The organism is Pseudomonas sp. GL-RE-26 (assembly GCF_019956275.1).
GTDB lineage: Bacteria > Pseudomonadota > Gammaproteobacteria > Pseudomonadales > Pseudomonadaceae > Aquipseudomonas > Aquipseudomonas grandcourensis.
Genome location: NZ_JAHBDI010000017.1, coordinates 1 through 94276, shown reverse-complemented (window position 1 = coordinate 94276; position 94276 = coordinate 1). Strand labels below are relative to the sequence as shown.

Genomic DNA, 94276 nt, shown 5'->3' with positions numbered 1-94276 from the left:
ACAAAAAAGGCCACTCTTTCGAGTAGCCTTTTTTGATGTTTGGTTGCGGGAGCCGGATTTGAACCGACGACCTTCGGGTTATGAGCCCGACGAGCTACCAGACTGCTCCATCCCGCGTCTGTGTGGCTCATTCTATAGAGATGCGCTCGGGTGTCAACCTCAATTTCCGATAAAACCTCTTCCCGTTCAATCGGTTAGCGTTCAAAAGGGGAGGCCGATCGGTCTGTGAGGCAGGCAGGGCAAGGCCTGTGGGTCTATTGAAAGCAACTTTTCGATTGAAAAAACAAATTCACAATCGACTCTTCCTACGATTGGAAAAGAACATTCAGACTACTGGTGCTATATACAGGTGTCGGTGAGATACTGTTTATCCGGCACGCCATGACGCCTTTTCTTTGCCATGAACACGGCTTTGCTATGACTCAACGCAAGATCATCCACGTCGATTGTGACTGTTTCTATGCAGCCATCGAGATGCGCGACGACCCACGCCTCGCCGGTAAACCACTGGCGGTAGGTGGGTCGGCGGACCGGCGCGGGGTGATCGCCACCTGCAATTATGAGGCGCGGGCGTACGGGGTGCGTTCGGCGATGTCCTCCGGGCATGCCTTGAAGCTGTGCCCCGACCTGACCATCGTCAAGCCACGCATGGATGCTTATAGAGAAGCGTCCAGGGAGATTCACACGATCTTTCGCGATTACACCGAGATCATCGAGCCACTCTCGCTCGATGAGGCGTACCTCGATGTGTCGGACAGCGCGCATTTCGCTGGCAGTGCAACGCGAATCGCCCAGGACATCCGGCGTCGGGTCTCCAACCAGTTGCATATCACCGTGTCGGCGGGCGTGGCGCCGAACAAGTTTCTGGCCAAGATCGCCAGTGACTGGAAAAAGCCCAATGGCCTGTTTGTCATCACTCCGGACCAGGTCGAGGACTTTGTCAGCGGTTTGCCCGTGAACAAGTTGCACGGGGTCGGCAAAGTCACCGCCGACAAGCTCGGCAAGCTGGGGATCACCGATTGCCTCCAATTGCGCGAGTGGGACAAGTTGGCGCTGGTGCGTGAGTTCGGCAGCTTTGGCGAGCGACTCTGGAGCCTTGCCCGTGGGATCGATGACCGTGTGGTGCACAACGACAGTCGTCGTCAGTCGATCAGTGTTGAAAATACCTACGACGTTGATCTGCCGGACCTGAAGAGCTGCCTGGACAAGTTGCCCGAGCTGCTGGAGACCCTGGCGGGTCGCATGGCGCGAATCGACAGCAGCTATCGTCCGGGCAAGCCATTCGTCAAAGTGAAGTTCCACGACTTCACCCAGACTACATTGGAGCAGGCCGGGGCAGGGCGGGATCTGGGGAGTTATCAGTTGATGCTGACCCAGGCCTTCAATCGCGGCGGTAAACCGGTGCGGTTGTTGGGGGTCGGTGTGCGGCTGGAGGACTTGCGGGGCGGGTTCGAGCAGATGGAGTTGTTTGAGCGGTAGCGGAAGATAGAGGTTTGGTGGTGAATGTCAGGCCGCCTTCGCGAGCAGGCTCGCGAAGGCTTCTGGCTTTTTAGTTCAGCCCCGGATTCGCCACCAGTCGCTCGCCATTCCGGGCCAGCGATTTCAGGAATTCGGTCTGCAATTCGGGATCATTGCGCGTCAGTTCGATCAGGCTCTGTTCCAGTTCGCTGGCTTCTTCTTCAAGACCCAGCTCCGATAAGCGCTTGACCCGGTGGACCCACTGATTGACTTCGTCGCCTTCGAGATCGTCATAAATCAGCCCGTGGGCCTCATAGAGCTTGCTGCGCAAGGTGCTGCTGACGGCTAGCGAGGAGTCGGTGTGTACGTCGTCCTGGGCATCCTCGACACGAATCAGCAATCGGCTCAGATGATTGATGTCATGTTCGGCGAACGGATTGTCCAACAGATTCAGGCGCAACACGCCGTTTTTGTCGGTGGTCAGTTCGAAGGTTTCCTTGCCGGCCTTGACCTCGACCGGGCGCTCACTCCAGGGCAGGCTTGAGTACTCCGTGCGCTTGTCGCGCTGGACTTCATCAATACCGGCCAGGTTCTGCTGCGCGCGACCGTGGGACTGCGTGTTCATGAACGGGTTGAGCCCGGCGAAACCGTAGCTCAGCCAGTCCTTGGTCACGCTGTCCGGCAGATTGCCGAGGGCGAACACATTGACCACGTTGGCACCGACACCCGCCACCACGGCCACCGCGCCCAGCGGGATTTCGTAGATCTCCCGCCAGGGTTGGTACGGCGTATAGCGGTCGTAGTGACGCGTGACTTCGTATTCAGTGACTTCGAAAGTCTTCTGCTCGTGGATTTTCACCCGCCGTTGCGGCAGCTCAAGCACCTTGGGCTCACCGACATCGATCTGCAGGCTGTGATCGAGCAATTTGCGCTCGACCCGTTCCTCTTGCTCGCTGCGTTGCGACATGTGGTTGGCACAGCCGCTGACCAGCAGGGCGCCGCACAAGGCGGCACCACCGAGGCCTAAGGTGTTTCGCTTGAACATGACGTCTCAATATCTGCTATCAGCGGCGGATGCGGGCCTGAAGGAAGGACAGCACGTCGGCGACCGGTAGCGCTTGTGCGTCGGCCTCGGTACGGCTCTTGTATTCCAGGTTGCCTTCGGCCAGGCCGCGGTCGCTGACCACGATCCGGTGTGGAATGCCGATCAGTTCCATGTCTGCGAACTTGATGCCCGGGCTGGTTTTCTTGTCGCGGTCGTCCAGCAGCACTTCGAAGCCGGCAGCGGTGAGTTCCGCGTACAGCTTGTCGGTGGCTTCGCGAACCTGCTCGGTCTCGTAGCGCAGCGGCACCAGGGCAATCTGGAATGGCGCGAGGGTGTCGCTCCAGATGATCCCTTTTTCGTCGTTGTTCTGCTCGATGGCAGCTGCCACCACGCGGGACACGCCGATACCGTAGCAGCCCATTTCCAGGGTGACCGGCTTGCCGTTCTCGCCCAGCACTTCGCATTTCATCGCTTTGCTGTACTTGTTGCCCAGCTGGAAGATGTGCCCGACTTCGATGCCGCGCTTGATCTCCAGGGTGCCCTTGCCGTCCGGGCTCGGGTCGCCGGCCACGACGTTGCGCAGGTCGGCAACGGTTGGAACAGGCAGGTCGCGCTCCCAGTTCACACCGAAGTAGTGTTTGTCATCGATGTTGGCACCGATGCCGAAGTCGCTCATCAGCTCGACCGAACGGTCGATGATGATCGGCAGCGGCAGGTTCAACGGGCCGAGGGAACCGGCACCAGCGCCGATGGCGTCGCGTAGTTCGCTTTCCGATGCCATGACCAGAGGGCTGGCAACGCCTGGCTGGTTGGCAGCCTTGATTTCGTTCAGCTCATGGTCGCCACGGATGATCAGGGCAATCAGCTTGCCTTTCTCTTCTGCGTGCACCACGAGGGTCTTGATGGTTTTCTCGATCGGCAGGTTGAAGCCTTCGACCAGTTGCGCAATGGTCTTGGCGTTCGGGGTGTCGACCAGGCGCAGCTCTTCGCTCGGTGCGGCGCGGGAAGTTTCGCGGGGCACGGCTTCGGCTTTCTCGATGTTCGCCGCGTAGTCGGAACCGTTGCTGAACACGATGTCGTCTTCACCGGACTCGGCCAGTACGTGGAACTCGTGGGAACCGGCACCGCCGATGGAGCCGTTATCGGCTTCTACAGGGCGGAACTTCAGGCCCAGACGGGTGAACACGTTGCAGTAGGCCTGGTGCATGCGGTCATAGGTGACCTGCAACGAAGGCTGGTCGGCGTGGAACGAGTAGGCGTCCTTCATGATGAATTCGCGGCCGCGCATCAAGCCGAAACGTGGGCGGATTTCGTCACGGAATTTGGTCTGGATCTGGTACAGGTTGATCGGCAGCTGCTTGTAGCTGCTCAATTCGTTACGCATCAGATCGGTGATGACTTCTTCGTGGGTGGGACCTGCGCAGAAGTCGCGACCGTGGCGATCCTTGAAGCGCAGCAATTCAGGGCCGTACTCTTCCCAGCGCCCGGATTCCTGCCACAGCTCAGCCGGTTGGGTGCTCGGCATCAACACTTCGAGAGAGCCGGCGGCGTTCATTTCTTCACGAACGACGGCTTCGACCTTGCGCATTACCCGCAAGCCCATCGGCAGCCAGGTGTACAGGCCCGAGGCGAGCTTGCGGATCATGCCGGCGCGCAGCATCAGCTGGTGGCTGATCACGACCGCATCGGAAGGCGTTTCTTTCTGTGTGGCGAGCAAAAATTGACTGGTGCGCATGGTTGGCCGTTATCGATTGCTGATGACGAGAAATGACGGAGCATTGTACGGGCGAGATCCGCTGGCGTACAGGCGTGCGGTCGGCGGTGTGGCAGGAGGGCGCGATTCACTCGACCCTCCGCGATTCTTCCTGCGTAAGGGACTACGACTCTTCGGCGACCGGAGTCTGTATCGGTTCCGGTGTCGGTGTAGGGCCTGCACGGCGGTTCTCCTGGAACCAGTGCAAGGCGATCAACAGCAGGGTCGGGACGCCTAGCAGGGCGGTGATCAGGAAGAAGTTGTGGTAACCGAATTTTTCCACCATGACCCCGGAGTAGCCGCCGATCAGGCGTGGCAGCAGCAGCATGATCGAGCTGAGCAGGGCGTATTGGGTGGCGGAGAACTTGAGGTTGGTCAGGCTCGACAGGTAGGCCACGAAGGCCGAGGTCGCCAGGCCTGAACTGAAATTGTCCAGGGAGATGGTCAGCACCAGCATGTTCAGGTTGGGGCCCATGTCGGCGAGCATCAGGAACAGGATGTTGGTCGCCGCGGATGCGACACCGCCGATGAACAGGATCGGCAGGATGCCGAAACGCACGATCAGCAGGCCGCCCATGCCAGCGCCGACCAGGGTCATGATCAGGCCGAAGATTTTGCTGACGCTGGCGATCTGGTCCTTGGTGAAGCCCTGGTCGATGTAGAACACGTTGGCCATCACGCCCATGACCGTATCGGACATCCGATAGGTAGCGATCAAGCCGAGCAGCAGCAGCGCTTGCCAGCGGTATCGCAGAATGAAGTCGTTGACCGGTGTAAGCACTGGCGCCAGGCCACGACGGCCCATGGCCGAGAGGCACAGGGCGGTGAGGGTGGTGTAGAGGATCGCGCGCAGGAAAGCGCGGTCTTCGAGCAGCAGGTCAAGCAGGCTCACGCCCTGGAACAGCACGCTGGCGAAGTCGGTGTTGTAGAGCTGGGTGAACATGGCCGGCACCGAAACCAGCAGCACGATCAGCACGAACACCGACGCCAGTTGGTGCGCGAAGCTGTAGCGCCCGGCCTGCAGTTGCGTGCGCAACGGTACTGGCGGTTCGCGCATGAACAGACTGGTCAGCAGTGCCGGGACCATCAGGGCACCGAACAGGATGTAAGTGCCAGCCCAGGCCGAATGCTTGTAGTTGAAGCCGGTGGAGCCAAAGCCTTCGGCGAAGAAGAGCGCGCCTGCGGTAGCCAGCAGCGCAGCGACCCGGTAACCGGACATGTAGCTGGCGGCGAGCGCGGCCTGGCGGTTGTCTTCGGCGATTTCCAGGCGGTAGGCGTCGACCGCGATGTCCTGCGTCGCTGATGCGAAAGCGACGACGACGGCAATGGCGATCAGCCAGGACAAATGCTTTTGCGGGTCGCAGAAACCCATCCCGATCAGGCCAAGGATGACCAGTGCCTGAGACAGCACGAGCCAGGATCGTCGTCGACCGAGTTTGCCGAGCAATGGCAGTCGCCATTGGTCGAGCAAGGGTGACCAGACCCATTTGAAGGCATACGCCAGGCCGATCAGGCTTGCATAGCCAATGGTTTCACGAGCCACGCCAGCTTCACGCAGCCAGACTGAAAGTGTCGAAAACACCAGCATGTAGGGCAGGCCGGCGGCGAAACCAAGCAGCAACAGCACGAGTGTCGAGGGGCTGGCATAAGCGGCGAGCGCGGCGCGCCAGGTTTTACGGGGCATGGGCTGGAGTCTGCCTCAAGAAATACGGAAACAAAGCGCGCACTCTAACCGCTGTGCTCTACCGGACGCCAGCCATGGCGCTGAATATCAACACGATTGTTCAGGATACTGATGCCCTCCATGCGTAATCGTGCGCGCTGCTCATCACCCGAAGGGCTGCCCGCCGGCAGGCTGATACGCCCGTTTGCGCCTAGAACACGGTGCCAGGGCAACTTGCTGTCGCCGGGCAGTTGACTGAGGGTGCGCCCGACCCAGCGGGCGGCGCGACCCAGTCCTGCAAGCTCGGCCAGTTGGCCGTAGCTGACGACTTTGCCCTCGGGGACTTGTGCCAGTGTCAAATACAACGCCGTGCGTCGGATTTGCGCTGCGCTCTCGGGTTCATCGGTTGGATCGGTCACGTCCGTCAGTCCTGAAGAAATGTGCTTTACCGTCTGTAGAGTAATTCCCGCACAGGAAGTTGAGAAATGAACTCAACAGAAATAGTCGGGTCAGTCCTTGTCAGGGCTTTGTTCCTACGGATAATGCGGACTTTTCTTGCAAGCCTGAGCCCGTATTTTGCTTATGTTGTCCAGATCCCTGCTGTGTCTCGCCGTCCTTGGTGCTTCCACTCCCTCGCTAGCCGATACCGTGTGGTTGAAGAACGGTGACAAGCTGAGCGGCAAGATTACGCTGTTCGATGGCGGCAAGCTGCTGATCCAGACCGAATACGCCGGTGCGGTGACGATCGACTGGAAACAAGTCAAGACCCTGGACAGCGATCAGGAGTTGCTGGTCAAGCAGGATGCCTACAGTGGCGAGAAAGCCAAATCGCTGAAGGCGGCGGACGACGGCAAGGTCACGCTGGCCAACGGCGAGGCACCGAAGACGGTCGAACTGGCGAGCATCCAGCAGATTCTCAAGCCAAAACCGGTGGTCGAGGATCTGGTGTGGAAAGGCAACGTCGATGTCGCGCTGGATTATCAGCGGGCGGAAAACGACACCGATGACTACGACATCGATTTCAAGACCAGTGCGCGACACGGGCGCTGGCGGCACACCGCTGAAGGTGAATACAACCGTGAGTTCCAGGACGACGTGGTGACCACGGACAACTGGCGGGCGGAATACTCCATCGACCGATTCCTGACCGAACAATGGTTCTGGCAGGGGCGCCTGGTCTACAAACGCGACAAGATCGAAGGCCTTTCCCGGCAACGCACGGTCGGTACCGGTCCCGGCTATCAGTTCTGGGATAACGAGCTCGGGGCGTTCTCCCTGGGCTCGCTGATCAACCGTACGGACTATGAATTTTCCGATGGCGGCAAAGACAACTTCTACGCCCTGGCCATGAAGTGGGACTACAACCGCTACCTGGTCGGCAAGCGCGTCGAGTTCTTTACCAATGGCGAGGTTGGTAAGCCGCTGTCGGGTGTGGCCGACTACGCGCTCGATGCCGAGATGGGGTTGCGCTACAAGGTGACTGACTGGGCTTCGCTGAACCTGAAGGCGGAGCGCGATATCATCAGCGGCACTGACGATGCGGATCTGGACAAGACACGCTACACCGCAGGGTTTGGCGTGACCTGGTAAGAGCAAAAAAAGATAGCCGCCTTCGACAGTTCCCGCAGGGTCAACCCCGGAGCTGTCGAAGGCGGCTATCTTTTTTGGCGTGGACAAAACACCCGCCCACAAAAAAGCCCCGCTGTTGAGGGCGGGGCTTTTTACTAAAGCAAGTACAAGTTAGATAACTTGAACTTCTTCAGCTTGCATGCCTTTCTGACCGCGGGTAGCGATGAAAGAAACCTGTTGGCCTTCTTTCAGGCTTTTGAAGCCGTCGGACTGGATAGCTTTGAAGTGAACGAACAGGTCGTCACCGGATTGTGGAGTGATGAAGCCGAAGCCTTTTTCATCGTTGAACCACTTAACGGTACCGGTTTGGCGATTAGACATGGTGTAACTCCTTGAACAAAGATAACTGCGACTCAGGAAGAACCCTGGCCGAGACTGAGTGCAAAGAGCAGGAAAAATTCTTGTAGATGGTTGGATCGAAATTCAACATATCGTGTAGAGATTCTCAGTGACACAAGCAGCACAGTGACGCCACCTTAACCCTTTTTCCGGAACGTGCCAATGCTTCTTGCACAGGTTTCTCTGTTTTAAGGATCGGCGGTGTGACGGTTCGTCGCCAGAGCAGGTAATTCCTGCCTGTTCGGCGAGAAATGCACCGCGGACTTTGAACCCGGCGGCGCGCCCGGTAAGATGCCGGACAGAATTTTTCGACCTCGCTATTCAGGACACCCGCCATGAGCATCAAATCGGACAAGTGGATTCGCCGCATGGCGCAGGAACACGGCATGATCGAGCCTTTCGTCGAGCGCCAGATGCGCGGCAGCGACGATAGCCGTGTGATCTCCTACGGCGTGTCGAGCTACGGCTACGATGTGCGTTGCACCAATCATTTCAAGGTGTTCACCAACATCAATTCGGCCATCGTCGACCCGAAGAACTTCGATGCCGGCAGCTTCGTCGACATCCACAGCGACGTGTGCATCATTCCGCCGAACTCGTTCGCCCTGGCCAGCACCGTCGAATACTTCCGCATTCCGCGTAACGTTTTGACCATTTGCCTGGGTAAAAGCACCTACGCGCGCTGCGGCATCATCGTCAACGTCACGCCGCTCGAGCCTGAGTGGGAAGGCCACGTGACCCTGGAGTTCTCCAACACCACCAATCTGCCGGCGAAAATCTACGCGAACGAAGGCGTGGCGCAGATGCTGTTCCTTGAGTCTGACGAAGAGTGTGAAGTGTCCTACAAGGACCGTGGCGGCAAGTATCAGGGCCAGCGTGGCGTGACCCTGCCGCGCACCTGAGTCAACCGTCTGACAAATGTCGGGAATTCCTGAGCGAGCGTACACTCTATGGGGTGTACTGTTCCGATCCGCGCAAGGCGGGTCGGGCCATCGCTCAGGAGTGCCGAATGAAGATCGATCCGCGAATCAGTGCCGAACTGGCAAGGCTTGAACCCAATCAGGTTGGCGTTCTGGCCTGGTCCTTGTTGGCACATCCGCCCGTCAGCATGGCAGGGGGTATTCCCGGCCAGCCTGATCCTGATACCCCGAATGAACAGCCCAATGAACCGGGCGAGCCCACGCTGCCGGATGAGCCGCCGCCTGCTCCTGTTGTCTGATTACCAGTTACTACAGATCAAAATAATGTGGGAGCGAGCCTGCTCGCGATAGCGGTCGATCAGTCAACATCAATGCCGGCTGTACCACCGCTATCGCGAGCAAGCTCGCTCCCACAGGTTTTGCAGTAGACGTTACTTCAGGTTGCCGCTGAGGAACTGCTTCAACCGCTCGCTTTTCGGCTTGCCCAGCACGTCTTCCGGCGCGCCTTCTTCCTCAACCAGGCCGTGGTGCAGAAACAGCACTTGGCTGGACACTTTGCGGGCGAAGCTCATTTCGTGGGTCACCATGATCATGGTCCGGCCTTCTTCGGCCAGGCCCTGGATCACCTTGAGCACTTCACCCACCAGTTCCGGATCCAGCGCCGAGGTCGGTTCGTCGAACAGCATGACCTCCGGCTCCATGGCCAGTGCGCGGGCAATCGCTACCCGTTGTTGCTGACCGCCGGACAGGAAGGCCGGGTATTGGTCCGCCACACGGGAGGCCAGCCCCACCTTGTCGAGGTAACGCCGGGCGCGGTCCTCGGCTTCTTTCCTGTCGCAGCCCAGCACCCGGCGCGGCGCCATGGTGATGTTTTCCAGCACTGTCATGTGGCTCCACAGGTTGAAATGCTGGAACACCATGGCCAGGCGGGTGCGAATCCGCTGCAGTTCATCGGCGTCGGCCACGTGCATGCCGTGACGATCCTTGATCATGCGGATGTTCTGCCCGTCGAGGCTCATGGCGCCGTCGTTGGGTTGTTCCAGGAAGTTGATGCAGCGCAGAAAGGTACTTTTACCCGAGCCGCTGGCGCCGATCAGGCTGATGACGTCGCCGGTCTTGGCCTTGAGCGAAACACCTTTGAGGACTTCATGGTCGCCGTAGCTTTTATGCAGGCCTTCGATGGTCAGTTTGTACATGGGGCGTGCATCCTCAAGGCGAAAGTAGATAGCCGCTGCGATAGGCTTCGGTGCCCGCGACGTGGGCGATCACCATGCCGGCAGTGGCCATGCGGCGCAGCGAACGGGCGTACATCAGCCCGGCTGTAGCGCAATGAACGGGAGTGACCAGATCGTTGACCGGATCAATGATCTCGGCGATCAGTTGCCCTGCTTCCAGGTACTCACCCGGCAACGCGGTGAACACCAGCAGCCCGCCCACCGGCGTGGCCACCGGCTCAACACCGGCCAGCGGAGTCGCCGGGTAGGGCAGGTCGGGCAGGGGCGCGGGTTCGCCGGCGATTGCGCCGAAATGGATCAGGTAGTCGATCAGCGCCTGGCAGTCGAGGCTCGCCAGCGGGTGATTGACGTCGCCCTGACCGCGCAGTTCGACGGTCACCGAAAAACTGCCTGGCGGAATGTCGAAGTGCTCGCCGAAGCGCTCCTTCAACTGCCACCAGAGCAGGGTGAAGCATTCGTCGAACGACTGACCACCGGAATCGGTTGCCAGCAGGCTGGCTTCGGCGCCGATATAACGGGCCAGCGGCTCGACCTGCGGCCAGGCATCCGGCGTGGTGTAGAGGTGAGCGACCGCTTCGAAATCGCAATGCAGGTCTAGCACCATGTCGGCGTCGCAGGCCAATCGTTGCAGGGTCAGGCGCTGGGATTGCAATTGGGTGGCGGCGGTCTGCCGGGCCAGCGCATCGCGCAGGTTGCTGCGGATCAGTTGCAGGTTGTGCTGCGGATCGTCACCGAGCTTGCCTTCGATCGCGTTGCCGACTTCCTCACTGAGGTCGACGAACCAGCGGTTGAAGTTCTGGCCGCTTTCCAGCTCGTAGCGACCCAGCGGCACATCCATCAGTACCTGTTCCAGGCCCACCGGGTTGGCGACGGGTACCAGCACGATTTCGCTGCGCAGGCGACCGGCGGCTTCCAGCTCCGCCAGGCGTTGCTTGAGGTGCCAGGCCACCAGCATGCCGGGCATTTCGTCGGCGTGCAGGGAGGCCTGGATGTAGATCTTGCCGTTGGCCGGTTGGGGGCCGAAGTGAAAGCTGTGGATCTGTCGTGCGGTCCCCGGCAGCGGGGCCAGCAGGTCATGTTTCTGGTGGCGCATCTGTTGTTTCCTGAAGCTGGTTGAGACCTAGTGGGTCGGGCCGAGGAAGGCCAGCCATCGGCGTTCGGCAAGGCGGAACAGGCCGACCAGCGCAAAAGTGACGGTCAGGTAGATCAGCGCGGCGATGCCGAACGACTGGAAGGTCAGGAAGGTCGCCGAGTTGGCGTCCCGCGCGACTTTCAGGATGTCCGGGATGGTCGCGGTGAAGGCCACGGTGGTCGAGTGCAGCATCAGGATCACTTCGTTGCTGTAGTACGGCAACGAGCGACGCAAGGCCGATGGCATGATCACGTAGGCATACAGTTTCCAGCCAGTCAGGCCATAAGCCTTGGCCGCTTCGACTTCACCGTGGTTCATGCTGCGAATGGCCCCGGCGAAGATCTCCGTGGTATAGGCGCAGGTGTTCAGGGCGAAGGCCAGGATCGTGCAGTTCATCGCATCGCGAAAGAATGCGTCCAGTACTGGCTGAGCTCGAATGGCGGCCAGACTGTAGATCCCCGTGTAACAGATCAATAGCTGAATATAGAGCGGCGTGCCACGGAACAGGTAGGTATAGAACTGCACCGGCCAACGGATGTAGAAGCGCGGCGATACACGGGCGATGGACAGCGGGATCGACACGATAAAACCGAAGAAGATCGACGCGCTGAGCAGCCACATGGTCATGGCCAGGCCAGTGATGTTGTTGCCGTCGCTATAGAGGAAGGGTTTCCAGTATTCCTGCAGAAGTTCGATCATCGTACGGCCTCCCGGGTACCGGCGGAGTAACGACGTTCGAGCCAGCGCAGAATGAAGTTGGACGCGCTGGTGATCACCAGATAGATCAGCGCTGCAATTACCAGGAAGTAAAACAGCCGATAGCTGCTTTTACCGGCGTCCTGGGCAGCCTTGACCAGGTCGGCGAGGCCGATGATCGACACCAGCGCGGTGGCCTTGAGCATCACCATCCAGTTGTTACCGATACCCGGCAGGGCATAACGCATCATCTGCGGGAACACCACGATCCAGAAACGCTGGCCGCGCTTGAGGCCATAGGCGGTGGCCGCTTCGACCTGACCCCGTGGGACGGCGAGAATCGCGCCACGGAAGGTTTCAGTGAAATACGCACCGTAGATGAAACCCAGGGTGATGACCCCGGCACTGAACGGGTTGATCTCGATGTATTCCCATTCCATGTAATCGGTAAAAGAAGTCAGCCAGGTTTGCAGGCTGTAGAAGATCAACAGCATCAGGACCAGGTCCGGAACGCCGCGAATGAGTGTGGTGTAGAGCTGGGCAGGCACGCGCATCAGTTTGACTTTTGACAGCTTGGCACTGGCGCCGAGCAGCCCGAGCAACACGGCTACCAACAGCGACAACGCCGACAACTTGATCGTCATCCAGGTGCCTTGCATCAGCAACGGACCGAAGCCCTTGAGGCTGAAGGCAGAGAGCCCCAGATTTTCTAATAGGTTTTCGAACATAAATCAGCAACCTGATCGGATGAAAAAAGCGCCCATCGAGAGATGGGCGCCGGGCATTATTTGCCGCTGTACAGGTTCAGATCGCCAAAGTGTTTCTTCTGAATGGTGGCGTAGGTGCCATCATCGTGTAACGCTTTGATACCTTTATCCAAAAGTGCTTTCAGCTCGGTGTTACCTTTCTTAATGCCAACGGCCGTTTTGGCTGGCAGCAAAGCGTTGTCGACCGGCTTGGTGACATCGTAGTCGGCACCCTGTGGAGACTTCAGGAAGCCCAGTTCGGCTTGCAGCATGTCCTGGATCCCTGCATCGAGACGACCCGAAGTCAGGTCGGCGTAGACCTGATCCTGGTTGGCGTAAGCCTGGGTTTTCACCCCGGCCTTGTCCAGAACGGCCTTGGCATAGGCTTCCTGAATGGTGCCTTGTTCGTAACCGACGGTTTTGCCCTTGAGCGAGGCAACGTCTTCAGTCACGCCGGAACCTTTCTTGAACACGTAGGCGGTAGGGCCGGAGAACAACTCGCTGGAGAAGTCGATGGCTTTTTCGCGGGCTTCAGTAACGGTCATCGACGAGATCACACCGTCGAATTTATTGGCTTTCAGACCCGGAATCATGCCGTCGAAATCGCTTTCGACCCACTTGCACTTGACCTTCAGTTCGGCGCAGATCGCGTTCCCCAGATCGATGTCAAAGCCTACCAGGCTGCCATCGGCCGCTTTCGACTCGAACGGTGCGTAGGAAGGGTCAACGCCGAAACGCAGTTCTTTGTACTCCTTCGCCATGGCGGAGCCAGCAGCCATGCACAACGCCAGTGCAGAAAGGGTCAGCAATGCTTTTTTCATTATTCAATCCCTAAAAACCAATATGAGCGCTTGTGGCGCAGAATTATTGTTACTGGAAAGCGTAAGACCTGTTGAAAGTAGCAATTTCCGAACCAGAGTGCCGAACAAGCGTTTTAAAAGGTACTTGGAAATGGCCGGAAACAGATTTATGCACGAAAACGGGCGCAGGGAAATGGGTGCACCAAATCATCTCGCCACAAAAAACGGTTTGACTGAGCCGGGTCGCCAGGCTCTCTACCTCGTCGACACGACTTGTCCTTGCGTCAGCGCAACCGCGATGGCGATTCCACATTCAACCTCTATTTTGAATGTTGAATCGCTATCGTCGGAACGCCGCCCGGAGCCGGCTCGCTCCCACAGGTAAAGGGCGGGGTTACTTTCCTGGGGTCAGCGTCAACCGCGCCTTGCCATAGGCGTTGTCAAAGTTCTGCGGCTGCATTGGCAGGCTCATGTACTGGCCCTTGAGCCACGGTTCGATGCTGTTGAGGTAGTTCGGGCTGGCCGGGTTGCCGGATTGACCGGTGCCGTTCTGCGCCATCAGCGGTTCGGACTGGCCGAAGTCGACGATAAAGCGCATGGCTGGCGCCAGTATGGTGTTGAAGTCCTGGCCCCAAGCGAAGGCGGCCGTGTTGAGCGTGGTGTGATCGCCGCCGGCCGGCAGCGGGCCGCGTACGGTCTGGCCGCTGGCGTTTTTCCATTCATAGCGATGCAGTTTGCCCCACTGCCAGGCTTTGTGATCGCCGCCCAACTGGCTGTCGCCTGCGCTGATCGCGGCGGCGAGACTGCGAGCGAGGATCGCCGGTTTGTCTTCTTTCTGTGCGGTGCGCACGTCATCCCAGAACGGGCTGTCTTCACGCCCGAGCAAATGATCGGCCTGGGCCGCGTAGGACCGCTTGCCGTCGGCGACAAAGGCTTTCCACGCCGGGCTGCTTTCCGGGCCCAGTTCATCGAGGAAGATCTGCCGTGTGCTTTCCTGCAGGAACAACTCGTAGATGGCCGCATCGGTGGAGGTCGGGATGAGCTTGCCGTCGAACGCCATCAGGCGGCTGTAGGCTTCGTGTGCCTTGGCACGATCGGCCGGCGCCAAGGCGTCCATGGCTTGTTTGAGCGGCTGGGCCATGCCCGGCGCCTCGAACATTTTCTTCAGCTTGGCAGCGAAGGTGGTGGTCTGGTCGTATTGCATGGCGATCAGGCTGCGGCTGTCGTGTTTGCCTGCACCAGCCAGTTCGGCCAGGCGCTCGCCACGTTCCGGTGCCGCCCATGAGTTGGACAACTGCATGCCGTAGCCATGGGGAATGACCCGCTGGTTGGCGGTGCCGAGCCAGCCTTGGGCCGGGTCCTGGTCGTACGGGTGCAGCATCGGATCGGCATAACCGTCCCAATCGTAACGACCTTCCCAGCCCGGCGAGGGCAGCAGACCTTCGCCTTCGCGGCGGTTCGGGTAACGGCCGGTGACCTGCCAGCCGATGTGACTGGCGTCGGCGAACACCAGGTTCAGCGCGATGGCGCGGATTTCGCGGCTGGCATCCGAAGCTTTCTCGACGCTCTGGGCGCGGGACAGGTCGAAGAACGCGTCCAGGGTCTTGTCGTCGGTGAAGTTCGGCGTCTGCAAGGCCAGGCCGAAACCATTGGCCAGCGTGGTGCCTTGGGCGCTGTTGAGCAGCGGGCCATGGCGGGTTTCGTACACGGCTTCGCGAATCGAGCGCTGGCCTTTGACGAAGTAGGTTTCGTTACGCACGATCGCCGGCTGCCACTTCCCGGCGTTTTCGTAGGTGAGCCCGTTGCCCTGGCGCTTGATCTTCTCCAGGAACAGGTCCTGGTTGTCGCCCATCACGGACGTCATGCTCCACGCCACTTTGCCGTTGAAACCGCCAAGCACCATCGGCAGGCCCGCGATGGTCACGCCGGAAGCCTGATACTTCGGCGCGCGAATCTGCACGTAGCTGAACAACGAAGGCACGCCCAGCGGGCCGTGACTGTCACTGGCCAGCAGGCTCTTGCCGCTGCGACTGCGTTGCGGGGCGATGGCCCAGTTGTTCGACGAGGTGGCGCCCAGCAGGTTGAGATCAGACAGTTGGCCCGTGGCTTTGCTGAGTTCGGCCAGCCCCGGTACTTGCCCGTTGAGCTTGAGGCCTTGCAGTTTTTCGCTTTCGGTGGCCGGCAGTTTTTCGTCGGGAGCCGACGGCGTCAGCCACGCCAGTTTGTCGGTGGTGACGGTCTGGGCCAGCACCAGCGAGGAAATTTCTTCCGGCAGGTTAGTCGACTGGCTGAAGTTCAGCAGGCAGAAAATCAGCGCCGAATCTTCCGGCTGCCAGTATTCAGGCTTGTAGCCGGTGGCTGCCAGATCCGCCGGCAGTTTGTCGCGGTAGCGGAACAGGTAGGCGTTGACCCCCCGCGCATAGACTTCGAAGAAACGCTTGAGGCGCGGCGAAGAAGCCTTGTACAACTCGCCAGCACTTTTCTTCAGGTTGACCGCCCGCATGTAGCGGTCGGCATCCAGCAGGTCGGCACCGTGCATCTCGGCCAAACGGCCCTGGGCCAGCAGGCGCAGGGTGACCATCTGGGTGATGCGGTCGCTGGCATGCACGTAACCGAGGGTGAACAGCGCGTCGTGGAAGCTGTTGCTTTCGATCAACGGCATGCCCATGGCATTACGGCGCACCGAAACGCTCTGCGCCAGGCCCTTGAGTGGTTGTACGCCGGAGGTCGGCGGGAGGGTGTCCTGGGCGTTGAAGTTCTGACAACCGGTCAGGCTCAACACACCGGCCACTGCTGCGGCAACGCCGAACCGGGGTAGAAAATGAGTAAGGGCTGGCGAGGCCATGGCAAAGCTCCTGCGGGGGTAGAGGCGGCGCGAAATAAAGGCGCTACGTTAGTGAGCGGGAGGTGGCCGCGCAAGCGGGGTACAAGGTTATTTCGGGATTTGTCTGATAAACCGGAAAGATCGCAGTCTTGCCAGTCGCAATGGGGGATGTTGAAGTGCGACACGCTCAACAATTCTGGAGAAAAGTCGGCATGGAGCTCAAGGCAAACGCGGCACTGATCATCATCGATCAACAAAAAGGCATCCTGCATCCCAGGCTCGGCCGCAGGAATAATCCCGAGGCCGAAGCGCGCATGCTGGAAATGCTCGGCCATTGGCGGCGCACCGCCCGGCCGGTGGTCCATGTGCTGCACCTGTCCCGCTCGGAGGACTCGGTATTCTGGCCGCAGCAGTCGGGGGTGGAGTTTCAGGAACGGTTTCAGCCAATGGCCGGTGAACGCTTGATCCAGAAGCAGGTGCCGGATGCGTTTTGTTCGACTGGGCTGGAGGCGCAGTTGCGCGAGGCGGGGATCGGGCAGTTGGTCATCGTCGGCGTCGCGACCCACAACTCGGTGGAATCCACGGCGCGTACCGCAGGCAACCTGGGGTTTGATACGTGGGTGGCCGAGGATGCGTGCTTTACCTTCGACAAGGCTGATTTTTTCGGCCATGCCCATAGCGCCGAAGAGGTGCATGGGATGTCGCTGGGGAATTTGCACGGTGAGTATGCGACGGTGGTCAGCAGTGCACAGATTCTGTCAGCCGACTAAGTACCTGTGGGAGCGAGCTTGCTCCGGGCGGCATTCTGACGATGGCAGTCTGACTGACACACTCATGATGAATGTGCTGCCGTCATCGCGAGCAGGCTCGCTCCCACAGGAGGGGGTGGTGATTCAACAGGCGAAGCAAGCCTTCGCCCGAAGCATCAAGCGCCGTGGCACTTCTTGAATTTCTTGCCGTTGCCGCACGGGCACGGATCGTTGCGGCCGACATCTTTCAGGGCATTGCGCACCGGTTCCTGGTGAGCGTGGCCGCAGTTCGGACCGTGGACATGGCCGTGGTCGTGATCATGGTGGTGATGGTCATGATCATGATCGTGGTTGCAGTCAGGGCCGTGGACATGGGGTTGCTGGGTCATCGGTGTTGCTCCGGAATTAAATCGGCGGCGATTATCACGCCATTGCGCGCCAGGTGCACGTAGTGGGCGATGAATATACCGGTTTCCAGTTCACCTTCCAGACGATAGGGGATGGGTTGATCGGCTTTTTTCAGCAGTTTGGCCATTTCACGGACCTTGGACCACAGATTGGTGCGGATCGGCACCTTGAAGTAAGCGCTGTGCATGGGGCTGATGGTGAACCAGTGTTCGTACTCGCCGTCGGCCAGCAGTATGTCACCCAGGTGAACGCGATACTCCAGACTGCGCACCGTCAGGTCGCTGTCGTTGGGGTTGTCGATGCGAAAGTGCAGGAGGAATTTCTGTTCCAGCAGTTTGGCGCTGACCACCTCGACCTTCACCAGATGGACCTCGGGGTCCGGCAAGTCGTCGTCGAACCACGACGCACAGCCGCCGAGTCCCAGTGTCAGGAACAACGTGAGCAGACAGAGTGCGCCGCGGCGGATGATCATCGTGGTGTTTCTCCCTTGAGCCCAGTCTAGACCCAAAAGATCGCAGCCTTCGACCGCTCTTGCGCGGTGGACAGTCACTCCATGTCCTAGCTGCTGAAATACCCTGCACAACACTTCTTGAACTTCTGCCCGCTCGCGCACGGGCAGGCGTCATTGCGTCCAGTCTTGAGTGGCACGGTCGGGTCGATGAAGTACCAGCGACCGGTGTTTTGCACAAATGACGAACGCTCTCGATGACTGTGCTCGCCATTGCTGTCGTGCCAACGCGCGGTGAAGGTCACGAAAGCGTGTTCAGGTTGGCCACCCAGCACTTCGGAGCTTTCCACCTCAAGGCCAAGCCACGTGCTTTGCGCGCTCCAGTCGCTGATCGATTGACGATCCAGGCCGGCCTGTTGGGCGGGCAGGGTGGTGGCCACCAGATAGTCGACCAACCCCAGCACGTAGGCGCTGTAGCGCGAGCGCATCAAGGCTTCCGCGCACGGTGCCGGGTGTCCTTCATGGTAGTGACCGCAGCAGGCGTCGAGCAGGGTGCCGCTGCCGCATGGGCAAATGGATGTACTCATTGCATTACCACCAGTATTTCCCGAAGTTTTCCGGATTGGCCCAGAAGCGCGAATTGAGCCAGTCGGGGACTTGTTTGTATTCAAGCAGATCATAGGTGAACAGGGTCAGGACCTGTTCGTCCCTCTGAAAGCGTTCGCTGGCTTGCAGAGCCAGGGAGAAAAAGTCCGTTTCCTGCCAGCCGCAGGCCGGGAGATCCGCCAGCACTGCGATGCGGCTGGCGTTGAGGTTGCGGATGCCGCCCAGCAGGTTCAGGCCGTCGCGCTTGGGCAAATGCTCCAGGCAATCGACCACCAGGGCCAGGTCGAAACGGCGGGCAGCCAGCTCGGCGGGCAATGGCCCGGGGGCAGCGAAAGCGACGCAGCTGTCCGGGTGAGCGAGCTTGAAAGCCTCCAGTGCCGGGAATTCGCTGGCGCCGATCAACAACAGGCGTGCGGGGGCATATCGGTCAAGTAACGCGGCCAGTGCCTGTTGTGGCGTGCGTGAAGAAATACCTGCAATCATCGAAGATCCTCAATCAGATCTGCCAAGACTAGCCTGCCCTAACGTTCGGGCCTAGAGCGCCCTGACGACAAAAGCGCCAACCTGCCGTTAATACGCGAATAAACAGCATGGCCTATTGCTGGCGGAGTTTAAAACTCGGGTCTTTACTACCTGAATCGGTTCTAAGCCGATCCAACAGGAGAAAACTAGATGAGCATAGTTCGGACAGCATTACCCTTGGTTCTGTTAACCAGTGTCTTGACTGGTTGCGCAGGTTTGCAGAAAACCGACTGGCCGACCTGTGCGGCGGTTGGTGGTGTCGTGGGGGCGGGCCTCGGTGCGACCGAAAGCTCGGCATGGGCAGGGTATGGTGCTCTGCTCGTCGGCGGTACGGCAGCGGCTTATTGCTGGGTACACGGTGATGGCGACGAAGACGGCGATGGCGTGCCGGATAGTCGCGACAAGTGCCCAGGCACGCCAAAAGGCGTTCAGGTCGATGCCAACGGTTGCCCTCCTCCAGCACCTGTGGTCGAAGAGGCGGTTGTGGTCAAAGAAGAAACCATCGTCATTCGCGATGTCCACTTCCAGTTTGATAAAGCCACGCTTACCTCGTCCGACAAACAGGTACTCGACAAGATTGCCACTCGCTTGAAAGCCGAAGCCCCTACCGCTCAACTGACCGTGACCGGCCATACCGACAGCGTGGGCAGTGACACCTACAACCAGAAACTGTCGGATAAACGCGCCCACTCGGTGGTTGAATACCTCATCGAGCAAGGCGTACCTCGCAGCAACTTCGTGTCGGTTGTCGGTGCCGGTGAAAGCCAGCCGGTTGCTGACAACAAAACCGCTGACGGTCGTGCTCAGAACCGTCGCACCGAAATCAAAATCCAGCGTTAAGCCCCCTCGCATCCGCGCCTTGTGCAGTCGCGGATGCGGGTCTTTACTCCTGTGTAACCGGTATGGGCCGGTACACAGGAGCTTTCAATATGATCGTTCTCACAAGGACCGTCTTGCCGGTTCTGCTACTTGGCAGCCTCTTGACCGGCTGCGCGACCCACAGTGATGGCACTGCCCCCCTCAATCAACGCACCTGGCCAATTTGCAGCCTCATCGGCGGCCTGGTCGGTGGTGGTCTGGGCGCAATCGAGAGTGGTGCCTGGGCCGCGGGTGGGGCTGCACTGGGTGTCTTGTCCGGCGGCTTGATCTGCTATGCCCAGGATGGCGACGAAGACGGTGACGGCGTTTTCGACCGGCGCGACCGTTGCGCTGATACTCCTGCCAATACCCCGGTCGACCATCGCGGTTGCCCGGCGCCGCAGTACCCGGACAGCGTCCAGGCCGAGCCTGCGCAATCCGAAGTCATTACGCTGAGCGATGTACTGTTTGTCTTCAATCAATCCGACCTGACCCCGACGGCGAAGAGTCAACTGGACGCGTTGATGAGCAAGTTCGAGGATGCCGATGTGGTCAGCATCAAGGTGGTCGGCCATACCGACAGCGTCGGTTCGGATGCCTATAACCAGAGCTTGTCGGAGCGGCGTGCCAGCAGCGTGGCGGAATACCTGTTGAGCCAGGGTGTGGCGCCGAACAAAGTCACCAGCGAAGGCAAGGGCAAGAGCCAACCGATTGCTGACAACGAAACAGAAGAGGGCCGTGCGAAAAACCGTCGTGTGGAGCTGCATATAAACCGCTGAGCCAAGAGATAGAGCCGTCGGGCGACGGGTGTGATCGCTGCGACGGCCGTTTGGCGGCCTTCATGAAGATTTTTCCGTTGCCCTCTGGCTTATCCCGCGTGGAAGCCGTTACTGTGCGCGCAAACAATAATTCTCATCGGGGGCGCGTATGAAAGTCATATGGGGACTGGGGCGGTTACTGACCTTGCTGTTCTGGGCGGTAGTGCTGGTCAATCTGCTTACACCGTTTGTCTTTCCGCTGCACCCGTTGGTCAACCTGGCCGGTGGCCTGTTGGGAGTCATCCATCTTCTGGAAGCGTTGCTGTGCTATCGCAGCCTTCGAGGTCGCGCACATCCCTGGCTTGACCGCCTGAAGATCGTCATTTTTGGCGTATTCCATCTGCAAACCATTCCAGCCCCCACCGCTTCGAAGGCTTCCCATGCGTAAACTCTGTCTGCTCGCCGCACTCATCAGCCCATTGGCCAGCGCTCAGGTGGTGAGTGTCGAAACCAACTCGCTGATGCGCTTGCCCAACACCGCCAGCGCCCTGCAACTGGAACGCCTGGAAGTGGCCGATTACGGCACCTTGCTGATTCCTTCAAACGTCACGGAAGTCACCGTGGGTGAATTGCATCTGGGGCGTGAAGCGCGCATTGCCATCGTGCCGGGAGAACAGGCGCTGGCCCTGAAGGTCCGTCGCGCTGATTTGTCCGAAGGCAGCCAGATCACCTCCCGTGGCGCCCCCGGGACTTACCAGAAGGCCGCTCGATCCGGGCGCAACCTTGATTTGCAGATCAAGGCACTGAACGCAGCGCAATTGATCGTTGATGCTCGCGGTGGTGCGGGCGCACCGGGGTTCGTTGGACTTGATGGGGGCAACGGCCAGGAACCGGGCTGCACCTGGGGTCAGGCGGGGCGCGGTGCCGATGGCAGTGATGGTAGCAATGGCCAGCCGGGAGCACCGGGGGCGCTGGTCAAGCTGGCAGTACCGCACGACTTCCCGGCAGACCGGATCAAGGTTCAGGTAGCCGGCGGTGCCGGTGGCCTGGCCGGCCCTGGCGGCAAACCGGGTGCGGGTGGCAAGGCCAAGGGCTGCCTGATCTACAAGGCCGATGGCGGCAAGAGCGGTAAACCCGGGGTTGATGGTCAGCCTGGGCCGGAAGGCGCGGCGGGTTTGGTGACCGTGCAGCGGTTGTAAGCAACACCGAGAGCCCTGTGGCGAGGGGGCTTGCTCCCGCTGGGTTGCGAAGCGACCCTGAAATCGGCGACGGCGTTCTTTCAGAATGTGTGCGGCAGTCTTTTTTGCGACTGCTTCGCAACCGAGCGGGAGCAAGCTCCCTCGCCACACCAAGCTCCCAAGCCAGAGTTACTTCAAAACATCGGCCGAGCCGCAGCAATCGCCACCAAAGCCAACCCCACCAACAGATTGATCCCCACCAACCGACGAATCCGCCCCAGTATCGCTGCACCGGCTGGCCAATCCTGTTCTGCCACGGCGGTGCGCAGTTCCGGCAGCATCAGCGCCTGAATGCGGATAAACAGCGCGGTCATCACCACATACAGGCCCATCATCACCTGCACATAACGCGGCGCGGCTTCAAAACCATTGAAATGCATATGCAGCATGCCCACGCCGCTGACTGGCAACAGCACCACCGCCACCCAGACCCAGCGGAAAAAACCTTGAAACACCTCTACCCACAGCTTCAGCCGGGCAGGGCCTTCAAGTGCCTTGATCGCGGCGGGGCGCAGGACCATCCAGGCGAAAAACATGCCGCCGACCCAGACCAGGGCCGCCAGTACATGCAGGCTATAAATGAGGCTAAAAGGTGTCATTGGGTTACTCCGTTCTGCGCGGGATTCATTAGCGGGGTATGATAGCGGCCGATTCAGGGGGCGTTCTCAGTTAGTTTCCGCGCCGCGCCGGGTCTGCTGTTGTGCAGGGCAAGGCGCGAGAAGCGTAGTTTGGTCATTCCAAATAAGCTTCGAGCAACGCAGCCCTGCACAACAGCAGGCCCGGCCCTTCGGGTTGTGCCTTAAAGCGAGCCAGACTGCGTTGCAGGCCTTGGAAAGGGAACAACCATTCCCAGCGGCCTGCGCCTTGCCTGGCTCGCTTTAAGGCGACAACGCGGCGTGGAAACTAACTGAGAACGCCCTCTCAAACTACTGAAAATTTATCCAGCGTTTTTTGCGCCCGACAATCCATGATCAGCACTGAACTCAAAACCACGATCCAGGGCGCCTACTCGCGTTTTCTCGAAGCCAAGAGCCTCAAGCCGCGCTACGGCCAACGCCTGATGATCGCCGAAGTCGCCAAGGTCCTGGGTGATATCGACACCGACGACGAAGGCCGGCGCAGTGGCGACCCCGCGATTGTCGCGGTGGAGGCCGGCACCGGTACCGGCAAGACCGTGGCCTACAGTCTGGCAGCGATTCCCACGGCGAAGGCCGCGGGCAAACGCCTGGTGATCGCCACGGCCACCGTGGCCCTGCAGGAGCAGATCGTCTACAAGGACTTGCCTGACCTGATGCGCAACAGCGGGCTGAATTTCAGCTTTGCACTGGCCAAGGGACGCGGGCGCTACATGTGCCTTTCCAAGCTCGACATGTTGCTCCAGGAAGGTCACGCGCAAACCGCCACGGCGCAGTTGTTCGAAGAAGAAGGTTTCAAGATCGAGGTCGATGAGGCCAGTCAGAAGCTGTTCACCAGCATGATCGAGAAGCTCGCCGGCAATAAGTGGGACGGCGACCGCGACAGTTGGTCTACCGCCCTGGAAGACGCCGACTGGGCGCGCCTGACCACCGACCACAGCCAGTGCACCAACCGTCATTGCCCGAACTTCGGCCAGTGCGCCTTCTACAAGGCCCGCGAAGGCATGGGCAAGGTCGACGTGATCGTCACCAACCACGACATGGTGCTGGCCGACCTGGCCCTGGGCGGCGGCGCCGTGCTGCCGGACCCGCGCGACACCATCTACGTGTTCGACGAAGGCCATCACCTGCCGGACAAGGCCATCGGCCACTTCGCCCATTACACGCGCCTGCGCTCCACTGCCGACTGGCTGGAAACCACCGCCAAGAACCTCACCAAGCTTCTGGCCCAGCACCCGCTGCCGGGGGACCTGGGCAAGTTGATCGAACAGGTGCCGGAGCTGGCGCGGGAGATCAAGACCCAGCAGCAGTTCATGTTCACCGCCTGCGAGCAGATTGCCGATTTCAAACCCGGCGAAGACGTCGAAGGCCGCGAGCGCCCGCGTCACCGTTTCGTCGGCGGGGTGATTCCCGAGCACATGCGTGAAATGGGCATCGAACTGAAGAAAGGCTTCGCCCGCCTGACCGATCTGTTCACCCGCCTGACCGAGTTGCTCAAGGAAGGCATGGACGGCGAGGTCAACATCGGCATCGCCAGCAACCAGGCCGAAGAGTGGTATCCGCTGTTCGGCAGTCTGTTGTCGCGTTCTTCCGGCAACTGGGAGCTGTGGACCGCCTTCACCGTCGAAGACCCGGAAGACAACCCGCCGATGGCGCGCTGGCTGACCCTGGCCGAAAGCGGTTCGCTGTTCGATATCGAGGTCAATGCAAGCCCCATCCTCGCGGCGGAAATGCTTCGCCGCAACCTGTGGAACGTGGCGTATGGCTGCCTGGTGACGTCAGCGACCTTGACGGCCCTCGGCACTTTCGACCGCTTCCGCATGCGCGCCGGTCTGCCGAAAAAGGCCGTGACGGCAGTAGTGCCAAGCCCGTTCCATCATGCGGACGCCGGTGTGCTGCGGGTGCCGAACCTGAACGCCGATCCCCGTGATGCAGCGGCGCATACCGCCGCGATCATTCGTGATCTGCCGGAGTTGGTCGAAGGCTCGCGGGGCACGCTGGTGCTGTTTTCCTCGCGTAAACAGATGCAGGACGTGTTCGACGGCCTGGACCGCGACTGGCGCAAGCAAGTGTTCATCCAGGGCAACCTGTCGAAACAGGAAACCCTGAACAAGCACAAGGCGCGGGTCGATGGCGGGGATTCCAGCGTGTTGTTCGGCCTGGCGAGCTTCGCCGAAGGGGTCGACTTGCCCGGTGCCTATTGCGAGCACGTAGTGATCGCGAAGATTCCGTTTTCGGTACCCGATGATCCGGTCGAGGCCGCACTGGCCGAGTGGATCGAAGCCCGTGGCGGCAATCCGTTCATGGAAATCTCCGTACCGGACGCCTCGCTGAAGCTGGTCCAGGCCTGCGGCCGCTTGCTGCGCACCGAAGAAGACCGCGGCACCATCACCTTGCTCGACCGTCGCCTGGTGACCCAGCGCTATGGCAAAGCCATCCTCAATGCGTTGCCGCCGTTCCGTCGAGAAATTTCCTGAAGCACCGGTGGGCAGTTTTGCCCGCCGCGTTGTCTATCTCTCTGCCATCGCTTTTCCACTGGCCCATTGAAGGTCGTTAGGGAGAATTTTGTTCTCATGATTTGCCGTTCGTTGCCTGCTGTTTTTGCCCTGATGTTCGCAACACCGCTATTGGCCGCCCCCGCCAGCCAGCAGACGCTGTTCAACTTTGTGCGCCCCGCTGACGTGGTCCAGGTGGTGACTCAGGACGCCAGCCTGCCGCAATCCAACGCCGAGCAAACCCCCGAGGGCGAAGTGCTGCGCCGGGTGACGTTCAACCCGGTCGCCCGGCCGACTTTGCGCCTGACCCCGCAAACAGGCGCCTGGGACTGGTCGCAGTCGGGCGTCATGAGCCTGCGGATCCAGAGCGCGATGAACTGGGCCTTGACCCTGTATGTGACTATCCAGAGCAACGATGGCAAGACACTGGTCAGCCGCGTTGATTTGCCGGCGGGGCCTGCGCAAACCCTGTTGGTGCCTTTGCAAGCGACATCACCGCTGAGCCAGGGCATGAAGGCTGGTCCACCGATGCCGATGACCGTCGAGGGCCAGCGTGTGTTGTTGGCCAGTAGCGCCGGCGAACTGGATCGCAGCCAGGTGGTGTCGGTGAGCTTGTCGATGGACCAGCCCAAAGCCGCGCAAAGCATCTTGCTGGAACGCTTTGGTGTGCAGGACGGCGAGTCGGTCACCCAGGCCGTGTATGGCGGGTTGGTGGATGCTTACGGCCAGTCGAGCCGGGCCAAATGGCCGGAAAAAATCAGCAGCGACGAACAACTGAAAAGTGCCGCGAGCAAGGAGCAGCAGCAACTGAAAACCTGGCTGGTCGAGCGCGAAAAGTCCTCCCTGGACAAGTTCGGTGGTTTGACCAAAGGCCCGTCATTCAAGGCCAGTGGCTTTTTCCGCACCGAGAAACGTGACGGACGCTGGTATCTGGTGACGCCGCAAGGCCATCCGTTTTATTCGCTCGGGGTTAACACCGTCGCTGCAGACGTCAACCCGACCTACGTTGCCGGTCGCGAGTGGATGTTCGAATCCCTGCCCAAAGCAGATGACGCACTCGCCAGCCACTACGGTGAAGGTGACAACCGTGGCGGCAACGGTGCCGATCAAGGGCGTGGCTACAATGCCGGGCGCTGGTACGACTTCTACGGTGCCAACCTGCAGCGTTTGTATGGCGATCCGTGCGTGAAGGGTGGCGATACCAAGGCGGATGCGATTGAAGCGACGGTAGCGCAAGCCGCTGAGCAAAAACCTGCCGAACCGTGCAAGGCGCTGTTCGACGAACAGCGCTGGACCAGTCACACCCTTGATCGCTTGCAGGCCTGGGGTTTCAACACTATCGGCAACTGGAGCGCACCCGTACTGGGCGACGCTGATCGCTTGCCCTACACCTTGCCGCTGTCGATCGTCGGTGACTACGCCAGCATCAGCACCGGCACCGACTGGTGGGGCGGCATGCCCGACCCGTTCGACCCGCGTTTCGCCATGGCCACCGAGCGTGCAGTGGCGATTGCTGCCCGCGACCATCGTGACGATCCGTGGCTGATCGGTTACTACGCAGACAACGAACTGGCCTGGGCCGGTCCCGGCGACGACCCGAAAGCCCGTTATGCGCTGGCCTACGGCACCTTGAAAATGACCACTGACGTGCCGGCCAAGCGCGCATTTCTCAAGCAACTGCGTGACAAGTACCGCAATCAGGCCGGTCTGTCGAAGGCCTGGGGCATTGATCTGCCAGCCTGGGAGCTGATGGAAGATCCAGGGTTCGAGCCACCGCTCCCGAGCGCCGAGCACCCGGAAATCGAAGCCGACTTCAAATACTTCCAGAAGGTCTTTGCCGACACTTACTTCAAGACCATCTCCGACTCACTCAAGTGGCACGCGCCGAACCAGTTGCTGCTCGGTGGCCGTTTCGCGATCAGCACGCCGGAAGCGGTGGAGTCCTGCGCCCAGTATTGCGATGTGTTGAGCTTCAACATGTACACCCTGCAACCCCAGGATGGTTACGACTTCACCAAGCTGCGCAGTCTCGACAAACCGGTGCTGATCACCGAGTTCAATTTCGGTTCGTCTGATCGTGGCCCGTTCTGGGGGGGCGTCACGCCATTGGCCAAGGAGGAAGACCGCGGTCCGGCGTACGCCAACTTCCTCAAGCAGGCATTGAGCGAGCCGTCGATTGTCGGCGTGCATTGGTTCCAGTATCTCGATCAACCGGTCACCGGGCGCCTGCTTGACGGTGAAAACGGCCACTTCGGGTTGGTGGGCATCACTGATCTGCCGTTCCAGGGATTTGTCGACAGCGTGCGCAAGAGCAACCTGGCGACAGTCGAGCAATTGGGCAAAGAGGCCGAGAAGGCTGCGGCCGCCGCCGACAAAGCCAGCCACGACGCCGAGGGCGGCCGCAAGGCCGAAGCCGGCAAGGGGCCGGGGAAGGGCGCTGGCGGGCATTCTGGCAAAGGCCATTAATCCCTCGCCACAAAAGCTTGGTGGCAAGACAACCATCCGGCCCAACCCTGTTCCCAAAACCCTCAAGGGCTGGAACAATGCCGACCACTTTGTAGAGCGTTAATCCGGGGAGTTGCGGGTGCAGATTCAGGGTCATTACGAGCTTAAGTTCGAAGCGGTGCGAGAGGCGTTCGCGGCGCTGTTCGACGATCCCCAGGAGCGTGGCGCAGCGTTATGCATCCAGGTCGGCGGCGAAACCGTCGTCGATCTGTGGGCCGGCACTGCGGACAAGGACGGGGCCGAGGCCTGGCACAGCGACACCATCGCCAACCTGTTCTCCTGCACCAAGACCTTTGCCGCCGTCACCGCGCTGCAACTGGTGGCCGAAGGCAAGCTGCAACTGGATGCCCCGGTTGCGCGCTACTGGCCCGAATTTGCCGCTGCCGGCAAAGAGTCCGTCACCCTGCGTCAACTGCTCTGCCATCAGGCCGGGCTTCCGGCATTGCGCGAGTTGCTGGCCCCCGAAGCCCTTTACGACTGGCAAACCATGGTCGACGCCCTGGCCGCCGAAGCGCCATGGTGGACGCCGGGCGAAGGCCACGGTTATGCGGCGATCACCTATGGCTGGCTGATCGGCGAATTGCTGCGCCGTGCCGACGGTCGCGGGCCGGGTGAATCCATCGTTGCGCGGGTCGCCAAGCCGCTGGGCCTGGACTTCCATGTCGGCCTGGCCGACGAAGAGTTCTATCGCGTGGCCCACATTGCGCGGGGCAAGGGCAATGTCGGCGATGCCGCCGCTCAGCGCCTGCTGCAAGTGACCATGCGTGAGCCAACGGCCATGACGACCCGGGCGTTCACTAACCCACCGTCGATCATGACCAGCACCAACAAACCCGAGTGGCGACGCATGCAACAGCCAGCCGCCAATGGTCATGGCAACGCCCGCAGCCTGGCCGGCTTCTACGCCGGCCTGCTGGACGGCAGCCTGCTGGAAAGCGAAATGCTCGATGAATTGACCCGCGAGCACAGCCTCGGCGAGGACAAGACTTTACTGACCCGGACCCGTTTCGGCCTGGGCTGCATGCTCGATCAACCGGACGTTGCCAATGCTACCTTCGGCCTTGGTCCGCGGGCGTTTGGTCATCCGGGTGCCGGCGGTTCCATCGGTTTTGCCGACCCGGAGCACGATGTGGCTTTTGGATTTGTGACAAATACCCTGGGGCCGTACGTCTTGATGGACCCGCGCGCGCAAAAGCTGGTGCGGGTTCTGGCCACTTGTCTGTAAAAACGACTATCGGGTGCCAGGGCTGGAACCCGATAGCCATTCCAGTTTCAAACTGTCTGCTTCTACCGGCCAATGTGGCCTGATTTTTTGACTTCATTTTTGTGGATATCCAATGTCATCCAATAAAACCCTCGCTTTGGCCCTGTGCTTCGCTATTACCGGTTGCGCACAGACTCCACAGAAAGACGTGACGGCACCTGTCGCCAAGACTGAAAGCGCCAGCCACTGGTACTGGCCGTTCGGTTCCGACGACAGCGCCGGCAAGCCCGTGGCCAAGCCGGAGGTGAAACCCGTAGTCAAACCCGTTGCGGTGGCCAAGGCCGAAACCGATAGCGGCAACAAGTGGTGGTGGCCGTTCGGCGGTCGTGAGCAGAGCACCGCCAAGGCTGTGCCGATGCCAGACCCGAAAGTCACCCAAGCCTGGCTTGACGACTACGAACCGCGTCTGCGCGAGGCGGTCAAGGGCAGCAACATGCAGCTCGAGCGTCGCGAAAACGTGCTGGTGGTGACGGCGCCGGTCGAAGGCTCGTTCAACCCGGATCGTCCGGCCATGCTGCTGCCGGTCACGCTCGGTCCGTTCACCCGCGTTGCCAAGATCCTTGAAGCCGATCCAAAGACCGCTGTGTTGATCCTTGGCCACAGCGATACGTCCGGCGCTGCGCCTGCCAACGTCAAGCTGAGCCAGGAGCGTGCCCAGGCCGTTGCGGCGATTTTCCGTCTCAGTGGTTTGCAGCGTGATCGCTTGATGCTGCGTGGCCTGGGCGGTGATGCGCCGCGTGCCGCCAATGACAGCGTGCAAGGCCGTGCGTTGAACCGCCGCGTGGAACTGCTGGTGACCCCGCAAAACACCATGGTCGCGCTGCTGAGCAAGTACAATATGCCGGCTCCGGCACCTGTGACCATGGTTGCTGCCGCGGACGCCAAGCCGGTCGCCAAGCCTGTGACACCGGCCCCTGCGACTAAAAAGGCTGCGGTTCCAGCGACGAAAAAAGCCCCCGCGAAAAAAGCGCCGGCCAAGAAAGCACCTGCGAAAACTGCAACGCCAGCGAAGAAAACCACGCCAGCCAAAGCCTCCACGGCTGACAAGAAAGTCGCCGCCACTGATACTGCAAAGCAGTGATTCGTTAACCAAAAGGAATGCGCCATGACCCAGGGCCTGGCTGATATGCGTCGTGACTACACCCGTGATGGCCTGACCGAGGCACAAGCGCCGGCCGAGCCGTTTGCGCTGTTCCACCAGTGGTTCGCCGACGCGGTGAAAACCGAACAGGCGCCGGTGGAAGCCAACGCCATGACCCTGGCCACCGTCGACCAGGACGGTCGACCGCACTGTCGCATTCTGTTGCTCAAGGGCCTGGACGAGCAGGGTTTCACCTTTTTTACCAACTACGAAAGCGCCAAGGGCCAGCAACTGACTGCGAATCCGTTCGCGGCCATGACGTTTTTCTGGCCGGCGCTGGAGCGCCAGGTGCGCATCGAAGGGCGGGTGGTGAAGGTGACGCCTGAAGAGTCCGACGCTTATTATCAGGTCCGTCCGCTGGGCAGTCGCCTGGGGGCCTGGGCATCGCCGCAGAGCCGGGTGATCGCCGATCGTGGCGAACTCGAAGCGCTGCTCAAGGACACCGAGCAACGTTTCAGCGACACCCAGCCGCATTGCCCGGAACACTGGGGCGGTTATCGCCTGCTGCCGGAGCGCATCGAATTCTGGCAGGGTCGCCCAAGCCGCCTGCACGACCGCCTCAATTACCGCCAGCAGGGCGCCGACTGGATGCTTGAACGTCTGGCACCCTGAGCAGTCTACCGATCGGGATAGCCTGCCGCAGCGGCCTCCAGCCACTTCGGCAGGTCTCGACGCTTGATCTTCTGCGCCTGAGCACTCGCCAATCGTTCGAGCATGAAGGCTTTTTTCTGCTCGTCCTTGCCCGCCAGCGCTAGCGCCAGGTCGCGGTCCATCCAGCGTTTGATCCGCACGTACAGCCACCAATGGAAGTACAAACCGGCAACAGTCGTGACGACGATGATAAAGTAGTCCATTGAAATCCTTGGCCAGTGGGGCAGCTTTGCGAATTTGCCGCTACTGTGTGAGTTCGTGGAGGCGCCTTAACGGAGCCTGAATCAAACCAATTTTACCCGGGCGATGCCGTGACAGGCGTCAAGCTGCGGAGTTTAATGAACAACTGTTTCTTTGGAGTTGATGCTATGCGTAAGTCTGTTCTGCTGGTTGCTTCCTTTTCCACGATGGCGATGTTGCTCACTGGTTGCCAATCGAGCCTGACCGGTGACTCCTATTCCCGTGACGAGGCGCGTCGTGTGCAGACCGTTCGCATGGGCACCATCGAAGCATTGCGTCCGGTGAAAATCGAAGGCACCAAAACCCCGATCGGCGGCGCTGCAGGCGCAGTGGTCGGCGGCGTTGGCGGCAGCTCCATTGGTGGCGGCAAAGGCAGCGTCGTTGCTGCCGTCATCGGTGCTGTGGCCGGCGGTCTGCTCGGTTCGGCCGCTGAAGAAGGCCTGACCCGCACCCAGGGCGTGGAAATCACCGTGCGCGAAGACGATGGCAGCATGCGCGCCTACGTTCAGGAAGTTCAGCCGAACGAAGTGTTCCGTGTTGGCGAGCGTGTGCGCATCGCAAGTGTGAATGGCACCAGCCGCGTTTCGCACTAAGCGCAAACACCGGATAAACAAAAAACCCGATCAGGCGACTGATCGGGTTTTTTGTTGTTCAGCTCAGGCGAGTCTTGATTGGCGCCAGGCGTTATCGCGGTTTATCAGGAGGCCAGTGTGGTGTTCTTGCGGCTCGCCATCGCCGTCACTACATAACCGATCAGCGCCGCCAGAATCGAACCGGTCAAGATCCCCATGCGGTCCATCCCGGCGAAATCACTCACGCCCGGCTCGAAGGCCAGCGAGCCGACAAACAGACTCATCGTGAAACCAATGCCGCAGAGAATTGCCACGCCCAGTATCTGGCCCCAATTGGCGCCTTGGGGCAGGGTGGCGATACCGGTTTTCACGGCCAGCCAGGTCAGGCCGAAGACGCCGACGGTCTTGCCCAGCAGCAGCCCGATGGCGATGCCCATGGGAACGTGGTGAGTGAAGCTTTCGACGGTGACACCGCTCAGGGACAGGCCGGCATTGGCAAAAGCGAACAGCGGCAGGATGCCATAGGCCACCCACGGATGCAGGGCGTGTTCCAGGGCCAGCAATGGCGAAGGCTCGGCATTTTTCGTGCGCAGCGGAATGCAGAAAGCCAGGGTCACGCCGGCCAGGGTGGCGTGGACACCGCTCTTGAGCACGCAGACCCAGAGGATCAAGCCAATGATCATGTACGGTCCGAGCTTGACCACGCCGAGCCGGTTCATCCCGATCAGCGCCGCAATGCAGGTCGCGGCCAGCGCCAGGGACAGGGTCGACAGCGCGCCGGAATAGAAGATCGCAATGATGATGATCGCGCCGAGGTCGTCGATGATAGCCAGGGTCATCAGGAACAGTTTCAGCGATACCGGAACCCGCTTGCCCAGCAGCGCCAGCACGCCAAGGGCGAAGGCGATGTCGGTGGCGGTCGGAATTGCCCAGCCGTTCAGGGCGGCTGGCGTGTCGCGATTGAGGTACCAGTAGATCAGCGCCGGCACCACCATGCCACCAATGGCGGCGGCACCGGGCAGGACGATTTGCGACGGATTGGACAACTGGCCGTCGAGGACTTCGCGCTTCACTTCCAGACCGATCAGCAGGAAAAACAGTGCCATCAGGCCGTCGTTGATCCATAGCAACGCCGGTTTGGCGATTTTCAGCGCGCCGATCTGGGCCACCACGGGGGTGTCCAGCAGGCCGTTGTACAGCCACGATAGCGGCGAGTTGTTGATAATCAGAGCCAGAACGGCAGCGGCGATCAGTAACAGACCGCTGGCAGCTTCCAACTGAAAGAAACGCGTGAAAGTGCTACGCAGAGGCAAGGTCGCTCTCCATCTGTGAGTTCAAAAGGTGTTACACCCTAACAAGTACTGTTAGTTGTTAAAACAAAAGTTATATTCTTTTTTGTTATATGTCGTTACAGACTGATCCCTCAGCACCGACCAGAGCCTAGCAGTTGCCGGGCGTATTGGATTTCATCTGTACCTGTGCTGGACGCAGGTTTTTTCCTAAGCTTGTCGGATGAGCCTTGTTAAAAGGCCGACTCCTGCCCGATACAACGAGAAAACCATCATGAGCGACAACCGACAGTGGTCCCGCGAAGCGATCCGGATCATCGAAGCCGATTTCCAGCGCAGCGCCGACACCCACTTGATCCCCTTGCCGCTGCCGGGTTTTCCGGGCATCGAGTTGTACTTCAAGGATGAATCCAGCCACCCCACGGGTAGCCTCAAGCACCGCCTGGCCCGTTCGCTGTTCCTGTATGCGCTGTGTAATGGCTGGCTCAAACCCGGTGCGCCGGTCATTGAAGCTTCCAGCGGTTCCACGGCGATTTCCGAAGCGTACTTCGCGCGCATGCTGGGCTTGCCGTTCATTGCGGTGATGCCGGCGACCACGTCCAAGGAGAAGATTGCGCAGATCGCCTTCTACGGTGGCCAAAGCCACCTGGTGGACGATCCGACCCAGATCTACGCCGAGTCAGAGCGCCTGGCTCGTGAACACGACGGACACTTCATCGACCAGTTCACCTACGCCGAGCGCGCCACCGACTGGCGGGCGAACAACAACATTGCCGAGTCGATCTTTCAGCAGATGCGTTTCGAGCAGCATCCCGAACCGAGCTGGCTGATTTCCAGTCCCGGTACCGGCGGCACCACGGCCACCCTGGGCCGATACGTGCGTTATCGCCAGCATGGCACCCGCGTGCTGTGTGCCGATGCCGAGCGTTCGGTGTTCTTCGATTACTACCAGACCGGCGATGCCAGCCTGCGACTGGACCACGGCTCGCGTATCGAAGGCATCGGCCGGCCGCGCGTGGAAGCGTCGTTTCTGCCCAAGGTGATCGACGCGATGGTCAAGGTGCCGGATGCCTTGTCACTGGCGGCCATGCACTACCTGGCGGAGCGTCTGGGAAGGCATGTGGGCGGGTCGAGCGGAACCAACCTGGTCGGCGCACTGATGGCTGCCCAGCACATGAAGGCGGCGGGGGAGACGGGGTCGATGGTGGCGATTCTGTGTGACAGCGGCGAGCGCTATGCTACGACCTATTACGATCAGGACTGGCTCAAGGCTCAGGGGTATGAGTTGAGCGGGTTGATGGCTGCGGTGGCGGCGACGGTGGAGCGGGGTGAGCCGTTGCCGGCGAGCGTGCTGCGCGCCAATATCTAAGGCGCTGAATACCAATGTGGGAGCGAGCTTGCTCGCGATGGCGGCGTCACATTCAACACTTATGTTGATTGATCTACCGCTATCGCGAGCAAGCTCGCTCCCACAGGTTCTTGCATTGTTTCCGGTATCGCGTATCAGGCCTCCAGGCCAAGGATATCCCGAGCCACAGCCTCGGCAATCCGAATCCCGTCAACACCCGCCGACAGAATCCCACCCGCATATCCGGCACCTTCACCGGCCGGGAACAAGCCCTTCACGTTCAGGCTCTGCAACGACTCATTACGGGTAATGCGCAGCGGCGACGAGGTGCGGGTCTCGATCCCGGTCAACACGGCGTCGTGCAGCGAGTAACCACGAATTTGCTTCTCGAATGCCGGCAAGGCTTCGCGAATTGCTTCGATGGCGAACGCCGGCAGCGCCAGCGCCAGATCACCCAGGGCTACGCCCGGCTTGTAGGACGGCTCGACGCTGCCCAGTTCGGTGGACGGCTTGCCCGCGATAAAATCGCCGACCAGTTGCGCCGGGGCTTCGTAGTTGCTGCCGCCCAGCACGAAGGCGTGGGACTCCAGGCGTTCCTGCAGCTCGATACCTGCCAGCGGGCCGCCCGGATAATCGACTTCCGGGGTGATGCCGACGACGATACCGGAGTTGGCATTGCGCTCGTTACGCGAGTACTGGCTCATGCCGTTGGTGACCACGCGGTTCGGCTCGGACGTCGCCGCCACCACGGTGCCGCCCGGGCACATGCAGAAGCTGTAGACCGAACGGCCGTTCTTGGCGTGGTGCACCAGTTTGTAGTCGGCGGCGCCCAGTTTCGGGTGGCCGGCGTACTTGCCCAGGCGCGCACGGTCGATCAGCGACTGCGGGTGTTCGATGCGGAAACCCACCGAGAACGGCTTGGCTTCCATGAACACGCCACGGCCGTGGAGCATGCGGAAGGTGTCGCGGGCGCTGTGGCCGAGGGCCAGGATCACGTGTCTGGAGTGGATCTGCTCACCGCCATTGAGCTCGACGCCGACCAGTTGACCGTCTTCGATCAGCACGTCGGTGACACGCTGCTGGAAGCGCACTTCACCGCCCAGGGCGCGAATCTGCTCACGCATGTTTTCCACAACGCCGGTCAGACGGAACGTACCGATGTGCGGCTTGCTGACGTAGAGGATTTCTTCCGGGGCACCGGCCTTGACGAATTCGTGCAGGACTTTACGACCGAGGAATTTCGGGTCCTTGATCTGGCTGTAGAGCTTGCCGTCGGAGAATGTCCCCGCGCCGCCCTCGCCGAACTGCACGTTGGATTCCGGGTTGAGCACGCTTTTGCGCCACAGGCCCCAAGTGTCCTTGGTGCGCTGGCGTACTTCGGTGCCGCGTTCGAGGATGATCGGCTTGAAGCCCATTTGCGCCAACAACAGCCCGGCGAAAATCCCGCACGGACCGAAGCCGACGACGATCGGACGCGCACTCAAATCGACCGGCGCCTGGCCGACCTCTTTGTAGCTGACATCCGGCGCCACGCTGACGTTACGGTCATCGGCGAACTTGTGCAGCACCGCCGCCTCATCGCGAACTTCAAGGTCGATGGTGTAGATGAAGCACAGTTCGGAGGACTTTTTGCGCGCATCGTAGCTGCGCTTGAACAAGGTGAAATCGAGCAGGTCATCGCTGGCAAGCCCTAAGCGCTGCACGATGGCAGGGCGCAGGTCTTCTTCGGGATGGTCGATTGGCAACTTGAGTTCGGTGATTCGTAACATGGCGGGATCCGGTTCGCGGGGCGCACAACTGCGCCAGGGCGTTTGAAGCCCGCGATTATAAGCCTCAAAGGCGCAGCCCCGTGAGGCTTAAACGATCAGTCGTCGCGCGATCCGCCGAAATACCCACAGCCGCGCTGTACCTGGCCGTCGATGCGCAGTTCGGCACTCATGTGCTGGATGCTGCCGGTGCTGCTGTCGACGCAACGTTGCGGTGCAACCCACAGTTCGATGTGCTGGTTGTTGGCTTCGGTGCTGAGGTTGAAACGGCCATCGCCCAGTTGCTCCTCGACGTAAGGCACGGCCAACGGCGGCTGGCCGGCCCGGTCGAGGACCATGCCTTTGCCGCTGACTTTCACGCTCCACTCCGGTGTGTGGCCGGCGGCGCGCAGGATCAGCAGTTTGAAATTCGGATCATCGCACGCAGTGCCCGAGCGCTCGACGCGGTACAGCTGCTCCAGATCGAGCTGGCCGTCACCACCGCTGCCAGCCACAACCCGCCCGCGCACGTCGGCAAACAGCTTGCCTTGCTTGTCCGCCAGGTTTGCGGCCTGTTGCAGGACGCTGGTGCCGCCCGTGTCGTTAACCACGTAGCGGTTTGTCTGGTTGCACGGCTGGAACAGCAGTTTGCCATCCGCCGCAGTCAACTCGCCTTGCATGCGTGTCTGGCCGACATGGGAGGCGCTCTGCCGTTCACCGTCGAACAACTGGCAAGCGGCGAACAGCGGAAGCAGGGCAACGAGGACTAGGGAACGGGCAACACGCATCTTGGGGTCTCCTGACAGGTGCCGCCACGTTACTCAGCCTGACCGTTCATCACAACCCGTTATCGTCTCCACTTTGTATTGGCGCTGACGCAGGTTGCGATTTTTCACTTTCAGATGTGAAAGGTCTGACCTGTTTGCAGGCCTTCCACGCTTTTGGCGTAGGCCAATGCCACATCCGCCGCAGGAACCGGCTTGAAGCCACGGAAGTACGGCGCGTATTTACCCATGGCTTCGACCAGGACATTCGGGCTGATCGAATTCACTCGCAGGCCGCGCGGCAGTTCGATGGCGGCGGCCCGGACGAAGCTGTCCAGTGCACCGTTGACCAGTGCTGCCGAGGCACCGCTGTATATCGGATCGTGGCTGAGTACGCCGGTGGTGAAGGTGAACGAAGCGCCGTCGTTGGCGAACTCGCGGCCAATCAGCAGCAAATTGACCTGGCCCATGAGCTTGTCTTTCAGGCCCAGGGCAAAGCTCTCTTCGGTCATCTCGTTGAGCGGTGCAAAGGTCACGTTGCCGGCGGCACACACCAGTGCATCGAATTTGCCGGTCTGCTCGAACAGTTTGCGAATCGAGGCGCTGTCACTGATGTCCACCTGAAAGTCGCCGCTGGTGCGACCGATGCGGATGATTTCGTGGCGTTGCGACAGTTCCTTGTCGACGGCCGAACCGATGGTGCCGCCTGCGCCGATCAAAAGAATTTTCATGGGAGCTTGTCCTCGTGTGGGTTGAACGAGGTATCAGTTTAGGGTGGTTTTTTCTCTAGATAAGCGCACTAATAGGCAACCTTTGGTTTTCAAATGGAAACAATCCATGAGCGAGATGGATGATCTGGCCGCGTTCGCGGTGTTGATCGAAGCGGGGAGTTTTACCCTGGCGGCGCAGCAGCTTGGTTGCAGCAAAGGCCAGCTGTCCAAGCGCATCAGCCAGTTGGAAGCGCAGTTTTCCGTGGTGTTGTTGCAACGTACCACCCGCCGCTTGAGCCTGACCGCCGCTGGCGCTGCGTTGTTGCCGCAGGCCCAGGCGCTGGTGGTGCAAGTCGAACGGGCGCGCCAGGCCCTGGCGCGCCTGAAAGACGACATGGCCGGCCCGGTGCGAATGACGGTGCCGGTGTCGCTAGGGGAAACCTTCTTCGATGGCCTGCTGCTGGAGTTCTCGGCCAAGTATCCCCAGGTGCAGATCGAGTTGGAGCTCAACAACAGCTACCGCGAACTGTCTCGCGACGGCTTCGATCTGGCGATTCGTTCCGACGTGGCCATTGACCAGCGACTGGTGGCGCGTCCACTACTGGCGTGGCAGGAACTGACCTGTGCCAGCCCGGCTTACCTGGAGCAACACGGTGAACCGCAAACTCCCCAGGCGTTGGCCGAGCATCGCTGCCTGCTCAACAGTCATTACAGTGGCCGCGAAGAATGGCTGTATCACCAGCAACATGAGTTGTTGCGGGTGCGGGTGTCGGGGCCGTTCGCCAGCAACCACTACAACCTGTTGAAGAAAGCCGCACTGGTCGGCGCCGGTATTGCACGCCTGCCGTCCTACTGTTTGCCAACGGAGTTGGCGGACGGGCGATTGCGATGGCTCCTGCGCGATTATCAGACCCGCAGCATGCCGATGTATCTGGTGCATCCGTATCAGGGCGGTTTGCCCAAGCGCACGCAGGTGCTGGCGGATTATCTGATCGGGTGGTTCAAGCGCAGCGGCGAGGTGTTGGATCGGCTCTAAATCATCACTCGAACCTCTATAGGAGTGAGCCTGCTCGCGATAGCAATTTCACGTTCAAAAGAGATGTTACCTGACCCACCGCAATCGCGAGCAGGCTCACTCCTACAGGGTTCTGTGTTGTTGGTGAGGTTGTGCCAGACATAAAAAACGGCCCGAAGGCCGTTTTTTTGTTTACCGCAATGGCTTAACCGCCGAGGTACGCTTCGCGCACTTTCGGGTCGGTCAGCAGGGCTTCACCGGTGCCTTGCATCACCACCCGGCCGTTCTCCAGAACGTAGGCACGGTCAGCGATCTTCAGCGCCTGGTTGGCGTTCTGCTCGACCAGGAACACGGTCACGCCGTCCTTGCGTAGCTGTTCGATGATGTCGAAGATCTGCTGGATGATGATCGGTGCCAGGCCCAGGGACGGCTCGTCGAGCAGCAACAGCTTGGGCTTGCTCATCAGCGCACGGCCGATGGCGAGCATTTGCTGTTCGCCGCCGGACATGGTGCCGCCGCGCTGGGCGAAGCGCTCTTTCAGGCGTGGGAAAAGTCCGAGGACCTTGTCCATCTGTTCCTGATAATCGCCCTTGTCGGTGAAGAAACCACCCATGGAGAGGTTTTCTTCCACGGTCAGGCGGGAAAACACCCGACGACCTTCCGGCACCACGGCAATGCTCTTGCGCATGATCTGCGAGGAGTCCTGGCCGACCAGTTCCTCACCCATGTAGCGGATGCTGCCGCTGTGCGCCTGCGGCGAACCGCAGAGCGTCATCAGCAGGGTCGACTTGCCGGCACCGTTGGCGCCGATCAGGGTCACGATCTCGCCCTGACGGACTTCGACGTTGACGCTGTGCAGGGCCTGGATCTTGCCGTAGAAGGTGGAAACGTTTTCGAACTGCAGCATTTACGCTTCCCCCAGGTAGGCTTTGATCACTTCAGGATTGTCGCGGATCTGTTCCGGCGTGCCGTTGGCCAGGGGCGTGCCCTGGTTGATCACGACGATGTGGTCGGAAATGCTCATGACCAGTTTCATGTCGTGTTCGATCAGCAGCACGGTGACGTTGTGCTCTTCACGCAGCATGCTGATCAGCGCCTTGAGGTCATCGGTTTCCTTCGGGTTCAGGCCGGCGGCCGGTTCGTCGAGCATGAGGATCCGAGGGCGGGTCATCATGCAGCGGGCGATTTCCAGGCGACGTTGCTGACCGTAGGCCAGGGTGCCGGCCGGACGGTTGGCGAACTCCTTGAGGTGAACCTTTTCCAGCCAATACTCGGCGTACTCCATGGCCTCGCGTTCGCTTTTGCGGAACGCCGGGGTCTTGAACAGGCCGGACAGGAAGTTGGTGTTCAAGTGACGGTGCTGGGCGATCAAGAGGTTCTCGACCGCGGTCATGTCCTTGAACAGCCGCACGTTCTGGAAAGTACGCACCACGCCTTTGAGGGCGATCTTGTGGCCGGGCAGGCCCTCGATGGCCTCGCCGTCCAGCAGGATGCTGCCGCCGCTCGGCTTGTAGAAGCCGGTCAGGCAGTTGAACACGGTGGTCTTGCCGGCGCCGTTGGGCCCGATCAGTGCCACGACCTGCTTTTCCTTCACGCTCAGGGCTACGCCGTTGACCGCCAGCAATCCGCCGAAGCGCATGCTCAGATTTTCTACTTTAAGGATCTCGCGGCTCATTTACGCAGCTCCATGTGAGGACGCTGCATGGGCAGCAGACCTTGAGGACGCCAGATCATCATCAGCACCATCAAGGCACCGAACATCAACATGCGGTATTCGCTGAAGTCACGCATCAGCTCGGGCAACAGAATCATTACGACGGCCGCGAGGACCACGCCTAATTGCGAGCCCATGCCGCCCAGCACCACGATGGCGAGGATGGTGGCCGATTCGATGAAGGTGAATGACTCCGGCGTCACCAGACCCTGACGTGCGGCGAAGAAGCTACCGGCAAATCCGGCGAAGCAGGCGCCCAGGGTGAAGGCCGACAGCTTGATCACGGTCGGGTTCAGGCCTAAGGCACGGCAGGCGATTTCGTCCTCACGCAAGGCTTCCCAGGCACGGCCGATCGGCATGCGCAGCAGGCGGTTGATCACGAACAGCGCGAACAGCGCCAGCAACAGAGCCACCAAGTAGAGGAATACCACCTTGCTGACGGGGTTGTAGGTCAGGCCGAAGTACTCGTGGAAGGTCTGCATGCCTTCGGCGGCCGTTCTATCGAAGCTCAGGCCGAACAGCGACGGTTTGGGGATGTTGCTGATGCCGTTCGGTCCGCCCGTGAGGTCCGTCAGGTTACGCAGGAACAGACGGATGATTTCACCGAAGCCCAGGGTCACGATCGCCAGATAGTCACCGCGCAGACGCAGTACCGGAAAGCCCAGCAGGAAGCCGAACGTCGCAGACATCAGTCCGGCGATGGGCAGGCAGATCCAGAAGCTCAGGCCGTAGTAGTGCGACAGCAGCGCATAGCTGTAGGCGCCCACCGCGTAGAAACCGACGTAGCCCAGGTCGAGCAACCCCGCCAGACCGACCACGATGTTCAGGCCCAGACCGAGCAGTACATAGATCAGAATCAGCGTGGCGATATCCACCGCACCGCGCGAGCCGAAGAACGGCCACACCAGAGCGACCACGATCAACCCCATGATGACCCAGCGTTGGGTGCTGGGCAGGGTCATGAAGTGGCTGACCTTCGGCGAAACCAGCGAGCCTTTCGGCGCTGACTTCATCATGGTGCTCCACTGCTTGTCGAACAGCACCCGCAGGAACATCAGCACCGAACTGGCGGTGATGATGAACAGCGTGGAGGTACTGGCACCCAGTACTTCGAGGTTGATGCCGGCGATGGACAGTTTCAGACCGAGTACCGGATAGGCCACGGCCCAGACCAGCAGGGCGCTGAACAGCGCTTGTTTAAGATTCCTAGTCATACTTTCTCAATCTCCGGACGCCCCAACAGGCCGGTTGGCCGGAATAACAACACCAGAACCAGAAGGCCGAAAGCCACCACGTCCTTGTACTGGTCACCGAATATATCGGCACCGAATGCTTCCGCCACCCCCAGCACCAGACCACCGAGCATGGCGCCCGGAATGCTGCCGATGCCACCCAGTACCGCCGCGGTAAAGGCCTTGAGGCCCACCAGGAACCCGGCGTTCGGGTTGATCACGCCATACTGCATGCTGAGCAATACAGCCGCCACGGCCGCCAGGGCGGCACCGATAACGAAGGTCAGGGCGATGATGTTGTTGGTGTTGATGCCCAACAGGTTGGCCATCTTGATGTCTTCGGCACAGGCCCGGCAGGCACGTCCCAAGCGTGAACGCGAGATGAACTGGGTGAGGCAGAGCATCACCACCAGGGTCACCACGAACACCAGGATCTGCATGTAGGAAATCAGCACTTCCTGTGCTCCGCCCGGACCGAAACTGAAGCTGCCCGGAATCAGGTTGGGGATCGATTTGTCCTTGGAGTCCTGCGAGAGCAGTACGGAGTTTTGCAGGAAGATCGACATGCCGATGGCCGAGATCAGCGGGATCAGGCGGTTACTGCCCCGCAGAGGGCGGTAGGCGATCCGTTCGATGCTGTAGCCGTAGGCACTGGTTACAACGATGGTCGCCAGGAATGCGGCGGTCATCAAAAGTGGCAGAGAATGGATACCCAGCATGGCCAGTCCGGCAAGGACGATGAAGGCCACGTAGGAGCCGATCATGTAGACCTCGCCATGGGCGAAGTTGATCATTCCAATAATGCCGTAAACCATTGTGTAGCCAATGGCAATCAGGGCATAGGTGCTGCCAATGGTCAGACCATTAACCAGCTGTTGGAAGAAGTGATAGATCTCAGGCATTACAACGCTCCTAAAAACCTGATACGCATTTCACTGGTGGAGTCATGTTCCGGCCCGGGCTGTGTGGTCTGTAGCCACCTTCGCACGAGCGTTTGCCAGCGAACCGCTGGTGACGGTTTTAAGATTTTCAGGTAAGTCAGCTCCCGGATCGCGGGACTCTGACCCATTAACCTCGTAAAACAAAGCCCACGGCTTGCGCAGTGGGCTCTATTACTCATGGAGCCAGTTTACTGAGGCGAAACTTCGGTCTTTGGTTTACCGAAATGCCACTGATAAACCACGAACTTGAAGTCCTTCAGGTCGCCCTTTTCGTCGAACGACAGGTCGCCGGTCGGAGTCTTGAAGGTGCCTTTGTGAATGGCTTCAGCCACCTTGGCAGTGTCTTCGCTCTTGGCGGTCTTGATGCCTTCGGCGATCACTTCGACGGCCGAGTAGGCCGGGAACACGAACGGGCCGGTCGGGTCCTGTTTCTTGGCGGCGAACGCCTCAACCAGCGCCTTGTTGGACGGGTCCTGGTCGAAAGACTTCGGCAGGGTCACCAACAGGCCTTCGGAAGCGTCCTGGGCGATTTGCGAGATGGAGTCGTTGCCCACACCTTCAGGCCCCATGAACTTGGCGTTCAGGCCCTTTTCCTTGGATTGACGCAGGATCAGGCCCAGTTCCGGGTGGTAGCCGCCGTAGTAGACGAAGTCGACGTTGGCTTGCTTGAGCTTCTGGATGATCGAGGAGAAGTCCTTGTCACCCGCGTTGAGACCTTCGAATACGGCAACCTTGACGCCTTTGCCTTCGAGGGTTTTCTTCACGGAAGTGGCGATGCCTTCACCGTATTGCTGTTTGTCGTGCAGTACAGCAACGATTTTCGGTTTTACGTGGTTGGCGATGTAGTTACCGGCGGCAGGGCCCTGGGCGCTGTCCAGGCCGATGGTGCGGAACACCATTTTGTAACCACGTGCGGTGATGTCCGGGCTGGTGGCAGCCGGGGTGATCATGATCACGCCTTCGTCTTCGTAGATGTCCGAAGCCGGTTGGGTGGAGCTGGAGCACAGGTGACCGACAACGAATTTCACACCATCGTTGACCACTTTGTTGGCGACGGCCACGGCTTGTTTAGGGTCGCACGCGTCGTCGTATTCCTTGGCTTCGAGCATCTTGCCGTCGACACCGCCCTTGGCGTTGATCTGCTCGATGGCCATCTTGGCGCCGATGAACTGCATGTCGCCGTATTGAGTGACCGGGCCGGTTTTAGGGCCGGCGATGCCGATCTTGATGGTGTCAGCTGCGAACGAATGGCTGGCAACCCCGGCCAGAACCATAGCGGCAAACAGTTTGGAAATCTGCTTAGTAGCCTTAGTCATAGTGCTCCACTCTTACTGTTGTAGTTTTTATAGTCCTGGCGCCGAAAGCAGCAGAACCGGGTCAGATATCTGCGACATTCCCCGGAAAAGTCCCTCGGCAACTGTACCGGTACAGTGTAGAGCGCCGATTGTCAGCCTGGGAAGGCGGCGCCGGGGGACAAAACCTGCAAGTGTCGCTTTATTGAAAGTAAAAGACAGAATTGCGGCGGGGTGTTGAGGGGCTTATAGCCGTATTCAGTGCATTCCCTGGCTTTCCTGCGCTTTTCATTTCGGTCACTCAATTGCATCCGGGTTTTTCTGCCAGACCACCGACGTTATCATCTACGTCGATTTCTTTTCCGGACAGTCCCATGAATCAAGAACCTAGCACCCTCTATGCCAAGCTGCTTGGTGAAACCGCATCTATTACCTGGAAAGAGCTGGAGCCGTTCTTCGCCAAGGGTGCCCTATTGTGGGTCGATCCTGGCCTGGATCTGATCGCCGCCGCCGAGGCCGTGGCCCAGGATGAAGGGGAGAAAGTGGCTGCCTGGCTGGCCGCCGACAAGCTCGCCAAGCTGTCTGAAACGCGGGCGCTGGATCTTTTTGAGCGTGATCCGCAGCTGTGGGCCGTGGTTGTTTCGCCGTGGATTCTGGTCCAGGAAAGGGCGCAGGCTTAAAGGTTGCACTTGATTGGTGCGTTCCTTTCAGGGGGAAAAGTGTGTAGCCGAGTAGCGTGATGGCATGTTGCCGTAGAGAAAGGCCACAGCCTCACGGTGACGTAAACGTAACGGGAACAGTTGAGAGGGCAACTGAACGCCTGCTCAATTGTGTCTGGATGTTGATTTGCAGTGAATTCAAGGCCGCCATCGCGAGCAAGCTCGCTTCCACAGTTGACCGCGTTCTCTCTGAAAGAATGCGATCCCTGTGGGAGCGAGCTTGCTCGCGATCGGGGCGACGAGTTTTCCCGTCTTGTTAAGCCGTCTTGCCCGTATGGTTATTCAACGAAATAACCTTGGTCTTGCCGATGCGGTGACGGTAGATCTCGCGCAGGTACTTGATCGATTTTTTCACGCAATCCCGGGACAGGCGGATGTCGTTGATCGAGACAAATTTTTCCTTGTCGTTGATCAGTTCACGGTACTTTTTCTCGTACATCGGCTTGATCGCGTACCAGTTAGTATCGAGGATCTTCGCCGGGTTCTCGAATTCGTTGAGCAACTCGTCGATCCGGTCTTCATCGAAATGTTCGTTGATGATGAAGTCGAGGATCGAGTTGTCCAGGGTCTCGTCGAAGCGGTACGGGTTTTTCGCGAAGCAGCGTTTGATGAAGGCCACGATCAGCGTCAGGAAATCATCCGACAGGCACGGGCTCTTGGCGATCAGGGTGGTCAGCGACAGGTTGGCCGAAGCACCGATCACCAGCGCGTAGCGCTTGAGTGTGGTGTTGGGGAACAGGCTGTTGAGATGAGTCTTCAACCGGTTCAAATCCATGTAGGACAGCTTGTAGTCCTTGGGCAGGGAAACGATCGACACCACCGACGAGCAATTCTTGAAGAAGTGCAGGTCATGCAGGGCCGCCGCGTCGTAGCCCGAGTTCTTGTACTGCTCCAGCGACGCGCGATAGCGCTTGGACTCGATCGGCAACAGGCTGATGCCTTCGATGGCCTGGGTGACCTTGTTGAAGTGCGGCAGGTCGATCGAACGGAAGAACAGATCGTCGATGTTCAGGCGCTGCGGCTCTTTCTCGAACACCTTGAATTTGTCGCTGCTCGGCGGCGGGGTTTCCGGCACCACGGACTCGGCGTAGGCAATCGCCACCGGGCCGGCCAGGCTCATGAACAGGTCGTTGGCGTCCAGGCGGATGGTTTCGCCGATGTCGATGCCGGCGCGACGGAAATAGTTCTGGTCGTAGTCAGTCGTAACCGCCTGCGCCGTCAGAATGTTGAAGATCTGCTGCGAGATGTACTGGTTGGCATGCTTCTCCATGGCATTGACATCAATGTTCTGGATATTGCCGTCATCGTTCTCTTCGGCGTAACGCATGATGTCGTTGGAGATCAGCATCATCGCGTTCCATGGGCGGATGCGGCCCATGACGCTGGCTTCGCTGCTGTCTTCATTGGCGAAGTTGTAGGAAAAGTCCCACTCTTCCGACAGGTATTTGCACAACAGGCGGCCGGCGTTGATGTGCAGCGCCTCGGACATTTCACTGCGGTGATCGGAAATGTTCGGCAGTACGCAGATGCCACTGGTGAAGATCGGTTCGAAGACGAAGGAGTGGCCGCTCTTGCTGTCGTGCTCGTCCATCGGTTTGGTGTCGAACGTCTTATTCATGTACGAGTGCTGCTGAGCCAGGCCGAACTCCGAGGCCATGCCCGAACCGGTGCCGCCGCCAGCACTGAAGATCGAGAAATACAGGCGCGACTGGTTGGCCTTGATGCCGCAGCTGTCGATCAGGTACGAGTGAATCATTTTCCAGTCGGGGCTGGAGAAACGCTGGGTGTCCTTGTTCAGGATGATCTTGGCCAGGTACTGGCCGAGGATCGGCGCGTTACCGGCGCCACCAGCGTGGACTTCCGACAAGTCCATGATTTTCATCTTGCTGTAATCACGCAGGAAGCCGCTTTTTTCGCCCTTGCGCGAGAAGCGGATGCGGCCGGCGATGTCCTTGTCCAGGTCGCCGAGCATCACCAGCGGCTCGACCAGAAACACCGGCTTGGTGTTTTTGTTGTGGCCCAGGCGCAGGTTGTTGCGGATCCACTGGGCCGGGCTGTAGCCCTTTTCGGCAAAACGCTTGTCAGGCGACAGGCGATCTTCGTTGTTGAATTCGTTGAGGTAGAACTTGCGAGCGTTGTACACCAGCTCCGCCACGTCCAGCGCAATGTTCGAGCCGCAGCGGCCCAGGCCGATCAGGCACACCGACGGGAATTCCTGATCGCTGTGCTGTTCGCTGTCGCCTTCCAGGTGCGGTGCGCGCGGGAACACCATGTCGCGCAGGCCGTCGAGGTTGTCGAGGATGCGGTCGGTGTTGGTTTCTGTGAAGTAGAGGTATTGCTGGGTCGCCAACGGGCGCGATTGAGTCAATGGCTTCGGTGATGACGGGCTGTTGGCCGCGGGGCTCAACGTCAGATCGGTTACCGCAGTGGCCGGGTTGTTTTTAGAAGTCATTGTTCGCCATCTACCTGGGCTGATTGGTTGGCCGACTCGATGTCGTCGAACCGTCACGGAATACAATCGCGTCTTTTTTCAGCGCGTACTTGGACCATGCCTTGGTCGTTAGCCTGAGCATTGCTCGGGGTGAATCCTTTCCTAAGTCATGATGAATCGGCCAATATTCGGTGATCTTTAATCGAGAAGAGGCAAAATGATGTCAACGCTACCTTCGCTAGGGTTTGCCGGGATCGGCCTGATGGGGCTGCCGATGTGCCGGCGCCTGCTGGCCGCGGGTTATCCGCTGGCGGTATGGAATCGCAATCCGGGGAAGTGCAAGCCGCTGGTGGAGGCAGGCGCACGCCAGGTCGCCAGCCCGGCCGAACTGTGCCAACACGCTGACGTGGTAATGCTGTGCCTGGCGGATACGTCGGTCGTACGCGAGGTGGTGTTTGGTCCGGCAGGCGTTGTGGAGGGCGCAAAAAAAGGCCAGCTGCTGGTGGATTTCTCCAGCCTGGAGCCCAACGCCACGCGGGAAATGGCCGCAGAACTCGCCGGCAAAACCGGTATGGACTGGCTCGACACGCCGGTGTCCGGTGGCGTGGTCGGTGCCGAGGCTGGAAGCCTGGCGATCATGGTCGGCGGTGAAGTACAGGATCTGGAGCGGGTCCGGCCTGTCCTGTTGAGCCTGGGGCAGCGTGTGACGCACATGGGCGGCGTCGGGGCAGGGCAGGTGACCAAGGCCTGCAATCAGATGATCGTCGCCTGCAATGCATTGGTGATTGCCGAAGTGGTCGCGTTGGCGGAGCGTTCCGGGGTTGATGCCAGCCTGATCGCCGAAGCGCTGGCCGGCGGCTTTGCCGATTCGAAACCCTTGCAGATCCTGGCCCCGCAGATGGCGGAAAACCGATTCGAACCGGTCAAATGGCACGTGCGCACGTTGCTCAAGGATCTGGATACAGCGGTGAAGTTTTCCCGTGAACAAGGCTCGGCGACACCGATCAGCGGTCTGGCCGCGCAGTTGATGCGCCTGCATGGGAGTCAGGGTTTCCTTGAAAAGGACCCGTCTACATTAGTGCAGATGTACCGTGAGCCAGGCTCAGCGTCGTGACGGTGTAGGTGTCCTTGCGCTGGTTGATTTCGTTCAGCACCGGAAGCAACTCGGTCAGCGGCACCGGCCGGCTCAGCAGATAGCCCTGAACGAAGTCACAGCCGTGGTTTTCCAGGAATTGGTATTGCTCGAAGGTTTCGACCCCTTCGGTGACTACTTGCAGGTGCAGGGTATGGGCCATGACGATGATCGCCTGGACAATTTCCATGTCCTGGGTCGCCTTGGGAATGTCCTGGATGAACGAACGGTCGATTTTCAGCGTGTTGAGCGGCAAGCGCTTGAGGTAGGCCAGGGATGAATAGCCGGTGCCGAAGTCATCGATCGACAGCGAAACGCCGAGGGCGCGTATCTGCCGCAGCAACACCAGGGTGTTGGCGATATTGCCCATCAAGGCGTTTTCGGTGACCTCCAGTTCCAGCCGGTGGGGCTCCACACCGGAGACCCGCAATGCGTATTCGATTTCATCGGCCAGTTCTTCGCGCGCAAGGTTCAGGGGGGAGCAGTTCACGGCGATCTTCAGGTCTTCACAGCCCTGGCGCGACAACTCGCCCAGATCCTCGCAGGCCTTGCGCAGCACCCAGTTGTCCAGCTCGGCGATCAGGCCATTGGCCTCGGCGATGGCGATGAAACGATCCGGTACGAGGATACCGTGGACCGGGTGTTGCCAGCGGATCAAGGCTTCGAGCTTGCTGACCTGACCGGTCTTGAGGTCATAGATCGGCTGGTAATAGAGCATCAAACCGGTGTCTTCACGCAGGGCGTGGCGCAACTCTTCTTCCAGTTGCAGCTCGAGTGTGGCGCGGGTTTTCAGGTTGGCACTGAAAAAATTCAGCCCGTTGCGACCGCTGCCCTTGGACTGATACAGCGCCAGGTCGGCGTTCTTCAACAATTCCTCACAGGTCTTGCCGTCTTCCGGAAACAGGCTGATGCCGATGCTGGTGGTCATGACCATGCGCCTGCCGGCCAGCTCGATGGGCTCCTTCATCTTCAGCATGATTCGTTGGGCCATATGCCGTGCTTCTTCACGATCATGCAGGTCGATGAGCAGGCAGAACTCGTCTCCACCGAAGCGCGCGACCACGTCCTTGTGACTGCGAATCGAGCTCTTGATGTGCCCGGCAAGCACTTTGAGCAATTCGTCACCGGCATCGTGACCAAGGCTGTCGTTGATCCGCTTGAAATGGTCGATGTCCAGGAACAGGACCGCCAGCATCCCGCCTTCGTTGGTTTTCTCGATGAGTTTTTCAGCGAAGATCTGGTTGAACCCGCGGCGGTTGATCAGATTGGTCAGCGCGTCGTAGTGCGCCACCTGTTGCAGCGACATGCGCGCCTGGTCCAGTTGGCTGAGCAGGGAGTTGACCCGTTGCAGGTCGTGGTCCTTGTGTTGCAGCTTTTTGTCCGCCAGTGCCGCGCTGATGCTGCTGCCGATGATCAGCAGGGCCATGACGGTCACGGTCAGTGCCAATTGCAGGTGGCTGTGTTCGCCGGATTGCACCGGCAGGCTGTCGCTGGGCAGCACCAGGTTGAAGGCGGCCATGGCCGTGAGGTGCATACAGAGGATGCCCGCCCCGAGCAACAGGCTGGCGCAGTATTTGAAAAGCTGATGCAGCATGCCGGTGCCGTCGCGCAGATACCATGCCAGCAACAAGGCGGCCAGCGCGGCCCCGATCGCGATCGCGATGGACAAGGCGAACAGGCCCGGATGGTAATAGACCGAGGCATTGGAGTGCATGGCCGTCATGCCCACGTAGTGCATGGTCGTGATGCCCAGGCCGACTCCGATCGATGCCTTGAGGCACCGCTGCAAGCTCAAATCCGGGAGGCTGAGGGTATGCATTGCCAGCCACGCGGCGAGCAGCGCGATGGTCAGCGAGAACAGCGTGACAGGCAGTTGGTAGTGAAGGTCGATGGGCGCCTGGAAGGCCAGCATCCCGACGAAGTGCATGGCCCAGATACCGCCGGCCAGGCATCCGCTGCCCACCCAGCGCCAGAGCGCCTGGGACGCGGATTTCTCAGCGTGAGCAACCCGTTCGGCCATGTCCAGTGTCGCGAAACAGCCGACACAGGCGACCAGATAAGCCAGCAGCACCAGAAAAGGGTCATGTGTGCAATTAAGTATGACCTGCCCGCTCTCTGGTAGCTCGGTAATGAAATGCAAACCAAGCCACTCCATAGCATGCCCCATCGTTATCCCTCAGGCCGGCGCAAGCAGCGACGGCGAATGCCTTGGAGTATAGAGGGCGTAGATGGAGCGCAAGCGGTAGTGGCACATTGGTGCCAATGATTTTGATATTAGACTAATAGCGATTAGTGCTAGTAGTCAGGCGATTTGCTTCTGAGGCGTCTCGAACGCGGGTTGCAGGGCCGGCAAACCGAAAGCGGCGCGGGCCGCATCGCAATCGGGATTGGCCAGGCCATCGACCCAGGAAGCGTCGAACTCCCGACAGGTGCTGGAGCGTTTTTCGTAAATCGAGCACTGCACCGTACTGCCCACGTCTCCGACCAGACTGGTGCAGCGCACGGGTTTGCAGCCGGTGCCGAGCATCGCGACCCGACTGGGGCTGATCTGTTCGACAAGCTCATCGGGTACCGTCCCCCCGGATGAGGCGCATTCACCCCAGAAAAATGACACGCGAAAATGAGAACAGCAGGCACCGCAATTCAGACACGGACTGGCTTCGGACATGGGCGATTATCTAAGGAGGAGTGGAGACACAGGGGGGGAAACAAGGCCGCTATTCTAGGCTTCGCCAACGGCTTGGGAAGGGGGGCTCAAAGGTATTTTTCATCGACCGGACGGGCTGCGAAATACCCGCTCCGCGAAAGCTCCTACAAGTTGCGTCCCATGGGTTGGTATCAGCCTGGCGAATAATGAAAGACAGTCGTGTCCGGCCTGTCTAGATTGCAAAGTCCGGGGGCAGTGACGCCCCAAAAACAATAAAAGAGACGGACCCATGCAGAACTCGACCCAAGCGGCCAATGCCTGGCGCATTCTGTTCCTGTTGTTCCTGGCCAACCTGTTCAATTTTTTCGACCGCACCATCCCGGCCATCATCATCGAGCCCATCCGCATGGAATGGCACCTCAGTGACTTTCAGTTGGGGATCATCGGTACGGCATTCACCATCGTCTACGCCATTGCCGGCTTGCCGCTGGGGCGCATGGCCGATACCGGCTCGCGCAGCAAGCTGATGGGCTGGGGGCTGGCGGTGTGGAGCGGGTTGACGGCCGTCAACGGCATGGTGGGCAGTTTCTGGAGCTTCCTGATCGTGCGCATGGGCATTGGCATCGGCGAGGCTAGTTATGCGCCGGCCGCCAATTCGCTGATCGGCGACTTGTTTCCGGCTCACCGCCGGGCGCGGGCCATGGGGGTCTTCATGCTGGGGCTGCCATTGGGGCTGTTGCTGGCGTTCTTCACCATCGGCGCGATGGTCAAGGCCTTCGATAGCTGGCGTGCGCCATTCTTTATCGCGGCGGTGCCCGGGCTGATCCTGGCGATCTTCATGTTTTTCATCAAGGAACCGAAACGCGGCGCTGCCGAGAGCGTTCAGGTTTCGCAGGAAAAAATCGATCGGCCGATCCGGCGGGTACTGGCTGTGCCAACCTTCCTGTGGCTGGTGATGGCCGGTCTGTGTTTCAACTTCGCCACCTATGCCTGTAACTCCTTTCTGGTGCCAATGCTGCAACGCTATTTCCTCATGCCGTTGCAGGAAGCCGCGGTCGCCACCGGGGTTATTGTCGGCGTGACCGGTTTGGTCGGCCTGACCCTCGGTGGCTGGATCGCCGACAAGATTCACCAGCGTGTCGCCAACGGACGGCTGTTGTTTGCGGCCTTCAGCCTGGTGATTTCGACGGTTTGCACCGCGTGGGCGCTGCATTCCGGGCGAATCGAGATCGGCGTGTTTGTTGCCGTGTTCAGTCTCGGTTGGCTGTTCGCCTACAACTTCTATACCTGCGTGTACACGGCGATTCAGGATGTGGTCGAGCCGCGATTGCGGGCAACGGCGATGGCGCTGTTCTTTGCCGGGCTGTACCTGTTGGGCGGTGGCCTGGGGCCGGTGGTGGTCGGGGCCTTGTCGGATCACTTCGCCCACACGGCGATGCTCGCGGCGGGCGCGGAGCAGATGAGTGAGGCGTTTAAGGCGGTCGGCCTGCATGACGCGATGTACCTGATTCCGGTGGCGCTGTTGTTCACCGTGGTGTTCTTGTTCCTGGCTTCGCGGTGTTTCGTGCGCGATGCCAAGCGGATGAAGGAAGGGCTGGTGGCGGTGGTTGAGCCTGAAGGTTCTGCGGTGACTGCTTAACCGCTATCGCGAGCAGCAGCACTACTGAAATTGAAGTAAATAAAAAGGCCCGCATCACTGCGGGCCTTCTTTTTAAGCAGGGTGGAGCAGGGGATTAACCCGCCACCAACACCCGAATCGCTTCCAGTCGCAGCGCAGCCTTGTCGAGCATGGCCAGGCCTTGCTCGCGTTGTTTGCGCAGGGCCACCAGTTCGCTGTCGCGCACGGTCGGGTTGACCGCTTGCAACGCGGTCAAGCGCGCCAGTTCTTCCTCGGTATCGGCGGCCAGTCGACGCTGCGCCTCGGCGACACGTTCAGTGTGGCGCGGCAGGATCTTCGCTTCACCGGCGTTGATCCGTGGCGTCAGTTGGTCACGCTGGGCCTGGATGAACTTGTTGGCGCTGGCACGCGGCACGCTTTCGAGCTGGTCGTTCAAGGTTTCGAACGACACGCGGGCCGACAGGTCGTTGCCGTTGGTGTCGAGCAGGCAGCGCAGGGCGGCCGGCGGCAGGTAGCGGCCCAGTTGTAGTGAGCGAGGGGCAACCACTTCGCTGACATACAGCAGTTCCAGCAACACGGTGCCCGGCTTGAGTGCCTTGTTCTTGATCAGCGCCACGGCGGTGTTACCCATGGAGCCGGATAGCACCAGATCCATGCCGCCCTGAACCATCGGGTGCTCCCAGGTGATGAACTGCATGTCTTCGCGAGACAGCGCCTGGTTACGGTCGTAAGTGATGGTCACGCCTTCGTCGTCGCCCAGCGGGAAGCTGGCGTCGAGCATCTTTTCGCTCGGCTTGAGGATCAGCGCGTTTTCCGAATGGTCTTCGCTGTCGATGCCGAAGGCGTCGAACAGGGTTTCCATGTAGATCGGCAGCGCGAACTGATCGTCTTGCTCAAGGATATCTTCTACCAGCGCATCGCCTTCGCCCGCGCCACCGGAGTTCAGCTCCAGCAAACGGTCGCGACCAGTGTGCAGCTCGACTTCAAGACGCTCACGTTCGGTGCGGGCTTCGTCGATCAACGCTTGCCACTCGCCATCGTCGGCTTCTTCGAGCAGCGGCAGCAGGCGTGGGCCGAACTGGTGCTGCAAGGCGTTGCCGGTCGGGCAGGTGTTGAGGAATGCGTTCAGCGCTTCGTGGTACCACTGGAACAGACGCTCTTGCGGGCTGGTTTCCAGGTACGGCACGTGCAGTTCGATGATGTGCTTCTGGCCGATCCGGTCCAGACGACCGATGCGCTGTTCCAGCAGGTCCGGGTGGGACGGCAGGTCGAACAGCACCAAGTGATGGGAGAACTGGAAGTTGCGACCCTCACTGCCGATTTCCGAGCAGATCAGCACTTGTGCGCCAAACTCTTCGTCGGCGAAGTAGGCGGCGGCGCGGTCACGCTCGAGGATGTTCATGCCCTCGTGGAACACCGTGGCCGGGATGCCGGAACGCACGCGCAGGGCGTCTTCCAGGTCCATGGCGGTTTCGGCGTGGGCGCAGATCACCAGTACTTTGGTGCGCTTGAGCATCTTCAGTTGATCGATCAGCCACTCGACGCGCGGGTCGAACTTCCACCAGCGTTCTTCTTCGCTGGCGTCCGGTTGGGCCTGGAAGCTGACTTCCGGGTACAACTCGGCGTGATCGCCCAACGGCAGTTCGAGGTATTCGTCCGGGCACGGCAGCGGGTACGGGTGCAGCTTGCGCTCCGGGAAACCCTGAACGGCGGCGCGGGTGTTACGGAACAGCACGCGGCCGGTGCCGTGGCGGTCGAGCAACTCACGCACGAGGCGCGCGCTGGCTTCGGTGTCGCCATCGTTGACGGCAGCCAGCAGGGCTTCGCCTTCGTTGCCGAGGAAACCGTGGATGGTCTTGTGGGCTTGCGGCGACAGGCGCCCCTTGTCCAGCAACTCCTGAACGGCTTCAGCCACCGGGCGATAGTTTTCGCTCTCGGCGCGAAAGGCTTGCAGGTCGTGGAAACGGTTCGGGTCGAGCAGGCGCAGACGAGCGAAGTGGCTGTCCTGGCCCAGTTGTTCCGGGGTGGCGGTCAACAGCAGCACGCCGGGAATGGTCTCGGCAAGTTGCTCGACCAGGGAATACTCAGGGCTGACCTGATCTTCGTGCCACACCAGGTGGTGAGCCTCGTCGACCACCAGCAAGTCCCAGCCCGCCGCGAACAGCGCGTCCTGGGCTTTCTCGTCGTCCACCAGCCACTCAAGCGCGACCAGCGCGAGCTGGGTGTCTTCGAAGGGGTTGCTGGCATCGCTTTCGATGAAGCGTTCTTCGTCGAACAGCGCGACTTGCAGGTTGAAGCGGCGGCGCATCTCGACCAGCCACTGGTGCTGCAGGTTCTCCGGAACCAGGATCAGCACGCGGTTGGCGCGGCCCGAGAGCAATTGGCGATGGATCACCAGACCAGCTTCGATGGTTTTACCCAGGCCCACTTCGTCGGCCAGCAGAACCCGTGGCGCGATACGGTCGGCGACTTCGCGGGCAATGTGCAACTGGTGCGCGATCGGTTGCGCACGCACGCCGCCCAGGCCCCAAAGGGACGACTGCAATTGGCGGCTGGTGTGTTCCAGGGTGTGGTAACGCAGGGAGAACCAGGCCAGCGGGTCGATCTGGCCGGCGAACAGACGGTCGCTGGCCAGGCGGAACTGGATGAAGTTCGACAGTTGGGTTTCCGGCAGGGTGACCACTTCGTTCTGCCCGTTGAGGCCGTGGTAAACCAGCAGGCCATCGACGTCGTCGACTTCGCGAACGGTCAGCTTCCAGCCTTCGAAGTGAGTGATGGAATCACCGGGCGAAAACCGCACACGGGTGAGGGGCGCATTCCTTAGCGCGTACTGGCGAGTGTCGCCAGTGGCCGGATAGAGCACGGTCAACAAGCGGCCGTCCTGTGCCAGAACGGTGCCTAAACCCAGCTCGGCTTCGCTGTCACTGATCCAGCGTTGCCCCGGTTGATACTGCTGCGCCATGCTGCCTGACTCCCACCTGAAAAAGCGGGCTATCTTAACGGAATGAGGGCTTCAGGGCCAAAGGACTCTCAGAAAAACTCACAGTCATACGTTAGCCCACCTGTGCATGACGCGCCGCTCATCGCACTAATGAGTGCCAAATGAGTCACAGTTTGCGACCGATGGCTCAAGTCGCCATCCCCGCAGCCGACAGCCTGCTGACAGGAGACTGAAAACCATGCTGCCACCGATGCTCCCCTTGAGTGCCGTGCCGATCACTTCACAGACCGACCCGATCCGTCAGCGTCCGGATATTCCTCCGGTGGTGCCGGTGCAGGAAAGCTCCAGTGAAAGCACCATCGACCTGCAAAAGCGCAATCCTGAAGAGGACGGGCTGGTGCTGCGCGAGGAGCAGCGCCGCAGGCAGGAGCAGGAGCGGCGGCGTCGCGAGGCTGACGATGACCCCGAGGCTCACCTGGCGATTCCCGGTGATGAACTCAATGCCGACAACACCGTGCCGGTGGCGCCACTGATGGAAGATCAGCCGCGGCAGGGGCTGTGGGTCGATATCGAGATTTGAGCGCAGGCTGGTCAGCACGGCCGTCAGGCCGCATTATTGGCGCAGGGTTGCCGAACGCTACGGCGGCTTAAACTCATTTCAAGCGATGCACTGACCGCCATGAGCCAAGACGACAAACTGATTGACCTCAATGCTGAACGCGCCAAGCGTGTTCATGACCTCAATGACAAGCGGCTCAATGAAGTTCGCCAGGCGTTCGAGCAGGCCATGCCGTTGGGCAAGGCCAAAAAAAAGCCGAAGAACAAACCGAAAAAGCGCTGAAATCCCTCGCACTCATTGATGCGGGTCAAACTTCTCCCTTCCTCTTGCCCAGTCTCGGGCGACATTGATCCCGGTCAATATTCTCTCCTGCCCGTTTGGTTAACTTAGCTCTATCGCAACAGGGCAGGTACAGGAGACGCGTCATGTTTTTCGACAACGTGGTGATCGCCGGAGTGCTGACTGTCAGCCTCATGTTTGTATTTTTCGCAGGGTTCGGACTTTTTATCTGGAAGGATTCGCACAAGCGGAAATAACCGTAGTTCTTTCTGGATGCAATGAGCACGCAAGGCATTTTGGGCAACTTCGGTTGCCCTTTTTTTTGCCTGTAAAACTCTATCGATACACGCAAACCCTGTGGGAGCTAGCTTGCTCCGGGCGGCGTTCCGACGATGAGGCCATAACATTCAGCATCTATATTGGCTGTAAGGCCGCTATCGCGAGCAAGCTCGCCCACATTTGATTTGTTGTGTTTGGAAGTAGCTGGATCGAGTAGGAGGCGGGGTTGCCCCCGCCGTCCTCTCACACCACCGTACGTACGGTTCCGTATACGGCGGTTCCTGCCTACTGACAAACAACGTCAGCGAGCTTGGTTCCGTTGATGTGTCGCCTGCGGTATCTAAGCGCCCAGACCGGCCCTCGGAGCTTCCGGCTCCTACCTCCTAATGGTCTTGACCTCCGCTACGCGGAGTTTCTGCTTTACGCTCCAACAGAGATCACACCCGACTATCCACTCATGGCAGGTTCAGCCCTTCATTACTCCGGTTTCGAGCAACTACTACGGCCTCTGCTGACTTCTGTCACCCATCCCGTCATCTCGCGACGCCGGTAGCACATGGCAGGCTAAACAGATCTCCCAGGGTAATTCGCGCGACCTTCCTGCTTATGCCTGTCGGATCTACGTCGCAGCGTTCCGTGCAAGTATCGGGCTTTGAAGATATTGGCCTTCTTACCCCGCTGCGCCGCCTCTATCCGCTTCCTGTTCGTCAGGCCAGCATTTTGCCTCGGGCTTCCTTCGGATTCGCAGTCACCCGCGACACCCTTGCCTCTGGCTAACACTTCCCCTTGCCGGGTGTGTAGAGGACTTTCACCTCCAAGTCACCAGCGTGGCCACCACAGCCAAGCTGGTTGCGCTTACGCGCAACGCGCCATGCCTGGCGCACCAATAAAAAAGGCGCGTTCCTTGCGGAGCGCGCCTTTTCTTGTTTGGCGGTGTATCAGCTGCCAAGGGCCTTCGAGGCCAGCCAGAACAACCCGGCCGACAGGGCCACGGTGGCTGGCAGGGTCAATACCCAGGCCAGCAGGATGGTTCTGACGGTGCCGCTTTGCAGGCCGCTCTTGTTGGCGACCATGGTGCCCGCCACACCCGAGGACAGCACGTGGGTGGTGGAAACCGGCAGGCTGAAGATGTTCGCCATGCCGATCAGGCTGGCGGTGGTGATCTGCGCGGACATGCCTTGGGAGTAGGTCATGCCTTGCTTGCCGATCTTCTCGCCAATGGTCAGTACCACGCGTTTCCAGCCGACCATGGTGCCCAGGCCCAGGGCCAGTGCAACCGCCAGGATCACCCAGAACGGAGCGTATTCGGTGGTGGTGGTCAGGTCCTTGCGCAGCTTGTCCAGGTCAGCCTTTTCACGGGCCCCGAGAGTCGGCAACTTGCTGACTTTCTTCGCCGTGTCGTCCAGGCAGAGCAGGTAACGACGTACTTCGATGCGGCTTTCCGACGGCAGCGAGTGGTAGTCGGCTACACCCTTGAGGGTGCCGAGCAGGGCGGTGATGGTCGGTTCGGTCTGTTGCGGGTTGCAACGGAACTTCTCCGGCAGATCGCCTTCCACGCTCTTGCCCAGGGCCAGGAACTCGCCCAGGGTTTCAGCATTACGCTGGTAGAACTGGCTCAGGTGCAGCGTGGCGTCGCGAGTCCGCTCGATCTGATAGGTCGTGCTGTTCAGGTCGAGGACGAACTGCGCTGGCACGATACCGATCAGGACCAGCATGATCAGGCCGATACCTTTCTGGCCATCGTTGGAACCGTGCACGAAACTCACGGCCATGGCCGAGATCACCAGTACCAGGCGATTCCAGAACGGCGGGTGTTTCTTGTCGTCGATCTTGCGGCGCTGTTCCGGCGTCTTGTGCATCTTCGACAGCGGACGCCACCATTTAAGACCGATCAGGATCAGCGCTGCGATCAGGAAACCGGCCATTGGCGAGAACACCAGCGAGGCGCCGATATCGATCGCTTTCTGCCAGTTCACACCGTCAGCCAGCGGAATATCGTTGATCAGGGCGTTGGCCAGGCCGACACCGAGGATCGAACCGATCAACGTGTGGGAACTGGACGCGGGAATACCGAAGTACCAGGTGCCCAGGTTCCAGGTAATGGCGGCGGCGAGCAACGAGAACACCATGGCCAGTCCGTGACCGGTGTTCACATTGATCAGCAGTTCTACCGGCAGCAGGTGGACGATGGCATACGCCACGCCGACCCCGCCCAGCAGCACGCCGAGGAAGTTGAACACACCGGAGAAGAACACCGCCAGATGAGGCGGCATGGCTTTGGTGTAGATAACGGTCGCCACCGCGTTAGCGGTGTCATGAAAGCCATTGATGAACTCGAAGGCGAGGACAAAGGCCAGGGCGAGCAAGAGGCTTACAAGCACCCAAGCATTCAGTCCGCTGAATAAATCGATCATGAAGGTTTTCTGACCCGGTCATAAGGGGGCGCGATTATGCCAGAAAAGACTGCTAATCAATGCACTAGCTGCTCATCGGTAACATTCTTCAACGAATTTTTTTGCCGCCGCACCTGAAAACCCACGGTTTTGCTGCGTTTTTTAAGTCATTGATTTAATTGAAAAAATATACTGTCACAAAACCTTCACGGCCCGGTAAGAGGGGCTTGAACAGTTGTGAGAAAAATCTGAGAAATAGGTCAGATACCGGAAATCTACCGGATTCGACGACGGTGATGGCCGCTGCCCGCTCGTAGCGGGCGCGAAAGGCAGCATCAATACATCCCGCTTTTAACGGGTGCAGAGGCAGGCCCTTATAAGGATCAGGCCGAAGCAGTCATGGCTCTTCGGCTTTGAGTTCCTTTTCCATTTTTTGAATTTCCTGCTGGAAAACCTGATCCTGAACGGTGGCGCGTTTACGCCAGGGTTTGCGTTCCGGTTCGGGTTGAGCGGCGTAAGTGGTGACTTCTCCGCCGTAAACTTCCTTGTAACGTTGTTCCTGGCGCTCTAGTTCCGCGCGCAGTTCGTCTTTCGTCACAGTGCTACCTGATTGAGTTGGGATAAATTCTGGTGAAAACGCGCTGCATCAAATCGTTTGATCACGTTTGTCGAATGGGCAATGCCCGTCAAGGCATCGTTTTTGGCAACAACGTGATCAATACTTCCATGTCACAGGCGGCCACGGCACCAGAGATAAACAGCTGACGTAGCTTCAGTTTCCTGTTTCGGCAAGCGCATCGACAAGGCTGTGCAATTCGGATCTGGCGCTTGCAACGGGCAACGGCGATGGAACATCACATTGCCGGGCAACGGGTTCGGCAAGTAAAAAACCGAAGCGCTACTGAATTGTATTATAGCGGCCGATTCGAAGAACACTATCTCCAAAGAGTTAAAAGTTGTTCTTGGTGTGTGACCGTTTTGTTGCTCGCAACTTTACGATTAAGTGGAGCGTCGACTGATAGCAGATCGCTGCGATGTCTTTCTGATGCCATTAAGTCAGGCAAGTTGCGGTAATTGGATTGCCCCATTAAGTCCTGTGTCGAGTCGGCGTAAACATGGGGTCGTGAGTCGGCGAAAAAAACGGGCGTCGGCGGATCCGGTTATTCATATGGTGGATTGCGATTATCGGTCGAGCGTTCGATAATCGCACGGAGTTGACGGGTCGGGCTTGAGCGCCAGGCGCCAGCCCTTTGTAATAGTCGCTGATCCGAATGGGTAAAAGGACCTTGTATGAACGATCAAATGCGTAATTCCTTCGCTTCAGTGGCTCCTCCCATCGTTGCCTCACCAGCCAAACGGATCCAGGCACTGACCGGCGACCCGGATTTCATGACGTCCCTGGCCCGTGGCCTGGCCGTGGTGCAAGCGTTCCAGGAGCGCAAACGGCACCTGACCATCGCCCAGATCAGCCACCGCACGGAAATTCCCCGCGCCGCCGTGCGCCGTTGCCTGCACACCCTGATCAAACTCGGCTACGCCACCACCGACGGCCGCACCTATTCGCTGCTGCCCAAAGTGCTGACCCTCGGCCATGCCTATGTGTCATCGACGCCGCTGGCGGTTTCCGCCCAGCCGTACCTGGACCGCATGAGCGAGCAACTGCACGAGGCCTGCAACATGGCCACGCTGGAGGGTGATGACATTCTGTACATCGCCCGCTCCGCGACCACCCAGCGCCTGATTTCGGTGGACCTGTCGGTGGGCGGGCGCTTGCCGGCCTACTGCACGTCGATGGGGCGGATCCTGCTGGCCGCGCTGGACGACACCTCGCTTGGCGAATACCTCGACCACGCCGAATTGCAAGCCAAGACCAGCCGCACGATCCACACCCCCGAGGCGTTGCTCGAATGCCTGCAAGAAGTACGACTGCAAGGCTGGTGCATCGTCGACCAGGAACTCGAGCAAGGGCTGCGTTCGATTGCCGTCCCGGTGTACGACGCTTCCGGGCAGGTGGTTGCGGCCCTCAATGTCAGCACCCATGCGGGGCGGGTCAGCCGCAATGAACTGGAACAGCGTTTCCTGCCCGGTTTGTTGAGCGCCAGCCGCGACCTCAGCGCGCAGTTGTTTGCCTAAGCTGTTCGATAAACGCACAGAGATGTGTTTATCGAATTGACGCTGTTTCCTCCGGATCATTACTGTCGCGGCTTCGTCAGCATCTGCTGACACCGTTCGACTGCGATCCGTGGAATAAAAATAATGAACCAGCCTCAGTCTGCTGTAGGAAACTGCCTCGACGTGCAGTCCTTCATCAATGCCCAACCCATTTCGCGCTACCAGTGGCGCGTGGTGATCCTGTGTTTCCTGATTGTCTTCCTCGATGGCCTCGACACCGCGGCCATGGGATTCATCGCTCCGGCCCTGTCCCAGGACTGGGGTATCGACCGCGCCAGTCTCGGCCCGGTGATGAGTGCGGCGTTGATCGGCATGGTCTTCGGCGCTCTGGGATCGGGCCCGTTGGCTGACCGCTTCGGGCGAAAAGTCGTGCTGGTCGGTGCGGTGCTGTTGTTCGGCGCCTTCAGCCTGGCCTCGGCCTACAGCAGCAATGTCGATCAATTGCTGGTGTTGCGCTTCCTGACCGGCCTGGGTCTGGGTGCCGGCATGCCGAACGCCACGACCCTGCTGTCGGAGTACACACCGGAGCGCAAGAAATCCCTGCTGGTGACCAGCATGTTCTGCGGTTTCAACCTCGGCATGGCCGGCGGTGGATTCATCTCGGCCAAACTCATTCCGGCCTTTGGCTGGCACAGCCTGCTGCTGATCGGCGGGGTTCTGCCGCTGATCCTCGCCGTCGTTTTGCTGCTCTGGCTGCCGGAGTCGGCGCGTTACCTGGTGGTGCGCAACCGCGGTACGGACAAAGTGCGCAAGGCACTGGCGCCGATCGACCCGACGGTGGTGGCCCAGGCGTCCAGTTTCAGCGTGCCGGAACAGAAAACCGTGAAGGCGCGCAATGTGTTTGCAGTGATCTTCTCTGGCACCTACAGCACCGGCACCTTGCTGTTGTGGCTGACCTACTTCATGGGCCTGGTGATCGTTTACCTGCTGACCAGCTGGCTGCCGACCCTGATGCGTGACAGTGGCGCGAGCATGGAGCAGGCTGCCTTCATCGGCGCGCTGTTCCAGTTTGGTGGCGTGCTGAGTGCGGTGGGCGTGGGCTGGGCAATGGACCGGTTCAATCCGCACAAGGTCATCGGCACTTTCTACCTGTTGGCCGGGGTGTTTGCCTACGCGGTAGGGCAGAGCCTGGGCAACATCACAATCCTGGCGACCCTGGTGCTGGTGGCCGGGATGTGTGTCAACGGTGCGCAATCGGCAATGCCGTCACTGGCGGCGCGGTTCTATCCGACTCAAGGGCGGGCCACCGGCGTGTCGTGGATGCTCGGCATCGGCCGCTTCGGTGCCATCCTCGGTGCGTGGATGGGCGCAACGCTGCTGGGGCTGGGCTGGAACTTCGAGCAAGTGCTGACGGCGCTGGTGATTCCGGCGGCGCTGGCAACGACGGCGGTGGTGATCAAGGGCATGGTCAGTCATGCGGATGCGACCTGAGGCCTGTCCGATTCTTCATTGAGTGTGCAGACCTCTTCGCGAGCAGGCTCGCTCCCACAGGTGATCGCATTCCTCTGTGGGAGCGAGCCTGCTCGCGAAGCTTTTGGGGATCGGTAGCCAAGCAACAATATGTTCGATAATCGAACGCTTAGTCGATTATCGGATTGTTTGGCGTTTTGCACGGGCTTAATCTTCAGTCATTCCGGCGCTGCGCATCGGCGCCTTCTTCCACTGTCGGTTAACAATAAACGGGAGCCTGCCCCAATGGCTGAAATCCTTTCGCTGCACGACGCGGTGAAGCAATTCGTAAACGACGGCGATACGGTCGCGCTCGAAGGCTTTACCCACCTGATCCCGACGGCGGCGGGTCACGAAATCATTCGCCAGGGCAAGAAAGACCTGACCCTGGTGCGAATGACCCCTGACTTGATCTACGACCAGTTGATCGGTGCCGGTTGTGCCCGCAAGCTGATTTTCTCCTGGGGTGGTAACCCTGGCGTAGGTTCGCTGCACCGTCTGCGTGACGCCGTAGAGAAGCAGTGGCCCCACGCGCTGGAAATCGAAGAACACAGCCACGCCGACCTGGCCAATGCCTACGTCGCCGGCGCTTCCGGCCTGCCGTTCGCGGTACTGCGTGCCTACGCCGGTTCCGACCTGCCGAAGGTCAATCCGCTGATCAAATCCGTCACTTGCCCGTTCACCGGCGAAGTGTTGGCCGCCGTGCCTTCGGTGCGCCCGGACATTACCGTGATTCACGCGCAGAAAGCCGACCGCAAGGGCAACGTGCTGCTCTGGGGCATCCTTGGCGTGCAGAAAGAAGCCGCCCTGGCCGCCAAGCGCTGCATCGTCACCGTTGAGGAAATCGTCGACGACCTCAATGCACCGATGAACTCCTGTGTATTGCCAACCTGGGCCTTGAGCGCGGTTTGCCATGTACCTGGCGGTGCGCATCCGTCCTACGCCCATGGTTACAACGAGCGCGACAACCGCTTCTACCAGGCCTGGGACCCGATTGCCCGCGACCGTGAAACCTTCACCGCGTGGATCAACGAATACATCCACGGCAGCGCTGACTTCAGCGAGTTCCAGGCCAAACTGGCCGCCGCTTCGGAGGCGAAGTAATGACTTACACCACCAATGAAATGATGACCGTCGCCGCCGCTCGCCGTCTGAAGAACGGTTCGGTGTGCTTCGTCGGTATCGGCCTGCCGTCGAAAGCAGCCAACCTGGCGCGCCTGACTTCCTCGCCTGATGTCGTCCTGATCTACGAATCGGGTCCGATCGGTGCCAAGCCAAGCGTACTGCCACTGTCGATCGGTGACGGTGAACTGGCGGAAACCGCCGACACCGTAGTTCCTACCGGCGAGATTTTCCGCTACTGGCTGCAGGGCGGGCGCATTGACGTCGGCTTCCTCGGCGCGGCGCAGGTCGACCGTTTCGGCAACATCAACACCACTGTCGTGGGTGATTACCACGCGCCGAAAGTCCGTCTGCCGGGTGCAGGTGGCGCGCCGGAGATTGCCGGTTCCGCCAAGAGTGTGTTGATCATCCTCAAGCAGTCGTCGCGCTCCTTTGTCGACAAACTCGACTTCATTACCTCGGTCGGCCACGGCGAGGGCGGTGATTCGCGCAAGCGTCTCGGCCTGCCAGGCGCCGGTCCGGTGGGGATCATCACCGACCTGTGCATCATGGAGCCGGAAGAGGGCACCCACGAATTCGTGGTCACCGCACTGCACCCGGGCGTGACCCGCGAGCAAGTGGTTGCGGCCACCGGTTGGGCGATTCGCTTTGCCGACCATGTCGAGCAAACCGCCGAGCCGACTGAAGTCGAGCTGACCGCGCTGCGCGACCTCGAAGCTCGTACCGCCGCCGCACACGGCCAAGCCCCCGGAGAAGCGTGATGCGTGACGTTTATATCTGCGACGCGATTCGTACCCCCATCGGCCGTTTCGGCGGTGGCCTGTCGACGGTGCGTGCCGACGACCTGGCTGCCGTGCCAATCAAGGCCTTGATGGAGCGCAACCCGTCGGTGGACTGGAACGCCGTGGACGAGGTGTTCCTCGGCTGCGCCAACCAGGCCGGTGAAGACAACCGCAACGTCGCGCGTATGGCGCTGTTGCTGGCCGGCCTGCCGGAAACCATTCCCGGCGTGACCCTCAACCGCCTCTGCGCTTCGGGCATGGATGCCATCGGCACCGCGTTCCGCGCCATCGCCAGCGGCGAGATGGAGCTGGCGATCGCCGGTGGCGTCGAGTCGATGTCCCGCGCACCGTTCGTGATGGGCAAGGCCGATGCAGCGTTTTCGCGCAACATGAAGCTCGAAGACACCACCATCGGCTGGCGCTTCATCAACCCGTTGATGAAGGCCCAGTACGGCGTGGACGCGATGCCGCAGACCGCTGACAACGTGGCCGACGATTACAAGGTGTCCCGCGCCGATCAGGACGCGTTCGCCCTGCGCAGTCAACAACGCACGGCCGCCGCGCAAGCCGCCGGGTTCTTCGCCGAAGAAATCGTTGAAGTGCGCATCACCCACAAGAAAGGTGAAACCGTGGTCAGCCAGGACGAGCATCCTCGCGCCGACACCACGCTGGAAGCCCTGACCAAACTGAAACCGGTCAACGGCCCCGACAAGACTGTCACCGCCGGCAATGCCTCGGGTGTGAACGACGGTGCTGCCGCGTTGATCCTGGCTTCGGCCGAAGCGGTGAAGAAACACGGCCTGACTGCCCGCGCCAAAGTACTGGGCATGGCCAGCGCCGGTGTTGCCCCGCGAGTGATGGGCATCGGCCCGGTGCCAGCGGTGCGTAAACTGATCGAGCGCCTCGGTGTGGCGGTCAGTGAGTTTGACGTGATCGAACTCAACGAAGCCTTCGCCAGCCAGGGCTTGGCGGTGCTGCGTGAACTGGGGATCGCGGACGACGCGGCCCAGGTCAACCCGAACGGTGGCGCGATTGCCTTGGGTCACCCGTTGGGCATGAGCGGCGCGCGACTGGTGTTGACCGCGTTGCATCAGCTGGAAAAAACCGGTGGCAAGAAAGGTCTGGCGACCATGTGCGTCGGTGTCGGCCAAGGTCTGGCTTTGGCGATCGAGCGCGTCTGACGCGCTCTGAAGACTTATAAGAACTGAGGAATGTTTCATGACTGACAAGCCTGGTTACCGTCGTCCGCAGGAAGGCACTCAACCGCCGTACCTACATCCGACCTACCAATCAACCAACCTGCGCTCGCCGTCGAAACCGTTGGTGTTCCTGCCCCATTCGTTGTCGGAAATTACCGGTCCTACCATTGGCGCCGAGCGCGTCAATGAGAAGGACAATGACCTGACTGCCCAGCATGACGCGGAACCTCAGGGTGAACGCATCATCATCCACGGCCGCGTTCTGGACGAAAACGGTCTGCCAGTACCCGGGATTCTGGTGGAGATCTGGCAGGCCAACGCCGCCGGTCGCTACGCCCATGTCCGCGACCTGCACGACGCACCGCTGGACCCGAATTTCACCGGCACCGGCCGCACCGTGACCGACGCCGATGGCTGGTACCAGTTCCAGACCATCAAGCCTGGTGCGTATCCGTGGGGCAACCACCACAACGCCTGGCGCCCGGCGCACATCCATTTCTCGCTGTTCGGGCCGAGCATCCTGACGCGCCTGGTGACGCAGATGTATTTCCCGGGCGACCCGTTGCTGGCGTACGACCCGATCTACAACTGCGTGCCCGATACCAGCGCCAAAGAGCGCTTGATCGCCGCGTTCGATCTGGAAAAAACCATCCCTTCCTATGCCCTAGGTTATCGCTGGGACATCGTTTTGCGCGGCCGCGACGCCACGCCGATGGAGAAATAAGATGACGCTGACTGCGACCACGTCCCACACCGTCGGGCCGTATTACCACATCGGCCTGACCTGGCTGAACCGCGAAAACCTGACCGTCGAACAAACCCTGGGCGAGCGCGTGGCGATCACCGGGCAAGTGGTCGACGGCAATGGCGACATCGTCAACGACGCGATGCTGGAAGTCTGGCAGGCCAACGCCGCCGGCAAGTACGACCATCCGGAAGACGACCAGGACAAACCCCTGGACCCGAACTTCGAGGGCTTTGGCCGGGTGCCGGTGGATGCCGAAGGGCGTTTCCGTTTCACCACCATCAAGCCGGGTATGGTCGAGGGGCTCAAAGGCACGACCCAGGCACCGCACCTGGTGGTGCTGGTGTTTGCCCGTGGCCTGGTCAAGCACCTGCTGACGCGGATTTACTTTGATGGCGAGGCGGCGAACGTCAACGATCCGTTGCTGGAATGCGTGCCGGCTGAGCGTCGCAATACGCTGCTGGCCAAGCAGGATGCGTCGGGCGTGTACCAGTGGAACGTGATTCTGCAGGGCACCGATGCCGAGACGGTGTTCTTCGATTATTGAGTGAACACATAACTTGTGGCGAGGGAGCTTGCTCCCGCTGGCTTGCGAAGCGAGCCCAAACCCGGCTATCACGGTAAATCAGGCAGACCACATTGGCCGATTTTACGACTGCTTCGCAGCCGAGCGGGAGCAAGCTCCCTCGCCACAAGAGGTTGTGTTGGCTTCAGCTGTTGCATCTGCGGATCGGGATTGTTGCAAAGTGTGTCTAGACTCTCACTGTCCCCATTGAGTGAAAAAACAATGACAACACCCACAGCTCCTATAGCTCTTTATACGGGCGAAGAACGCAACAAGCGGATCTTCGCTATTGTCGGTGCCTCGTCCGGCAACCTGGTCGAATGGTTCGACTTCTACGTCTACGCCTTCTGTGCGATCTATTTCGCACCTGCCTTTTTCCCGTCCGATAACCCTACGGTGCAGTTGGTCAACACCGCTGGCGTGTTTGCCGCCGGGTTCCTGATGCGACCGATTGGTGGCTGGATTTTCGGGCGCTTGGCGGACAAGCACGGGCGCAAGAATTCGATGTTGATCTCGATTCTGATGATGTGCTTCGGCTCGCTGCTGATCGCTTGCCTGCCGACCTACAACAGCATCGGGGTCTGGGCACCTATCCTGCTGCTGTTCGCCCGTTTGCTGCAAGGCTTGTCGGTGGGCGGTGAGTACGGCACGACCGCGACCTACATGAGTGAAGTGGCGCTCAAGGGCCAACGCGGGTTCTTCGCCTCGTTCCAGTACGTGACCCTGATCGGCGGTCAGTTGCTCGCGGTGTCGCTGGTGGTGATCCTGCAACAGTTCCTCACCGAAGATGACCTGCGTGCCTACGGCTGGCGGATACCCTTCGTGGTGGGTGCCATGGCGGCGCTGGTTTCGCTGTATCTGCGTCGTTCGCTGAAAGAAACCACCAGCAAGGAAATGCGCGAAAACAAGGACGCCGGCAGCATCAGCGCGTTGTTTCGCGACCATAAAGCCGCGTTCATCACCGTGCTTGGTTACACCGCTGGTGGCTCGCTGATTTTCTACACCTTCACCACGTACATGCAGAAGTACCTGGTGAACACCGCCGGCATGCCGGCCAAGACCGCCAGCTACATCATGACCGGCGCGCTGTTCCTCTATATGTGCATGCAGCCGATTTTCGGCATGCTCGCCGACAGGATCGGCCGGCGTAACTCGATGCTCTGGTTCGGCGCCCTCGGCACGTTGTTCACCGTACCGATCCTGTTGAGCCTGAAAAGTGTCAGCAGTCCGTTCCTGGCCTTTGTGTTGATTACTCTGGCGCTGGTGATCGTCAGTTTCTACACCTCGATCAGCGGTTTGGTAAAAGCCGAAATGTTCCCGCCGGAAGTGCGTGCGCTAGGTGTCGGCCTGGCGTATGCGGTGGCGAATGCGATCTTCGGTGGTTCGGCGGAATATGTGGCCTTGAGCCTCAAGGCCGTGGGCATGGAAAACTCCTTCTACTGGTACGTTACGGTGATGATGGCGGTGGCATTCCTGTTCAGCCTGCGCCTGCCGAAACAGCCGAAGTATCTGCAGCAAGACCTTTGATCTTCACGCGCGGGTCGCAAAGGCCCGCGCCTTCAGGAACTGTTTATGAACCAGCGACCGGGCAATCAATTGTTCGATGCCTATTTCACTGCCCGCGATATGCGTGAGGTGTTCTGCGATCAGGGCCGTGTCCAGGCCATGCTCGATTTCGAAGCGGCACTTGCCCGGGCCGAAGCGCGGGTCGGGATGATTCCGTCGAGTGCTGTCGCGCCGATTGAAGCGGCTTGTCGTGCCGGGCTTTACGACTTTGCGGCGTTGGGCGAGGCGATTGCCACGGCCGGTAATTCGGCGATTCCGTTGGTCAAGGCGCTGGGTAAACAAATTGCGGCCACCGATGTCGAAGCCGAACGCTATGTGCATCTGGGCGCGACCAGCCAGGACGTGATGGACAGCGGCCTGGTGCTGCAACTACGCCGGGCGCTGGAACTGATCGAAGGAGACTTGGCACAACTGGGGCAGACCCTAGCGTCCCAGGCCCAGCGCTACGCGACCACGCCATTGGCCGGACGCACCTGGCTGCAGCATGCGACGCCAGTCACCCTCGGTATGAAGATCGCCGGCTGGCTGGGGGCGGTGACCCGCAGTCGCCAACGCTTGGCCGAACTCAAGCCGCGCCTGCTGGTGCTGCAATTCGGCGGTGCGTCCGGAACCCTTGCGGCCCTAGGCGACCAGGCCATGCCGATAGCCCGGTCGCTGGCCGAAGAGCTGCAACTGACCTTGCCCGATCAGCCGTGGCACACCCAGCGCGACCGCGTGGTGGAGTTCGGCGCCGCGCTCGGACTGATCGCCGGCAGCCTCGGCAAGCTTGGGCGCGATATCAGCCTGTTGATGCAAACCGAGGCCGCCGAAGTGTTCGAACCCTCGGCGCCGGGCAAGGGCGGTTCCTCGACCATGCCGCACAAACGCAATCCGGTGGGCGCGGCGGTGTTGATCGGCGCGGCGACTCGCGTACCCGGTTTGCTCTCGACGCTGTTCAGCGCCATGCCCCAGGAACACGAACGCAGCCTCGGCCTGTGGCATGCCGAGTGGGAAACCCTGCCGGAGATTTGCTGCCTGGTGTCGGGCAGCCTGCAGCAAGCGCTGTTGATCGCCAAAGGACTGGAAGTAGATGTCGAGCGCATGGCTCGCAATCTCGATTTGACCCAGGGCCTGGTGCTCGCCGAAGCAGTGAGCATCGTCCTCGCGCAGCGGGTTGGGCGCGATACCGCGCATCATCTGCTGGAACAATGCTGCAAACGCGCCGTGGCCGAACAACGTCACCTGCGCGCGGTCCTCGGCGACGAACCGCAAGTGACCGCCGAACTGTCGGCGGCTGAACTCGAACATCTGCTGGACCCCGCCCACTATCTCGGTCAGGCCAAAACCTGGGTCGAGCGGGCGGTGGCTGAACATTCTGCATTGACTGCCTGAAGGAGACTTGCTGTGGCTTTTGTACAACTCGCCGAGGGCGAACTGCATTACCAACTCGATGGACCGGTCGATGCGCCGGTGCTGGTGCTGTCCAACTCCCTGGGCACGGACCTGCACATGTGGGACGCGCAGATCCCGGCGTTCACCGAGCATTTTCGCGTGCTGCGTTTCGACACCCGTGGTCACGGCCAATCGCTGGTGACGCCGGGCCCGTACAGCATCGAGCAGCTGGGCCACGACGTGCTGGCGCTCCTGGACGCGTTGCACATTGAACGCGCGCATTTCTGCGGATTGTCCATGGGCGGGCTGATCGGCCAGTGGCTAGGTATCAACGCCGGTGAGCGCCTGAACAAACTGATCGTGTGCAATACCGCAGCGAAAATCGGCGATCCGTCAGTGTGGAACCCGCGCATCGAAACGGTGCTGCGTGATGGTCAGGCGGCCATGGTTGCCCTGCGCGATGCATCGATTGCCCGCTGGTTCACCCCGGACTTCTCCGAAGCCAACCCGGCGGCGGCCAAGCAGATTACCGACATGCTCGCGGCCACTTCCCCACAGGGCTATGCAGCCAACTGTGCAGCCGTGCGCGATGCCGATTTCCGCGATCAATTGTCGTCGATCAAGGCGCCGCTGCTGGTCATCGCTGGCACCGAAGACGCGGTGACGCCACCGTGCGGCGGACACTTCATTCAGGAACATGTGCCGGGCGCCGAGTACGCCGAGTTCTATGCCGCGCATTTGTCCAACGTCCAGGCCGGCAGCGCGTTCAGCGAGCGGGTACTGGCGTTTCTGTCGGCTGATTGAGGGTATTGCTGTGGATGAGAAACAACGTTACGACGCGGGGATGGAAGTCCGTCGCGCGGTCCTCGGCGACGCCCACGTCGACCGCAGCCTGACCACCCTGACCGAGTTCAACTCGGAGTTCCAGGAGATGATCACCCGCCACGCCTGGGGTGACATCTGGACCCGCCCGGGCCTGCCGCGCCACACCCGCAGCCTGATCACCATCGCCATGCTGATCGGCATGAACCGCGAGGGCGAACTCAAACTGCACCTGCGCGCCGCCGCCAACAACGGCGTCAGCCGTGGCGAGATCAAGGAAGTGATCATGCAGAGCGCAATCTACTGCGGGATTCCGGCGGCCAATGCGACGTTCCACCTGGCCGAGTCGGTGTGGGATGAGTTGGGGGTTGAGTCGCGGGAGTAAGCTATATAGCGGTGAACAACCTGTGGGAGCGAGCTTGCTCGCGATGGCGGTGTAACAGTCAATGTAGATGTTGAATGTTACGACCTCATCGCGAGCAAGCTCGCTCCCACATTTGTTTTGTGTTTACAGCAGGCTGATCGGATAGCTGATGATCACGCGGTTCTCATCGAACTCGTTGTTGCTGTAGTCGCGGCGGATGGTCGAGTTGCGCCATTTCAGGTTCAGGTCCTTCAGCGCACCGCTTTGCACGGTGTAGCCCAGTTCACTTTCGCGTCCCCATTCCTTGCCGTCGGTGATAGTGCCGGTGTGCACATTGTCACCGCTGATGTAGCGGTTCATCAGGGTCAGGCCCGGTACGCCCACGGCGGCGAAATTGTAGTCGTGGCGCACTTGCCAGGATTTCTCCTGGGCATTGTCGTAGCTGGAGTTGTAGCTGTCGTTGGCCAGTGTCCCGCCGCTGGTGCCGTTGACCCGCATCCAGGCGTTGTCGCCAGTTAGTTTTTGCAGGCCGACGTAGAACGTGTTGCCGCCGTACTTGGCCGAAAACAGGCCATACATTGTCTTGTTGTCCAGCTCGCCGGCCCGGGCGCTGCCGTCATCCTTGCCGTAGAAGAAGCCCAGGTTGGCGCCCAGGGTCCAGTCGCCAAGCGGTTGGCTGTGGATCAGATTGATGAATTGCTGGCTGTAGATGTCCTTGAGCTCGGCATTCCACAGGCCGACCTGGGTGCGCTTGTCGTTGAACACGTACTCGCCGCCCTGGAAGTTGAAACGGTCGGAGGTGAACGCGGCTTTGCCGGTCATCGACATGTCGTTCATGCTGCTGTCGTCCCGTGGGCTGTTCTGGCGGAACTGGCCGCCGTAGAGCGTCAGGCCATTGATTTCCTTCGACGTGATCTGGCCGCCCCGGAAGGTTTGCGGCAGCGAACGACCGTCGTCCGAACGCAGGATTGGCAGCACCGGCATCCACTCGCCGACTTTGACTTCGGTCTGCGACAGCTTGGCCTTGAACGCCACGTTGGTGCGGCCAAAGTTGTCTGCCGGGCGACCGTCATGATCCAGCGGCAGCAGTTGCGTACCGCCTGTGCCTTTGCCGCCGTCGAGCTTCACCGAATACAAACCGAGCACATCCATGCCGAACCCGACGGTGCCTTGGGTGAAACCGGACTTGGCGTCGAGGATGAAACTCTGCGTCCATTCTTCTGCCTTGCCCTGGGCCTTGGTCGGGTTGGTGAAGTTGCGGTTGATGTAGAAGTTGCGCAGGTTCAGGTTGACCTTGGCCCCTTCGACAAAACCCGACTCCTCGGCGTAGGCGGGCAGGGCCGCGCTGGCCAGGGCCAAGGCGATCAGGCTGGGAACGAAGTACTGCGCGGTGGAAGACGTCATGAGCTCGGGTCTCTCTAATTCTTGGGGATGAAGCGAGGTGATGCCGCAACCCGGGGTTGCAGACGAGTATTCGAAATCAGCACAAAACGAAGCGGGTCAGCCGGAGAGGGCGGGGCGCGGGGGCATGGTGTCGAACCTGTTGTTATTGGTTTTGTGGTTCGGATGGTGCGGGGAATGTACTGGATGGTTCAATCGTAAAAAGCGGGTTTTGGGCGATTATCGAACGCAACATGACGCAGTGTTTTATGGTGTCAGCACTGGCCTCATCGCGAGCAGGCTCGCTCCCACATTCGACTGCATTCTATCTGCAGGAAATCGGTTACCTGTGGGAGCGAGCCTGCTCTCCATGGGGCCATAACTGACGAGACAACTTTTCAGGCAGCCAACAAAAAGCCCACCAATCGGTGGGCTTCGTGTTTTCACTGCGCTATCAGAAGTACTTCATCTTCGGCGCTTCTTCTTTCAACGGCTCGTTCTTCGCGGTCTGTTCGTTCCAGCCACCACCCAGGGCCTTGTACAGGTTGACCTGGCTGACCAGCTGCGCCAGACGGTCAGTGATCAACACTTGCTGCGCACTGAACAGCTGACGCTGGGCATCGAGGAAGGTCAGGTTGCTGTCGACACCGATACGGTAACGACGCTCGGCCAGGCGGTAGTACTCCTGGTTGGCACTGACGAAATCTTTCTGTGCCTGCAACTGCTGGACATAGGTCTGGCGGGCGGCCAGGCCGTCGGCGACTTCCTGGAAGGCCGTTTGAATGGACTTCTCGTAGTTCGCCACGCCGATGTCTTTCTGGATTTTCGAGTAATCCAGGCTGGCGCTCAAGGCGCCGGCGTTGAAGATCGGCAGGTTGATCTGCGGCTGGAACAGCCACGTGCCCGAACCACCCTTGAACAGACCGGACAGGTCCGGGCTCAAGGTCCCGGCATTGGCCGTCAGGCTGATGCTCGGGAAGAACGCAGCCCGCGCCGCGCCGATGTTGGCGTTGGCGGCCTTCAGGTTGTACTCGGCCTGAAGGATGTCCGGACGACGATGCAGCAGGTCCGACGGCAGGCCGGGCGGAACGTCGCTCAGCAGGTCGTCGTCAAGCGGTTTGGCCGCTTGCAGGTTGGCCGGGACGCCGGTGCCGAGCAGCAGCACCAGGATGTTCTCGTCCTGGGCGACCTGACGGGTGTACTTGGCCAGTTGCGCACGGGCGTTTTCCACCGAGGTGCGCGACTGTGCCAGGTCCAGGGCCGAGGCGACGCCGACTTCGTTGCTGCGGGCGGTGAGCTTGTAGCTCTCCTCGAAGGCGGCCAGGGTGTCCTGGGTCAGCTTGTACAGTTCCTTGTCGGCCTGCCAGGTCAGGTAGGCATTGGCCACACTGGCCACCAGGCTGATCTGCGTGCTGCGGCGGCCTTCTTCAGTGGCGAAGTACTTCTGCAGCGCCTCTTCGTTCAGGCTGCGAACCCGGCCAAACAGGTCGAGTTCATAGGCGCTGACACCCACCGTTGCCGAGTAGGAACTGGTGATGCCGGCTTGACCGGTCTGCGAAGCGTCAGTCGGAACGCGCTGACGGCTGCCTGTGCCGTTGGCCGAGACGGCCGGGAACAGATCGGCACGGGAGATGCGGTATTGAGCCGCAAATGCGTCGATGTTCAGGGCCGCGACACGCAGGTCACGGTTGTTTTCCAGGGCCACCTGGATCAGCTGTTGCAGCGCCGGGTCATGGAAAAACTGCTTCCAGCCCTGCTCGGCAGCCGCTTGCGCCGGTGCCTGGGCCGGCGAGTACGCCAGGCCCTGCGGGTACTGGCCCGCCACCGGCGCTTCGGGCTGCTGATAATCAGGTATCAGCGAGCAGCCACCGAGGACGAAGGCGGCGACTGCCAGGGAGAGTAGCGACTTGCTCATTAGCCAGCCTCTTTAGGAGTTTCAGTAGCGTCATCCTGGTCGGCGATTTTGCGCTGGCCTATGGACGACACGGTGACGAAGAACAGCGGGACCCAGAAGATCGCCAGCACAGTCGCCGTGATCATACCGCCGATCACGCCGGTACCGATTGCATGCTGGCTACCGGAACCTGCGCCCGTGGATATCGCCAGTGGTACCACACCGAGGACGAAGGCGAGCGAGGTCATGATGATCGGTCGCAGACGCATGCGGCAGGCTTCAATTGCCGCATCGCGCAGGCTACGCCCTTGTTCGTGTAGTTCCTTGGCAAATTCGACAATCAGAATGGCGTTTTTCGCCGCCAGACCGATAGTCGTCAACAAACCTACCTGGAAGTACACGTCGTTGGACAAACCGCGAAGGCTGGTGGCCATCAGTGCACCGATGATCCCCAGCGGCACCACCAACATCACCGCGATCGGAATCGACCAGCTTTCATACAACGCCGCCAGACACAGGAACACCATCAGCAGCGACAGGGCGTACAGCGCCGGTGCTTGCGAACCGGACAGACGCTCTTCGTACGACAGACCGGTCCAGGAAATGCCGACGCCCGCCGGCAGTTTCTTGGCAATGGCTTCTACTTCGAGCATGGCTTCACCGGTGGAATAGCCTGGCGCCGGGGCACCGAGGATTTCCATCGCTTCCACGCCGTTGTAACGGGCCAGTTTCGGTGAACCGTAAATCCACTCGCCCTTGGCGAACGCCGAGAACGGAACCATGGTGCCGGTGGCGTTGCGCACGTACCACTTCTGCAGGTCTTCAGGGCCCATGCGAGCGCCTGGCTGGCCTTGCACGTATACCTTCTTCACCCGACCACGGTCGATGAAGTCGTTGACGTAGCTACTGCCCAGGGCAATCGACAGGGTGTTGTTGATGTCGGCGATGGTAATGCCCAGGGCACTGGCCTTCTCGTCATCGATTTCCAGCTGGTATTGCGGTTCGTCGTTCAGGCCGTTCGGACGCACCTGGGTCAGAATCTTGCTTTGTGCGGCCATGCCGAGGAACTGGTTGCGCGCTTGCATCAGTTTTTCGTGGCCGATACCGGCGCGGTCCTGCAGGAACACGTCGAAACCGGTGGCGTTACCCAGTTCCAGTACCGCCGGTGGTGCGAAAGCGAACACCATGGCATCGCGGAAGGTGAAGAAGTGCTGCTGGGCACGGGCCGCCACCTTGAACACGTTGTTGTCGGCGTTACGTTCGTCCCACGGACGCAGCATGATGAACGCCATACCCGAGCTCTGGCCACGGCCGGCGAAGTTGAAGCCGGTCACGGTAAACACCGAGTTCACCGCATCGCCTTCGCCGCCATCCTTGCCAGGGCGCAGCAGGAATTCACGCATTTCGTCGACGACCACCTGGGTGCGCTGGGCCGTGGAGCCGGCAGGCGTCTGCACCTGGGCGAACAGTACACCTTGGTCTTCTTCCGGCAGGAACGCCGTTGGAATGCGGGTGAATAGCCAGATCATACCGACGACGATGATCAGGTAGGCCAGCAGGTACGGGGCCTTGTGCGCGAGCATGTTGCCCACGCCGCGCTCGTAGCTGCGTACGCCGCGGTCGAAATTGCGGTTGAACCAGCCAAAGAAACCGCGTTTCGGGGTGCCGTGCTCGCCTTTCCGGATCGGCTTGAGCATGGTGGCGCAGAGCGCCGGGGTGAAGATCAGTGCAACCAGTACCGACAGGGCCATGGCCGAGACGATGGTGATCGAGAACTGCTTGTAGATCACACCGGTGGAACCGCTGAAGAACGCCATGGGCAGCAGCACCGCCGACAACACCAAGGCGATACCCACCAGTGCGCCCTGGATCTGGCCCATGGATTTCTTGGTGGCTTCCTTGGGTGACAGGCCTTCTTCGCTCATCACCCGTTCGACGTTTTCCACCACGACGATGGCGTCGTCGACCAGCAAACCGATGGCCAGCACCATACCGAACATGGTCAGGGTGTTGATGCTGAAACCGGCTGCCGCGAGGATCCCGAATGTACCCAGCAATACTACCGGCACGGTCATCGTGGTGATGATGGTGGCACGGAAGTTCTGCAGGAACAGGAACATCACCAGGAACACCAGCGCGACCGCTTCGACCAGGGTGTGAACCACGCCCCTGATCGATTCCGTTACTACCGGCGTGGTGTCGTACGGGAACACCACTTCCATCCCTTGCGGGAAGAAGGGTTTGAGGCTGTCGATGGTCGTGCGCAAAGCCTTGGCGGTATCGAGCGCGTTGGCACCTGTAGCCAGTTTCACCGCCAGGCCGGAAGCCGGGGCGCCGTTGAACTGGGCGTTGATGCTGTAGTTCTCACCACCCAGACCGACTTCGGCGACATCCTTGAGGCGAACCTGGGAACCGTCCTTGTTGACCTTGAGCAGGATCTTGTCGAATTGCTCCGCGGTCTGCAGGCGGGTTTTGCCGATGATGGTCGCGTTCAGCTGGGTGCCGGGCAGGGCAGGCAGGCCGCCGAGCTGGCCGGACGATATCTGGACGTTTTGCGCGGCGATAGCGGTCTTGACGTCGATCGGGGTCAGGTTGAAGTTGTTCAACTTGGCCGGGTCGAGCCAGATACGCATGGCGTACTGGGAACCGAACACCTGGAAGTCACCGACACCGGCGGTCCGCGAGATCGGGTCCTGCATGTTCGACACGATGTAGTTGGACAGGTCGTCCTTGGTCATGCTGCCGTCACGCGACACCACGCCGATCACCAACAGGAAGTTCTTCACCGCCTTGGTGACGCGGATACCCTGTTGCTGCACTTCTTGCGGCAGCAGCGGGGTGGCCAGGTTCAGCTTGTTCTGGACCTGAACCTGCGCGGTGTCGGAGTTGGTGCCTTGCTCGAAGGTCGCGGTAATGGTCATGGTGCCGTCGGAGTTACTTTCCGACGAGACATAACGCAGGTTGTCGATACCGTTGAGCTGTTGCTCGATCACCTGAACCACGGTGTCCTGAACCGTTTGTGCCGAAGCACCCGGGTAGGCCACGGAGATGGCGATCGCTGGAGGCGCAATGCTCGGGTACTGGTTGATCGGCAACCGGAGGATCGATAGTGCCCCGACCAACATGATCACCAGGGCAATTACCCAGGCGAAAATCGGACGGTCGATAAAAAATTTCGACATGGTTTACTCCCCTTTGCCGCCAGAGGCTTTATCAGCTGCCTGGGCGGGGGCCGGGTTCGTTACGGCTACGTTGGTCGCTTCACTGGCCTTGACTTCGACGCCAGGTTTGACGAATTGCAGACCTTCGGTGATCAGGCGATCGCCAGCCTTCAGGCCGTCTTCGATCAGCCATTGATTGCCGACGGTGCGGTTGGCCTTGAGTTGACGCAGTTCGACCTTGTTGTCCGGGCCGACAACCAGTGCGGTTGGCGTCCCCTTGAGGTCGCGGGTCACGCCTTGTTGCGGGGCCAGGATCGCCGCGCTGTTCACACCGGCCAGCAACTTGGCGTGCACGAACATGCCTGGCAGAAGGGTGTGGTCAGGGTTCGGGAAAATGGCACGCAGGGTGACGGAACCGGTGGTCTGGTCAACCGAGATTTCGGAGAATTCCAGCTTGCCGTCCAGCTTGTATTCGCTGCCGTCTTCGAGGGTCAGCTTGACCGAGGCGGCGTTATCGCCAGCCTTTTGCAGGCGACCGCTTTCCAGCTCACGGCGCAGTTGCAACAGCTCGACCGAGGACTGCGTCACGTCGACGTAGATCGGGTCGATTTGCTGGATTACCGCCATCGCGTCGACCTGAGCATTGCTCACCAGCGCGCCTTCGGTCACCGAGGAGCGGCCGATGCGGCCGGTCAGCGGGGCATAGACCTTGGTGTAGCGCACGTTGATCTGTGCGGTTTGCAGCGAGGCTTCCGATTGCAGGCGGTTGGCCACGGCGGTGTCGTATTCCTGACGGCTCACAGCCTGCTCATCGACCAGTTGCTTGTAGCGGTCGGAAATCGACTTGGTCGAACGCAGGTTGGCTTCGGCGCTGGCGAGCGTTGCTTCATAGATCGACGGGTCGATCTGATAGAGCTGTTGGCCGGCCTTGACGTCGCTGCCTTCCTTGAACAGGCGCTTGAGAATGATGCCGTTGACCTGCGGGCGGACTTCGGCAATGCGGAACGCACTGGTACGGCCGGGCAGATCGGATGTCAGGGTGAAAGCTTGCGGTTGCAGAGTCACGACGCCGACCTGAGGCGGTGGGGCGGCCGGTGCTGCCTCTTCCTTTTTGCATCCGCTGAGTAGCGATGCCAGGGCGACGGCGGCGACCAGAGCGGTAACAGCTGGCTTGAATTGCATGAAAATCCTCGGGTCAGGCGCGCAAGGTGCGCACTAGAAAGGTGGAAGGTTGAAAAATGTTTGCCGAGTAGATAAGTAGCTTACTAAGGAATATACTTACGTACATGGCTGTTTGTAAATACCCAGGCTGTGTACTCACGCCGTTACACAAGCCGTTGAAAGGTTGGAATTGTAGGCCGGGGACGAACCCCCAGAACGTTCGCCCCACTTTTATTCAGCCGATGTTCAGGCATCGCTGAAGCACCCTGATTGAGGTTGTACTGCCATGGTCCGTCGTACCAAAGAGGAAGCTCAGGAAACCCGCGCGCAAATTCTCGTGGCGGCCGAAAAGGCCTTTTTCGAGCGAGGCGTGGCGCGCACGACCCTGGCGGACATCGCGACCCTGGCCGGCGTCACTCGAGGGGCCATCTACTGGCATTTCAGCAACAAGGCGGATCTGGTGCAGGCCATGCTCGACACCCTGCATGAGCCCCTGGAAGAAATGGCCAAGGCCAGCGAGAGCGAAGACGAACTCGATCCCCTGGGCTGCATGCGCAAGCTGTTGATTCATTTGTTTCATCAAATTGCGCTGGACCCGAAAACCCGACGCATCAATGAGATTCTTTTTCATAAGTGCGAATTCACCGATGAAATGTGCGACCTGCGCCAACAACGGGTATCAGCCAGCCTCGAATGCAATGTGCGGATCGGCCTGGCCCTGAGTAATGCCGTGAATCGTGGCCAGTTGCCGGAAAATCTCGACACTGCCCGCGCCGCGATCAGCCTGCATGCTTATATTGATGGCATCCTGTATCAGTGGTTGCTGGCCCCCGCCAGTTTTGAATTGCACACCGAAGCCGAGCGTTGGGTCGATACCGGGCTGGATCTGTTGCGCTTCAGCCCCAGCCTGCGCAAATAAAGCAAAATGCGTAATCGACGTCTTCTGTGTCAACCGTTGAAGCCGAAGATGAACAGTTCTTCACGCGCCCTTCGACAATGGGGTGCTTTTATATACTTACACTCGGCACGTTGACAGGTAGCAAGCTCAGTAATTTGTAGGGAATTTGTGTCGAGACTGTGAGCGAATGGTAGTCGCCCGTTTTTTTCACCGTGCGGACATCAGTTTGTGAACTGATACCGGGGTGGAGGGCGGTCGGAGGGCGTGGCGCAGAGGCCGGGACGTTCCCCTCCGATTTATTACGATGTCTATTTACTGATACTAAAGTTAACCGTGTAGCTGAAGGGTGGCCTTGTCATCTTTTTTGAGATTGTCGCGTTGCATTTGTACTGGCCATTTCCTGATGGTTCGACTGTTGCCTTCCAGTCAGGTTTGTAGTCAGGCTCTAAAACGCCGTAACCAACTGGAGCCGCCATCCGGGTTTTCAGTCGGCATCGATAACCGTGCACTTCATATACCAGGTCGAGACTGACAGGTTCAACTTTTTGCCTGCGAGGTTGCCAGCCTGTTTTGTCGAGTGTAAAAGGTCTGGAATAGGGTATGTCGAGGATTTCTTTGGTGCCTGGCCCGACATTAAACGTTATCAAGGGACCATTCAGCGGAACTTCCAAGCCCGAAATGCTCTTCAGTTTTAACGTGCCGAAAGTGTTGTTCGACAGTTTGAGGGTGATGACGGTGTCGGTCATGCTGTTTGCATTGATTGAGTAAAATAAAAGCATTGCAAGTATTGACAACTTGTAAGTGTGCATTTTGGTTGCTCGTAGATGGGAGGTGCGGGGGGTTATTCCATGGTGAACTCAATGCTCATACTATTTGGGTAACTGTTTTGCACTTCGAGAATTTCAGTTGAACAGTCAGCCGCTTCAGTTCCCGTTGATTTGCCATTGCCCGACCAGTGGGGCACTCGTTCGGCGTCGTCTCCTTGTTTTTCCAGTCTGACTTCAATGGACGCCGTGTATAGGCATTCCTTGTTTCCCGAAACGTAGGCAAATGTTTCTGTCAGCTCGGTCGCTTTGCCGAAAGCAATAGAACTGAAGAAATTCGGAAAGTCAGCTGCATACTCATATCGGCCCTTGGCGGGGACATCGAACTCACTGATGGGGTAGGAGGAGTTGCTTTGTTTTTTTGTAGGCTTTGAAAGCTTCATTGTGCTGTTTGTGAGGTTTTTAAAGTGGTAGTGAATAGTCGTTGTGTCCGGGTCTTTGGATTGAATGAGTGGCTTTTGCTTTTCATTTGAAGCAAAGCTGGAGCTGCTTGTTATGAGGGCGAGTGTTAGCCCGGTTAGAGTAGGCTTTATGTGTTTTGCGAGTGAAGGCATTGGCTTAATTCCATTTAAGTAGTGCTTGGGTGTCAATGGGTTTAAGTCATTGTTGTTCGTGAGGGGCGGTTATTCAATAAGCGGACTGAAGTGAGTTGTTAACTTATCTTGCTTGATGTGGGCAGAGTGCTTGATGGAGGGGCGCGGTGGGGTGGGTTTTTTAGTAGAAATTGTATTGTTTGATTTTTACGGAAAAAAAAGGCCTCGGCGCAAGAGCGCGGAGGCCTTTGAAACAAGCAGGTGTTAATTACAGCGTCGGGTAGTCGATGTAACCGACCGGGCCCTTGGCGTAGAACAGTTCCGGACGCGCTTCGTTCAGCGGCGCGTCAGCCTGCAAACGTGCCGGCAGGTCAGGGTTGGCAATGAAAGGTACGCCGAAGGCGACTGCATCGGCCTTGCCACTGGCGAGCAACGCGTTGGCGCTGTCCTTGGTGAAGCGCTCGTTGGCAATGTAGGGGCCGCCGAAGGCTTCCTTGAGTTGTGGACCGAGGCTGTCGGCACCTTCTTTCTCGCGCGAGCAGATGAAGGCGATGCCACGCTTGCCCAGTTCGCGAGCGACGTAGGTGAAGGTTTCGGTCAGGTTGTCGTCACCCATGTCATGCAAGTCGGCGCGTGGCGACAGGTGCACGCCCACAAGGCCGGCACCCCAGATTTCGATGGCCGCGTCAGTCACTTCCAGCAGCAGGCGGGCACGGTTTTCCAGGGAGCCGCCGTAGTTGTCGGTGCGCTGGTTGGTGCTGCTTTGCAGGAACTGGTCGAGCAGGTAACCGTTGGCGGCATGGATTTCCACACCGTCGAAACCGGCAGCCTTGGCGTTTTCGGCACCGACGCGGTAAGCGTCGACGATGTCGGCGATTTCAGCGGTTTCCAGGGCGCGTGGCACAGGGAAGTCGGCCAACGGACGCACCAGGCTGACGTGGCCCTTTGGCTGGATGGCGCTCGGGGCGACCGGGGTTTCATCGTTCAGGTACAAACCGTGGGAAATGCGACCCACGTGCCACAACTGCAGGAAGATCTTGCCGCCCGCGCCGTGGATAGCCTTGGTCACGTTGGACCAGCCACGCACCTGATCGTTGGACCAGATGCCCGGGGTGTCCGGGTAGCCAACACCCATCGGCGTGACCGAAGTGGCCTCGCTGAGGATCAGCCCGGCGGAGGCGCGTTGCACGTAGTACTCGGCCATCAGCGCGTTGGGCACGCGACCTTCATCGGCGCGGCAGCGGGTCAGCGGCGCCATGATGATGCGGTTGGCCAACTCGAGGTCGCCCAGTTTGATCGGATCGAAAATAGTCGTCATTTAATGCAACCCTCGTGAGGTAATGGTTGATCAGTTGGTAGCAGGGGCCAGATCGGGATTGCCGCTCTGACGGAAAGTAATCAGGGTCACCAGCAGGGCGAGTACCGCCAGTACGGCTGCCGCGAGCGGCACGCTGGTCAGGCCGAAGCCGTGGGCGATCACACTGCCGCCGACCCAGGCACCCAAGGCGTTGCCGATGTTGAAAGCGCCGATGTTCAGGGTCGACACCAGGTTCGGTGCGGCCTTGCCGAAGGTCACCACGTTCACTTGCAACGCAGGCACGGCGGCGAAGCACGCGGTGGCCCAGAGGAACAGGGTGATTTCGGTCGGGATCAGCGCGACGCTGGTCCAGGTCAGCACGGTGGACACCACGGCCATGGTGATGAACACGCCGATCAGCGTCGCTGCCATGCCTTTGTCGGCCAGCTTGCCGCCGATGATGTTGCCGACGGTCAGGCCCAGGCCGATGAGCATCAATGTCCAGGTCACGCCACGGGGCGAGACGCCGGTGACTTCGCCGAGCAGCGGCGCGACGTAGGTGAACAGGGTGAACACCGAGGCGGCGAACAGCGCGGTCATGCTCAGGGACAGCCAGATGCCGCCGCCCTTGAGTGCGGCCAGTTCGGCGCGCATGTCGAGTTTTTCTTCATCGCGCTTGGCCGGCAGGAAGCGGATCAGACCGATCAGTGCGATCACACCGATCACGGTCACGGCCCAGAATGTCGAACGCCAGCCGGCCTCCTGGCCGAGGGCGGTGCCCAGCGGTACGCCGAGGACGTTGGCCAGGGTCAGGCCGGTGAACATCAGGGCCACGGCCGAAGCGCGTTTGTTCGCAGGCACCAGGCCGGCGGCTACCACTGAACCGATACCGAAGAAGGCGCCATGGCACAGGGCGGTGACCACACGGGCGAACATCAGCACGTTGTAGTCGCCGGCCACTGCGCAAAGCAGGTTGCCGACAATGAAAATGCCCATCAACGCCACCAGGGCTGCCTTGCGCGGCAGTTTGGCGGTGGCCAGCGCCATGAACGGCGCGCCGATGGCCACGCCCAGGGCGTAACCGGTCACCAGCCAGCCGGCACCGGGAATCGATACACCGAGGTCAGCTGCCACGTTGGGCAGCAGGCCCATGATGACGAACTCGGTGGTGCCGATGGCGAAGGCGCTCAAGGCCAGGATGAGTAGCGAGAGGGGCATTGTTTAATTCCTTGTCGGCTGGCTGACGTGGGGGGCGTTCTCATTTGGTTTTCCCGGCGCTGTGTGAAAACCAATTGAGAACGCCCCCACAGGGTCAGAGCTCTTTACTGAAGGTTTTGAGGAACTCCTGAATGGTTTCCTCGTTGCGTTTGAAAAAATGCCACTGGCCGACTTTGCGGCTGCTGATCAGGCCGGCGCGTTGCAGGGTCGCCAGGTGTGCGGACACCGTGGACTGCGACAGGCCGCAGCGTTGATCGATCTGCCCGGCGCAAACGCCGTGCTCGTTACTGTGGGACTGGTCGGGAAATTCGACGGTCGGGTCCTTGAGCCAGTGCAGGATTTCTCGTCGTACTGGGTGTGCCAGGGCTTTTATTATTTCGTCGAGATTGATGGTCATGATGTGGGCTCGTGATGTTTAAAACGCTATATCGCGATGAGGCGAACTTTAAATCGGTATTTCGCGATATACAAATATGATTTGGCTCTGACCAGCTCATATTTCGGTATATCGAGTTATAACGATATGGTGAGTGTAACAAAACAAGGGGGCAGTGCTAAGCTGCGCCCATGAACTATCTCGCACATCTTCACCTCGGTGGCCAGCGTCCCGGCCAGTTGCTCGGCAGTCTGTACGGCGATTTCGTCAAGGGACGGCTGCAAGGGCAGTTCGCTCCGGAAATCGAGAGGGCTATCCAGTTGCACCGCAGCATCGACGTGTTCACCGATCGCCATCCGCTGGTGGACGTCGCGCTGTCACGTTTCTCCCTGACCCGTCGTCGCTACGCGGGGATCGTGCTCGACGTGTTTTTCGACCATTGCCTGGCTCGTGACTGGACGCTGTACGCCGACCGGCCGCTGGAGTTGTTCACTTCAGACGTGTACCGCGTGCTGTCCAGCGAGCGACAACTGCCGGAGCGGCTGGCGAAGATTGCGCCGCACATGGTGGCCAATGACTGGTTGGGGTCGTATCAGGAATTCGAGGTGTTGGAGCAAGTGTTGCGCGGGATCTCGCGGCGCCTGAGCAGGCCGGAAGAGCTGGCGGCGGCGATGCAGGAGTTGCGGCGCTTGTATGAACCGTTGAGCGAGGACTTTCGGTTGTTCTATCCGCAGCTGCAGGATTTTGCCCGGAACTATCCAACACCATAAAACCTCTGTGGGAGCGAGCAAGCCCGCTCCCACAGGTTCGTCTTCAGTCTGAAATTGAATCAAGCCGCAATGGCAGGGCGCATCGGTGCGCGCTGAGGTTCAACAACAGTCCCGAACAACACCTTCTGCACCGCCTGCTGTGCCTCGAACGCCAGCGCCGCACGTTCCCGACCTTCGCACTCGATTGGCTTGAGCAGGTGAATCTCCACGCCGCCACGGTCATTGGCGAACAGACGCATCAAGTGCGAGAGCAGATCATCGTCGCCAATGAACGGCGCCAGCGCACAAGGCTGGCCGTCACGCAGATAACGAATCGCCACCGGCTGCATTGCCACTTCGGAATCGATGGCGGCGGACAGCAGGCGGCCGTGGAAGGTGCGCAGCGAGCGGCCATCGGTGGTGGTGCCTTCCGGGAACATCAGCAGAGGGTGTGCCTGTTCCAGGTGACGGGTCATCTGCTTGCGGATCAACTGGCTGTCACCCGAGCCACGGCGGATAAACAGGCTGCCGGCCTTGGCCGCCAACCAGCCGGCCACCGGCCAGGTGCGCACTTCGGCCTTGGACAAAAACGACAGCGGCGTGAGCATCCCCAGCAGCGGGATGTCGGTCCAGGACACGTGGTTGCTGACCCAGAGCATCGGGGTCTTCGGCAGCTCACCGTGGACGGTCACGTCGAAGGGCAGGGCGTTGCTCAGGCGGGCCATGAAAAACCGCGACCAGCGCTGACGACGCGCCATCGAATGGGCCATGCCCAGGCGCTCGAACACCCCGAACACGCTGGCCATGCCCAAGCCCAGCGTCACTACCAACAGCACTCGCGCGATTCGCGCGTACACCCGCAACCGGCTCATTACACAGCCGCCTTGAAGTGTTTGGCGTAGCGCGGGCAGAGTTCGTCGCGCTTGAGCAGGATGAACACGTCGGCAACCTGGAAGTCTTCGTCCCAGCATGGTTCGCCGCAGATCTTCGCGCCCAGACGCATGTAGGCCTTGAGCAGCGGTGGCATTTCGGCGATCACGTTCGACGGGATGGCCAGGCTCGGCAGCGGGTTTTTCGGCTCGGCGCGCAGGTGTTCGGTGCACAGGTAGCGTTCGCGCAGACGCTGCATGATCGCGTGGGCCTGCACGCCGCCATCCTGCATCGGAATGCTCGCGCAACCCATCAGGTAGCTGTAGCCGCCCTGGTTCAGGACTTCGGCCAATTCGCCCCAGAGCACGGCGATGGTGCCGCCATTGCGGTAGGCCGGGTCGACGCAGGTGCGACCGATTTCCAGGATCGGGCCTTGCAGGTGCACAAGGCCGTGGAGGCTGAATTCTTCTTCGCTGTAGAATTTGCCCAGGCTGCTGGCAGCCGTGTGGTCGAGCAAACGGGTGGTCGCCACCAGACGGCCGGTATTCAAGTCACGCACGCCGATGTGGGCGCAGTGAACGTCGTAGTCATCCATGTCCAGACCCAGTTCCGCGCCTTTCAGCTTGGCGTTGAACTCACCGCTGAACACGTTGAAGCGCAAGGCCTGGGCCTCCTGCAATGCCTCGGCGCCCACCAGGCGTTCGGCTTGCAGGCGGCGTTCGTTGCCGGTGTCGCTGATGCGGGCGATCTGAGTCATGGTGAATCTCCGTGCGGGCTGCTCACCCGTCTTTGGGCTACAGCGAATCGACTTTCTTTGTCTAGCCGTGTTGTGCAAAGTCAGGCTATGTAGCCCCGGTGTCATCGCCATTAAGCTTTGGTGATGCTTATATGACAGCCCTCGAGGAGCCTCTTATGCCCTGGCAAACCCTGTTGAACCGCCGTGATCGCTTGCCCGCCAATCCGGATCTGGCCGAAGGTTTCGCGACCTTGTTGCAGCAGTTGGGCACGGTCACGCCGTTTGAATTGGCGGTGCTTGGCGGGCGGTTGATGGCGACGCCGGGGCTGGCGTTTCTGGTGGGGTATCAGGCGGCCTTGCGCATGCTCTGGCCGAGCGCGCCCCTGAGTCTGGGCGCGCTGTGCGCCACCGAACAGCGCAGCCTGCGCCCGGCCGACATGCAAACCCGACTGAGCGGTTTGCGCTTGAGCGGACGCAAGGATTTCGTCACCGCCGGTAATGCCGCCGACTGGCTGCTGGTGGCTGCGCGCAGCGAGGAGCCCGGCGTCGATCCACGCTTGAGCCTGGCGGTGATCTATCGCGATGAACCGGGTGTGCAGGTGGAAAAGCTGGCGCCGATCCCGTTGATGCCGGACATCAGCCATGGCAGCTTGTTTCTGGATAACGCGCTGTGCGAGTTGCTCGCAGGGGATGGTTGGGATGCGTACGTCAAACCGTTCCGCACGCTGGAAGACATCTATGTGCTGAGTGCGATGACGGCGTGGTTGTATGGCGTCGGCCAGGAATGCGATTGGCCACAAGGCTTGCAATTGCGGTTGCTGGGGTTACTGGCGGGGTGCGCGGAAACCAGCCGCCAGCCACCGACCCATCCGGCCGGGCATGTGTTGCTTGGCGGGTTGTTTGCGCAGTTCGAAGGGCTCAAGGCTGAGGTGAATGAAGCACTCGCCGAGGGGCCATCGGAGTGGGCGGCGATGTGGCAGCGGGATCAGGTGGTGATGGATTTGGCGGCTGGGGCTCGGGGCAAGCGGTTGGCCAAGGCAATGGCGGAATCTTCGCTGCACTGACTGGCCTCTTCGCGAGCAGGCTCGCTCCCACAGGGATCTCGCTCACACCAAAGATCCATTGTGGGAGCGAGCTTGCTCGCGATGGCGGCCTGTTTGGCAACATGAACTTCTGAATTGTCATCAACCTCGACTAGGCTCAGCAGGTTCAATCTCCGAGCCCCCGTCATGCCCAAAGGCTTGTCCCTGATTTTCCTGTTGTTGCTCAGCCTCACGGCCCAGGCTGAAAACTGGCCCGCCGAGCAATGGCCAACCGCCCCGACGCCAACCGGCCCGGCGCTTCAAGCCCTGGAGGCCTACGCCTTCCCATCCCGCGATGACACTACTCGCCAGGGCATTCGCACCGACGCCTTGCTGGTGATCCGCGACGGCCAGTTGATCTACGAACGTTACGCCGGCCCGACGACGGCCGAGACGCCGCACCTGACCTGGTCGATCAGCAAGAGCCTGATGGCCACGGTCCTCGGTGTGGCTTACGGTGAAGGCTTGTTCAAGCTCGGCGAGCCTGTGGCAAAGCTTTATCCGCCCCTGCAAAAATACCCCGACATGACCATGGCTGACCTGCTGCACTGGGCCTCGGGCCTGGACTGGCAGGAAGACTACGAATACGCACCGCTGAAGTCTTCGGTGGTGGCCATGCTCTACACCCGAGGTCACCACGACATGGCCGCGTTCACCGCATCCCATGATTCATACGCGGCGCCGGGTCAGGCGTTTCGCTACTCCAGCGGTGACAGCAACCTGTTGTCCGCCGCATTGAAAACCATCGTCGGCCCCGGCCGCTATCCGGACTATCCGTGGACTGCACTGTTCGAACCGCTGGGCATTCGTCATGCCGTGTGGGAAACCGATGGCACAGGCACTTTCGTTGCTTCGTCCTATGCCTACCTCACGGCACGGGACCTGGCGCGAGTTGGTCTGTTGATGGCCCGCGAGGGGCGCTGGGCAGACAAGCAACTGCTACCCAAGGACTGGGTGGCGTTCAACCGCGAGCCGTTCGCTCACTATCACGCCCATCAAGACGATGCCGTCCCCGGCGGCCAGTGGTGGCTCAATCGAGCCGTTGAGGGCGCGGCACGACCCTGGCCCGATGCCCCCGCCGACACCTTCGCCGCGTTGGGCCATTGGGGCCAGGCAATGTACGTGATCCCCAGTGAGCAGCTGGTGATCGTCCGTTACGGCGATGACCGTGACGGCAGTTACCGGCACAACCAATTGCTCCAGTTCGCGCTCAAGGCCTTTGCCGGGAAGGTGCAGCCATGAGCGGTTTCATACGCCGTCGAGCGGTCAGTTCCCTGTTGCTGATCCTGCTGATTGCCTTGCTTGGCTGGATCTGGCACGAGCGGGTGGCGCTGTGGGCGTTCCCCGACATCATCAGCGCCTACACCGCCAAGGAATACTGTTCGTGCCGCTACGTGATGAACAACGACGCCGAGTACTGCCACGGTTATGTGAAACAGTGGCTGCCCGCCAGCGGCTTTGCCGAAGACCCGGCCGGCAAACGTGTCACGGTCAGCGGCATGGGCCGCAGCAACAGCGCGGTGTGGATCGGCGAGCGCCAGGGCTGTCGCTTGCAGCCTTGAACACGAATAGATTCGTGGGTGAGGACAAGGCTTTTGTGGCGAGGGGGCTTGCCCCCGTTGGGTCGCGAAGCGGCCCCCCAAAACCATGCAACAGGTTCCATCAGGCAAACCGCAATGACAGGTTTTGCGACTGCTACGCAGTCGAACGGGGGCAAGCCCCCTCGCCACAAAGGCAGGTTTGGAGTAATAGACGGCTTGCAATGCGCTGAAGGCCAGTTAAGGTTCAGCACAGGTTTCTCTGCCTTACGAGTCTCTATGTTCAAGCGCTCCGCCCTCCGATTCCTCGTTTTTCTGCTGCTGACGGGTGCCGCATTGTCGGCCCGCGCCGACTGGTACCTCGACGGCGAGTCTTCGCGCCTGTCGTTTGTCAGCTCCAAGAATGCCAATGTCTGCGAAGTGCAACGCTTCCTGGTTCTGCACGGCAAGGTCGACCCCGAGGGGCTGGCGCAGGTGGAAATCGAGCTGGAGTCGATCAACAGCGGAATACCGTTGCGCGATGAGCGCATGCGCAAGGAACTGTTCCAGATCGACCGGTTTTCCGACGCCTTGATCACCACGAAAATCGATCTGCGCCCGATCAACGATCTCGCTCCCGGCGCACAGCTGGAGTTGCGCCTGCCGCTGACGGTCGACTTGCACGGCAAACAACACCAGTACCAGGCCGAACTGCTGGCGACCCGGCTCGATGACCGGCGCTTTCAGGTGGTGACCCTCGAACCGCTGGTGATCAATGCCGAGGATTTCGATTTGGCTCCAGGGTTGGAGGCGTTGCGCAAAATGGCCGGTCTGTCGGCGATCAGTCTTTCAGTACCGGTGAGTGCGGTACTGATATTCACGGCACGCTGACATGGCCGGAGCGATTTTTCCCTGGCGTGAAGGCAACCATTACGAACTGCTGGTCGACGGTCCGCAGTTTTTCCCGCGCATGCTGGTGGCGATTGCCCGGGCTGAAGAACAGGTCGAACTGGAGCTGTATCTGGTGGAGGCGGGTGCCTGCGCCGAAGCCATGGTCCAGGCCTTGGTGCAGGCCGCCGAGCGCGGTGTGCGAGTGCGCTGTCTGTTCGATGATTACGGCAGCCTCGCTTTCACCCTGACCTTGCGTCAGCGGCTGATGTCCGCCGGCGTGGAACTGCGTTTTTACAATCGCCTGAGCTGGCGCCGTTGGGTCGGCAACTTCTACCGCGATCACCGCAAGCTGTTACTGGTGGACCAGAGCCTGGCCGTGGTCGGCGGCACCGGTGTCACTGATGAATTCTGGACCCCGGGGGAAGACGTCAGCGAATGGCATGAAGTGATGGTGGAAATCACCGGTCCGCTGGTGCTCGACTGGCAACTGCTGTTCGATCGTCAGTGGATTGCCAACCGCCATCGACGGGCCTGGCGACCGGCCTCGCATTTCGGTCTGCCGCGCCTGCCACGGGTGCCGTCGATAGGCGAGGGCATGGGCCGGGTGGCGTATGCCGACGCCCGTCAACACCGGGACATTCTGCAATCGCTGGTGCGTGCCCTGAACAGCGGTCAGCGACGGATCTGGCTGGCCACGCCGTACTTTCTGCCGACCTGGAAAGTCCGCCGTTCCCTGCGCCGGGCGGCTGCCCGGGGTGTCGATGTGCGGTTGCTGTTGACCGGACCCCGTACCGATCACCCATCCGTGCGCTATGCCGGGCATCGCTATTACCCGCGACTGCTCAAGGCCGGGGTGAAGATTTTCGAGTACCAGCCGTGTTTCCTGCACCTGAAAATGGTCCTGGTCGATGAATGGGTGAGCATCGGCTCGTGCAATTTCGATCACTGGAACCTGCGCTTCAACCTGGAGGCCAACCTGGAAGCCCTGGACCCCGGATTGACCCGGTCGGTGGCGGCGAGTTTCGAACGGGACTTCGGGTTGAGTGAGCAAGTCAGTCTGGAGGAATGGCAGCGTCGACCGCTGTGGAAACGGGTCAAGCAACGGGTGTGGGGATGGGTGGATCGGGTGGTGGTGAATCTGCTGGATCGACGGGGTTGAGCCCAAGCTTTCAAACACCCTGAAACCACTGTAGGAGCGAGCCTGCTCGCGATGGCGGCCTGACAGTCAACAATGATGTTGAATGTTATGCCCTCATCGCGAGCAGGCTCGCTCCTACAGGTTATTGCGGTGTAACGGGATTACAGCAACTCAAAACTCTGCTGCGTCACGTCCTCTGAATCCAGGCCAATCTGCACGTTGAACTTGCCCGGTTCCGCCGCGTACTTGAGCTGGGTGTTGTAGAACTTCAGGTCGTCCTCGGTGATGGTGAAGTGCACGACTTTCTGCTCGCCAGCCTTGACCATTACTTTCTGGAAGTTCTTCAGTTCCTTGATCGGGCGGATCATCGAGCCGGCCACGTCCTGGATGTACATCTGCACCACGGTTTCGCCGTCGCGCTTGCCGGTGTTTTTCACCGTGACGCTGGCGTCGAGCTTGCCGGTCTTGTTCAGCGTGGTCGACGACAGGGCCATGTCGCTCAGGCTGAAGTCGGTGTAGCTCAGGCCGTAACCGAACGGGTACAAGGGACCGGTGGTGTCATCGAAGTACTGCGAGGTGTAGTTGCCCGGTTTGCCCGGGGTGAACGGCCGGCCAATGGTCAGGTGGTTGTAGTAGGTCGGAATCTGGCCTACCGAACGCGGGATGCTGATCGGCAGTTTGCCCGACGGGTTGTAGTCGCCGAACAGCACGTCGGCGATAGCGTTGCCGCCCTCGGTGCCGGTGAACCAGGTTTCCAGGATCGCGTCGGCCTGTTCCTTCTCTTCGAGGATCGTCAGTGGACGGCCGTTCATCAACACCAGTACCAGCGGTTTGCCGGTGGCTTTCAGGGCACGGATCAGCTCGCGCTGGTTTTCCGGGATGTTCAGATCGGTGCGGCTCGACGATTCGTGGGACATGCCACGGGATTCGCCGACGGCGGCAACCACCACATCAGCATCCTTGGCTGCTTTCACCGCTTCGTCGATCAGCACGTTCGCCGGGCGCGGGTCATCCACCACTTCCGGGGCGTCGAAGTTGAGGAAGTTCAGGTAACCGAGGATTTTCGGGTCGCTGGTGATGTTGGCGCCACGGGCGTAGATCAGTGTCGATTTGTCGCTCAGGGCGTTGGTCATGCCTTCGAACAGGGTCACCGATTGCGCTGGCTTACCGGCGGCAGCCCAACTGCCCATCATGTCGATGGGGGCCTTGGCCAGTGGACCGACCAGGGCGATTTTCGCGGTTTTCTTCAGGGGCAGGGTTTCGTTGCGGTTTTTCAGCAGCACCTGGCCGCGGCGTGCCACATCACGGGCCTCGGCGCGGTGCAGGCGGCTGTCGGCGTAGGTGTCGACCGGATCATCCTCGGCCTTGCCGATGCGCAGGTACGGGTCCTTGAACAGGCCCATGTCGTACTTGGCGCCCAGCACCGCACGCACGGCGTTGTCGATGTCGCTCTGCTGGATCTCGCCGGACTTCAGCAGCCCTGGCAGTTCTTTGCCGTACAGGGTGTCGTTCATGCTCATGTGGATGCCGGCCTTGATCGCCAGCTTCGCCGCTTCGCGACCGTCGGCGGCAACACCGTGCTTGATCAGTTCGAAAATCGCCCCGTGGTCGCTGACCGCCAGGCCCTTGAAGCCCCATTCCTTGCGCAGCAGGTCGTTCATCAGCCAGGTGTTGGCGGTGGCCGGCACGCCGTTGATCGAGTTCAGCGCGACCATGACCCCGCCCGCGCCGGCATCGATGGCGGCCCGGTACGGCGGCAGGTAGTCCTGGTACATCTTGACGGGGCTCATGTCGACCACGTTGTAGTCGCGGCCACCCTCGACCGCGCCGTACAGGGCAAAGTGCTTGACGCTGGCCATGATGCTGTCGGCCGCGTTCGCGCCCGTGCCCTGGAACGCCTTGACCATCACGCCGGCAATGCGCGACACCAGGTAGGTGTCTTCGCCGAAGCCTTCGGAGGTGCGGCCCCAGCGCGGGTCGCGGGAGATGTCGACCATCGGCGCGAAGGTGATGTCGAGGCTGTCAGCCGCGGCTTCCTTGGCGGCAATGCGCCCGGACAGGCCGATGGCGTCCATGTCCCAGCTCGAGGCCAGGGCCAGCGGGATCGGGAAAATGGTGCGGTGGCCGTGGATCACGTCGTAGGCGAAGAACATCGGGATCTTCAGGCGGCTGCGCATCGCCGCGTCCTGCATCGGCCGGTTTTCCGGGCGGGTGATCGAGTTGAACGTACCGCCGATGTTGCCGGCCGCGATTTCCTTGCGGATCATTTCGCGTGGCATTTCCGGGCCGATGCTGATCAGGCGCAACTGGCCGATTTTTTCATCGAGGGTCATTTGCTTCATCAGGTTGCTGACGAAGGCTTCCTTGTTCTCCAGGGGTGCGGGTGTCGTGGCGGCCAATACGTTATGACTGGCCAGGCTGACGAACAGGCCCAGCAAACACAGCTTCTTCATGAATAGTTTTCTCAAGGGCCCAAACGGCGATGTACACGCCGGCCAGCCAAAATTTAGGGAGCGTCTATTGTTGTTCGGGTGCCGGCTCAAAAGACCAGAGCCAAAAAACCACAGCCAGATGGCGGATGCGTTTTCGCGCAGGGCCTCTTTTTAGCCCATCGGCCCGTTGCAATCCAGAGGCGCGGGCGATTATGCCCCAAGAGCCGGCCCAGAAGGTTTCACGGTCGGTTTTTTCATGAAATGTACAAGGGAGCGTTATCCTGATGAATGTAAGTCCAACCTACCGCTCGCGTTTGCAGGTCGTCACGCTGCTGATGCTGGCCACGTTGCTGACCGCCTGCGGCATCAACAACATCCCCACCCTCGACGAACAGGCCAAGGCCGCCTGGGGCCAGGTGCAGAACCAGTATCAGCGGCGCGCCGACCTGATTCCCAACCTGGTGGAAACCGTCAAGGGCTATGCCAAACATGAAGAAGAGACACTGACGGCGGTCATCGAGGCCCGGGCCAAGGCCACTTCGATCCAGGTGGATGCCTCGACCCTCGACAACCCGGAAAAGCTCAAACAGTACCAACAAGCCCAGGACCAGCTCAGCGGCGCCTTGAGCCGTTTGATGGTGGTCTCCGAGCGTTATCCGGACCTCAAGGCCAACCAGAACTTCCTCGCCTTGCAGTCGCAGCTTGAAGGCACCGAGAACCGCATCAGCGTGGCCCGGCGCGATTTCATCCTCGCGGTGCAGAAGTACAACACCGAGATCCGCACGTTCCCCGGTCGCCTGTGGCACACCGTGATGTACAGCGACCTGCCGATGCGCGAGACCTTCGAAGCCACGCCGGGTTCGGAAAAGGCTCCCGAGGTCAAATTCTGAACAGCGGTAATCGGTGTCACCACGCAAGAGGTTGCCCATGCGCGTCCTGAAAACAGGCCTGTTGCTGTTGTTGTGGGTGGTGGCGATCGCTGCCCGGGCCGAGCTGAGCTTCCCGGCGCTGACCGGGCGGGTGGTCGACAATGCGCAGATGATCGAGCCATCGGTGCGCCAGCAGCTCAGCCAACAACTTCAGGCCCATGAACAAGCCACGGGCGAGCAGCTTGTGGTCGTGACTTTGCCGGATTTGCAAGGCACCGACATCGCCGACTTCGGTTACCAACTCGGCCGCCATTGGGGCATCGGGCAGAAGGACAAGAACAATGGTGCCTTGCTGATCATCGCCCGGGACGAGCGCCGGCTGCGTATCGAAGTCGGTTACGGTCTGGAGGATCGCCTGACCGACGCCCAGAGTTCGGTGATCATCAACCAGGTCATCACCCCGTCATTCAAGACCGGCAATTTCAGTAAAGGCATCAGTGACGGCGTGGCGGCGATGCTGGTGGTGCTGGGCGGAAACCCCCTGGACGAACCCTCCACTGCGTATGAATCCAGAGGTGATCCGGGGGACGATTTCATCGCGCGACATCCCGGTTTGTTCGTGTTTTTGGTGATGTTGTTCATCCTGACTGTTTTTGTGTGCCAGATGCTCGGTATCCTTCCCGCTGGCCGGGGCGGCTCCGGTGGAACCGGGGGC

The 94276-nt window shown here is 60.2% G+C and carries 87 protein-coding genes and 1 tRNA gene; 43 read left to right on the top strand and 45 right to left on the bottom strand.

Going from position 1 to position 94276, the window contains the following annotated elements; genetic code table 11:
• Positions 1–40: 40 nt before the first annotated feature.
• Positions 41–117, bottom strand: a tRNA-Met gene (locus KGB07_RS13575).
• 300 nt (positions 118–417) lie between these two features.
• On the opposite strand from KGB07_RS13575, the gene dinB reads away from it, so the two are divergent.
• Positions 418–1479 carry a DNA polymerase IV gene (gene dinB / locus KGB07_RS13570; protein WP_223465602.1) on the top strand — a complete coding sequence of 354 codons (1062 nt, stop codon included), beginning with the start codon at positions 418–420 and terminating at the stop codon, positions 1477–1479.
• Positions 1480–1549: 70 nt separating this feature from the next.
• On the opposite strand, the gene KGB07_RS13565 is transcribed toward dinB, so the two are convergent.
• The 4 genes from KGB07_RS13565 to KGB07_RS13550 all read right to left on the bottom strand — a co-directional run bounded on the left by KGB07_RS13565 (position 1550) and on the right by KGB07_RS13550 (position 6338).
• The gene (locus tag KGB07_RS13565; protein WP_223465600.1) at positions 1550–2503 is read right to left on the bottom strand and encodes a hypothetical protein; all 954 of its coding nucleotides are present in this window, start codon (positions 2501–2503) and stop codon (positions 1550–1552) included.
• A gap of 19 nt (positions 2504–2522) precedes the next feature.
• Positions 2523–4238 (bottom strand): proline--tRNA ligase, encoded by a 1716-nt coding sequence (locus KGB07_RS13560; RefSeq protein ID WP_046041196.1) that lies wholly within the window; start codon positions 4236–4238, stop codon positions 2523–2525.
• 142 nt (positions 4239–4380) lie between these two features.
• Positions 4381–5940, bottom strand: a complete 1560-nt coding sequence (locus tag KGB07_RS13555) for an AmpG family muropeptide MFS transporter (protein ID WP_223465599.1) — start codon at positions 5938–5940, stop codon at positions 4381–4383.
• Between the two features lie 44 nt (positions 5941–5984).
• Positions 5985–6338: an MGMT family protein gene (locus tag KGB07_RS13550; RefSeq protein WP_046041200.1), complete on the bottom strand. Its 354-nt coding sequence runs from the start codon at positions 6336–6338 to the stop codon at positions 5985–5987.
• Between the two features lie 163 nt (positions 6339–6501).
• Here KGB07_RS13550 and KGB07_RS13545 point away from each other — a divergent pair, with 163 nt between their 5' ends.
• Positions 6502–7509 carry a DUF481 domain-containing protein gene (locus KGB07_RS13545; protein ID WP_223465598.1) on the top strand — a complete coding sequence of 336 codons (1008 nt, stop codon included), beginning with the start codon at positions 6502–6504 and terminating at the stop codon, positions 7507–7509.
• Positions 7510–7659: 150 nt separating this feature from the next.
• On the opposite strand, the gene KGB07_RS13540 is transcribed toward KGB07_RS13545, so the two are convergent.
• Positions 7660–7869 carry a cold-shock protein gene (locus KGB07_RS13540; RefSeq protein ID WP_002554837.1) on the bottom strand — a complete coding sequence of 70 codons (210 nt, stop codon included), beginning with the start codon at positions 7867–7869 and terminating at the stop codon, positions 7660–7662.
• Between the two features lie 353 nt (positions 7870–8222).
• Between KGB07_RS13540 and dcd the strand changes: the two genes are divergently transcribed.
• Both dcd and KGB07_RS13530 read left to right on the top strand, forming a co-directional pair.
• Entirely contained in the window at positions 8223–8789 is a 567-nt protein-coding gene (dcd, locus tag KGB07_RS13535; protein ID WP_007940589.1) for a dCTP deaminase, read from the top strand.
• A 107-nt stretch (positions 8790–8896) separates the two neighbouring features.
• The gene (locus tag KGB07_RS13530) at positions 8897–9106 is read left to right on the top strand and encodes a hypothetical protein (RefSeq protein WP_008052149.1); all 210 of its coding nucleotides are present in this window, start codon (positions 8897–8899) and stop codon (positions 9104–9106) included.
• 132 nt (positions 9107–9238) lie between these two features.
• Here the strand turns inward: KGB07_RS13530 and KGB07_RS13525 are convergent, their stop codons facing one another.
• The 6 genes from KGB07_RS13525 to KGB07_RS13500 all read right to left on the bottom strand — a co-directional run bounded on the left by KGB07_RS13525 (position 9239) and on the right by KGB07_RS13500 (position 16261).
• Entirely contained in the window at positions 9239–10003 is a 765-nt protein-coding gene (locus KGB07_RS13525; RefSeq protein WP_046041204.1) for an ABC transporter ATP-binding protein, read from the bottom strand.
• A gap of 13 nt (positions 10004–10016) precedes the next feature.
• A complete protein-coding gene (locus KGB07_RS13520; RefSeq protein ID WP_046041205.1) occupies positions 10017–11135 on the bottom strand; it encodes a succinylglutamate desuccinylase/aspartoacylase family protein in 1119 nt (372 codons plus the stop codon).
• Positions 11136–11162: 27 nt separating this feature from the next.
• Complete coding sequence (locus tag KGB07_RS13515) at positions 11163–11873, bottom strand: ABC transporter permease (RefSeq protein ID WP_027925663.1); 711 nt, start codon at positions 11871–11873, stop codon at positions 11163–11165.
• The gene (locus tag KGB07_RS13510; protein ID WP_223465597.1) at positions 11870–12598 is read right to left on the bottom strand and encodes an ABC transporter permease; all 729 of its coding nucleotides are present in this window, start codon (positions 12596–12598) and stop codon (positions 11870–11872) included. Before KGB07_RS13510 ends, KGB07_RS13515 begins: the two co-directional genes overlap by 4 nt.
• 56 nt (positions 12599–12654) lie before the next feature.
• The gene (locus KGB07_RS13505) at positions 12655–13437 is read right to left on the bottom strand and encodes a transporter substrate-binding domain-containing protein (RefSeq protein WP_046041211.1); all 783 of its coding nucleotides are present in this window, start codon (positions 13435–13437) and stop codon (positions 12655–12657) included.
• A gap of 373 nt (positions 13438–13810) precedes the next feature.
• Complete coding sequence (locus tag KGB07_RS13500) at positions 13811–16261, bottom strand: penicillin acylase family protein (protein ID WP_223465596.1); 2451 nt, start codon at positions 16259–16261, stop codon at positions 13811–13813.
• 191 nt (positions 16262–16452) lie between these two features.
• On the opposite strand from KGB07_RS13500, the gene KGB07_RS13495 reads away from it, so the two are divergent.
• Positions 16453–17010, top strand: coding sequence for a cysteine hydrolase family protein (locus KGB07_RS13495; RefSeq protein WP_223465595.1), 558 nt, complete (start codon positions 16453–16455; stop codon positions 17008–17010).
• Between the two features lie 155 nt (positions 17011–17165).
• On the opposite strand, the gene KGB07_RS13490 is transcribed toward KGB07_RS13495, so the two are convergent.
• The 4 genes from KGB07_RS13490 to KGB07_RS13475 all read right to left on the bottom strand — a co-directional run bounded on the left by KGB07_RS13490 (position 17166) and on the right by KGB07_RS13475 (position 18934).
• Entirely contained in the window at positions 17166–17378 is a 213-nt protein-coding gene (locus KGB07_RS13490) for an SEC-C metal-binding domain-containing protein (protein ID WP_015093814.1), read from the bottom strand.
• Positions 17375–17869 (bottom strand): LEA type 2 family protein, encoded by a 495-nt coding sequence (locus KGB07_RS13485; RefSeq protein WP_046041217.1) that lies wholly within the window; start codon positions 17867–17869, stop codon positions 17375–17377. Before KGB07_RS13485 ends, KGB07_RS13490 begins: the two co-directional genes overlap by 4 nt.
• An 86-nt stretch (positions 17870–17955) precedes the next feature.
• Positions 17956–18432: a YchJ family protein gene (locus KGB07_RS13480; RefSeq protein ID WP_223465594.1), complete on the bottom strand. Its 477-nt coding sequence runs from the start codon at positions 18430–18432 to the stop codon at positions 17956–17958.
• Between the two features lie 4 nt (positions 18433–18436).
• Positions 18437–18934: a DUF6231 family protein gene (locus KGB07_RS13475; protein ID WP_046041242.1), complete on the bottom strand. Its 498-nt coding sequence runs from the start codon at positions 18932–18934 to the stop codon at positions 18437–18439.
• 189 nt (positions 18935–19123) lie between these two features.
• Here KGB07_RS13475 and KGB07_RS13470 point away from each other — a divergent pair, with 189 nt between their 5' ends.
• From KGB07_RS13470 to KGB07_RS13455, 4 genes are all read left to right on the top strand, one after another.
• A complete protein-coding gene (locus tag KGB07_RS13470; protein ID WP_046041243.1) occupies positions 19124–19813 on the top strand; it encodes an OmpA family protein in 690 nt (229 codons plus the stop codon).
• A gap of 89 nt (positions 19814–19902) precedes the next feature.
• Positions 19903–20610, top strand: coding sequence for an OmpA family protein (locus KGB07_RS13465; protein ID WP_046041244.1), 708 nt, complete (start codon positions 19903–19905; stop codon positions 20608–20610).
• 148 nt (positions 20611–20758) lie between these two features.
• Positions 20759–21037, top strand: coding sequence for a DUF1145 domain-containing protein (locus tag KGB07_RS13460; protein ID WP_080925321.1), 279 nt, complete (start codon positions 20759–20761; stop codon positions 21035–21037).
• On the top strand, positions 21030–21788 hold the full coding sequence (locus KGB07_RS13455; protein WP_046041247.1) for a hypothetical protein: 759 nt from the start codon (positions 21030–21032) through the stop codon (positions 21786–21788). The genes KGB07_RS13460 and KGB07_RS13455 overlap by 8 nt, the downstream gene beginning before the upstream one ends.
• A gap of 173 nt (positions 21789–21961) precedes the next feature.
• Here KGB07_RS13455 and KGB07_RS13450 read toward each other — a convergent pair whose 3' ends face one another.
• Positions 21962–22426 carry a CopD family protein gene (locus KGB07_RS13450; RefSeq protein ID WP_223465593.1) on the bottom strand — a complete coding sequence of 155 codons (465 nt, stop codon included), beginning with the start codon at positions 22424–22426 and terminating at the stop codon, positions 21962–21964.
• Positions 22427–22794: 368 nt separating this feature from the next.
• Here KGB07_RS13450 and dinG point away from each other — a divergent pair, with 368 nt between their 5' ends.
• The 5 genes from dinG to pdxH all read left to right on the top strand — a co-directional run bounded on the left by dinG (position 22795) and on the right by pdxH (position 30479).
• Positions 22795–24939: an ATP-dependent DNA helicase DinG gene (gene dinG / locus KGB07_RS13445; protein ID WP_007992389.1), complete on the top strand. Its 2145-nt coding sequence runs from the start codon at positions 22795–22797 to the stop codon at positions 24937–24939.
• Positions 24940–25035: 96 nt separating this feature from the next.
• On the top strand, positions 25036–27423 hold the full coding sequence (locus KGB07_RS13440; protein WP_223465591.1) for a beta-galactosidase: 2388 nt from the start codon (positions 25036–25038) through the stop codon (positions 27421–27423).
• A gap of 118 nt (positions 27424–27541) precedes the next feature.
• Complete coding sequence (locus tag KGB07_RS13435) at positions 27542–28687, top strand: EstA family serine hydrolase (protein WP_046041254.1); 1146 nt, start codon at positions 27542–27544, stop codon at positions 28685–28687.
• A 112-nt stretch (positions 28688–28799) separates the two neighbouring features.
• Positions 28800–29807 (top strand): OmpA family protein, encoded by a 1008-nt coding sequence (locus KGB07_RS13430; RefSeq protein ID WP_046041255.1) that lies wholly within the window; start codon positions 28800–28802, stop codon positions 29805–29807.
• Between the two features lie 24 nt (positions 29808–29831).
• Positions 29832–30479, top strand: a complete 648-nt coding sequence (gene pdxH, locus KGB07_RS13425) for a pyridoxamine 5'-phosphate oxidase (RefSeq protein ID WP_046041256.1) — start codon at positions 29832–29834, stop codon at positions 30477–30479.
• 5 nt (positions 30480–30484) lie between these two features.
• On the opposite strand, the gene KGB07_RS13420 is transcribed toward pdxH, so the two are convergent.
• On the bottom strand, positions 30485–30721 hold the full coding sequence (locus KGB07_RS13420; RefSeq protein ID WP_046041257.1) for a hypothetical protein: 237 nt from the start codon (positions 30719–30721) through the stop codon (positions 30485–30487).
• 165 nt (positions 30722–30886) lie between these two features.
• Here KGB07_RS13420 and KGB07_RS13415 point away from each other — a divergent pair, with 165 nt between their 5' ends.
• Positions 30887–31351 carry a glycine zipper 2TM domain-containing protein gene (locus KGB07_RS13415; RefSeq protein ID WP_007992400.1) on the top strand — a complete coding sequence of 155 codons (465 nt, stop codon included), beginning with the start codon at positions 30887–30889 and terminating at the stop codon, positions 31349–31351.
• Positions 31352–31455: 104 nt separating this feature from the next.
• Here the strand turns inward: KGB07_RS13415 and nhaA are convergent, their stop codons facing one another.
• Positions 31456–32643 (bottom strand): Na+/H+ antiporter NhaA, encoded by a 1188-nt coding sequence (gene nhaA / locus KGB07_RS13410; RefSeq protein WP_046041260.1) that lies wholly within the window; start codon positions 32641–32643, stop codon positions 31456–31458.
• A 247-nt stretch (positions 32644–32890) separates the two neighbouring features.
• On the opposite strand from nhaA, the gene KGB07_RS13405 reads away from it, so the two are divergent.
• Complete coding sequence (locus tag KGB07_RS13405) at positions 32891–33988, top strand: PLP-dependent cysteine synthase family protein (protein WP_223465603.1); 1098 nt, start codon at positions 32891–32893, stop codon at positions 33986–33988.
• A gap of 134 nt (positions 33989–34122) precedes the next feature.
• Here the strand turns inward: KGB07_RS13405 and KGB07_RS13400 are convergent, their stop codons facing one another.
• The 3 genes from KGB07_RS13400 to KGB07_RS13390 all read right to left on the bottom strand — a co-directional run bounded on the left by KGB07_RS13400 (position 34123) and on the right by KGB07_RS13390 (position 37207).
• The gene (locus tag KGB07_RS13400) at positions 34123–35736 is read right to left on the bottom strand and encodes an NAD(P)/FAD-dependent oxidoreductase (protein WP_046041263.1); all 1614 of its coding nucleotides are present in this window, start codon (positions 35734–35736) and stop codon (positions 34123–34125) included.
• A gap of 95 nt (positions 35737–35831) precedes the next feature.
• A complete protein-coding gene (locus KGB07_RS13395; RefSeq protein WP_046041264.1) occupies positions 35832–36500 on the bottom strand; it encodes a COG3650 family protein in 669 nt (222 codons plus the stop codon).
• A gap of 110 nt (positions 36501–36610) precedes the next feature.
• Complete coding sequence (locus KGB07_RS13390; protein WP_046041265.1) at positions 36611–37207, bottom strand: short chain dehydrogenase; 597 nt, start codon at positions 37205–37207, stop codon at positions 36611–36613.
• 106 nt (positions 37208–37313) lie between these two features.
• On the opposite strand from KGB07_RS13390, the gene KGB07_RS13385 reads away from it, so the two are divergent.
• A complete protein-coding gene (locus KGB07_RS13385; protein WP_223465589.1) occupies positions 37314–38222 on the top strand; it encodes a LysR family transcriptional regulator in 909 nt (302 codons plus the stop codon).
• Positions 38223–38406: 184 nt separating this feature from the next.
• Here KGB07_RS13385 and KGB07_RS13380 read toward each other — a convergent pair whose 3' ends face one another.
• The 5 genes from KGB07_RS13380 to KGB07_RS13360 form a co-directional block, all read right to left on the bottom strand.
• On the bottom strand, positions 38407–39108 hold the full coding sequence (locus tag KGB07_RS13380) for an ABC transporter ATP-binding protein (RefSeq protein WP_046043979.1): 702 nt from the start codon (positions 39106–39108) through the stop codon (positions 38407–38409).
• The gene (gene livG / locus KGB07_RS13375) at positions 39109–39876 is read right to left on the bottom strand and encodes a high-affinity branched-chain amino acid ABC transporter ATP-binding protein LivG (RefSeq protein ID WP_046043980.1); all 768 of its coding nucleotides are present in this window, start codon (positions 39874–39876) and stop codon (positions 39109–39111) included.
• A complete protein-coding gene (locus tag KGB07_RS13370; protein WP_046043981.1) occupies positions 39873–41129 on the bottom strand; it encodes a high-affinity branched-chain amino acid ABC transporter permease LivM in 1257 nt (418 codons plus the stop codon). Before KGB07_RS13370 ends, livG begins: the two co-directional genes overlap by 4 nt.
• Positions 41126–42049: a high-affinity branched-chain amino acid ABC transporter permease LivH gene (gene livH / locus KGB07_RS13365; protein ID WP_046043982.1), complete on the bottom strand. Its 924-nt coding sequence runs from the start codon at positions 42047–42049 to the stop codon at positions 41126–41128. Before livH ends, KGB07_RS13370 begins: the two co-directional genes overlap by 4 nt.
• 227 nt (positions 42050–42276) lie before the next feature.
• On the bottom strand, positions 42277–43404 hold the full coding sequence (locus KGB07_RS13360; protein ID WP_046043983.1) for a branched-chain amino acid ABC transporter substrate-binding protein: 1128 nt from the start codon (positions 43402–43404) through the stop codon (positions 42277–42279).
• A 350-nt stretch (positions 43405–43754) separates the two neighbouring features.
• Here KGB07_RS13360 and KGB07_RS13355 point away from each other — a divergent pair, with 350 nt between their 5' ends.
• Positions 43755–44060 (top strand): DUF2288 domain-containing protein, encoded by a 306-nt coding sequence (locus tag KGB07_RS13355; protein ID WP_046043985.1) that lies wholly within the window; start codon positions 43755–43757, stop codon positions 44058–44060.
• A 295-nt stretch (positions 44061–44355) separates the two neighbouring features.
• Here the strand turns inward: KGB07_RS13355 and KGB07_RS13350 are convergent, their stop codons facing one another.
• Positions 44356–46551 carry a hypothetical protein gene (locus tag KGB07_RS13350; RefSeq protein WP_046043987.1) on the bottom strand — a complete coding sequence of 732 codons (2196 nt, stop codon included), beginning with the start codon at positions 46549–46551 and terminating at the stop codon, positions 44356–44358.
• Between the two features lie 196 nt (positions 46552–46747).
• Between KGB07_RS13350 and KGB07_RS13345 the strand changes: the two genes are divergently transcribed.
• Positions 46748–47644 (top strand): NAD(P)-dependent oxidoreductase, encoded by an 897-nt coding sequence (locus tag KGB07_RS13345; RefSeq protein WP_046043989.1) that lies wholly within the window; start codon positions 46748–46750, stop codon positions 47642–47644.
• Here KGB07_RS13345 and KGB07_RS13340 read toward each other — a convergent pair.
• Positions 47601–49817 (bottom strand): putative bifunctional diguanylate cyclase/phosphodiesterase, encoded by a 2217-nt coding sequence (locus KGB07_RS13340; RefSeq protein ID WP_311132827.1) that lies wholly within the window; start codon positions 49815–49817, stop codon positions 47601–47603. The two genes, KGB07_RS13345 and KGB07_RS13340, sit on opposite strands and share 44 nt — an antisense overlap.
• 147 nt (positions 49818–49964) lie before the next feature.
• Entirely contained in the window at positions 49965–50330 is a 366-nt protein-coding gene (locus KGB07_RS13335) for a YkgJ family cysteine cluster protein (protein ID WP_046043993.1), read from the bottom strand.
• A 268-nt stretch (positions 50331–50598) separates the two neighbouring features.
• On the opposite strand from KGB07_RS13335, the gene KGB07_RS13330 reads away from it, so the two are divergent.
• Positions 50599–51948, top strand: a complete 1350-nt coding sequence (locus tag KGB07_RS13330; RefSeq protein WP_046043994.1) for a spinster family MFS transporter — start codon at positions 50599–50601, stop codon at positions 51946–51948.
• A 94-nt stretch (positions 51949–52042) separates the two neighbouring features.
• Here KGB07_RS13330 and rapA read toward each other — a convergent pair whose 3' ends face one another.
• Complete coding sequence (gene rapA, locus KGB07_RS13325) at positions 52043–54889, bottom strand: RNA polymerase-associated protein RapA (protein WP_046043996.1); 2847 nt, start codon at positions 54887–54889, stop codon at positions 52043–52045.
• A 217-nt stretch (positions 54890–55106) separates the two neighbouring features.
• Between rapA and KGB07_RS13320 the strand changes: the two genes are divergently transcribed.
• The 3 genes from KGB07_RS13320 to ccoM all read left to right on the top strand — a co-directional run bounded on the left by KGB07_RS13320 (position 55107) and on the right by ccoM (position 55963).
• Positions 55107–55448: a hypothetical protein gene (locus KGB07_RS13320; protein WP_046043998.1), complete on the top strand. Its 342-nt coding sequence runs from the start codon at positions 55107–55109 to the stop codon at positions 55446–55448.
• Positions 55449–55547: 99 nt separating this feature from the next.
• Positions 55548–55709 (top strand): hypothetical protein, encoded by a 162-nt coding sequence (locus tag KGB07_RS13315; RefSeq protein WP_008016476.1) that lies wholly within the window; start codon positions 55548–55550, stop codon positions 55707–55709.
• Between the two features lie 143 nt (positions 55710–55852).
• On the top strand, positions 55853–55963 hold the full coding sequence (gene ccoM / locus KGB07_RS29595; RefSeq protein WP_007976669.1) for a cytochrome c oxidase subunit CcoM: 111 nt from the start codon (positions 55853–55855) through the stop codon (positions 55961–55963).
• Positions 55964–56923: 960 nt separating this feature from the next.
• Here the strand turns inward: ccoM and KGB07_RS13310 are convergent.
• Both KGB07_RS13310 and KGB07_RS13305 read right to left on the bottom strand, forming a co-directional pair.
• Entirely contained in the window at positions 56924–58399 is a 1476-nt protein-coding gene (locus KGB07_RS13310) for an inorganic phosphate transporter (RefSeq protein WP_046041436.1), read from the bottom strand.
• A gap of 376 nt (positions 58400–58775) precedes the next feature.
• Positions 58776–58976 (bottom strand): hypothetical protein, encoded by a 201-nt coding sequence (locus KGB07_RS13305; RefSeq protein ID WP_008054177.1) that lies wholly within the window; start codon positions 58974–58976, stop codon positions 58776–58778.
• Between the two features lie 692 nt (positions 58977–59668).
• Between KGB07_RS13305 and pcaR the strand changes: the two genes are divergently transcribed.
• From pcaR to pcaC, 11 genes are all read left to right on the top strand, one after another.
• Positions 59669–60511 (top strand): pca regulon transcriptional regulator PcaR, encoded by an 843-nt coding sequence (gene pcaR / locus KGB07_RS13300; protein WP_008054175.1) that lies wholly within the window; start codon positions 59669–59671, stop codon positions 60509–60511.
• Positions 60512–60634: 123 nt separating this feature from the next.
• On the top strand, positions 60635–61981 hold the full coding sequence (locus KGB07_RS13295) for an MFS transporter (RefSeq protein WP_046041439.1): 1347 nt from the start codon (positions 60635–60637) through the stop codon (positions 61979–61981).
• A 264-nt stretch (positions 61982–62245) separates the two neighbouring features.
• Positions 62246–63103 (top strand): CoA transferase subunit A, encoded by an 858-nt coding sequence (locus tag KGB07_RS13290; protein ID WP_008054173.1) that lies wholly within the window; start codon positions 62246–62248, stop codon positions 63101–63103.
• Positions 63103–63882 (top strand): CoA-transferase subunit beta, encoded by a 780-nt coding sequence (locus KGB07_RS13285; protein WP_008054172.1) that lies wholly within the window; start codon positions 63103–63105, stop codon positions 63880–63882. The genes KGB07_RS13290 and KGB07_RS13285 overlap by 1 nt, the downstream gene beginning before the upstream one ends.
• Positions 63879–65084 carry a 3-oxoadipyl-CoA thiolase gene (gene pcaF, locus KGB07_RS13280; RefSeq protein ID WP_191630530.1) on the top strand — a complete coding sequence of 402 codons (1206 nt, stop codon included), beginning with the start codon at positions 63879–63881 and terminating at the stop codon, positions 65082–65084. Before KGB07_RS13285 ends, pcaF begins: the two co-directional genes overlap by 4 nt.
• Before the next feature lie 37 nt (positions 65085–65121).
• On the top strand, positions 65122–65826 hold the full coding sequence (pcaH, locus tag KGB07_RS13275; RefSeq protein ID WP_046041442.1) for a protocatechuate 3,4-dioxygenase subunit beta: 705 nt from the start codon (positions 65122–65124) through the stop codon (positions 65824–65826).
• 1 nt (position 65827) lies between these two features.
• Positions 65828–66394, top strand: coding sequence for a protocatechuate 3,4-dioxygenase subunit alpha (gene pcaG / locus KGB07_RS13270; protein ID WP_046041444.1), 567 nt, complete (start codon positions 65828–65830; stop codon positions 66392–66394).
• Between the two features lie 240 nt (positions 66395–66634).
• On the top strand, positions 66635–67939 hold the full coding sequence (locus KGB07_RS13265; protein WP_046041446.1) for an MFS family transporter: 1305 nt from the start codon (positions 66635–66637) through the stop codon (positions 67937–67939).
• A 45-nt stretch (positions 67940–67984) separates the two neighbouring features.
• Positions 67985–69349, top strand: coding sequence for a 3-carboxy-cis,cis-muconate cycloisomerase (locus KGB07_RS13260; RefSeq protein ID WP_223465587.1), 1365 nt, complete (start codon positions 67985–67987; stop codon positions 69347–69349).
• A gap of 12 nt (positions 69350–69361) precedes the next feature.
• Positions 69362–70153, top strand: coding sequence for a 3-oxoadipate enol-lactonase (gene pcaD / locus KGB07_RS13255; RefSeq protein ID WP_223465585.1), 792 nt, complete (start codon positions 69362–69364; stop codon positions 70151–70153).
• A gap of 10 nt (positions 70154–70163) precedes the next feature.
• Positions 70164–70556 (top strand): 4-carboxymuconolactone decarboxylase, encoded by a 393-nt coding sequence (gene pcaC / locus KGB07_RS13250; protein ID WP_046041451.1) that lies wholly within the window; start codon positions 70164–70166, stop codon positions 70554–70556.
• A 123-nt stretch (positions 70557–70679) separates the two neighbouring features.
• Here the strand turns inward: pcaC and KGB07_RS13245 are convergent, their stop codons facing one another.
• From KGB07_RS13245 to KGB07_RS13230, 4 genes are all read right to left on the bottom strand, one after another.
• Complete coding sequence (locus KGB07_RS13245) at positions 70680–71939, bottom strand: OprD family porin (protein ID WP_223465583.1); 1260 nt, start codon at positions 71937–71939, stop codon at positions 70680–70682.
• Between the two features lie 430 nt (positions 71940–72369).
• The gene (gene emhC / locus KGB07_RS13240; RefSeq protein WP_046041458.1) at positions 72370–73830 is read right to left on the bottom strand and encodes an efflux RND transporter outer membrane subunit EmhC; all 1461 of its coding nucleotides are present in this window, start codon (positions 73828–73830) and stop codon (positions 72370–72372) included.
• Complete coding sequence (gene emhB, locus KGB07_RS13235) at positions 73830–76991, bottom strand: efflux RND transporter permease subunit EmhB (protein ID WP_223465581.1); 3162 nt, start codon at positions 76989–76991, stop codon at positions 73830–73832. The genes emhC and emhB overlap by 1 nt, the downstream gene beginning before the upstream one ends.
• A 3-nt stretch (positions 76992–76994) precedes the next feature.
• A complete protein-coding gene (locus tag KGB07_RS13230) occupies positions 76995–78152 on the bottom strand; it encodes an efflux RND transporter periplasmic adaptor subunit (protein ID WP_046041461.1) in 1158 nt (385 codons plus the stop codon).
• 265 nt (positions 78153–78417) lie between these two features.
• On the opposite strand from KGB07_RS13230, the gene emhR reads away from it, so the two are divergent.
• Positions 78418–79050 carry an efflux system transcriptional repressor EmhR gene (gene emhR, locus KGB07_RS13225; RefSeq protein ID WP_046041463.1) on the top strand — a complete coding sequence of 211 codons (633 nt, stop codon included), beginning with the start codon at positions 78418–78420 and terminating at the stop codon, positions 79048–79050.
• Between the two features lie 287 nt (positions 79051–79337).
• On the opposite strand, the gene KGB07_RS13220 is transcribed toward emhR, so the two are convergent.
• From KGB07_RS13220 to KGB07_RS13200, 5 genes are all read right to left on the bottom strand, one after another.
• Positions 79338–79775, bottom strand: coding sequence for a hypothetical protein (locus KGB07_RS13220; RefSeq protein ID WP_221174490.1), 438 nt, complete (start codon positions 79773–79775; stop codon positions 79338–79340).
• 95 nt (positions 79776–79870) lie between these two features.
• Positions 79871–80407, bottom strand: coding sequence for a hypothetical protein (locus KGB07_RS13215; protein ID WP_046041465.1), 537 nt, complete (start codon positions 80405–80407; stop codon positions 79871–79873).
• 247 nt (positions 80408–80654) lie between these two features.
• Positions 80655–81704: an alkene reductase gene (locus KGB07_RS13210; protein WP_223465579.1), complete on the bottom strand. Its 1050-nt coding sequence runs from the start codon at positions 81702–81704 to the stop codon at positions 80655–80657.
• Between the two features lie 30 nt (positions 81705–81734).
• Entirely contained in the window at positions 81735–82901 is a 1167-nt protein-coding gene (locus KGB07_RS13205; protein WP_046041469.1) for an MFS transporter, read from the bottom strand.
• A 94-nt stretch (positions 82902–82995) separates the two neighbouring features.
• On the bottom strand, positions 82996–83298 hold the full coding sequence (locus KGB07_RS13200) for an ArsR/SmtB family transcription factor (RefSeq protein WP_007983055.1): 303 nt from the start codon (positions 83296–83298) through the stop codon (positions 82996–82998).
• Positions 83299–83468: 170 nt separating this feature from the next.
• Here KGB07_RS13200 and KGB07_RS13195 point away from each other — a divergent pair, with 170 nt between their 5' ends.
• A complete protein-coding gene (locus KGB07_RS13195; RefSeq protein ID WP_046041472.1) occupies positions 83469–84047 on the top strand; it encodes an ACP phosphodiesterase in 579 nt (192 codons plus the stop codon).
• Positions 84048–84106: 59 nt separating this feature from the next.
• On the opposite strand, the gene KGB07_RS13190 is transcribed toward KGB07_RS13195, so the two are convergent.
• Together KGB07_RS13190 and olsB are read right to left on the bottom strand one after the other, a co-directional pair.
• Positions 84107–84898 carry a lysophospholipid acyltransferase family protein gene (locus KGB07_RS13190; RefSeq protein WP_046041474.1) on the bottom strand — a complete coding sequence of 264 codons (792 nt, stop codon included), beginning with the start codon at positions 84896–84898 and terminating at the stop codon, positions 84107–84109.
• Entirely contained in the window at positions 84898–85653 is a 756-nt protein-coding gene (olsB, locus tag KGB07_RS13185) for an L-ornithine N(alpha)-acyltransferase (protein WP_046041475.1), read from the bottom strand. The genes KGB07_RS13190 and olsB overlap by 1 nt, the downstream gene beginning before the upstream one ends.
• A gap of 155 nt (positions 85654–85808) precedes the next feature.
• Between olsB and KGB07_RS13180 the strand changes: the two genes are divergently transcribed.
• The 5 genes from KGB07_RS13180 (at position 85809) to KGB07_RS13160 (ending at position 90281) form a co-directional block, all read left to right on the top strand.
• Positions 85809–86696: an acyl-CoA dehydrogenase family protein gene (locus KGB07_RS13180; protein ID WP_046041476.1), complete on the top strand. Its 888-nt coding sequence runs from the start codon at positions 85809–85811 to the stop codon at positions 86694–86696.
• 165 nt (positions 86697–86861) lie between these two features.
• Positions 86862–87956, top strand: a complete 1095-nt coding sequence (locus tag KGB07_RS13175; protein ID WP_223465577.1) for a serine hydrolase domain-containing protein — start codon at positions 86862–86864, stop codon at positions 87954–87956.
• Positions 87953–88276, top strand: coding sequence for an amidase (locus KGB07_RS13170; RefSeq protein WP_223465576.1), 324 nt, complete (start codon positions 87953–87955; stop codon positions 88274–88276). The genes KGB07_RS13175 and KGB07_RS13170 overlap by 4 nt, the downstream gene beginning before the upstream one ends.
• 255 nt (positions 88277–88531) lie before the next feature.
• The gene (locus KGB07_RS13165; RefSeq protein ID WP_046041480.1) at positions 88532–89122 is read left to right on the top strand and encodes a YceI family protein; all 591 of its coding nucleotides are present in this window, start codon (positions 88532–88534) and stop codon (positions 89120–89122) included.
• Position 89123: 1 nt separating this feature from the next.
• Positions 89124–90281 (top strand): phospholipase D-like domain-containing protein, encoded by a 1158-nt coding sequence (locus KGB07_RS13160; protein ID WP_223465575.1) that lies wholly within the window; start codon positions 89124–89126, stop codon positions 90279–90281.
• A 140-nt stretch (positions 90282–90421) separates the two neighbouring features.
• On the opposite strand, the gene bglX is transcribed toward KGB07_RS13160, so the two are convergent.
• The gene (gene bglX, locus KGB07_RS13155) at positions 90422–92713 is read right to left on the bottom strand and encodes a beta-glucosidase BglX (RefSeq protein WP_223465574.1); all 2292 of its coding nucleotides are present in this window, start codon (positions 92711–92713) and stop codon (positions 90422–90424) included.
• 263 nt (positions 92714–92976) lie between these two features.
• On the opposite strand from bglX, the gene KGB07_RS13150 reads away from it, so the two are divergent.
• Positions 92977–93582 (top strand): LemA family protein, encoded by a 606-nt coding sequence (locus KGB07_RS13150; protein WP_046041485.1) that lies wholly within the window; start codon positions 92977–92979, stop codon positions 93580–93582.
• Positions 93583–93619: 37 nt separating this feature from the next.
• A partial coding sequence (locus tag KGB07_RS13145; RefSeq protein WP_223465573.1) for a TPM domain-containing protein occupies positions 93620–94276 on the top strand: 657 nt, incomplete at its 3' end.

Bases quoted from the DNA above. Each gene is read 5' to 3' on its own strand.
- dinB (WP_223465602.1), top strand. From the start codon at position 418: ATGACTCAACGCAAGATCATCCACGTCGATTGTGACTGTTTCTATGCA.
- KGB07_RS13565 (WP_223465600.1), bottom strand. From the start codon at position 2,503: ATGTTCAAGCGAAACACCTTAGGCCTCGGTGGTGCCGCCTTGTGCGGC.
- KGB07_RS13560 (WP_046041196.1), bottom strand. From the start codon at position 4,238: ATGCGCACCAGTCAATTTTTGCTCGCCACACAGAAAGAAACGCCTTCC.
- KGB07_RS13555 (WP_223465599.1), bottom strand. From the start codon at position 5,940: ATGCCCCGTAAAACCTGGCGCGCCGCGCTCGCCGCTTATGCCAGCCCC.
- KGB07_RS13545 (WP_223465598.1), top strand. From the start codon at position 6,502: ATGTTGTCCAGATCCCTGCTGTGTCTCGCCGTCCTTGGTGCTTCCACT.
- KGB07_RS13540 (WP_002554837.1), bottom strand. From the start codon at position 7,869: ATGTCTAATCGCCAAACCGGTACCGTTAAGTGGTTCAACGATGAAAAA.
- dcd (WP_007940589.1), top strand. From the start codon at position 8,223: ATGAGCATCAAATCGGACAAGTGGATTCGCCGCATGGCGCAGGAACAC.
- KGB07_RS13530 (WP_008052149.1), top strand. From the start codon at position 8,897: ATGAAGATCGATCCGCGAATCAGTGCCGAACTGGCAAGGCTTGAACCC.
- KGB07_RS13525 (WP_046041204.1), bottom strand. From the start codon at position 10,003: ATGTACAAACTGACCATCGAAGGCCTGCATAAAAGCTACGGCGACCAT.
- KGB07_RS13520 (WP_046041205.1), bottom strand. From the start codon at position 11,135: ATGCGCCACCAGAAACATGACCTGCTGGCCCCGCTGCCGGGGACCGCA.
- KGB07_RS13515 (WP_027925663.1), bottom strand. From the start codon at position 11,873: ATGATCGAACTTCTGCAGGAATACTGGAAACCCTTCCTCTATAGCGAC.
- KGB07_RS13510 (WP_223465597.1), bottom strand. From the start codon at position 12,598: ATGTTCGAAAACCTATTAGAAAATCTGGGGCTCTCTGCCTTCAGCCTC.
- KGB07_RS13505 (WP_046041211.1), bottom strand. From the start codon at position 13,437: ATGAAAAAAGCATTGCTGACCCTTTCTGCACTGGCGTTGTGCATGGCT.
- KGB07_RS13500 (WP_223465596.1), bottom strand. From the start codon at position 16,261: ATGGCCTCGCCAGCCCTTACTCATTTTCTACCCCGGTTCGGCGTTGCC.
- KGB07_RS13495 (WP_223465595.1), top strand. From the start codon at position 16,453: ATGGAGCTCAAGGCAAACGCGGCACTGATCATCATCGATCAACAAAAA.
- KGB07_RS13490 (WP_015093814.1), bottom strand. From the start codon at position 17,378: ATGACCCAGCAACCCCATGTCCACGGCCCTGACTGCAACCACGATCAT.
- KGB07_RS13485 (WP_046041217.1), bottom strand. From the start codon at position 17,869: ATGATCATCCGCCGCGGCGCACTCTGTCTGCTCACGTTGTTCCTGACA.
- KGB07_RS13480 (WP_223465594.1), bottom strand. From the start codon at position 18,432: ATGAGTACATCCATTTGCCCATGCGGCAGCGGCACCCTGCTCGACGCC.
- KGB07_RS13475 (WP_046041242.1), bottom strand. From the start codon at position 18,934: ATGATTGCAGGTATTTCTTCACGCACGCCACAACAGGCACTGGCCGCG.
- KGB07_RS13470 (WP_046041243.1), top strand. From the start codon at position 19,124: ATGAGCATAGTTCGGACAGCATTACCCTTGGTTCTGTTAACCAGTGTC.
- KGB07_RS13465 (WP_046041244.1), top strand. From the start codon at position 19,903: ATGATCGTTCTCACAAGGACCGTCTTGCCGGTTCTGCTACTTGGCAGC.
- KGB07_RS13460 (WP_080925321.1), top strand. From the start codon at position 20,759: ATGAAAGTCATATGGGGACTGGGGCGGTTACTGACCTTGCTGTTCTGG.
- KGB07_RS13455 (WP_046041247.1), top strand. From the start codon at position 21,030: ATGCGTAAACTCTGTCTGCTCGCCGCACTCATCAGCCCATTGGCCAGC.
- KGB07_RS13450 (WP_223465593.1), bottom strand. From the start codon at position 22,426: ATGACACCTTTTAGCCTCATTTATAGCCTGCATGTACTGGCGGCCCTG.
- dinG (WP_007992389.1), top strand. From the start codon at position 22,795: ATGATCAGCACTGAACTCAAAACCACGATCCAGGGCGCCTACTCGCGT.
- KGB07_RS13440 (WP_223465591.1), top strand. From the start codon at position 25,036: ATGATTTGCCGTTCGTTGCCTGCTGTTTTTGCCCTGATGTTCGCAACA.
- KGB07_RS13430 (WP_046041255.1), top strand. From the start codon at position 28,800: ATGTCATCCAATAAAACCCTCGCTTTGGCCCTGTGCTTCGCTATTACC.
- pdxH (WP_046041256.1), top strand. From the start codon at position 29,832: ATGACCCAGGGCCTGGCTGATATGCGTCGTGACTACACCCGTGATGGC.
- KGB07_RS13420 (WP_046041257.1), bottom strand. From the start codon at position 30,721: ATGGACTACTTTATCATCGTCGTCACGACTGTTGCCGGTTTGTACTTC.
- KGB07_RS13415 (WP_007992400.1), top strand. From the start codon at position 30,887: ATGCGTAAGTCTGTTCTGCTGGTTGCTTCCTTTTCCACGATGGCGATG.
- KGB07_RS13400 (WP_046041263.1), bottom strand. From the start codon at position 35,736: ATGTTACGAATCACCGAACTCAAGTTGCCAATCGACCATCCCGAAGAA.
- KGB07_RS13395 (WP_046041264.1), bottom strand. From the start codon at position 36,500: ATGCGTGTTGCCCGTTCCCTAGTCCTCGTTGCCCTGCTTCCGCTGTTC.
- KGB07_RS13390 (WP_046041265.1), bottom strand. From the start codon at position 37,207: ATGAAAATTCTTTTGATCGGCGCAGGCGGCACCATCGGTTCGGCCGTC.
- KGB07_RS13385 (WP_223465589.1), top strand. From the start codon at position 37,314: ATGAGCGAGATGGATGATCTGGCCGCGTTCGCGGTGTTGATCGAAGCG.
- KGB07_RS13380 (WP_046043979.1), bottom strand. From the start codon at position 39,108: ATGCTGCAGTTCGAAAACGTTTCCACCTTCTACGGCAAGATCCAGGCC.
- livG (WP_046043980.1), bottom strand. From the start codon at position 39,876: ATGAGCCGCGAGATCCTTAAAGTAGAAAATCTGAGCATGCGCTTCGGC.
- KGB07_RS13370 (WP_046043981.1), bottom strand. From the start codon at position 41,129: ATGACTAGGAATCTTAAACAAGCGCTGTTCAGCGCCCTGCTGGTCTGG.
- livH (WP_046043982.1), bottom strand. From the start codon at position 42,049: ATGCCTGAGATCTATCACTTCTTCCAACAGCTGGTTAATGGTCTGACC.
- KGB07_RS13360 (WP_046043983.1), bottom strand. From the start codon at position 43,404: ATGACTAAGGCTACTAAGCAGATTTCCAAACTGTTTGCCGCTATGGTT.
- KGB07_RS13355 (WP_046043985.1), top strand. From the start codon at position 43,755: ATGAATCAAGAACCTAGCACCCTCTATGCCAAGCTGCTTGGTGAAACC.
- KGB07_RS13350 (WP_046043987.1), bottom strand. From the start codon at position 46,551: ATGACTTCTAAAAACAACCCGGCCACTGCGGTAACCGATCTGACGTTG.
- KGB07_RS13345 (WP_046043989.1), top strand. From the start codon at position 46,748: ATGATGTCAACGCTACCTTCGCTAGGGTTTGCCGGGATCGGCCTGATG.
- KGB07_RS13340 (WP_311132827.1), bottom strand. From the start codon at position 49,817: ATGGAGTGGCTTGGTTTGCATTTCATTACCGAGCTACCAGAGAGCGGG.
- KGB07_RS13335 (WP_046043993.1), bottom strand. From the start codon at position 50,330: ATGTCCGAAGCCAGTCCGTGTCTGAATTGCGGTGCCTGCTGTTCTCAT.
- KGB07_RS13330 (WP_046043994.1), top strand. From the start codon at position 50,599: ATGCAGAACTCGACCCAAGCGGCCAATGCCTGGCGCATTCTGTTCCTG.
- rapA (WP_046043996.1), bottom strand. From the start codon at position 54,889: ATGGCGCAGCAGTATCAACCGGGGCAACGCTGGATCAGTGACAGCGAA.
- KGB07_RS13320 (WP_046043998.1), top strand. From the start codon at position 55,107: ATGCTGCCACCGATGCTCCCCTTGAGTGCCGTGCCGATCACTTCACAG.
- KGB07_RS13315 (WP_008016476.1), top strand. From the start codon at position 55,548: ATGAGCCAAGACGACAAACTGATTGACCTCAATGCTGAACGCGCCAAG.
- ccoM (WP_007976669.1), top strand. From the start codon at position 55,853: ATGTTTTTCGACAACGTGGTGATCGCCGGAGTGCTGACTGTCAGCCTC.
- KGB07_RS13310 (WP_046041436.1), bottom strand. From the start codon at position 58,399: ATGATCGATTTATTCAGCGGACTGAATGCTTGGGTGCTTGTAAGCCTC.
- pcaR (WP_008054175.1), top strand. From the start codon at position 59,669: ATGAACGATCAAATGCGTAATTCCTTCGCTTCAGTGGCTCCTCCCATC.
- KGB07_RS13295 (WP_046041439.1), top strand. From the start codon at position 60,635: ATGAACCAGCCTCAGTCTGCTGTAGGAAACTGCCTCGACGTGCAGTCC.
- KGB07_RS13290 (WP_008054173.1), top strand. From the start codon at position 62,246: ATGGCTGAAATCCTTTCGCTGCACGACGCGGTGAAGCAATTCGTAAAC.
- KGB07_RS13285 (WP_008054172.1), top strand. From the start codon at position 63,103: ATGACTTACACCACCAATGAAATGATGACCGTCGCCGCCGCTCGCCGT.
- pcaH (WP_046041442.1), top strand. From the start codon at position 65,122: ATGACTGACAAGCCTGGTTACCGTCGTCCGCAGGAAGGCACTCAACCG.
- pcaG (WP_046041444.1), top strand. From the start codon at position 65,828: ATGACGCTGACTGCGACCACGTCCCACACCGTCGGGCCGTATTACCAC.
- KGB07_RS13265 (WP_046041446.1), top strand. From the start codon at position 66,635: ATGACAACACCCACAGCTCCTATAGCTCTTTATACGGGCGAAGAACGC.
- KGB07_RS13260 (WP_223465587.1), top strand. From the start codon at position 67,985: ATGAACCAGCGACCGGGCAATCAATTGTTCGATGCCTATTTCACTGCC.
- KGB07_RS13245 (WP_223465583.1), bottom strand. From the start codon at position 71,939: ATGACGTCTTCCACCGCGCAGTACTTCGTTCCCAGCCTGATCGCCTTG.
- emhC (WP_046041458.1), bottom strand. From the start codon at position 73,830: ATGAGCAAGTCGCTACTCTCCCTGGCAGTCGCCGCCTTCGTCCTCGGT.
- emhB (WP_223465581.1), bottom strand. From the start codon at position 76,991: ATGTCGAAATTTTTTATCGACCGTCCGATTTTCGCCTGGGTAATTGCC.
- KGB07_RS13230 (WP_046041461.1), bottom strand. From the start codon at position 78,152: ATGCAATTCAAGCCAGCTGTTACCGCTCTGGTCGCCGCCGTCGCCCTG.
- emhR (WP_046041463.1), top strand. From the start codon at position 78,418: ATGGTCCGTCGTACCAAAGAGGAAGCTCAGGAAACCCGCGCGCAAATT.
- KGB07_RS13220 (WP_221174490.1), bottom strand. From the start codon at position 79,775: ATGACCGACACCGTCATCACCCTCAAACTGTCGAACAACACTTTCGGC.
- KGB07_RS13215 (WP_046041465.1), bottom strand. From the start codon at position 80,407: ATGCCTTCACTCGCAAAACACATAAAGCCTACTCTAACCGGGCTAACA.
- KGB07_RS13210 (WP_223465579.1), bottom strand. From the start codon at position 81,704: ATGACGACTATTTTCGATCCGATCAAACTGGGCGACCTCGAGTTGGCC.
- KGB07_RS13205 (WP_046041469.1), bottom strand. From the start codon at position 82,901: ATGCCCCTCTCGCTACTCATCCTGGCCTTGAGCGCCTTCGCCATCGGC.
- KGB07_RS13200 (WP_007983055.1), bottom strand. From the start codon at position 83,298: ATGACCATCAATCTCGACGAAATAATAAAAGCCCTGGCACACCCAGTA.
- KGB07_RS13195 (WP_046041472.1), top strand. From the start codon at position 83,469: ATGAACTATCTCGCACATCTTCACCTCGGTGGCCAGCGTCCCGGCCAG.
- KGB07_RS13190 (WP_046041474.1), bottom strand. From the start codon at position 84,898: ATGAGCCGGTTGCGGGTGTACGCGCGAATCGCGCGAGTGCTGTTGGTA.
- olsB (WP_046041475.1), bottom strand. From the start codon at position 85,653: ATGACTCAGATCGCCCGCATCAGCGACACCGGCAACGAACGCCGCCTG.
- KGB07_RS13180 (WP_046041476.1), top strand. From the start codon at position 85,809: ATGCCCTGGCAAACCCTGTTGAACCGCCGTGATCGCTTGCCCGCCAAT.
- KGB07_RS13175 (WP_223465577.1), top strand. From the start codon at position 86,862: ATGCCCAAAGGCTTGTCCCTGATTTTCCTGTTGTTGCTCAGCCTCACG.
- KGB07_RS13170 (WP_223465576.1), top strand. From the start codon at position 87,953: ATGAGCGGTTTCATACGCCGTCGAGCGGTCAGTTCCCTGTTGCTGATC.
- KGB07_RS13165 (WP_046041480.1), top strand. From the start codon at position 88,532: ATGTTCAAGCGCTCCGCCCTCCGATTCCTCGTTTTTCTGCTGCTGACG.
- KGB07_RS13160 (WP_223465575.1), top strand. From the start codon at position 89,124: ATGGCCGGAGCGATTTTTCCCTGGCGTGAAGGCAACCATTACGAACTG.
- bglX (WP_223465574.1), bottom strand. From the start codon at position 92,713: ATGAAGAAGCTGTGTTTGCTGGGCCTGTTCGTCAGCCTGGCCAGTCAT.
- KGB07_RS13150 (WP_046041485.1), top strand. From the start codon at position 92,977: ATGAATGTAAGTCCAACCTACCGCTCGCGTTTGCAGGTCGTCACGCTG.